112 protein-coding genes and 2 pseudogenes (2 of these 114 only partly in view) are annotated in these 112,736 nt (G+C 62.0%); 54 read left to right on the top strand and 60 right to left on the bottom strand.

Annotated elements, in window-relative coordinates:
* Positions 1-96, bottom strand: partial view of a hypothetical protein gene (locus tag B0G80_RS45945; protein WP_181919997.1) — the 5' portion only. The gene continues 78 nt to the left of window position 1, outside the view; the window shows 96 of its 174 coding nt (coding positions 1-96); the start codon lies at positions 94-96; its stop codon lies beyond the left edge, outside the window.
* Between the two features lie 221 nt (positions 97-317).
* Between B0G80_RS45945 and B0G80_RS21535 the strand changes: the two genes are divergently transcribed.
* The 3 genes from B0G80_RS21535 (at position 318) to B0G80_RS21525 (ending at position 1,798) form a co-directional block, all read left to right on the top strand.
* The gene (locus B0G80_RS21535; protein WP_116119338.1) at positions 318-590 is read left to right on the top strand and encodes a helix-turn-helix transcriptional regulator; all 273 of its coding nucleotides are present in this window, start codon (positions 318-320) and stop codon (positions 588-590) included.
* Positions 590-1,189, top strand: a complete 600-nt coding sequence (locus tag B0G80_RS21530) for a recombinase family protein (protein ID WP_116119337.1) — start codon at positions 590-592, stop codon at positions 1,187-1,189. The genes B0G80_RS21535 and B0G80_RS21530 overlap by 1 nt, the downstream gene beginning before the upstream one ends.
* A 228-nt stretch (positions 1,190-1,417) precedes the next feature.
* Positions 1,418-1,798 (top strand): hypothetical protein, encoded by a 381-nt coding sequence (locus tag B0G80_RS21525; RefSeq protein WP_116119336.1) that lies wholly within the window; start codon positions 1,418-1,420, stop codon positions 1,796-1,798.
* Positions 1,799-1,963: 165 nt separating this feature from the next.
* On the opposite strand, the gene B0G80_RS21520 is transcribed toward B0G80_RS21525, so the two are convergent.
* The 10 genes from B0G80_RS21520 to B0G80_RS21480 all read right to left on the bottom strand — a co-directional run bounded on the left by B0G80_RS21520 (position 1,964) and on the right by B0G80_RS21480 (position 9,271).
* A complete protein-coding gene (locus tag B0G80_RS21520) occupies positions 1,964-3,085 on the bottom strand; it encodes a hypothetical protein (RefSeq protein WP_116119335.1) in 1,122 nt (373 codons plus the stop codon).
* 301 nt (positions 3,086-3,386) lie between these two features.
* Entirely contained in the window at positions 3,387-3,674 is a 288-nt protein-coding gene (locus tag B0G80_RS45325; RefSeq protein WP_147309888.1) for a hypothetical protein, read from the bottom strand.
* A gap of 18 nt (positions 3,675-3,692) precedes the next feature.
* Positions 3,693-3,914, bottom strand: coding sequence for a hypothetical protein (locus tag B0G80_RS21515; protein ID WP_147309887.1), 222 nt, complete (start codon positions 3,912-3,914; stop codon positions 3,693-3,695).
* A gap of 1,133 nt (positions 3,915-5,047) precedes the next feature.
* Positions 5,048-6,079 (bottom strand): hypothetical protein, encoded by a 1,032-nt coding sequence (locus tag B0G80_RS21510; RefSeq protein WP_116119333.1) that lies wholly within the window; start codon positions 6,077-6,079, stop codon positions 5,048-5,050.
* A 72-nt stretch (positions 6,080-6,151) separates the two neighbouring features.
* The gene (locus B0G80_RS21505; RefSeq protein WP_116119332.1) at positions 6,152-6,376 is read right to left on the bottom strand and encodes a hypothetical protein; all 225 of its coding nucleotides are present in this window, start codon (positions 6,374-6,376) and stop codon (positions 6,152-6,154) included.
* Complete coding sequence (locus B0G80_RS21500; protein ID WP_116119331.1) at positions 6,373-6,663, bottom strand: hypothetical protein; 291 nt, start codon at positions 6,661-6,663, stop codon at positions 6,373-6,375. Before B0G80_RS21500 ends, B0G80_RS21505 begins: the two co-directional genes overlap by 4 nt.
* Positions 6,663-7,103: a hypothetical protein gene (locus tag B0G80_RS21495; RefSeq protein WP_116119330.1), complete on the bottom strand. Its 441-nt coding sequence runs from the start codon at positions 7,101-7,103 to the stop codon at positions 6,663-6,665. Before B0G80_RS21495 ends, B0G80_RS21500 begins: the two co-directional genes overlap by 1 nt.
* A 275-nt stretch (positions 7,104-7,378) precedes the next feature.
* On the bottom strand, positions 7,379-7,639 hold the full coding sequence (locus tag B0G80_RS21490; RefSeq protein ID WP_116119329.1) for a hypothetical protein: 261 nt from the start codon (positions 7,637-7,639) through the stop codon (positions 7,379-7,381).
* Positions 7,640-7,687: 48 nt separating this feature from the next.
* Positions 7,688-8,500 carry a hypothetical protein gene (locus B0G80_RS21485; protein ID WP_116119328.1) on the bottom strand — a complete coding sequence of 271 codons (813 nt, stop codon included), beginning with the start codon at positions 8,498-8,500 and terminating at the stop codon, positions 7,688-7,690.
* 177 nt (positions 8,501-8,677) lie between these two features.
* On the bottom strand, positions 8,678-9,271 hold the full coding sequence (locus B0G80_RS21480) for a hypothetical protein (RefSeq protein ID WP_116119327.1): 594 nt from the start codon (positions 9,269-9,271) through the stop codon (positions 8,678-8,680).
* 439 nt (positions 9,272-9,710) lie between these two features.
* Between B0G80_RS21480 and B0G80_RS21475 the strand changes: the two genes are divergently transcribed.
* From B0G80_RS21475 to B0G80_RS21455, 5 genes are all read left to right on the top strand, one after another.
* On the top strand, positions 9,711-10,046 hold the full coding sequence (locus B0G80_RS21475; protein ID WP_258878974.1) for a HigA family addiction module antitoxin: 336 nt from the start codon (positions 9,711-9,713) through the stop codon (positions 10,044-10,046).
* On the top strand, positions 10,012-10,440 hold the full coding sequence (locus B0G80_RS21470) for a transcriptional regulator (protein ID WP_258878941.1): 429 nt from the start codon (positions 10,012-10,014) through the stop codon (positions 10,438-10,440). The genes B0G80_RS21475 and B0G80_RS21470 overlap by 35 nt, the downstream gene beginning before the upstream one ends.
* 28 nt (positions 10,441-10,468) lie before the next feature.
* Entirely contained in the window at positions 10,469-10,648 is a 180-nt protein-coding gene (locus tag B0G80_RS21465; RefSeq protein ID WP_258878940.1) for a BrnA antitoxin family protein, read from the top strand.
* Entirely contained in the window at positions 10,645-11,361 is a 717-nt protein-coding gene (locus tag B0G80_RS21460) for a hypothetical protein (protein WP_116119323.1), read from the top strand. Before B0G80_RS21465 ends, B0G80_RS21460 begins: the two co-directional genes overlap by 4 nt.
* 164 nt (positions 11,362-11,525) lie before the next feature.
* A complete protein-coding gene (locus B0G80_RS21455; protein ID WP_181919996.1) occupies positions 11,526-11,864 on the top strand; it encodes a GrlR family regulatory protein in 339 nt (112 codons plus the stop codon).
* Between the two features lie 182 nt (positions 11,865-12,046).
* Here the strand turns inward: B0G80_RS21455 and B0G80_RS21450 are convergent, their stop codons facing one another.
* Positions 12,047-13,036: a hypothetical protein gene (locus B0G80_RS21450; protein WP_116119321.1), complete on the bottom strand. Its 990-nt coding sequence runs from the start codon at positions 13,034-13,036 to the stop codon at positions 12,047-12,049.
* A gap of 320 nt (positions 13,037-13,356) precedes the next feature.
* Here B0G80_RS21450 and B0G80_RS21445 point away from each other — a divergent pair, with 320 nt between their 5' ends.
* Positions 13,357-13,629: a hypothetical protein gene (locus B0G80_RS21445; protein WP_116119320.1), complete on the top strand. Its 273-nt coding sequence runs from the start codon at positions 13,357-13,359 to the stop codon at positions 13,627-13,629.
* A gap of 290 nt (positions 13,630-13,919) precedes the next feature.
* Here B0G80_RS21445 and B0G80_RS21440 read toward each other — a convergent pair whose 3' ends face one another.
* Positions 13,920-14,111 (bottom strand): hypothetical protein, encoded by a 192-nt coding sequence (locus B0G80_RS21440; protein ID WP_147309885.1) that lies wholly within the window; start codon positions 14,109-14,111, stop codon positions 13,920-13,922.
* A 95-nt stretch (positions 14,112-14,206) separates the two neighbouring features.
* Positions 14,207-14,839 (bottom strand): hypothetical protein, encoded by a 633-nt coding sequence (locus B0G80_RS21435; protein WP_116119318.1) that lies wholly within the window; start codon positions 14,837-14,839, stop codon positions 14,207-14,209.
* A gap of 264 nt (positions 14,840-15,103) precedes the next feature.
* Between B0G80_RS21435 and B0G80_RS21430 the strand changes: the two genes are divergently transcribed.
* Positions 15,104-15,655 (top strand): hypothetical protein, encoded by a 552-nt coding sequence (locus B0G80_RS21430; protein WP_116119317.1) that lies wholly within the window; start codon positions 15,104-15,106, stop codon positions 15,653-15,655.
* Positions 15,656-16,536: 881 nt separating this feature from the next.
* On the opposite strand, the gene B0G80_RS21420 is transcribed toward B0G80_RS21430, so the two are convergent.
* The 3 genes from B0G80_RS21420 to B0G80_RS21410 all read right to left on the bottom strand — a co-directional run bounded on the left by B0G80_RS21420 (position 16,537) and on the right by B0G80_RS21410 (position 20,955).
* Positions 16,537-19,545, bottom strand: a complete 3,009-nt coding sequence (locus B0G80_RS21420) for a PriCT-2 domain-containing protein (protein WP_116119315.1) — start codon at positions 19,543-19,545, stop codon at positions 16,537-16,539.
* Between the two features lie 534 nt (positions 19,546-20,079).
* A complete protein-coding gene (locus B0G80_RS21415) occupies positions 20,080-20,655 on the bottom strand; it encodes a hypothetical protein (protein WP_116119314.1) in 576 nt (191 codons plus the stop codon).
* A gap of 66 nt (positions 20,656-20,721) precedes the next feature.
* Positions 20,722-20,955, bottom strand: a complete 234-nt coding sequence (locus tag B0G80_RS21410) for a hypothetical protein (RefSeq protein WP_116119313.1) — start codon at positions 20,953-20,955, stop codon at positions 20,722-20,724.
* Positions 20,956-21,402: 447 nt separating this feature from the next.
* On the opposite strand from B0G80_RS21410, the gene B0G80_RS21405 reads away from it, so the two are divergent.
* Positions 21,403-23,190: an alpha/beta hydrolase gene (locus tag B0G80_RS21405; protein WP_116119312.1), complete on the top strand. Its 1,788-nt coding sequence runs from the start codon at positions 21,403-21,405 to the stop codon at positions 23,188-23,190.
* Positions 23,191-23,761: 571 nt separating this feature from the next.
* Here the strand turns inward: B0G80_RS21405 and B0G80_RS21400 are convergent.
* The 3 genes from B0G80_RS21400 to B0G80_RS21390 form a co-directional block, all read right to left on the bottom strand.
* Entirely contained in the window at positions 23,762-25,240 is a 1,479-nt protein-coding gene (locus B0G80_RS21400; RefSeq protein ID WP_116119311.1) for a hypothetical protein, read from the bottom strand.
* Positions 25,237-25,437 (bottom strand): AlpA family transcriptional regulator, encoded by a 201-nt coding sequence (locus tag B0G80_RS21395; protein ID WP_116119310.1) that lies wholly within the window; start codon positions 25,435-25,437, stop codon positions 25,237-25,239. The genes B0G80_RS21400 and B0G80_RS21395 overlap by 4 nt, the downstream gene beginning before the upstream one ends.
* Before the next feature lie 146 nt (positions 25,438-25,583).
* Complete coding sequence (locus tag B0G80_RS21390; RefSeq protein ID WP_147309884.1) at positions 25,584-25,787, bottom strand: hypothetical protein; 204 nt, start codon at positions 25,785-25,787, stop codon at positions 25,584-25,586.
* A 511-nt stretch (positions 25,788-26,298) separates the two neighbouring features.
* Here B0G80_RS21390 and B0G80_RS21385 point away from each other — a divergent pair.
* The 4 genes from B0G80_RS21385 (at position 26,299) to B0G80_RS21370 (ending at position 31,158) form a co-directional block, all read left to right on the top strand.
* Positions 26,299-26,553 (top strand): type II toxin-antitoxin system ParD family antitoxin, encoded by a 255-nt coding sequence (locus tag B0G80_RS21385; RefSeq protein WP_116119308.1) that lies wholly within the window; start codon positions 26,299-26,301, stop codon positions 26,551-26,553.
* Complete coding sequence (locus B0G80_RS21380; protein WP_116119307.1) at positions 26,550-29,693, top strand: CheR family methyltransferase; 3,144 nt, start codon at positions 26,550-26,552, stop codon at positions 29,691-29,693. The genes B0G80_RS21385 and B0G80_RS21380 overlap by 4 nt, the downstream gene beginning before the upstream one ends.
* 10 nt (positions 29,694-29,703) lie before the next feature.
* Complete coding sequence (locus B0G80_RS21375; RefSeq protein ID WP_116119306.1) at positions 29,704-30,078, top strand: response regulator; 375 nt, start codon at positions 29,704-29,706, stop codon at positions 30,076-30,078.
* A gap of 702 nt (positions 30,079-30,780) precedes the next feature.
* Positions 30,781-31,158: a hypothetical protein gene (locus tag B0G80_RS21370; RefSeq protein ID WP_258878939.1), complete on the top strand. Its 378-nt coding sequence runs from the start codon at positions 30,781-30,783 to the stop codon at positions 31,156-31,158.
* Here the strand turns inward: B0G80_RS21370 and B0G80_RS21365 are convergent.
* Entirely contained in the window at positions 31,155-32,411 is a 1,257-nt protein-coding gene (locus B0G80_RS21365; protein ID WP_258878938.1) for a site-specific integrase, read from the bottom strand. The two genes, B0G80_RS21370 and B0G80_RS21365, sit on opposite strands and share 4 nt — an antisense overlap.
* On the opposite strand from B0G80_RS21365, the gene B0G80_RS21360 reads away from it, so the two are divergent.
* Positions 32,404-32,640, top strand: a complete 237-nt coding sequence (locus B0G80_RS21360) for a hypothetical protein (protein WP_116119304.1) — start codon at positions 32,404-32,406, stop codon at positions 32,638-32,640. The genes B0G80_RS21365 and B0G80_RS21360 overlap by 8 nt on opposite strands.
* Positions 32,641-32,692: 52 nt before the next feature.
* Here B0G80_RS21360 and B0G80_RS21355 read toward each other — a convergent pair whose 3' ends face one another.
* Positions 32,693-33,439 carry a YoaK family protein gene (locus B0G80_RS21355; protein ID WP_116119303.1) on the bottom strand — a complete coding sequence of 249 codons (747 nt, stop codon included), beginning with the start codon at positions 33,437-33,439 and terminating at the stop codon, positions 32,693-32,695.
* A 67-nt stretch (positions 33,440-33,506) separates the two neighbouring features.
* Between B0G80_RS21355 and B0G80_RS21350 the strand changes: the two genes are divergently transcribed.
* Positions 33,507-33,698, top strand: coding sequence for a hypothetical protein (locus B0G80_RS21350; RefSeq protein ID WP_116119302.1), 192 nt, complete (start codon positions 33,507-33,509; stop codon positions 33,696-33,698).
* 42 nt (positions 33,699-33,740) lie between these two features.
* Here the strand turns inward: B0G80_RS21350 and B0G80_RS21345 are convergent, their stop codons facing one another.
* The 8 genes from B0G80_RS21345 to B0G80_RS21310 form a co-directional block, all read right to left on the bottom strand.
* Positions 33,741-34,136 carry a type II toxin-antitoxin system death-on-curing family toxin gene (locus B0G80_RS21345; RefSeq protein WP_116119301.1) on the bottom strand — a complete coding sequence of 132 codons (396 nt, stop codon included), beginning with the start codon at positions 34,134-34,136 and terminating at the stop codon, positions 33,741-33,743.
* A 3-nt stretch (positions 34,137-34,139) separates the two neighbouring features.
* On the bottom strand, positions 34,140-34,310 hold the full coding sequence (locus B0G80_RS45940; protein WP_181919995.1) for a hypothetical protein: 171 nt from the start codon (positions 34,308-34,310) through the stop codon (positions 34,140-34,142).
* A gap of 1,142 nt (positions 34,311-35,452) precedes the next feature.
* A complete protein-coding gene (locus B0G80_RS21335; protein ID WP_106280077.1) occupies positions 35,453-35,671 on the bottom strand; it encodes a hypothetical protein in 219 nt (72 codons plus the stop codon).
* 151 nt (positions 35,672-35,822) lie between these two features.
* Positions 35,823-36,875, bottom strand: a complete 1,053-nt coding sequence (locus tag B0G80_RS21330; RefSeq protein WP_116119300.1) for a bifunctional 2-polyprenyl-6-hydroxyphenol methylase/3-demethylubiquinol 3-O-methyltransferase UbiG — start codon at positions 36,873-36,875, stop codon at positions 35,823-35,825.
* Positions 36,876-36,983: 108 nt separating this feature from the next.
* The gene (locus B0G80_RS21325; RefSeq protein ID WP_116119299.1) at positions 36,984-38,057 is read right to left on the bottom strand and encodes an acyltransferase; all 1,074 of its coding nucleotides are present in this window, start codon (positions 38,055-38,057) and stop codon (positions 36,984-36,986) included.
* 466 nt (positions 38,058-38,523) lie between these two features.
* Entirely contained in the window at positions 38,524-39,231 is a 708-nt protein-coding gene (locus B0G80_RS21320) for a glutathione S-transferase N-terminal domain-containing protein (protein ID WP_116119819.1), read from the bottom strand.
* A gap of 223 nt (positions 39,232-39,454) precedes the next feature.
* Positions 39,455-39,676: a hypothetical protein gene (locus B0G80_RS21315; protein ID WP_106280071.1), complete on the bottom strand. Its 222-nt coding sequence runs from the start codon at positions 39,674-39,676 to the stop codon at positions 39,455-39,457.
* 195 nt (positions 39,677-39,871) lie between these two features.
* A complete protein-coding gene (locus tag B0G80_RS21310) occupies positions 39,872-40,063 on the bottom strand; it encodes a CsbD family protein (RefSeq protein ID WP_012432185.1) in 192 nt (63 codons plus the stop codon).
* Positions 40,064-40,238: 175 nt separating this feature from the next.
* On the opposite strand from B0G80_RS21310, the gene B0G80_RS21305 reads away from it, so the two are divergent.
* The 5 genes and pseudogenes from B0G80_RS21305 to B0G80_RS21285 all read left to right on the top strand — a co-directional run bounded on the left by B0G80_RS21305 (position 40,239) and on the right by B0G80_RS21285 (position 44,865).
* A complete protein-coding gene (locus B0G80_RS21305) occupies positions 40,239-40,565 on the top strand; it encodes a hypothetical protein (protein ID WP_116119298.1) in 327 nt (108 codons plus the stop codon).
* A gap of 284 nt (positions 40,566-40,849) precedes the next feature.
* Complete coding sequence (dcm, locus tag B0G80_RS21300) at positions 40,850-42,130, top strand: DNA (cytosine-5-)-methyltransferase (protein ID WP_116119297.1); 1,281 nt, start codon at positions 40,850-40,852, stop codon at positions 42,128-42,130.
* A gap of 57 nt (positions 42,131-42,187) precedes the next feature.
* Positions 42,188-42,634, top strand: a complete 447-nt coding sequence (locus B0G80_RS21295; RefSeq protein WP_116119296.1) for a very short patch repair endonuclease — start codon at positions 42,188-42,190, stop codon at positions 42,632-42,634.
* 162 nt (positions 42,635-42,796) lie between these two features.
* A pseudogene (locus B0G80_RS21290) lies at positions 42,797-43,299 on the top strand (YbhB/YbcL family Raf kinase inhibitor-like protein).
* A 108-nt stretch (positions 43,300-43,407) separates the two neighbouring features.
* Positions 43,408-44,865 carry an MFS transporter gene (locus B0G80_RS21285; RefSeq protein WP_116119295.1) on the top strand — a complete coding sequence of 486 codons (1,458 nt, stop codon included), beginning with the start codon at positions 43,408-43,410 and terminating at the stop codon, positions 44,863-44,865.
* A 151-nt stretch (positions 44,866-45,016) separates the two neighbouring features.
* On the opposite strand, the gene otsA is transcribed toward B0G80_RS21285, so the two are convergent.
* From otsA to B0G80_RS21255, 6 genes are all read right to left on the bottom strand, one after another.
* Positions 45,017-46,453, bottom strand: a complete 1,437-nt coding sequence (gene otsA / locus B0G80_RS21280) for an alpha,alpha-trehalose-phosphate synthase (UDP-forming) (protein WP_116119294.1) — start codon at positions 46,451-46,453, stop codon at positions 45,017-45,019.
* Between the two features lie 210 nt (positions 46,454-46,663).
* Positions 46,664-46,876, bottom strand: a complete 213-nt coding sequence (locus B0G80_RS21275; protein WP_116119293.1) for a hypothetical protein — start codon at positions 46,874-46,876, stop codon at positions 46,664-46,666.
* Positions 46,877-47,027: 151 nt separating this feature from the next.
* Positions 47,028-47,303, bottom strand: coding sequence for a hypothetical protein (locus B0G80_RS21270; RefSeq protein WP_116119292.1), 276 nt, complete (start codon positions 47,301-47,303; stop codon positions 47,028-47,030).
* A 117-nt stretch (positions 47,304-47,420) separates the two neighbouring features.
* Positions 47,421-48,821, bottom strand: coding sequence for a sigma-54 dependent transcriptional regulator (locus tag B0G80_RS21265; protein WP_106280057.1), 1,401 nt, complete (start codon positions 48,819-48,821; stop codon positions 47,421-47,423).
* 306 nt (positions 48,822-49,127) lie between these two features.
* Positions 49,128-49,394 carry a hypothetical protein gene (locus tag B0G80_RS21260; RefSeq protein WP_116119291.1) on the bottom strand — a complete coding sequence of 89 codons (267 nt, stop codon included), beginning with the start codon at positions 49,392-49,394 and terminating at the stop codon, positions 49,128-49,130.
* Positions 49,395-49,440: 46 nt separating this feature from the next.
* Positions 49,441-49,758 carry a YqjD family protein gene (locus B0G80_RS21255; RefSeq protein WP_106280054.1) on the bottom strand — a complete coding sequence of 106 codons (318 nt, stop codon included), beginning with the start codon at positions 49,756-49,758 and terminating at the stop codon, positions 49,441-49,443.
* 371 nt (positions 49,759-50,129) lie between these two features.
* On the opposite strand from B0G80_RS21255, the gene B0G80_RS21250 reads away from it, so the two are divergent.
* The 3 genes from B0G80_RS21250 to B0G80_RS21240 all read left to right on the top strand — a co-directional run bounded on the left by B0G80_RS21250 (position 50,130) and on the right by B0G80_RS21240 (position 52,689).
* Positions 50,130-51,188: a sigma-54-dependent Fis family transcriptional regulator gene (locus B0G80_RS21250; RefSeq protein WP_116119290.1), complete on the top strand. Its 1,059-nt coding sequence runs from the start codon at positions 50,130-50,132 to the stop codon at positions 51,186-51,188.
* A gap of 356 nt (positions 51,189-51,544) precedes the next feature.
* The gene (locus B0G80_RS21245) at positions 51,545-52,123 is read left to right on the top strand and encodes a hypothetical protein (protein WP_106280051.1); all 579 of its coding nucleotides are present in this window, start codon (positions 51,545-51,547) and stop codon (positions 52,121-52,123) included.
* Positions 52,120-52,689, top strand: coding sequence for a hypothetical protein (locus tag B0G80_RS21240; RefSeq protein WP_258878937.1), 570 nt, complete (start codon positions 52,120-52,122; stop codon positions 52,687-52,689). Before B0G80_RS21245 ends, B0G80_RS21240 begins: the two co-directional genes overlap by 4 nt.
* Before the next feature lie 99 nt (positions 52,690-52,788).
* On the opposite strand, the gene B0G80_RS21235 is transcribed toward B0G80_RS21240, so the two are convergent.
* Both B0G80_RS21235 and B0G80_RS21230 read right to left on the bottom strand, forming a co-directional pair.
* Positions 52,789-54,135, bottom strand: a complete 1,347-nt coding sequence (locus B0G80_RS21235) for an AAA-associated domain-containing protein (RefSeq protein WP_106280048.1) — start codon at positions 54,133-54,135, stop codon at positions 52,789-52,791.
* 20 nt (positions 54,136-54,155) lie between these two features.
* Positions 54,156-55,907: an ABC transporter permease subunit gene (locus B0G80_RS21230; protein WP_106280046.1), complete on the bottom strand. Its 1,752-nt coding sequence runs from the start codon at positions 55,905-55,907 to the stop codon at positions 54,156-54,158.
* A gap of 709 nt (positions 55,908-56,616) precedes the next feature.
* Here B0G80_RS21230 and B0G80_RS21225 point away from each other — a divergent pair.
* The gene (locus tag B0G80_RS21225) at positions 56,617-58,308 is read left to right on the top strand and encodes a sensor domain-containing diguanylate cyclase (RefSeq protein WP_116119289.1); all 1,692 of its coding nucleotides are present in this window, start codon (positions 56,617-56,619) and stop codon (positions 58,306-58,308) included.
* Between the two features lie 145 nt (positions 58,309-58,453).
* Positions 58,454-58,720 (top strand): hypothetical protein, encoded by a 267-nt coding sequence (locus tag B0G80_RS21220; RefSeq protein WP_074763386.1) that lies wholly within the window; start codon positions 58,454-58,456, stop codon positions 58,718-58,720.
* A gap of 86 nt (positions 58,721-58,806) precedes the next feature.
* Here B0G80_RS21220 and B0G80_RS21215 read toward each other — a convergent pair whose 3' ends face one another.
* Together B0G80_RS21215 and B0G80_RS21210 are read right to left on the bottom strand one after the other, a co-directional pair.
* A complete protein-coding gene (locus tag B0G80_RS21215) occupies positions 58,807-60,126 on the bottom strand; it encodes an ATP-binding protein (RefSeq protein WP_106280042.1) in 1,320 nt (439 codons plus the stop codon).
* Complete coding sequence (locus tag B0G80_RS21210; RefSeq protein ID WP_116119288.1) at positions 60,110-60,835, bottom strand: response regulator; 726 nt, start codon at positions 60,833-60,835, stop codon at positions 60,110-60,112. Before B0G80_RS21210 ends, B0G80_RS21215 begins: the two co-directional genes overlap by 17 nt.
* 220 nt (positions 60,836-61,055) lie before the next feature.
* On the opposite strand from B0G80_RS21210, the gene B0G80_RS21205 reads away from it, so the two are divergent.
* Positions 61,056-61,586, top strand: a complete 531-nt coding sequence (locus B0G80_RS21205; protein WP_116119287.1) for a periplasmic heavy metal sensor — start codon at positions 61,056-61,058, stop codon at positions 61,584-61,586.
* Positions 61,587-61,794: 208 nt separating this feature from the next.
* On the opposite strand, the gene B0G80_RS21200 is transcribed toward B0G80_RS21205, so the two are convergent.
* Entirely contained in the window at positions 61,795-62,505 is a 711-nt protein-coding gene (locus B0G80_RS21200; protein WP_116119286.1) for a pirin family protein, read from the bottom strand.
* A gap of 697 nt (positions 62,506-63,202) precedes the next feature.
* Between B0G80_RS21200 and B0G80_RS21195 the strand changes: the two genes are divergently transcribed.
* From B0G80_RS21195 to B0G80_RS21180, 4 genes are all read left to right on the top strand, one after another.
* Positions 63,203-63,892 (top strand): ABC transporter permease, encoded by a 690-nt coding sequence (locus tag B0G80_RS21195; protein ID WP_106280035.1) that lies wholly within the window; start codon positions 63,203-63,205, stop codon positions 63,890-63,892.
* Positions 63,889-64,602 (top strand): ABC transporter permease, encoded by a 714-nt coding sequence (locus B0G80_RS21190; RefSeq protein ID WP_106280033.1) that lies wholly within the window; start codon positions 63,889-63,891, stop codon positions 64,600-64,602. The genes B0G80_RS21195 and B0G80_RS21190 overlap by 4 nt, the downstream gene beginning before the upstream one ends.
* A 46-nt stretch (positions 64,603-64,648) precedes the next feature.
* On the top strand, positions 64,649-65,428 hold the full coding sequence (locus tag B0G80_RS21185; protein ID WP_106280031.1) for an ABC transporter ATP-binding protein: 780 nt from the start codon (positions 64,649-64,651) through the stop codon (positions 65,426-65,428).
* A gap of 601 nt (positions 65,429-66,029) precedes the next feature.
* Complete coding sequence (locus B0G80_RS21180; RefSeq protein WP_116119285.1) at positions 66,030-67,181, top strand: porin; 1,152 nt, start codon at positions 66,030-66,032, stop codon at positions 67,179-67,181.
* A 258-nt stretch (positions 67,182-67,439) separates the two neighbouring features.
* Here the strand turns inward: B0G80_RS21180 and glnK are convergent, their stop codons facing one another.
* Both glnK and B0G80_RS21170 read right to left on the bottom strand, forming a co-directional pair.
* Positions 67,440-67,778: a P-II family nitrogen regulator gene (glnK, locus tag B0G80_RS21175; RefSeq protein ID WP_006048444.1), complete on the bottom strand. Its 339-nt coding sequence runs from the start codon at positions 67,776-67,778 to the stop codon at positions 67,440-67,442.
* 126 nt (positions 67,779-67,904) lie between these two features.
* Positions 67,905-69,605, bottom strand: a complete 1,701-nt coding sequence (locus B0G80_RS21170; protein WP_116119284.1) for an NAD+ synthase — start codon at positions 69,603-69,605, stop codon at positions 67,905-67,907.
* Positions 69,606-69,749: 144 nt separating this feature from the next.
* On the opposite strand from B0G80_RS21170, the gene B0G80_RS21165 reads away from it, so the two are divergent.
* Positions 69,750-70,919 carry a GNAT family N-acetyltransferase gene (locus B0G80_RS21165; protein ID WP_106280026.1) on the top strand — a complete coding sequence of 390 codons (1,170 nt, stop codon included), beginning with the start codon at positions 69,750-69,752 and terminating at the stop codon, positions 70,917-70,919.
* 9 nt (positions 70,920-70,928) lie between these two features.
* Positions 70,929-71,258: a GIY-YIG nuclease family protein gene (locus B0G80_RS21160; RefSeq protein WP_116119283.1), complete on the top strand. Its 330-nt coding sequence runs from the start codon at positions 70,929-70,931 to the stop codon at positions 71,256-71,258.
* Positions 71,259-71,299: 41 nt separating this feature from the next.
* On the opposite strand, the gene B0G80_RS21155 is transcribed toward B0G80_RS21160, so the two are convergent.
* Positions 71,300-73,399, bottom strand: a complete 2,100-nt coding sequence (locus B0G80_RS21155; protein ID WP_116119282.1) for an FUSC family protein — start codon at positions 73,397-73,399, stop codon at positions 71,300-71,302.
* A gap of 272 nt (positions 73,400-73,671) precedes the next feature.
* Positions 73,672-74,199: an inorganic diphosphatase gene (gene ppa / locus B0G80_RS21150; RefSeq protein ID WP_106280020.1), complete on the bottom strand. Its 528-nt coding sequence runs from the start codon at positions 74,197-74,199 to the stop codon at positions 73,672-73,674.
* Positions 74,200-74,452: 253 nt separating this feature from the next.
* Here ppa and B0G80_RS21145 point away from each other — a divergent pair, with 253 nt between their 5' ends.
* The 9 genes from B0G80_RS21145 (at position 74,453) to aroQ (ending at position 83,141) form a co-directional block, all read left to right on the top strand.
* Positions 74,453-75,892 carry an aldehyde dehydrogenase family protein gene (locus tag B0G80_RS21145; RefSeq protein WP_116119281.1) on the top strand — a complete coding sequence of 480 codons (1,440 nt, stop codon included), beginning with the start codon at positions 74,453-74,455 and terminating at the stop codon, positions 75,890-75,892.
* Positions 75,893-75,934: 42 nt separating this feature from the next.
* A complete protein-coding gene (locus tag B0G80_RS21140; protein WP_116119280.1) occupies positions 75,935-76,693 on the top strand; it encodes an SDR family oxidoreductase in 759 nt (252 codons plus the stop codon).
* 155 nt (positions 76,694-76,848) lie between these two features.
* Positions 76,849-78,168, top strand: a complete 1,320-nt coding sequence (locus B0G80_RS21135) for an MFS transporter (protein ID WP_116119279.1) — start codon at positions 76,849-76,851, stop codon at positions 78,166-78,168.
* A gap of 518 nt (positions 78,169-78,686) precedes the next feature.
* On the top strand, positions 78,687-79,637 hold the full coding sequence (locus B0G80_RS21130) for a ketopantoate reductase family protein (protein WP_116119278.1): 951 nt from the start codon (positions 78,687-78,689) through the stop codon (positions 79,635-79,637).
* The gene (locus B0G80_RS21125) at positions 79,634-80,026 is read left to right on the top strand and encodes a VOC family protein (protein ID WP_116119277.1); all 393 of its coding nucleotides are present in this window, start codon (positions 79,634-79,636) and stop codon (positions 80,024-80,026) included. The genes B0G80_RS21130 and B0G80_RS21125 overlap by 4 nt, the downstream gene beginning before the upstream one ends.
* Positions 80,027-80,028: 2 nt before the next feature.
* A complete protein-coding gene (locus B0G80_RS21120; RefSeq protein ID WP_106280009.1) occupies positions 80,029-80,496 on the top strand; it encodes a MaoC family dehydratase in 468 nt (155 codons plus the stop codon).
* Positions 80,496-81,716, top strand: a complete 1,221-nt coding sequence (locus B0G80_RS21115; protein WP_116119276.1) for a CaiB/BaiF CoA-transferase family protein — start codon at positions 80,496-80,498, stop codon at positions 81,714-81,716. The genes B0G80_RS21120 and B0G80_RS21115 overlap by 1 nt, the downstream gene beginning before the upstream one ends.
* A complete protein-coding gene (gene aroE / locus B0G80_RS21110) occupies positions 81,716-82,549 on the top strand; it encodes a shikimate dehydrogenase (protein ID WP_116119275.1) in 834 nt (277 codons plus the stop codon). The genes B0G80_RS21115 and aroE overlap by 1 nt, the downstream gene beginning before the upstream one ends.
* Before the next feature lie 154 nt (positions 82,550-82,703).
* A complete protein-coding gene (gene aroQ / locus B0G80_RS21105; protein ID WP_106280004.1) occupies positions 82,704-83,141 on the top strand; it encodes a type II 3-dehydroquinate dehydratase in 438 nt (145 codons plus the stop codon).
* Between the two features lie 94 nt (positions 83,142-83,235).
* On the opposite strand, the gene B0G80_RS21100 is transcribed toward aroQ, so the two are convergent.
* The gene (locus tag B0G80_RS21100; RefSeq protein ID WP_116119815.1) at positions 83,236-84,669 is read right to left on the bottom strand and encodes an MFS transporter; all 1,434 of its coding nucleotides are present in this window, start codon (positions 84,667-84,669) and stop codon (positions 83,236-83,238) included.
* Between the two features lie 189 nt (positions 84,670-84,858).
* On the opposite strand from B0G80_RS21100, the gene B0G80_RS21095 reads away from it, so the two are divergent.
* The gene (locus tag B0G80_RS21095) at positions 84,859-85,764 is read left to right on the top strand and encodes a LysR family transcriptional regulator (RefSeq protein WP_116119813.1); all 906 of its coding nucleotides are present in this window, start codon (positions 84,859-84,861) and stop codon (positions 85,762-85,764) included.
* Positions 85,765-85,907: 143 nt separating this feature from the next.
* Here the strand turns inward: B0G80_RS21095 and B0G80_RS21090 are convergent.
* The 3 genes and pseudogenes from B0G80_RS21090 to hemC form a co-directional block, all read right to left on the bottom strand.
* Positions 85,908-87,099 (bottom strand): annotated as a pseudogene (locus B0G80_RS21090) (heme biosynthesis protein HemY).
* A 2-nt stretch (positions 87,100-87,101) separates the two neighbouring features.
* Positions 87,102-89,120: a fused uroporphyrinogen-III synthase HemD/membrane protein HemX gene (hemDX, locus tag B0G80_RS21085; RefSeq protein WP_116119274.1), complete on the bottom strand. Its 2,019-nt coding sequence runs from the start codon at positions 89,118-89,120 to the stop codon at positions 87,102-87,104.
* Complete coding sequence (gene hemC / locus B0G80_RS21080) at positions 89,120-90,133, bottom strand: hydroxymethylbilane synthase (RefSeq protein WP_116119273.1); 1,014 nt, start codon at positions 90,131-90,133, stop codon at positions 89,120-89,122. Before hemC ends, hemDX begins: the two co-directional genes overlap by 1 nt.
* Positions 90,134-90,546: 413 nt before the next feature.
* Here hemC and ppc point away from each other — a divergent pair, with 413 nt between their 5' ends.
* Complete coding sequence (gene ppc, locus B0G80_RS21075; protein ID WP_116119272.1) at positions 90,547-93,762, top strand: phosphoenolpyruvate carboxylase; 3,216 nt, start codon at positions 90,547-90,549, stop codon at positions 93,760-93,762.
* 72 nt (positions 93,763-93,834) lie between these two features.
* Here ppc and B0G80_RS21070 read toward each other — a convergent pair whose 3' ends face one another.
* Positions 93,835-94,587, bottom strand: a complete 753-nt coding sequence (locus B0G80_RS21070) for a class I SAM-dependent methyltransferase (protein ID WP_116119271.1) — start codon at positions 94,585-94,587, stop codon at positions 93,835-93,837.
* Positions 94,588-94,742: 155 nt separating this feature from the next.
* Between B0G80_RS21070 and B0G80_RS21065 the strand changes: the two genes are divergently transcribed.
* The 5 genes from B0G80_RS21065 to B0G80_RS21045 all read left to right on the top strand — a co-directional run bounded on the left by B0G80_RS21065 (position 94,743) and on the right by B0G80_RS21045 (position 100,123).
* Positions 94,743-95,555, top strand: coding sequence for a helix-turn-helix transcriptional regulator (locus B0G80_RS21065; protein WP_116119270.1), 813 nt, complete (start codon positions 94,743-94,745; stop codon positions 95,553-95,555).
* Between the two features lie 158 nt (positions 95,556-95,713).
* Positions 95,714-97,120 carry an argininosuccinate lyase gene (gene argH, locus B0G80_RS21060; RefSeq protein ID WP_116119269.1) on the top strand — a complete coding sequence of 469 codons (1,407 nt, stop codon included), beginning with the start codon at positions 95,714-95,716 and terminating at the stop codon, positions 97,118-97,120.
* A 355-nt stretch (positions 97,121-97,475) separates the two neighbouring features.
* Positions 97,476-98,012, top strand: coding sequence for a TonB family protein (locus B0G80_RS21055; RefSeq protein WP_106279988.1), 537 nt, complete (start codon positions 97,476-97,478; stop codon positions 98,010-98,012).
* A gap of 507 nt (positions 98,013-98,519) precedes the next feature.
* A complete protein-coding gene (locus B0G80_RS21050) occupies positions 98,520-99,827 on the top strand; it encodes an MFS transporter (RefSeq protein WP_106279986.1) in 1,308 nt (435 codons plus the stop codon).
* Between the two features lie 116 nt (positions 99,828-99,943).
* The gene (locus B0G80_RS21045) at positions 99,944-100,123 is read left to right on the top strand and encodes a hypothetical protein (protein ID WP_106279985.1); all 180 of its coding nucleotides are present in this window, start codon (positions 99,944-99,946) and stop codon (positions 100,121-100,123) included.
* 53 nt (positions 100,124-100,176) lie between these two features.
* Here the strand turns inward: B0G80_RS21045 and B0G80_RS46985 are convergent, their stop codons facing one another.
* Both B0G80_RS46985 and waaC read right to left on the bottom strand, forming a co-directional pair.
* Positions 100,177-100,311: a hypothetical protein gene (locus tag B0G80_RS46985; RefSeq protein WP_012432108.1), complete on the bottom strand. Its 135-nt coding sequence runs from the start codon at positions 100,309-100,311 to the stop codon at positions 100,177-100,179.
* 707 nt (positions 100,312-101,018) lie between these two features.
* On the bottom strand, positions 101,019-102,023 hold the full coding sequence (waaC, locus tag B0G80_RS21035; protein ID WP_116119267.1) for a lipopolysaccharide heptosyltransferase I: 1,005 nt from the start codon (positions 102,021-102,023) through the stop codon (positions 101,019-101,021).
* A gap of 211 nt (positions 102,024-102,234) precedes the next feature.
* Here waaC and B0G80_RS21030 point away from each other — a divergent pair, with 211 nt between their 5' ends.
* Positions 102,235-103,656, top strand: coding sequence for a chloride channel protein (locus B0G80_RS21030; RefSeq protein WP_116119266.1), 1,422 nt, complete (start codon positions 102,235-102,237; stop codon positions 103,654-103,656).
* A gap of 243 nt (positions 103,657-103,899) precedes the next feature.
* Here B0G80_RS21030 and B0G80_RS21025 read toward each other — a convergent pair whose 3' ends face one another.
* From B0G80_RS21025 to map, 6 genes are all read right to left on the bottom strand, one after another.
* Positions 103,900-104,211 carry a YXWGXW repeat-containing protein gene (locus tag B0G80_RS21025; protein ID WP_106280436.1) on the bottom strand — a complete coding sequence of 104 codons (312 nt, stop codon included), beginning with the start codon at positions 104,209-104,211 and terminating at the stop codon, positions 103,900-103,902.
* 320 nt (positions 104,212-104,531) lie between these two features.
* Positions 104,532-104,786, bottom strand: a complete 255-nt coding sequence (minE, locus tag B0G80_RS21020) for a cell division topological specificity factor MinE (RefSeq protein ID WP_012432104.1) — start codon at positions 104,784-104,786, stop codon at positions 104,532-104,534.
* A gap of 14 nt (positions 104,787-104,800) precedes the next feature.
* Positions 104,801-105,616, bottom strand: coding sequence for a septum site-determining protein MinD (gene minD, locus B0G80_RS21015; protein WP_006048490.1), 816 nt, complete (start codon positions 105,614-105,616; stop codon positions 104,801-104,803).
* A gap of 103 nt (positions 105,617-105,719) precedes the next feature.
* Complete coding sequence (gene minC / locus B0G80_RS21010; RefSeq protein WP_116119265.1) at positions 105,720-106,568, bottom strand: septum site-determining protein MinC; 849 nt, start codon at positions 106,566-106,568, stop codon at positions 105,720-105,722.
* 222 nt (positions 106,569-106,790) lie between these two features.
* A complete protein-coding gene (locus B0G80_RS21005) occupies positions 106,791-107,324 on the bottom strand; it encodes a GNAT family N-acetyltransferase (RefSeq protein ID WP_106279978.1) in 534 nt (177 codons plus the stop codon).
* A gap of 199 nt (positions 107,325-107,523) precedes the next feature.
* Positions 107,524-108,309, bottom strand: coding sequence for a type I methionyl aminopeptidase (gene map, locus B0G80_RS21000; protein ID WP_116119264.1), 786 nt, complete (start codon positions 108,307-108,309; stop codon positions 107,524-107,526).
* Between the two features lie 402 nt (positions 108,310-108,711).
* Here map and B0G80_RS20995 point away from each other — a divergent pair, with 402 nt between their 5' ends.
* The 3 genes from B0G80_RS20995 (at position 108,712) to B0G80_RS20985 (ending at position 111,084) form a co-directional block, all read left to right on the top strand.
* On the top strand, positions 108,712-109,692 hold the full coding sequence (locus B0G80_RS20995) for a ferritin-like domain-containing protein (RefSeq protein ID WP_116119263.1): 981 nt from the start codon (positions 108,712-108,714) through the stop codon (positions 109,690-109,692).
* Positions 109,693-109,735: 43 nt separating this feature from the next.
* Entirely contained in the window at positions 109,736-109,915 is a 180-nt protein-coding gene (locus tag B0G80_RS20990; RefSeq protein ID WP_258878936.1) for a hypothetical protein, read from the top strand.
* A gap of 89 nt (positions 109,916-110,004) precedes the next feature.
* Positions 110,005-111,084: an alpha/beta hydrolase gene (locus B0G80_RS20985; RefSeq protein WP_116119262.1), complete on the top strand. Its 1,080-nt coding sequence runs from the start codon at positions 110,005-110,007 to the stop codon at positions 111,082-111,084.
* 22 nt (positions 111,085-111,106) lie between these two features.
* On the opposite strand, the gene B0G80_RS20980 is transcribed toward B0G80_RS20985, so the two are convergent.
* Positions 111,107-111,619, bottom strand: a complete 513-nt coding sequence (locus B0G80_RS20980; protein WP_116119261.1) for a chalcone isomerase family protein — start codon at positions 111,617-111,619, stop codon at positions 111,107-111,109.
* Position 111,620: 1 nt separating this feature from the next.
* On the bottom strand, positions 111,621-112,736 hold the 3' portion of the coding sequence (locus B0G80_RS20975) for a cyclopropane-fatty-acyl-phospholipid synthase family protein (protein ID WP_116119260.1). It continues 96 nt past the right edge of the window; only the last 1,116 of its 1,212 coding nucleotides appear in the window; its start codon lies off the right edge, out of view; its stop codon occupies positions 111,621-111,623.

Raw genomic sequence — 112,736 nt, 5'->3', positions numbered from 1 at the left:
CCACAGGCCAGCGCCGTCGAGATATACGCCGGTGTCGGCAGCGTTGACGAAGTCTTGGGAGAGGAGGCCGCGAAGGCGCATCAAGGTGCTGCTCATGGGTCTAGCCCTCGGTAATGGGATAGACCCACTTAGCGATGACGACTCGAACGCCGGCGCACGGTGTTACGCAGCGGCGACGCTCGCCGGCCAACAAACGACCGTTATGCATCCAGCGGCAGTAGCCCTAAAACAGTTGTAAATAAACTGTTGCCAACCGATTTATTTACACATAAATTGATGTCCACGTTTGATTTACAGAAGCCTATAGAGACCACCTCGTGAAAACAATCGAAGAAATCCGCGCCGACAACTTCGAGGCCCAGCGTCTCGTCTACGTTGCGAAGTACAAAGACCTTTTCCCGGATCGCCCGGAATACGGCACGCGGCAACACTTCGGCGCCAAACTCGGACTTTCGCCTGCGTACGTCTCGCATATCAAGACGGGCAAGAAGGCGATCGGCAGCAGCACGGCGCGCGACTTCGAAACCCGCCTAGGTCTGGAACGTGGATGGTTCGACAACGTACACGACGTCACTGACGGACCCGCATAGTGCCGCGCGTTTTTGCCTATTGCCGCGTCTCGACCGCCGAGCAGATCACTGCGAATCAGGTGCTCGAGATCAAGAAAGCCGGTTTCGATATCCACCCTAAGCGCGTTATCGAGGAGACTATCTCCGGATCCACGCCGGCCGTCGACCGCCCGCTGTTCTCTAAGCTGCTTGACAAACTCGACGACGACGCCGTACTTGTTGTGACCAAGCTCGACCGCCTGGGCCGTGATACCGCCGACGTGCTCGGCACCATCAAGCGCATTGCCGAGATTGGAGCGAAACTGCATTGCCTGGCGCTGGAAGGTGTTGATCTCGCCAGCTCAGCCGGCAAGCTTCACCTCACGATTCTGGCGGCCGTCGCAACGTTCGAGCGCGACGTGCTGCGCGAGCGCACATATGCCGGCCTCGCGCGCGCTCGCGCAGAAGGTCGTGTAGGAGGTCGGAAGGACGTGCTCGAGGGGATCGCCAAGAAACGCAGGGTCACGATCGACGAACTGCGCGCCGAGATCAGGCAGAAGATCGCCGACGGCGGAACGTCGCGCGGACTGGCGAAGGAATACGGCGTGTCTCACACAACGATCAGCAAGGCATCAAAGTAACGCACCGTGCCTGCGGATCCGGCTCCTCCGCAGAGACCAAACAATGAGACATATTCCGAAGCTTATTTTCGCTGCAGGGGCAGCGCTGCTGGCTTACTCGATTTACGGGTGCGTATTGACGCCGTTCGGATGGTACGGCGCGACGTCTTTTAGCGCAATGACTCCGTCAGCGATCGGCTTGCTCGTCGCCTCGATCGCCGCTGAGTATCTGTTCTGCAGGACATCTGCATGAGCACCGTCTACAGCAATGAAGGCATCATTCACGACCCGGAGCACACCGCGATCGCCGCCAAGACGATCATCGTTCGGCAGCGCCGGCGCAAACAGATGCCCGCGCTCGAGGCGCGTCGCGCCTTCACGGCGATCGAGTCGGACGATGACGACCTCGAGGCGCAGATCGGCACGATCCTTAGCTATCCGCGAATATTCGGCCGCCAGTACTGGACCGTCGTGCGTGGCGTCTCGATCGGCCCTGCACTTTGGCGCGACGCACTGGAGGCATTCGTGCGTGAGACGCGCGAACGCAACGGCGCGCTCCGCAACGAGCCGCTACCCGTCTACGCCGAGAACAGTCTCGCCATGTTCCTCCGCGACGCCGTGAAGGCCTGAACTCCGTCCGCATTACAAGAAAGGAAACCGGTTGATTTACCCTGCGGACGACGCGCAACAACCGCTCACAGGCTATTCCACTTGCGACAGACGGCCGTCGCAGTTCGATCCAGAGCGGTCATTGGCGTCACAAAATTCGGCACCCGGAAGGGGACGTTAAGCCGATCAAGCCCATGAGGTCCAGCGATAAAAGTCCTGCCACGGGTAGCCAACGCTGCTCTTGGAGATGGCGTCGCCATTCTCCATAAACCCCTGATAGTGGACGGTGCCGAATCGCGCGAGGTCGATCCTCGGGCAAGCAGGTACGCCGTCTCCGTCTCGTTCGTTGGCTCGTCGAGCAATATTATCTGCCACGGCAAAGCTAACGATGTCCGCAAACTCCAGGTACTCGCTGGAGGTCGGCAGCACGAACTCGGGCGACTTCACGGGCAGCGTGTTAGTGATGAAGGGCCACATGAGCGTGAGCCTGCCGCCTGCGAACAATTCCTTTGCCCAGCCATCATCGTTGGTGCGCTCGAAGTAGAAATGTGGGCAGAGGCCCTGCCTGGTCATCTGCTCGATGGCGAACTGGACAAGCGGCCCGAACACCCGTGCTTTGCACGCGGCTTGCTCCTTTGCTTTAAACGCCTGTGGCTGGAAGACGACCCCTGCGCAGTTCAAGATGACCAGCCTGCCGGCCCGCATTGCGAGGAGGTCCGCTACCTCGCCTAGGAACGCGGAGACTTGCTCTGTCGGCAGTCTCGCCGCACTCCCGCGAGCGTCATGAAAGAGCGTCTTGCAATGGACGACGGCATCCGCGCCCAGACGGGATTTCTTCAGTGATCGGTACGCTGCCAGCAACTCCTGATTCTCGGCGGCAATCCGTGGCCTCGAAATCAGGGTGTAGGTTACGCAGTAGCGGTTGTCGCGGCTTGGGCTGACGATATCGCGCATGGCTTCATCGCCGTACAGCGCAACGTCATCTTTCTTCGGAACACTTGGAAGTCCGACCTCAAAGCGAGTTGAGCAACTCGGACATGCCAGTTCTCCCGTTCCCGGACGGTAGAGCTTGCCTTCCGACCTGAAGGGCATCAGCGGAGGACGCTTGGCAAGCCAGTCCGGGACGAAGGTGTGGCCATTGGGGCATACAAACGACTGCCGGAGTAGCCATTCGGGGCAGTAGCCTACGTTCTGTGGCGTTCGCTCAATCCCTCCTCGCTTCAGGAATCTGGCATGCTCCTCGTTGACCCAGTCTTTCTGGTCAAGTCGCAAATCGCGTCTAAGGTGGTTGAAGGACTCAAAAGCCATTGTCACGCGCGGGATTGTCGAAGGTTGTCGGAGCCGGGAGTTGGCGTTTGCTGACCGCATGAAGTCACTGGAAATGCGAATTTGTGACCGCGTCAGACATTTTCCAGTATATCGCCCGGGAGCAGTCATTTACGACCGACGCCTTCTGGCCGCACTGAGCCCTTACTGAAGCGCCCCATCTACCCGGAAGCAACCCCGCCGGCGTAGACCACCGCTGAGTATGAGGGTTGCGCCACCGGCACCGGCACGACCAACGGAGGCGCAGGAGGCAGCGCGCCCACGCCGCGCATGAGATGGACCGTCACGTTGGACACGCGAACCTGGCGTTGAGCTCGTTGCCGTTGACGCTTCGCCGCACGCTTCGATATCGACGGCGCGCACGCGGGCGTATCGTGCTCGATCTGGTCGACGGCATCGCGTAGGGCGCCGTAAGGATCCTCTCAACATCCACTGCCGGATCCACCAGGTCGACGTCGAGCGCCGCCGGCTCGGGCGCTACAACATCCTCCTGCACACTCGCCACGATCGGCGCGACGGCCCGTTCCTGCGCGTCCTGCACGCCATCGGCGACGGCAGCAACATCCGCCACCTCGACTGCATCGCCGATCTACCGGTCATACACATCTTCGTCGAGAAGCCGGCCCATCGACGCCGGCGCGCGGTACGTGAATTGTGGCGCACGCTCCTCATCACGCAGCACAGCGACGATCAACTCCTCCGTATCGACGGTTTCAGCGATTGTGCGAGTCTTGACGACGCCGCCGGCCCGATACGTGATGGCGCGCTGATCGAGGCGCGCCAACTTACGCGGTGCTGTGCCCTTAGACAAAGGCACGCCGCAACAATGAGACGCGGAATGATTGCCAATACACACACAATGGCAATCGAGGCCTCGAGATCTGGCAAGTAACGCATATGCCGTCCGAGCGCATCGGATCGCGAATCTCGCCAATGCGACGCCTTACCGAATGTGTATCACCGGGGCGGATGCGGATTTTGCGACACACGCGCGGATATGACATGTGCAGCATATGCGAATTGCACGTTGCGACCGATGGGGCAAGAGTTATCCGCTGACCGCGTTTAGATCCAACCCAGGAGCCAGCTTCTTGACGACGTCGGTTTCCGCCGCGAAGCCAGAAACATGTGAGTCAATGCTTCGTAACTGTCGCTGACCAATTTCCTGGGCCACCCAGACCGTTCATAGTGCCTTGAGCACCAATACCACCGTTAATGTACTGGCCGGAATACGTTTGTGTATCACCTGCGTTTGCCCCTTGGAGTCGACGGGTTAGCGAGATTTGGCCAGTCCCGCTATCAATCCGCCCATCAACCGGATTGACGGCACCGCTGGAATTGGTTTGCCAAGTCGAATCCCCAGTAACACTACCGTCGGCATCTGAAATGTGGAGATGCCACGTAGACTGAAATCCGAGGACTGATAACTGCCAGGTTTCTTCTCTGCCAAGTGCTTGCGAGCTTATCGCGGCAAGAATGACGCCAAAAGATACAACCCTCGTCCAATTGGTCATCAAATTTCTCCCAGCAAATTGGTTTCTGGAAAGGAAATGATGGCTGGTCTTCGCGATGACGCGAACTCGCCGAGGACTTCGCCCCCAAGACTACAACTATAGTCAGATTCCCCCGCATCTTCAGACATGTTCTAGTGCCTAACGTGATCCCTTGCCAACTGCCGGTCCCGATAGGCGCCTTGCGCATTGCGGTCAAGTTCGAGCGTGCAATGACGCGGCGAACAACGAGGGGCTGTAAAGGAGAGTTGGCACGATGACAGGCAGCGCTGGGGGCAGAGCGCCAACGCTCCGCAGAAGTATTGCCGTTACGCGCGATACGCTGACCTGTCGCCGCGCCTGGCGTTGCCGCTTAGCAACACGCCGCGACTTCGCAGCCACCGGCGCATCGTGCTCGAGTTGCTCGACAGCGTCGCGCAGTGCCCGCAGCGGGTCAACGTCCACATCTCCAGTCGAATCCGCTTGCACGATGTCGAGCGCAGCCGGCTCGGCCACATCCGCCAACGGACTCGCCACGTTCGGCGACGGCGTGTTCCGGCGGGTCCTGCACGCTGTCGACAACGGCGGCTGCATCCGCAACCGGCACGACATTGTCGACGTCGTCCGACGATATGGAAAAGTCGAGATCAGGATTGCTGCGCAGCGCGCGCGTCGCAGGATCCGCCAGCCATTGGAAGGATGGCGAGTGCTCGGAGTCTCTCAGTAGGTCGACGATTAGTTCTGTCGTCTCAACGGCCCGTTCGACGGTGTGCGTTCCAACCTTTCCGCCGGCCATGTAGCCTATCGTGAGCCGATGCAATGGCGGATGCTTAATAGGCGCCGAGCCCTTAGCGTTCTTCATCAATAACCGCTCTCGTTGGCGGTTATAGCAGCTAATACAGAGCCTCTTCCCGATCAGCCTGCCGTTCGTGCGATGGCACCTCGAGCACGTCAGACTGCCCTTCAGTGTGCCGAGATTCAGATCCGGGCCAGCGCCCCCGTGGGCCGCACCGACTGGGCACCGCTTACAATGTGCGTGACGTCCGAACGCGTCGCCGCTATTGGCCTGCTTGAACTTGTCGGCGCACGATTCGACGCTCAGCGTCGCCTTGTACCGATCACACATGAAATGCTTCACGCCCGGCAATACGTCAAGCTCGAAGTACTGCAGCACGGACTCAGACACGGCGGGCTCCCTGATCAATGACCAATCATCACGGCACGACGGCGCAGGCACAACCGGATCCAGCGCCGGACATGCTATGTCGACGCCTGCACCCAGCCTGTATATCGCCGCCGTGCGCGCCGCGTATCCGCACACGTGCGCTTCCCCCTCCGCGCGCGCGCGGGCGATCGCTTTAGCGGCGGAGTTGTACGGCACGGCCAGGAGATCGGCGAGTGCCGCCACAGTGAAGTCGGCGCTCCGGAGCATATCGAGAATGCGCGTGCGGATGACGGGGTTCGCCACGAAAAACACCTTGCGCAAAGCGCTTTACGTTGAATGCAGCCTAATCGGTGCCCGCCCTCAGGCCCGGCAGCAGGAGCCGCCGGAACAACTCTATTCAGCCGCGACGAGCTCGCGAATGTCGCAGGGCAGTTCACGTTGCATACGACACGCAGCAGCAGCTCGCAGCACATGAGCACGGCCACAGCGACCGCCAAGATAGGCAGCATAGACCGCGCCGAACTCCTCCGGCCTCGCGGGCGCGTGGCCAGCCGGATCCTGATCGATCTGGGCAGGCAACGGCGCCAGCAGCGCATGCAGGAATTCCGCACGAGTCATAGCGGATCCAAATGAGTGCCCACGATCACGCGACGCAGATCCTCCGGCACTGGGCGCCGACGCAGCGACGCCTCAGCTGCGCGCGCCAAGTCGGACATGTCGATATCGCCGACGTGTGCGGCCTTGATCAACATCCCGAGCTGTGCGTGCGTGATACTTGCTGTCCAGTCGACGGCCTCGAGCGGATCCGGCGCAGCCTTGACGAACATCACGGGCAGCGCAGACACGCGTGCAGCAGCCGCCGGCGCGACCGTCTTGTTGTGAAAGATGATGCGCCGGCGGGTCATCACCGGTTACTCGCGATCGCGCGCATCACGTCAGTCGGCAACGCCAAGCCTTTCGAGTGGTACTCGACCGTACGACGTGCTTGGTCGTTTGTCAGTTGTCCAGCCTTCGCCATCTTCAACACACGATTCAGCATCTGTTCGCTGATCGCCGAATTCAGGTCGTCGTGCGCAGCCGCGTGCGCGACGATTGTCTGCTTGAGCATCTCATGACGCGATGTCGCCGGCGTCGATGCGTCATTCGCATCCGGCAACGCCGCTGCCTTCGCAGGCTTCTTGCCCGTGAACGGCTTCACCTTGTCCGCATCGATTCCCGCCTTCGCCATTACTTCGCGAATGGTCAGCGACTTGACGAGCGGCTTCTGCTCACTGTAGCCCTTGTCGATCGACGCCGCGTGCAGCTCATCGAGCAGGGCTTCAAACTGGTTGATACGTGCCATCATTTACCTTTTGCTTTGATTGCTGGGCGCACGCACGCTGCACGCGCCTCGAGCTGGGTGCGCGCCGCGTGTGGCGCAGGAGCAGCCGGCGCAGAAGCCTTCACGCGCCGCGCTCATCGGCAGCGCAGGATTCAGTGCATTGCGGCCGTGCGATTGGCGCGCTTTACGTACGTCTCTTGAACTCATCTAGTTACCGCTTCCTGGAAAAGCCCCTGCCGGATCACCGGCAGGGTTTGAAGTAGCGCGAAAGTCATGGAACGCGCCACACGGAGTAATCGTTACGTGGCCGACGCCTCGACCGTCACTGCTTTACGATCAATCATGACGTCGCTGTTAGCCAAAAGGATGATGCAGGCCGCCAGACAACCCGCGTCGCCCTCTAGAGCCTTGCGCACGGCCAGCTCACACAGGGGCGCAGCGACCTGATTCAGTACCTTGGCGACGCCGCGCTTGATCGTCCGGCCGGATCTGGGCCGACCACGCGTCGGGATCGTTTCGCCGGGCGCAAGCGCGTACGCGTTACCTTTCGGGAATGACATTTGATGCACCTTTCTGTGTTGCCGGCGACCGCAGCCGCCGGGCGTCGCTTATGCCGACGGCAGGGAACCAGTGCGCATCATGTAGCTGATCTTTTCGCCAGGTTTGATCACGCTGAAGATGGAGCCGCCGTTGATCAGGCGATTCGATCTCGCAAAGTTGTCGAGACCGCGCACGCGGGCAATGAACAGATCCTCAACCCGGGCGATGTCTTCGCGCGCCAGGCCAATGATTGCGTTGCTTTTCTGTTTCGCGAAATCGGCCTGTGCGTTCACCAGGAACGCGCGTTCGGTCACAGCGTTGCCGGCGACAGGCGCAGAGTCCGCCAAGCCCTGAAGTGCCGCACGGTCGAGCGAGCACGCGTAGAGCTGTGCGGCCGTCTTATCCGACGTGTCGCCGCCTTGACGGAGCGCGAGCAGCTCGTCGTGCTTCGCGGAGACCTTCGCAAGCTGCTCGTGAACCTGATCGAATTTGGCGTTCGCTTCGTGGAACTTCGACACGACGGCGTCGACCGCGAGCTGGGCGAACGTCACGCATCGAGCAGCCGCTGCAAAGCGCTGGTCGTCGTCAGCGAGGCGCAGATCGGTGCCGATCGCCTGCAGCGCATCGTTCACTTCAGCATTCGCCGCCAGCACGAGAGCCGCCGCGTCGTCTTCCGCTGTACGGAGAGCAGCAGCGTGCGCATCGGCCTGTGCCGTTTCATGGCGCGCCCGAGCGGCAGACAGATCGCCCTGCAATTCCTGCAGTTTCTTCCGCAGAGGCGCCGTTGCCTGCCCGGCGACGAGCGCCTGATTAATGGATACGTTTACCGTGCCGATCTTTTCGTTCAACGCGTCGAGAACTGCTTGTGTTGCTTGAGACATGGTTTCCTACTCCGCTATCTGGTTTGATTTTTTCGGCTACGCCGTTGGGCCTGCCGGTACCTGTACTATTCCGTCACGACCTGATTGGTAAAACTAACTTCTGCAAACAATGCCGTGATTTTTATCGTTCAATGCCTACGAAACCGCGCCAGGTCACCAGCGCGGCCGCTACTCCGTTCAGCAGGCCAGCAGCTTTCCCCAGGCACCTGCGCCGAGGTGCCGATCTGTGATCTCACCGAGCTTCTCAGCCGCAGCGTAGGCCGCCGCCGTCGCCGTCTCAGCGTGCGCAATGTGCTGCTTAGCCACGCGCGCGAGAACCTGCGCCTGCCGTCGTTCCAGCAGCGCCGTCGCGATGCATAGCTCGCGGAGTGCGTCGCCGGAATCGACGCCAGCCGCTTGTGCCTGCTCGTACTGCCGGCGCGCCACAGCGACGCCGCGCGCGGCCGAAACGAGACCCTCATCCTCCGGTCCGATCAAGAACGGAATGCCGACGCCGAGCAGAGCACGATTGAGTGCGTCGATGGACGGGCCAAGGGTCGCCTCGATCGCCGTCTGAAGATCATCCTTGGCGCGTGCAGCGTCGTCGACCCGGCCGGCGGCTTCCATCACCCCCGCCACCTGCAGGTCGTTTACCAGGCGCGAGATCATTGCCTTTGCCACCTTCACCGCGCCACCGTCACAAACAGCAGTCGCCGCCCTCAACGCTTCGCATGCCGCGTCGATACCGGCAGTCAATTCGGCAACGATCGCGCCGTGTTCAAAATTGGACATTCTCCCTACTCCGTCATCTAAGTCTGTAGCGCCGGCGATCGCCCGCGCTTGCCGAATTGTTGGCGTCACGACCAGATCGACGGCCCGGGTTTTTTTCAAACAAAGGCGTCGTTTTCTGCAATCAATGCCGTGAAATGTTTGTGGTGCACTCCCTGCAACAGACAATAAGTGTGTTTATTGCAGACCGGAAAGCCTCACCCAGCAAAGTACCGATCAGAACCAAACTGAGATTCGGGCGCACAGCGGGCTCCGAGCCGAGCAGACGATGAGCGGGCTGCAAGATTCCCTCCTAGAAATCAGCCGTTCGCGCGGTAACGCCGCCTAGGCAGCGTTACGGGGCAGAAACGCGCTAACATTGTGCCGTGAGCACGCGCGAGGAGCCGACATGGATAAGGAAATGGAGCAGCTTGAAGGTGGCGTGCATAGTTCGATTCGCCAGATGCAGGCCGGAACGAGCGCACGGCCCAAAAACGGTATGCGCCCGATTCACCCAGGCGAAGTCCTCCGCGAGGACTTTCTCGCGCCGCTGGGAATGACAACAAACGCACTTGCGAGCGCGCTACGCACAGCACTTTCCAAAATTGAAGACGTCGTGCACGAGCGGCGCGAGGTGGACGCGGAGCTGGCGTTGCGTCTCGCGCGCTACTTCGGCGGGAGCGCCGAGTCGTGGCTCAACCTGCAGCAGGCCTATGACCTGAAGGTCGCCATGCGCGCCCACGGGCAGCGGATCGAGGTGGAGATTGCGCCGCGAGCAGAAGGAGAACCGGAACATTGAGGGCGTCACAATGACCGCAGTAACCATCGGCGTCACCACTGAGGGCGACGTCTCCGCGCGCTTCGTCGCCGCGATGAATGGCGAGTACCAAGGCTCGTTTATCACCTTCACGACGGTCGAGCGGCTGTTCGAAACGCTTACGGACGCGCGCTGGGAGATTATTCTGAAGATGACTGGCGCCGGGCCGCTGTCGCTCGCAGAACTCGCGCGGCGCGTTGACCGCGACGTGAAGTGCGTTCAGGACGACGTGGACGCGCTGCTGAACACCGGCGTGCTTGACCACGTGGATAACGGACTTGTAGTGTTTCCGTACGACACGGTACACGTCGACTTTACGATCGAGACTCGACACTTTGACGGATCCAGACAACGTGAAGATCCGGAAAACCGTTAAATCCCGGCAGTCGGCGCGCCGATCACGCGTGTCCCGCGAGGTTCTCACGGACGCTGACATCGTCGCCGCGTTTCGCGAAACCGGCGACGGTTGGGAGACGCGCATGAACGACGCGCTGCGCGCCTTCCTGAAAGAACACCCGCTGGACACCAATAACGCAAGCAGGAAGCCCGCTCTTCATATGGGCAATCAGGAGATCACTACGTGAGCGCCCCTCAAAAAGAATTTATCTATGCGCTGTACTACGACGACTTCCGCTCGCCCGCCGCCCTCCAGGAGGGACCAGACGAAGCCGTGTTTTACATTGGAAGGACGGCCGATATCGACAGTCGGATAAAGCAACACCGGCGCGACGCAAAAGATGGGCACGAAGATAAGTACGTGTTTATTCGCCATCTAGAGCGACGGAATATCGCATGGGCTATTAAAGAGCTAGCAGCCGTCGACGCATCAGATTCAGACCCGTGGGAATTTCTGTACGTCATTGAGTTCATTCGCAACGGCCACGATCTGAAGAATATGCGGTACGGTGACTATCAGCGCGATCCCAATAATCTGCTGCACCGGCTGAGCAAAGACCCGGCAGTTTCTAACATAGCTGCGCTAAAGCAACGCCTGGCACGCGAGGAAGGCGTGGACACGTCGAACTATGCGACGAGTGAAGCTGTGCAGGCACGGGCCGTACGTCGCAGTCTCAGATGGTTACGGACAGAGACCGAAACGGTCAACGGCACCATTCAAAAGTGGAACATCTATGATCAGGGAGCCGGCACCAAAGAGATTAAAGCCGACTTCTGGATGACGAAGAATGAAGTTGCCAATTGGCTAACGCCCGCAAGTGTGGCCCGTACCGATCGGATCTTCCAGCTGCTAACCGAGTTAACTCCGTCGAATGGGTGCGTAATCAAAAAGAACGAGTAGGCTGTATCCGCTAGTTTCGTCGTCTCCGACGGATTGCTATCGTGACCGTCGGTTAGACGTCTTGTTTCGCGGCGTGACGGTCGAGCCGGTCCTCTCGAACGCGCGGCTAGTGAGATATGCTTTCGGTTCGCTCAATCCGAGCGGTCATAAAAGGAGAAACAGCGATGCCTACGAACGGGTTTTACGCGGTTGAGTTTAGCGCCGTAGTACAAGGTGCCGGCGGAATTGTCGTTCTCGAAGACGGTAATATTCGCGGAGGAGATAGCGAATATCTGTATTCGGGCACCTACTCGGGTCAAGACGGGAGGCTAAGTGCGCAAATCACCGTCAAGGCACACAGCCCCAAGGCCGTTTCCGTATTCAACACTATCGGCGGGAAGTTCAAGCTCGATCTCGTCGGAAATGTGGTCGGTGATGGCTTCCAGGCATCGGGGAACGCACCGGTACCCGGTGCCCCGGGCATTACGATCCGCGCCCGCAAACTTGACGACCTCGCACTTTAAGAACCGACCGTGTCAAGGGGGCGCCGTCGGAGGTCTTCGACGCAACAGATTTATATCTGTTGCGCGCCGCTGATAGCGCCTTGACTGGTGAGGGGGTTCGGGATTGCGCACTTGTTCCCGAGCGCAGGTCGGGCGCGACAGCTGCCCAACAGGGCCAAGCGTGAATCGACCTGCGCTTCTAGCTATCTAACTAGGTCTTCGAGTGTTGACCGGTGAAGCTTGCAGAATCGAAGGATACGTTCGCCAGCTTTGAATATTGCTTTGATGTTGTCGAGCTGCGAGTCGAATGCATCCTGAGGCCATATTCGAGGCGCGTTGACGCGAACGACCGCACTACTACCCGCCTGCTTGACTGACATCTCGTCTTCCAACAAGAGACCAACGGCCGCCTTAAGCCGCCCAGATGGACAGTTGCGCACAATCAGATCGATGCAGGAAGCATTACCTTTATGTGAGATTCGGACGGCTTGGTTCCGAAGCGCCCTGCTTCCGAAACGTGCCCAACTCGGCGCCTTTCTCTTGGAGCGGCCGCTGGGTACGAGTTCCACCTCCAATTCGGGAAAATGCTCCGTTGCATATTCAACGTACAGCCGCCAGAACTCCATTGCTGCAGGATTCTCCTCCCGGCCCAGAATGTCCTTGGATGTAGCATGCAGAAGCAACCTACTCAGGAAAATTGTATGGGTCGAGGTGTCGTCCGCCAACCATCCAGTCGCGGTCTCAATCGACAATGTTCTTCCCCAATCGGAAGCATTCGAATCCCTGATGTAGCACTCTGGAGCGACCAGAACTGTCCAGTATTCGTCCCATTCTCCGGCGCGTCGCCCGCGCTCACCGCGCTCTGTGTATCGCTCTGCCTGACGTGCTTGAAACGCGGCAGTCAGCTTGATCTCAGCCAGTACCGCAATGCGGTGCCCGCCAACGCCCTCGACGATCAGAAGTAGGTCCGTCTCGCCGAAGCTGGGTTCCCGTACGTTCTTTGCGAGGGCAACGAGACGAAATGGACCGGGTCCGACCACGTGTCCAAGTAACCGGTCGCGGAATGCGGCGCTCGCACCCAACTGAACCCACAAAGCCAGCGAAAGATCGCTTTCGAAAATAGCGCCGATGGAGAATCCAAACGCATCATTTGAAGCACCTGCCCGCACGATATCGCATTCAACATCTCGCATCCCAACCCTCCTCACGGGGACGCAAGAATGACATGTCACACGGCACTACACAAGATTCTCGCGCGATACCTACTAACAGATAGAAGATCTGTTGGCGATCGACCGCAGAGACCCATAGGGTGAGCTTTTGCGGGAGACCGATTCAACGCCGGGCGCATACAGGGCGCAGCGTTTGCTGCAAACGACCGTTCGGTCTGCACCGACATTCAACGGCCGTGTGCTGTTTTCCCAACACACTGCGCCCACTATCTGACACACTACCCGCCCAGATTTGATAGCCTTGGTCGTGGCAGAGTGTCCAACGACCGGAGGGCTTAATCATGCTGCGGTGGCTTGCAAGCTGGGCTTCAAATCACGTCAAGACTCCCGAAAAACAGGCCGAGCTCTTGTTGAACGAGTTGCGCATGGAATTGTTCCGGGCTGAGCAACTGGTGCTAGATGCGCAACTGCGTGCTGACTACTACCGAGCTCGCCTGACCTTTCTGGAAGAAGTGACAAAGAAGGGCATCGAGCAGGTATCCGATCAGCGCAAAAGCCAGCAAGAGCCGTCACCGGCGTTGCGGCCAGGGTTAAAGCTTACAGCGGCTCAATAGCGGGTTGATCAGCGATCGATCGAGCCGTACGCGGGACGTGAAAGCGGCGCCCGTAGGCACCCCGTTGATGGCGCAACTATCGTTGAACGAACACACCTGCCCCGTCGTCTGAATACGATTCGCCGCCCGCAAACACGTTGCTCGCGATGGAGTACCACGCGAGCACACCGCATCCGCCTCCCGCCTTGAACGCATCGCCCAACCCGATGAGCACTATGGCGTCTTGCCGGCGACGAAGCCGACGCCGTAGGCGCGTTCCATCGGATCCTGTCGGCCGGCGCGCGGCGAACTCAGATTCTTCCCGACTCCGCGTCGCGTGAGGTCTCGACCGGCGCGTGCGCGGGCTGCTCGTCGCCGGTCTTCCCAACTGCCGTCGCCTTCTGCGCGTCAGCCGCCACGCGTGCAGCGAGCTGCGCCTCGAGTGTCTCGATCATGCGGTTGAAAGCTACCCGTACCTGACGGGGTGTCGCTATTTTAGCCATCTGAATCTGCTCCCATTGTTGCTTTCTACGGCAACGCAGCATAGTGTCGTGCGCCCAGACATCATCGACGTATTAACAGCCAACGGCGCCTAGAACTAAGCCGGCATTTTTGCGAGCGAACCGCCCTGCCACTGCCCATCGCGTACGTTTTCCCACTTCTTGCTAACCTTGCGCAACGAGGCCAAGAGCTGCCCGGCGAGTTCCCTATCGCGGCTATTTTCCAGCCCATCAAGGATGACGGCCATTACTTCTTCCATCTGAGCCCTGTGCATCTCCGCGCTCCAAGCATCCGACTGGTGCTTGGCGGCGAGCGCGGCAGACTGTGCGAACCCGTCACGCGCTACCTTCAGAAGCATCGGGTTTTTCACGCGGCCTCGCCGGCCCGTCTCCGGGTCGATAGGCCATGCCACGTCCTTGAGGGCGCGGTTGATCGCGTCTATCTCTGCGATCCGCTGATCGAACCCAGCGCCATACGGTTCGACGCCGTCGATCATCAGGGTAATTGGTGTCACTGGATGCGTGGCGCCGCCGACAAGCTCCGTCCGATGCTCGACGCCTGCTCGCTCGCCGAGGTGGACCAGCCGGCACCAACTCTCCCAAGTAGGCTTTCCGACGTTTGGAAATAGTCTTCTCGCAGCTCGTTGCCCGTCGATCTTGCCGAGGCGCTCGACGTGTTCGCCGATCGCGATCAGAGCTTTGGCGCGGTCTGGATGTGCTTCACGGGCCATTTTGTGCGCATGCAAAGGTATTCATGCGCATAGTATGAAATCACGACCGGCGCCTAAGCGCGCCGGGCCCCGCGTGACGACTGCACACATATTAAGCACGTCGTTATCTGAAAACGGCACCCGTTTGGACGCCCGCTGCCATCTTTCCACTCGTTGCCGCCGACGACCATAGTGACTCAGATTCCGCTGGGCAGTGACGTTTTAAAGTCTGTCGCTGATTCGCCGATAACCTTGTTTTAAACGTCGATATAACCTACCTCTCCGATGACTGCATACAGTCCATACCTTCAGCAAATCGATGATCTGGTTGGTCAACACGTGCTGGCGATTAGCGCTTTCTTCCATAAGGATCGCCAAGTCCCGTTCGGGGTCGCGGCCGCTAAAGGCTTCGGTTCTGGCTTTTTGATCAAACATCCGAAAGGTGTCGTGTTGTCAACTGCGGAACACGTCGCGCGGCAGGCAGTCGAGGAGAAGATCGTTTTTTTAAAAATTGGAGACACGATGCTCTCGCTTGAACGTCAACAGTTTCTGTTCGATGCGAAAGTCGATGTGGCAATGTCACTGTTCACCTTTGAGCAACTAGAAACGGAAGAGGTGAACAATTTTACGGCGATCGAAATGCCGTCGCGCACTAATCCAGATATCCAGTCTGGATTCTGCGCGGTCGTCGGCTGCCCGAGCACACGCAACAAGCTGGACCAACGCTTTAAAAGGGAAACGGCCCCGCGTATTTTCCATGACCCTCGAAAAGGCGAATGTCACGGCCTTTGCCGGCACCAATATTCCAGCACCTCTGCTACTTCACTACGAGCCTAAAGGAATGATCGCTGGGGCTAACCTGCCAGAGAATGGCGCACCGTCGGATCTACACGGAATGAGCGGCGGCCCTATTTTCGACGTTTGTGTGAGCGCTCCGCGGAATCGCGACGAGCAAGCCGCAATGAGCTTCCGATTTCGACTGGCTGGTATGAGCGTGGAATGGCACGAGGCGGATCGACTAGTCGTTGGCACTCGCACGGAGGTACTGCGCGAGATGATGCAACTCCTTTAGCGGCGTCCGCCGTCAAGCGGATGACCTTGATCGCTGCACCAACGAGGAAAATTTCCGGGTCGACGCACCCGCCCCTTGCTGCACGGGACCGTTCCGGAGCGCTATTGGGAGGAAAACCGGGTGACGCGACGACCGACGGCCAGGCGCCTGCCCTCGTCGACTTCATCCTGATCACCGGCGACCAGTTCGACGGAGTCGTGCACAGTCATGCCATCACCGCTGTGCCCGATCCCCGGCCCCGACCCGGACCACCTCGAGCAGCTCCCCAGCGTTCGCCCGGTGCGGCCGGACTAAGGCCCCCTCTTACGCCAGAGCCAGAACGGTAAGAGACCGTAAGAGCGACCGTAAGACCGCAAACCCTTGCTGCGTATACCTTTCTTACTCTCTTACTCTTTTATAGAGAAATAGATAGATAGATAAGGAGGAGTGTAATCATTGGGTAATCCATATGATTATGGGGGAGAGGGATAGAGGGATGTATCTCCGGGAAATTGCGTAAGATCGTAAGAGAAACGCTGAAACCGTTGCTGGGTAAAGGTTTACCGTCCTACGCACCGTCGTAAGACGGCCGCGAATCAGCGTAATAAGTAAGAAAAAACCCGGCGCGTGGCCGGGTTCATAGGTTCCTCGGGGACTTACGCGCCCGCTAGAACGTCGACGTCGCCGAGTCGTCCTGAGCGGCGAACAGTCCAGCGAGAGGCACGGACAGATAGCGATCAGTACCGGCGCCCTTGAAGTACACCGGCTTTTCACCCGGCTTGGCGCCGGGAACGCGCAGAAGCTGTCCGCGCAGATCCGCATTGAAATTCGTCTTTGCCATCAACTCAATCCGGGCGTCGTTCTTGTTCGATACCTGGAGATCATTCCCACTGCGCCGCAAACCATAGCGACCCAGCATCCGCTCTGCGGCCGGAAGACCAAAACACGAAAGACCTTCAACCTCGTCGCCGCCAGCGATCTGCACGAGCTCGAGGATCGTCGCGTCGCCCCGATCCGTTCTTACGATGCAGGACGTCAACGCCTTGAGCCCGTCGCATCGGTCATCAGCATCTGGCTCGACATACACGTTCCACTCGAGGGACTCGATCAGATCTGTCGCCTGCTCATCCGTCGCCACCTCGCTCGAGAACAGCGACCATGCGCCAGCCAGCAGAGTGCCGTATTGATCGCCGTCGCGTTGATTGCCAAACTTGCGCGCCGCAGCGCTCACGAAGGTGCGGATGTTCTTGATCGTAATCGGCATCAGGCGCAGCGACCGATTGATGATCCGCCGAGCGAAGTCGCCATTGCCGCGCAGCTTCGACAACTCAATCTCGAGATCGGACCATGCCAGATCCCCAGTCTTGTTGTCGCGCTTGTCGCGCAGCCGCAGGACGGTCAAGCGCTCGACGTCGGCCTGTTGTTTCAGCGCCGTCTGAATTGACGCCATACAGAACATCGAGCGAATGTGAAACGACATCGCTTCGCCGCCTGCGGTACCTTTGAGCGTCTTGAACTTCGACTCGGTCGAAGCCTGCCGGATCAGCGACAACACAGCCTGGATCCGATCGGCATCCCGTTCCCGGTTCGATTCTGACTCGTCGAACAGCACCGGCAGAGCGTCAGCTTTCAGGCACTGGCGCAGGCCGGCCTCCGACGTGTTGCCGTTAGCGAGCAGCGCAATGCCGTCTTCGCCGTCGTCGGCGCCACTCGCGAGAGGTGCAAGGAACTGATTGAGAATCGTCGACTTACCGCAGCCGGCGCCGCCCGTCAACCAGATATGCGGACGCCAGGCGATCGCGCCACATAGCGGCGCCAGCGCAGCCCATCCAGCGACGAGCAACGCTGAAGCAGGTTTCTCCCAGCGGAATTTCTCAGCCGTTGTAATTACCCATTGCCCTTCATCATCTGTCGCGACGTCGCCGCCAAGTGCCGGGAGATCACGCGCGACCTCATACACGAACCGCGATTCGATATCCGTTACCTCAGTCTTCAGGCCATTCACCTGCAGGTGACTGCCGGCGTGGAACACGACGCGGCCACTATCGATCCACGCGCCGCGTCCCCGGGTATTCGACGGGTCGTAGATGCCTTTCTCGACACAAGCGCGGATCAGGAAGTTGACCGCTGCGCGCTTGTTGATGCCAGCCTGCTTGCCGGCACCGGCGAAATGCAGTTCCCACCAGTTCGGCGGCGCCAGCTCGATCAGGCCATTTTCAGTGAAATCCGACTTTGTGATGGCCTTGACCTGCTTTGCCTCGTTCTGGAAAACGTAGTACGTGCCGCGATCGTGACCGAGCAGTTTGAAATACCGGTTGTCCGTTGGCCGACCGATAGTCTCGACTTTCGGGGGCACCGACTCGACGAACATCACGCCCGGCAACTCGTCGCTCGCCGGCGCATCGAGAATAGCAACGCTGGCGGCGTTCGAGATTTCATTCCACTGGGCCGCCCCGCGCGCCGGACTCGTCACCTGCTCGACCTTGCTGTTCGCCCATTCCGCATCGACGGCCGCCTGCGTCACAACTTCATTCGCCTCGAGCGCCGCTTCGATTACGGCGATCACCGCCGCGTCATCGTGCGCGCCGTTCAGCATCGCCAAATCGTTGAAGTCGGTACCGGTGGTCGCCCCATCGAAATCAGGAAGTGCGACGAGACCGCCGACAGCCGCCGCCGCTTGGCGAGCACGCGTGCGGCCTGGATTCCCGGCCGTGAACCGGTCATTGTCCGCACACAATACGATCGTTGCCGTCGGCACCTTGGCGCGAACAGCCTCCGCAACCGGCTTCAGGTTGCCGGCGTCGAACGCGACGAAAACGCAATGGCCAGTCGACTTATGCAGGCTCGCGGCTGTCGCGAAGCCCTCCGCGACCAGGACGACGTGTTTGTCGTTGCGCGTCTTCGGCTGGCCGATCCGGAAGAAGTGTCCGCGCTTGTCGCCGCCGGCGAGATATGTCTTGTCGCGCTTGAGCGGGTTATTGGCGTCCGGCAAAATCGCTTGCACTGAATGGACCTTCTTGTCCATGTCCATCATCGGGATCAGCAGTGCGTTCTCAGAGACGATCGAGATCTCGCCAAGCGTCTGATTGGTCGTCGAGAACGGGCCGATCATCGCGCCATATCCTTCGTCGAGACCGTGACGCTGCAGGTAGTCGTTCTTCGCTGCGTCGGCCGCGACGTACGGGCGTCCACCTGCCAACATATCCACCGCGCGACTAGCAGCGACCGCACGGCGTGCAACGGCCTCAGCCTCGCTCCTGGCTTCACGCTCAGCGCGATCACGGGCACGCTGTTCGGACTCTGCAGGCGTCAGCTTGCGCGCCTGCTGGCTGGGTACCCACCCGGCGTCCCGGGCCATGCCGGCGATGGTCTTGAACGTCGACGGATTGGCGCCGCCGCCCTTGAGCGATCGCCACGCGGAAAGCGTATCGCGAGCGTCATATTGATCAGTTGAGCGCTGCGACCATTCGTCAAAGAGATCGAGCCCGACGTCGCCGAACTCATGGCGCAGTGCGCCGCCGATCTTGATCCACTGTGTACGATCACAGTCAGCAGGAATCCACGACAGCATGTCGCGCGCCTGCTCGATCGTCGGTGCGTCGAACTGTTTGTCAGTCCGGCTTTTTGAAGAAAAGGGGTTTCCTGCGGCCGGAGCCGCATCAATGTTCCTTTGCATCTGTCCTTTCAGTTCCTAATCGCCATCTCGCCATGGCGCCAGGGATTGGCTCTTAGCCTCCACCCCGGTAACTTTGATGAACGCAGATCCCTCTGCGTCGCCTATACCGCATGGCCGCCGAGTTTGTTCGGAGTGCCATCCGACGAATTATCCACGTGGGGCGAGGTACTCCAAAGGAGTATATTTTTCGCGCGAGTACGCCCCGGTTATTGACGCGCTATGGATCCGACCGATTGTCGTGACAAACCAAGACTCGCGAAATTTTTCGATCGAGAACTGCTCATCGAGCGGCAAGACGAGATACAATGTGTACATCCTTTGCATCACCCAAAGTGCCCCTGAATAACCGGCTCGCCACTGGTCTCAGGGGTTTTGGCTTTTGGGGAGCGGATTTCTCCAGTTCCTTCCCGATCTCACCTCCCTGACCATGTTGCGGCACGCGCACGACTTCGCGCCGCATCCATACGCAGAAAGGCCCGGACATGCCGGGCCGCGTGTTGCGATGGCGGATGAGCGCCCGTCGGCGGCCGCGATTCACTCAGCGATGGCCATGCTGGTCTCGCCGGTGGCAACGCACCGAATCATACTCAGACCAAGCGTCGCAATCTCGCGCGTCTTGTCGTTGCCCATGCCTGTGCGGCGCGCCCCAAACTCCAGCAGACGCATCAACAATTGCTGGCGACATGCGATCAACTCGACTGCGCCGTCGAAACCGGTTAGCTCGAGCAGGCCCGGATCCATCGCACGCCACCGCAGAATCGGTTGCTGCGCGGGTTTGCGCCCACGCCGGCGAGCCACCGTCGGTTCCCTCGGCGGCATCGGCGCGTACCACCGCGCCTCATCCCAGCCAATTGCCGGGTGCCAGCCGAAGATCGCGACAATCGGCGTCACCTGCTGATCGATCTGGAGCGCCGAGCGCTTTGCGACGTCGCCGCTTGTGAGTATCTCCGCGTCAGTCTCGAAGAATCTCGGGCGAAATCCGCCGTGCTCCCCTGCGATCTCATCCGCGAGCTGCTCATGCATCGCGCCGAGCAGCTCGCGACCAGCATTGAGCACACGGGCCTCGAGCGCCTCGAGTTCGTTAAGCGTCACTACCAGTTCACCGTTCATAATCCGCCCCTTTTTAGGACTACTATTTATGTAAGACAGAACCTGTCTTTCGGCAAGCGTCGTTTGTTACCGGGCGTCGCCGATCAGGGTGGGCCAGCGATTCAGCCGCTTCAATTTTTCGTTGTCGCGCCGGATCCGATAGACGGCCAGCAGACGACTGGCGTTGCGCAAGACCATGTAGTCCTTTTCAACGAGCGACCGCTCAAACGAATGCGCCTCAGACGGCTGATCGGCGACGCGGCCTGCGCGCTTCTCGACGTTGATGTACGCGACAGCGGCACGAGGGTGGAACTTCGACATCGGAACTCCAGTAATCGGTACGTGTCAACAATCGCAGTTTATACAAACACGATTTAGGCCTGCAAGCCTTATTCCATGGGGCTTTGGCTAACACACTTGAGATCTGTTGTTCGAGAAGTGAGGAGGCTCGCCGGGCGGTCCTCCGGCGAACCAAAATATTTTCCGGGCGCAAATCGGGCGCACGTCCTGTCGGCAACTAGCAATTGCGAGGGCGATTTCGAGGTTCTCCTAGGGTAAGGGAACACTGAGGCTGCCGGTTCAACTCGCACAAGGAGCGCCGACCCGCCAGCAAGAATTCGCAGTCTGCGATCGCGATAGGTTGATCTGTTGCGGTCGTTTAGTGAGCGGTGTCCGAAGCTGATGACTGGCCGAAGAGTATCATCGCGTCAAGTGCCCTAGATTTTCACCTATCCTCTTAAGGATAAGACTTCTGATGAGGAGGTCACAATGACAATCGTTCGCGAGGAACAGCTTGAGGGTTTTGTCTACGCCATCGTAAGCAATTCTGGTGAAACGGTAGACCTTGCACGCGTTGCACTCGATGTCTTAGGCGCGGCGATCGACAAAGCATTGCACGACTCGCCAGCGAAAGAGTACGGCGGCGCCCTTTTTATTGCTGGGCTTGCCCCCTTCCCCGACGATCTCGCACGCGGAGAGAAATGGGTCACCCGGCTCCCATTGAACCCAAGCGCCGCCTCGCGATATACATTGCGCCTTTCCATACGCGAAATTCGTGGCGAACTCGGAACTTTGATCGAAATGACAACGGGCAAGGCCTATACGGAATTACTCGCTGATATCGGACAAATTCAATCCAGTTTTGCGCCCCTTGATGGTCTGGTAAGTGAAATCGCGGACAGAGCCTATTCAAGCGACTTTGCGGCACGATCGACGCTGCGAACGATCGTCAAGATGATAGTCTCCGTCACGTGCGAAACGGTCGAACTGCCGTTAAGCTTTGGCGGCCGCTTCGGGAACATCGTGTCGATCGAGGACGTCACATTCCACACACAGAACCCCGATTCCAACAACGTGAGCGATCCCGTCCATGACTCGCCATCCGGTCCTGCCCGTAACCCAGAAGTGGACCCGCTAGGCCCCCGGTCGAATAACATGGGCGTGGATCGCTCGATCGGGATGTTGCCGGCGTTAGACCAAGACGGATCAGGTAGCCCGCAACCACAAGCGATACCGGAGGAGAATGGGTCACCGAGTCCGTCAAACGACTACAAGACAATTCGGCTTTTCTTCGGCACCGATCGAGCCTCGGACCCGAGCGTGAATGCTGCCACATCTCCGGCGAAGATTTTCAACAACCGGCGTGGGTACGGAATCCAGTACGGGCATTGTGACGTAAGTATTCCCGGTCAACATGTATCAGGTCAGATCGAGGGCCCTTTTGTGAAAGGGCTGTTTCGAGGAGATCCGAAACGACATATTGTGCTATTACGGGTAACACTCAAATGTCGACATGACTTTCTCTGGGACATTGCGAGTCAACGTCTGCCTGGAGACAAGCGCAAGGCGCTTGTATTCGTCCATGGCTTTAACAATAGCTTCGAGGACGCTGCGCGGCGCACGGCTCAAATTGCACATGACGCCAAATTTGTGGGTGTTCCTTTCTTCTACAGTTGGCCATCTAACGCATCATGTTTGGACTACGACGAGGACGGGAATCAGGCCGATCAAGCAATAACGCACCTTCGTGAATTTCTAAGCGACATTGCCGAGAATGGACAATTTGATTCGATCATTCTGCTCGCGCATAGCATGGGAAATCGGCTCCTCACTAAGGCATTTCTTTCCATGGGCACCGCGTTGAAGCACAGACACCTGCGACTGTTCAAGGAAGTCATTCTCGCAGCGCCCGACATCGATACCGACGTTTTTCGCGCTCAATTCGCACCAGCGCTCATTCGTTTTCCAAGCATCACCACCCTTTATGCTTCTTCGAACGATTGGGCACTTAAACTTTCGAAGCGACACAACGGCTATCCACGCGCGGGAGACGCCGGTGCAGATCTCGTGATAGTCGCGGGTATGGAGACGATTGATGCCTCGCACGTAGACACCACGTTGTTTTGGCGGTTGGGGCACTCCTATATAGGCGATAGTAAGTCGCTCCTGTCGGATCTTTTCTATCTAATCGAGCACAAGCTTCGCGCGCCGCAAAGGCACGGTCTCGAATCCGTCGGGCCGCCGCCATCCCCCGGTTATTGGCGGTTCAGCAGGTGACTTTGAGAGTCGCCCGCAGGAACATAACCGTTGAACCAAGAAGGTGCGGGGAGCGACCGTGCGGGACCGCTGAATACTCGAGAACGCTTTTCGTGTCGCCGCTCAATCCAAGTCAGCTCGCCCCTCCTGCTCCAAGATAGGCAACCGAGGCTTCTCGCAAGCTCTCGCGCTCACAGCGGGTCGAGAGAACGATCTGCCCAACCTCGGCACCAACAGATTTACAGTCTGATCGACACCGGTCGTGCAAGCCGCGCCGGCGCGGCGCTGCAGGGATGGGCGGGGAACGGCCGGGCGCACATAGGGCGCATGTAAGAAATGGCCGCACGGCGTCGCCGCATACGCGGGCGTTTGGCGCAGTCGGCGAGCTTCGGAAATGGCATCCCGACGCGCGCTTCGCCGGCGGCGGACAAAAGGAAGGCCGCCGGGCGCAGTGTCGAGCGCCGGCGGCTTGTTGCTGCATTAGTGCTGTTACGACGCCTGTCCGCTCGTCGTCGGCGCGTTCGAACCCCGTACAGCGTGTTAGTGACCCTTGTCGCCAATGCCGTCGACAGTGACCCTGCCCCAAGGCAGACTAGCCATTTGCCAAGCCCGTCTGTTCAGCGTTGTACGGCGACTGCACGCCGGCACCCGCCGTCACCCGTTTGACGAACCCAGTACCCCGCTCGAGCTTGAGCGTCTGGAACAGGCCTTGATACGGGATATAGTCAAGATCGACGCCGACGACATAGAACGTCGACGAGAACGATCCGCGCACGATCCGCACATAGCTCCCGGGCTTGACCGTTTCACTCGCGCGGATCCGCGCCGCGCCGCGCTCGAGCAAAACATTGTCCTTATTGGATGCGACGACGATCGCCCGCCGGTTGTTGACCCAGTTCATCATGCTGGCGCCACGATTCGTTTGCTGCGCCGCCGGCTGGCCGCTCGACATGGTCGTCACGTCGTTACCGCCCTGCTGGGTCTCCGTTTCGAGCACGCGTACACCGTAGAACTGCTCAGCCGAGTTTGCGTACTGACCGAGATCAACCGATGCCGGATCGGCGCCTACCGCAAACTGCCTGCTGAAAATGTCGTCCACGAGCTCGAAGCGCGGCGCGCGCGTCCAGTAATAGTTCGAGGTATTCTCGTCGCTGCGCGAGACATTCAGGGCGATCACATCCTTGGCATCGATATCGATAGGCGTCAGATTCGGCGCGTCCGGCTGGATGACGTTGCCGTTGATGTCCTTGAACGGATTTGGCCGGTAGACGCAGTAGACGCCTTCCTCGCGATCTTCGAGAAAGAGCTCGTTGAATATGCCGACGTCACCGAAATATGAGAGCAGGCCGTGGATGGTGCCCTGCTGGTTTTGAGCGCCACCTACGTCGACGACGCCATTCGCGACCGACACGTCAAGCTTGATCGCCGTAGGATTCGGCGAATTCTGAGGCATGAGCGAATTCAGGAACGGATTCAGGAGACTGTTCACCACCTCCTGAACGAACGCGCCAGCCGTCATGCCGGTGACAAAACCCACTCCGAACCGCTCGTACAGCTTGAACGATGAAAGATAGTTTTCGCCCACCACATAGCCCGGGTAGTACTTGATCTGCATAATCTGCCAGAGCTTGCCCATATCCTGCCCGCTTATCGTGACCGTGCGCATCGGCTTTCCATCGTTGCCCATCGATTCATTGCGCGAGATGCCGGACACGAACCCGCGCATGAGAATCGGGGGCTTGGTCGGATTGCCCGTCGACGCACCGGGCAGGTTATGTCGCATGCGGATTTCGACGAAGTCCATCGGCTCGATCAGACCATACAGCGACTCGAACGAATTGCCCTGCACATAGGGCTGGTCCGGAACCGTCAACGAGAAACCGCCGGCTGGCTCGCGAACCGACTTTGATACGCACAGGCGCCCGCCGTCGCCCATAAACGGCGTGAGATCGATCGTCTTGTTCGTGTCGAGCACGCGTTGCGATACCGGCGTCTGGCCGTCGATAGTCTGACGTCCGATCGTCTTGTAAAGGACAACGCGGACGTCTGGCGTATAGAGCTGGACGTTCATTGCGCGGCACTCCCGGCGACGCTGCGCGACGCAACCAACGCGTTCATGTCTTCCTGGCGCCACGCGACAGCGCGCGGGTTCAGCACGACGGGTCTAGCGAATTTGCCCTTTCGGATCAGGTTGTAAATCATGGACTTTTTCAGCCCTGCCGCCGCGATCACCGCAGGCAAGCGTAATAGTTGGGTTGTGCCGCTCATCTGGATCTAGCCCCGTTGTCGGATGACCCATTCTCGCGTCACGACATTGGCCTGCGCTGGTCATCTTCGGGCTTCTATGCACGAAACGCAGGCCAAGAAAAAGCCGCTCGAAGCGGCCTACCGCGCCCTACTGTCGACGTCGAGCGTTATACGTACGGATTGCTGGGGACGGCATGGAATGCTTCGATCACGCGTTTCTTTGCCACCGTCAGATCCGATTCAATCTGTGCGATCTGGCGTTTCAACGGCGCCGTATTGATGCCCGCCTGCGTCGCCGCTTCGAGTCTCGCCTGTTTGTCGGCGAGCTCCGCAGTCAGCCCGACTACCAAACCCTCACACGCTGTTGCCATGTCCTTCCCTGTCATAGTGGGTTGCCGACCGCGCTATTGCGGCCTGCTCAGGACGTATCGTAATGTTCCGACTCGAGCTTGGTGAGCGGCACCGATGTCGCTGATCGACCCGCTGCCGGCGTTCAGCGATTTCCCGTGAACGTCTCAGCCGTGGTCAAAAACGGCCATTGGACTGATCGCCATATTCAAGCGGGGCGCGCCCACCCCGGATGTAATCGCTGCCGATGGTCTATAACCTGATCGCCCCATTGATCAAACAGGCGCAATGTTTGACAAGAGCGTTTGCATACCGCTATGCAGCAAGGTCAACGGCGGTCGATGGGAATGTCCAGTCCTGATGGCTGGATCGTCAATAATCGCGAGGCCGGTCAGGAACGATACGGCCTCGACGTTCCGACACTCTTCATGTCAACCCCCGGTCTCAGTATGGGGCGCCTGTCGATACGCCGATAGACGCGGATGGGACAAGGTAGTACCGTAGGGTGCCTACACTGCGCAGAGAGTACGACCCATGTCGAGCAAATACGCCCTCAGCGTGTCGCTGACGGAGCACCTGTGCCACTTCGTCGACACTCAGGTGGCCTCTGGCCGTTACCGCACGGCAAGCGAGGTGGTGCGGGAGGCGCTTCGCCTGCTGGAATCGCAATTTCCGAGACCGGCGCCGACCGCCCAAAACGCCGTCGCGTCAGGCGACGCCAACGGGGCCAAAGCCGTTGGAACCAACGATCGCGAATTGCAGGCGCAAAGGCGCGGGAGGGGTCTGTGAACGACGTGTTGCGGTTCCCGGTTACCGGAGTCGGCGCCTCAGCCGGAGGCATTGAAGCGCTGGACGGCTTCTTTCGCGGAATGCCGGCGGAGCCCGGCGTCGCGGTTGTCGTCGTCACGCATCTCGGCCCGGACCGTGAAAGCCTACTGCACGAGATCATGACGCGATATACGGCGCTACCGGTGCAGGTCGCGGCCGACGGCATGCAGCTCGAGATAAACAGCGTCTACGTGGCGCCATCCAATGTGGTCCTCGGGATCGAGAATGGCCATCTGCGGGTTCGTGCGCAAAATACGGGACGGCGCGAGCGCAAGCCCATTGACATCTTTTTCAGCGAACTGGCAAACGACCGGGGCGAACTGGCCATCGGTATCGTCCTGTCCGGCGGCGATTCCGACGGTACGCTCGGCGTCAAGGCGGTCAAGGAGCGCGGCGGGCTGACCATGGCTCAGATCGCCGACGGATTCGGTCCTCAACATGCGAGCATGCCCGAAAGCGCGATCGCCACGGGTCTCGTCGACTTTGCTATCCCCGTCGAGCAGATGGGAGCAAAGCTCGCCGAATTCGCCCGTAGCACCTATGTGCTGGACGATATCGCCTTCAAGGCGCGAAGCGCGGCGGAACAGCAACAGCTAGATGACGCGAGAAAGGCGATCTACGGCATCCTGCGCGGCCAGCTTGGCCATGACTTTAGTGGCTACAAGACGAACACTTTCATGCGTCGCGTGCAGCGGCGTATGCAGGTCATCCATGCTGAGGCAATCGATGCCTACGTCGAACACCTGAAGCGCGATCCGCAGGAAGTTGGCGCGCTATTCCGTGATCTGCTCATCAACGTGACCAACTTCTTCCGCGATGCGGATGCGTTCGAGAAGCTCGCAAGTACCGTCATCCCGAAACTTTTTGAGCAGCGCGGCGCGGACGAGGTGGTGCGCGTCTGGGTCCCCGGATGCGCGACCGGCGAAGAGGTCTACTCGCTCGGTATCCTGCTGCGCGAACACATGGACCGGCTTGCCGTCGTGCCCCGGGTGCAGATCTTTGCCAGCGATATTGACGAACATGCGCTTGCCGTCGCGCGCGCGGCCAAATATCCGGGACAGCTACTCGACAGCGTCTCGCCCGAACGCCGGGACCGTTTTTTTATTCCCGATGGCGCGAGTTATGTCGTGGCGAAAGAGGTGCGCGATCTGTGCATCTTCTCGCCGCACAGCGTGATCCGTGACCCACCATTTTCCCGGATCGATCTGGTGTCCTGCCGTAACCTGCTGATCTATTTCGGCCAGGACGTGCAGGGGCAGGTCATTCCGACGTTCCACTATGCGTTGCGCCCCGACGGCTACCTGTTTCTCGGTACGTCGGAGAGTGTCAGCCAGTTCGACGACCTGTTCGCTCCGGTCGAGAAAAAACATCGTATTTTCCGCCGGCGTTCGGTGCCTGCTCCGCACGTTCGGCTGCCGCTGATGGTCTCGTCAATGCGCGCCGGTCACGCAGGCGAGCTGACGGCGCGGCGTACGGATGTCGGTGCTATCGGGCTGCGCCAGATGGTGGATGCCCAGGTGCTTGAGCGGTTCTCGCCGCCCCACGTACTGGTCAATCGCGACGGCGACGTCGCGTACTACTCGGCGCGAACCGGGAAATATCTTGAGCCGCCTGCCGGCATTCCCTCTCGTCAGATATTCACGATGGCGCGCAAGGGCATCCGCCTCGAACTGCGGACCGTGTTCCGCGAGGCGGTTGAGTCCGGTCGTTCAGTAACCCGGGAAGGCATCCCGGTCGAGGAAGACGACGGACGCGTCCAGATCGTGAATGTCACTGTCGAGCCGCTGGGCAGCAAACCCGGCGTCGAGCCGCTTTTCCTGATCCTGTTCATCGATCAAGGGGCGGTGCTGAGCCGCGAGGAAGCACTGGACCGCGCTCATGCCGCGCACGACGGCACGGCGGCGCAGACGGAACGCGAACTGCGCGACACGCGCGAGCGCCTGCAATCCGTAATCGAGGAGTATGAGACCGCACTGGAGGAACTCAAGTCGTCGAACGAGGAACTGGTCTCGGTCAATGAGGAGATGCAGTCCACCAATGAAGAGCTGGAAGCGTCGAAGGAGGAGCTTGTCTCGCTCAACGAGGAACTGCACACCGTCAATGGCGAACTGAACAGGAAGATCGAAGCGCTCGATCGCGCGAACAGCGACCTGCAGAACCTGTTCGAGAGCACGGCGGTCGCCACGGTGTTTCTGGACCGGCATCTGGTGATTCGCAGCTTCACGCCTGCCATGACGGACGTGTTCAATATCCGCCCGGCCGACCGGGGACGGCCCATTACCGACCTGGCAAGTCCGCTGAATATGCCGGAGCTTGCCAGCGATATCGCGCGCACGGTCGATGAAGGCGAAGTGATCGAACGCCGCATCGACAGCAAGGACCGGATGATCAATTACCTGGTCCGTCTCTCGCCTTATCGCAATGGCGACCGGCGTCCCGAAGGTGTGGTGGTCACGTTCCTGAATGTCACCGGTCTGACCCACGCCGAGACACGCCAGAAAGTGCTCATTGCGGAACTCCAGCACCGCACGCGCAACCTTCTCGCGCTCGTCGAGTCAGTCGCCCGTCAGACGTTGCCGAAGGATGCCTCCGTCGAGGCGTTCATCGCCCGGTTGCGTGCCTTGGGACGGCTCCAGGGGCTCCTCGGAAAGGCCTCGGGCGAGCATATCGATCTGGCTGATATTGTGCACATGGAGATTGAAACCATTGCCGGGATCGACGCCGATAATATTGCGATCACCGGCCCGGGCGTTCCCCTCGGCCTTCAATATGTCCAGAACGTTGCGCTGGCCATCCACGAACTCGCAACAAACGCGCTGAAGTACGGGGCGCTGAAAAACAGCCAGGGACAGCTCGATATCCGGTGGCGGGTCGAGAACCTGAAGGAGGACCAGTCGTTGCTATTGCTGGAGTGGCGCGAGAGTGGCCTGCCCGTTCCGCCCGATTCCACCAAGCGCGGGTACGGACGACAGCTGATCGAAGAGGCCCTGGCGTACTCGTTGCGCGCCAAGGCGGAATTAAGTTTCGGTGCCGACGGCGTTTCATGCCGGATTGAAATGCCGTTCGAACAAAAAAGCCGCCTCGCGGGCGACCAGAGCTGAGGAAAAGCGGATGGAACCGGGTACAGACATTCAGGGACGCCGGGTACTGATCGTCGAAGACGACTTCGTCGTCGCGCAGGCGTTGTGCGGCCTGATCGAAGACGCAGGGGCCAAGGTCATCGGCCCCATCGGCTGGCTGGACGAAGCGCTCGCGTACGTCAGGTCCAATGAAGACAAATTCGACAGCGCAGTACTCGATGTGAACCTGCATGGCGAAAAGTCATACGCGATCGCAGACTGGCTCGCTGAGCGCAATGTGCGCTTTGTCTTCACGACCGGCTATGGCGCTGACGCTCTGGACCCTGCCTACGCTAGCTATCCTCGCTGCGAGAAGCCGTTCGATCCACATGTGCTTTTCAGGGCGATTGCTTCCCGCGCCCCATGATGCCAGTGGCCTGACCTTCCGGGCCACCGGTCAATACCCAAGACAGTTGCCAGTATGCCAATCGACCTTTAAGATCGATCCGCGCTGTTCAACATCTTGTGAGCAAGCGGCGGGTTGCAAGCGGTCAACGGCCACTCGCCGGCACCCCGCAACTGCCCGTTCATGGCCGGCCTCGGCCTTACGACTAGGTAGTGAGATAGCACGAACGGTTTTCCAACAGCGCTGCTGCCCGCCCCTCGAGCGCCGCAACGCGAGACCAGCAACACACATCCTAAATCCGTTGTGTCATTCGGCAGGACGCCCTGCTGCGCTGACGCATGCCTGCCCGCTGCTATAAGTTCGGGCGCAGGCCGGGCGCGCCGTGCCATACCGATGCGTCAGTCCCATCCGCGCGCAGACGCGCCGTGTAAATGACAAGACGTCGCCCAGCGTTATCTAGGCCAGCACGTTGCATTCTGCAGGATCACGATGCCGAACGCGCACGTGCCTGAAACAGGTTCTTGCGCCCGAATGCGCCCGAAGAACAGTCCGGTGGCCGCCGAAGCCGGTTTTACGGTCCCCTCCGCAATGCCCAACAGACTTTTGATGTGTTTGAGTTCTTGTTTAAAAACAATGGCTTGCGCAGAATAGCGCGCCCGGCTATCCTTCGATCCCGAAGCGCTCGATCATTGCCAGAGCGCTCGACTATGGAACTAGACAGGAATGACCGACGCCGTACTCGAAGAGACCGCCCTCGATATCGACTGGAGCAAATACGGCCGCGCGCCGCACAGCGATCCATTCGCAGTCATGCGCCTCATTGACCGCATCGACCGGTTGATAGAGGCCCTCGAAAGGCCACAACTCAAGCCAGAAGAGACCCTCTGGAAGTCGGAACAGATCGCGGATTGGTTAGGCCTATCAAAGCAGACAGTCGAGCTGCGCGTCGTCACGCGCCCGGACTTCCCGTCAGCCTTGCGCCCCGTCGATTCGAAGCAGGCGCAGCGCCGCTGGTTCGCGAGCGATGTGATGAAGTGGGCGCGCGGCACCGCCGGCACGATCCCGGCGTCGCGGCCCGGGCGGCGGCGCAAGGCCGCTTAGCCAAGGCGCGCCGCAAGCTCCGCGGCCGTCTCGTCGTAGTAGATCATCAAAGACTGAATGTCGCGGTGGCCGATCATTTTCGCCAGCGCCAGAACGTTCAGCTTTCGCGACAGCCGCGTCGTCGCCTCATGCCGCGAGTCATGGAAATTGAGATCCGCAAACTCCGGCTTTTTCTTGGCAACCTTTCCTCGAACTTTTCTCCACAACGCGTCCACACTGGCCTGCGCCACCGGAAAGCATCGCGGCTCATCCTTTGTGCGCGTTAGGCGATTAAGCAGCGCAATCGCCCGCGTCGATAACGGCACATCGCGCGCATCGCCGTTTTTTGACTTGGGGATGTGCAGATACTTCTGCGGCAAATGAACATTTCTCCAAATCGTGCCGATGATTTCCCCCTGACGCATCCCCGTCTCAATCGCCAGCAGGAAGGCAAGCGCCGTGTATTGCTGTGCAGTCTCTATGGGGCCATCGTCGGCTAGACCGAGCGCCTTAGTCATCACCGCTGCTTCGTCGTCTGGCACGCGGCGCCGACGCGGTGGCGGATCTTTGGGCCGCTTCACTTCGTGAACGGGATTCGTATGTATCCACTTCCACTCTTTGCACGCCGCCTCGAAGACGGCGGAAAGCAGGTTGAGATCGCGATTCACGGTGGAGCTTTTGACCAATTTCAGACGCTTGTCGCGCCACTCAGTGATCTGCTCGGGTTTCACGTTGCGAATGAGTGTGCCGATGAAGTCCAGTTCATCCCGGAAGAAGTCCAACCGCGTCTTGTTCCATTCGTGCTTACCCTTTTCAGGCGATATCTTCTCCAGGTATTCGTCGAAGGCGTCGCCGAGCGTCTTCTGGACTTTGGAGTACGACCGCCGTTGACCGGCGTCGATTTCCGCCTCAAGCTTCGTCGCCCACGTGACGGCCTCAGCCTTCGTATCGAAGGTCTTCGATTCCCTGACGCCGCCCTTCGCGACTTCCGCGCGCCACGACGTGCCGCGCTTCCTGTATGTAGCCATATCCCTTTCTGTTGGCGTAAATTTGGCGTAATGGTACAGGAAGTTTGATGGATTTTGGAGGATTAAGGAATCGAACCCGTATCCTTCAATCGCCATGGAATGCTTGCCTGTAAAGGCTTTTATGAAACCTGGTCGAAATTGAGCGACTTTGCAGGAATCACGTCCGATTCCTGTCAGGGGGACCAGATAGCGTCCCAGCATCTCCCGAGTTCGCGAATCGAAGATCACGCTCGTTTCGGTGGTCAACAAGAACTTGATTTCGCCAGCGAATAACCTCGGTGAAGACGCCCGCGGCGAGCTACTTTGCTACCTCGTCGTCGCGCAACTCGTCGCGATGGCCCGCACCGGCGACTGGCTGCGCACCGATCACCTGGTTGAATCAGGGCGCATCTGGCGCAAGACAAATGGAGCGCGCTTCGATTGGCAGCAGCGGATCGCGCTCGGGCAGATAGCGGGTGAACTGGCGCGCAGCTAATGGAGACGTTCGGACTTAGGCGGGAGCCGTGGGCACGGTCGCTAAGTGCGCACTAACAGCGCGTACCACGCACGTCATCGACCAGAGGCACAACGGCTAGCGTGAGCAGAACGATAGCGAGCGGCACGCTCGATATAAATCCGAGATATTTGAAACCGATGGCCCCCGCCAGACCGCCGGCAATAAACGAAAGAAGCAGCGAACCGAGCAGCGCGAGCTTCTGCTTGTCCGCCCTGACGGCCCCTTCCCCGGCAATCGACCGCGTATTCCAGTAGAGCATCTTGCCCAGTTCGATGCCGACATCCGTTACCAGGCCGGTGACGTGGGTCGTACGAATCTCCGATCGCGAAATCTTCGTGATCATCGCATTCTGTAGACCCATGACAAAGCACAGGACGCAGACGGTGGCAGGCACGAAAAGAACCCGATGGTGTTCAAGGTTGGAGCCCAGCAACCCGAAGCACAGCAGCAGAATTGCCTCGATCGCAAGCGGTGTCGCGTAGATGCTGTGCAAATCTCGCCGACGCCCCGAATTGATCAGGATGGCAGATGCAGCCGCGCCAACAAGAAACGAAAAAAGCGAACTAAGCCCGGAAACGAAAAGGCTTGCATCCCCGAGCACCGCATTATCGGCCAGCGACGAGACGATCCCGGACATGTGCGAAGTGTATTGACCAACGGCCAGAAATCCTCCCGCATTCGCCGCTCCGGCGGCAAATGCCAGCGACCGCCCCAAACGACGGTTGTTCACATCGGTCCGTTCCGGTGCAGTAAATCCGCGAAGATAGTTGATGGGCATATTGAACGCTCAATTGTGCCGCGTGTGCGTACCGTCCGTCGGACGGCCTGACGTCGGAGATCGTAACATGCGTGAAGGCGGCATCCGGCATCGCGTTTCGCCGTCGGCCAGAGGCGCGCAAGGGAAACAGAATCCCGAAGACCTTCCGGCCGGCTCGGCCGATCGCGAAGACGCCACCGATGAATTCCTGTGTGATTTTGCTACGGGCGATGGGCGGCAATCCGGACGGGTCGGGCTGATCGCGACCATACGCCAGTAATCGCAGGCAGAAATGAAAAGCCCAGCGCGGGGCTGGGCCTCGTCAGACGGCGTCGAAGTCATCAATGCCGAGCGCTATACCAGCAAGGATATTTGCAAATTCCTGAACCTCAATCGCACCCTTAGCAACCTCAACCATTAGGTCTTCAAGGCGCGCATCTCGCTCGACGTCGATTTCTTGCAGCTTCAGATATGTGAGCGCGGCGACGAGAGCCGTTCGTTTGTTCGCATCGTTAAAGATGTGGCCGCGCGCAATGGCCACTGCATACATGGACGCAGTGCCAAAAACGTCGTTGAGATTCGCATATGCGGCCCAGTTGTCGATGCGTGTCAGCGCACTTTCAAGGCCAGCGAAACCCGGGCCTGCGAAGCCAGCCAAGCCAGGCTCGTCCCTCAGAATTTCGTCGTGAATCTGAAGGACGAAAGCCGCGTCCAGCACGATTTATCGCTTGGCGAGCGCTTTGATGACGTCTCGGTGCTCACTGATGACTGCTCGAGCGGCTGCGATAACCGTGCGGCGATCCGCCTCAGTGGTGACGCGGACGACGTTTTTCGGAACAATCATCGGACGAGCAGAACCCGACACGGACTTCTTTGTGTCTTTGGTATTCACTGTGGCTCTCCGGTGGTGGGTTGGGTTACGTGTCTGACGGCTTTGCGGCCCAAAAGTTGAGCCTAAAATTGCCATACACCCATGTATTCTATCGTTTTGGTTAACGTTTTGTGCATCCGCCAAATCTTGCGATGATAAATTTCATCTTAAATTAGACGGCTGAAAACGCGGCGCAAGCTTTGAACGCTGCAAACCAGATGATAGTTTTTGCTCGAATCTCAAGATGGACGGTGCGCTGCGTCACACGAACTGAAAGTAACTTCCAATTTTTGCAATCGACTGCAAAAGTCCACCTGTGGACTAATGCGCATTATCCGTCCGCGCAGCCCCACTTCGATCCAGACGGTCGCCCACATCTGAATCATCCCCGGTGCCTTCGCACTACGTCGCCTTTTCCTGCCTGCCATCGTTGCCCGAATCAACGAAACCAAATCGTCCACTCACGCCGCCACACGAATACCCCCGTGCCACGCCGACCGCTCGCGTCGGACCAAAACTCAGACATCAACATTAAACGCGCGGCGCTTCCTCGCGAACGCCACCCCAATCGCGACCGGACGCAACAGCTGAATTCCCCGAGAGCATGCAGTCGATGAACGTCCGCGCACGCTTCTCGGCATACCTGAACGCATCTACCTCGGACACGAATTCCAGTTGCTCTGGAAAACTTGCAACCTTTTGTGCGGGCTGACTGGACGAACTGATAGTCCAGGACACCTTGTACCGGCGTCCGACATTGTGCAAACACAACGTCTTCCCGGTCGTGACCTGAACGTCGATTCCGAACCCGCGATACGGTGCATAGGATTGGCAAGGCATGATCACTCTCCCGACGCGGCGGTCCGCGTATGCAGCCAACGTCGCGCAACCGCCGTGCCCCAAGAACGAACGCCAGGGAAAACACCATGCGCGCTCAAAGCCGCTGCGCAAAAAAGCGGCCAAAAAAAAGCCGCAGCAATGCTGCGGCTCAAAACACACACACCGCGCTCGGGGCGCTGATGTGAACCGTTATCTTACATACACCTATCGGCAAATATAACCAGGGATTTCGTATGATGGTTGCAATCGGCCGGCAGTACGGTCGCGGGTCGCGGCATTTCTACCGCACGGCGACGACGCACACTTCCTGCGCCCGTCGTCCGCTACTGCTCGATATACATGCGCCATTCCGGAAACTGCTCGAAGAAGCTTTGACTCACGTAGATCTGGTACAAGACCGGCGAACTACGGTCGGTCGCGGACCCGGGCTCGCTCAACACGGTCAGTCCGGGATCGATACCGGACACGCTCGCCCACGCCGTGAGATCGTCCGGCAGATCGGCCGCTTCCTCGCGCGGCACACGCAATTTGATCGGTTTCATGGCCTCTCCGATAAATGGTGAAAGATGTCTCAGCAAATATCACACAAAGAAGCGGTATTGCCAGTGCCAGCATCTCCAGCGAAGGCGATCCGCGTCGATCGCGGGACGGCCATGAGACGTGGAGAATTTAAAAACAAGCCCACGCGCGCATTCAATACGATATGTTTCGCCCTTTCGAGCCACGCCCTCGAAACCTGGTTACCGCGGCGCGCAACGGCGCCGTGATCCGCCACGATGTCGACGACTCCAGCGCCCTGATCGTCGAATCCTTCGATGCAATCTCCTCCTGCATCGCGACAACTTTCTCCTGCATGACAGCAGCCGTCTCTTGCATCGTCAGAACCTGCTCCTGTGTCGCCATGAACTTCTGCCGCGTTTCCGCAAGCGCTGTCTCGGCCTCGGCGAGGCGCTCCGCTGTCTCAGCATCCACAGGGGCGCTGTAGAACTCCGCAGTCGTGAGTTCAACGCGAGGCGGTTCCTTGCGAAGCACGATGATCATCTCTCCGCCGGTTTCGCCGCGCGCCGGCACAAAATCGATGAGATTGAATTCGAAGAAACCCATCATTAGGATCGGCTTCAGGACTTTGGAAACAATCGTGCTGCTCTCGAAAACGTGGCTGTGAATGCCCACATGCGGAGGCGCCTTCAGCTTGTGCCTGATACGGTTCATATCGAGTTTATCGGCCACATGCATCGGCTTGTTGACGAATGCTTCGTCGTAATAGATCTCGCATTCGATTTGATGTTCACGTGGAATGTCCTCGACACTCGCGACATATTCGGCCACGAAATGACTTAGCGCCGTGTCCTGTCTGTATTTGTCGAAACTGAACTTCTTGTCGGGCAGGGCAAGAAACAGCACTGCGCCAGGCCGCATCATGTCGCATAGATCGGCTAGCCATTGAATCATGTTGGGCGCGTGCTCCATCACATGATTCGCGATGACGTAGTCGAACTTATCGCTGATGTACTCGCCGTACCGGTTCGAGTGAACCACGTAGTCGATTTCGGGTATGTCGGCGATCATGTCCGGGTGCGTGCACTCCCGGACCAGTTGCTCCCTGTCTTTCCAGTCCAGATATCGCACGTCTGCTTCCGACTTGAAGACGGTCGGCTGATCATACGGTCCTATCTCAAGACCGACTCCCGATAGATCGGTATGTTTCAGCAGATGCCCGCGGCGCAGCGTCGTAACCAGATTCATGAACCACCTCTCGGCGTTAGAACAGGCAACAGTGCGACTTGGCACGTCGTACACCGCCGCTGAAGCAATCAACTCGCGGCTGACTCCGTTTCTCGCCGCGGCGGCGACTCAGGCCATCGCCGCGTTTCGCCGCCACGGAAACCGCAATCGCATCGCCGGCTTTTCGACGGCAAACCAGGAGACCAACGTGAGCGCCATTGATATGACAAAAGTGATTGTCACCATGGCGATATTCGGGTGAGAGAAACGACCGAAAAATGCACCCATCTTCTCATGCCCACCGTAAAGCATCGACTGCAGGACAACGTAGTGCCACAGGTAAAACCCGTACGAAACTCGACCGAGCCCGGCCAGCGGAGCGATGTCGAGCGAGCGCACCAACGCGGACTGCTGCGCCGTGACGACCTTCGCAATAATGAGCGCCGCGGCTAACGGCGTAAGTGGGTAACCCCACGCCAGCAACGTAAATTCGAGTGCGTTTTCGCTCAACGTCACGATCAACAGAATGGCTACGGCAAGGGGCCAGAACTTGCCGGCCCAAACCGTCCATTGGCGCGGCATCACCGCCAGCAAAGCCCCTATCAGCAGTCCGTCGGAATGCGTATCGAAGCCACAGTAAATGCGCGCCATCGAAAGGTGTTGCGACATCAGAAACGAGCGCCACGCGATCACTGCAAGCGCAAGGAGTGCGACTGCGAGCACGAGCCGGCGTGGCCAGAATTTCAACACGCCCAATAGAATGAGCGGCCAGACGAGGTAAAACTGCTCTTCGATCGCGAGCGTCCACGTGTGTCCCGTGAGATGCGCGTCGTAAATGCCGAACGCGCGGACCCAGTTCATCACGTAGAAAAAGGCGGGCAGGACTTCGGACCCCACTCTCAAGGAACCGGGAAACACCAGACAATAGAGCGTGACCCCGGCAAGCATCAGTAACAAGGCCGGGTAAAGCCGGCGAGCGCGCCGCCAGTAGAATCTCGGCAAATCGATCCGGCCATTACGGTGATGCTCCGCGATCAGCCGGCTCGTGATCAGGTAACCGCTCAAGACGAAGAATACGTCAACGCCGACATACCCGCCGCCCACGACGCCTGCGAGACCCGTATGCGCAAGAAATACGGCGATGACGGAAAGCGCGCGCAATCCGTCGAGGCCGGCAATCCGGGTGTGTTGAATGTGACTCATGCCTGTTTGGAGAAGACGGGGCGGATAGCTCGCCACGCGCGTATTGATAGCCGATAAGCTCTGAAACGGTTGGTAAGGATTCGGCTATGAGAAGTTCAACAAATCATCTCGCTTCTCCACTGCACGGAAATCTTTTCGTTCTCGCTGGGCAATAGTCGTAAAAGCTACCTGCTCTACGTAAAGTCACTCGAGGATGGCAACGAGCGCCGGGCGATCAGTGCAAATGACGCACAGACTTTCTATTGCCCAATCGAAAAGAACCGTTATCACCCGCCGCAAACAAGGTGCGGGCGTTCGTCGATCACATGATTGAGGACTTCGCGAACAATGATGACGCGGTCGACGCGCCGCCACGCGAACGACAGAAGACAGAGAGGCAACGCAACATCCACGCAAAAGAACTCGTGGCGGATTTAGGCTAACGGCGGCCGACCGACGAAACTCGCAGCCCGGCCGCATGAATCGATTACGACGGACGCTTAGGAATATCCAGTCCCTTCGCCACGGCCGGACGTGCGACGAACGCGGCCAACACACGCGTCACGTTAGAGAAGTCCTGAATGCCGACGAGATCGCCTGCTTCATAGAAGCCGATCAGATTGCGTACCCAAGGAAACGTGGCGATATCGGCGATCGAGTAGGCATCGCCCAGAATCCAGTCACGTCCTTCGAGTTGCCGGTCCAACACGCCGAGCAAGCGCTTCGCTTCGCCGATATAGCGGTCGCGCGGACGCTTGTCTTCGTACTCTTTGCCGGCAAACTTGTGGAAGAAACCCACCTGGCCGAACATCGGCCCGATACCGCCCATCTGGAACATCACCCACTGGATCGCCTCATAGCGGCCGGCGGCATTCTGTGGAATCAACTGGCCGCTCTTGTCCGCGAGATAAAGCAGGATCGCGCCGGATTCGAACAGCGGCAACGGCTTGCCGTCAGGTCCGTTCGGATCGATGATCGCCGGAATCTTGTTGTTCGGACTGAGCGACAGAAACTCCGGCGTCATCTGATCGTTGGTATCGAAGCGCACGAGATGCGGCTCGTACGGCAAGCCCGTTTCTTCGAGCATGATCGACACCTTCACACCGTTGGGCGTGGGCAGCGAGTAAAGCTGAATCCGGTCCGGATGCTCGGCAGGCCATTTCTTCGTGATCGGAAAAGCGGATAGGTCGGTCATCTGACGGTGTAACCCTTGTGCGAATGCGGCGGCTGAAAAGAGAATCGGGCCTCCGCTGCCGGCCGGACGACCGGTGGCGAAGATCCCAACCCAGGATCGCCAAATATAAACCGACTCGGCGCGACGCGTGCGGGCGCGGCCCAACGCGCGTATCAGCACTCAAGGTTTTACAGCCGACGTAACCGGCGGCTCGCGAACGCAAAACGTGCGCGCTAACCGGCACTCACCACAGATCCTTGGTCGCGGTGCCGGCGCGCGAGTTATAACCTTCGCGCCACAAGGACGCGCCGACGCTCAGCAACAGCGTCTTCTGCTCGCCGTCGAGCAAGTCCCAGGCGGCCGCGAGCCAACTGGCGAAGCTCGCACAGGTCTGTTCCAGGTCGACGGGCGTTTTGCCCTCGAGGTATTGCCGTTCGAACATCGAAAGAACTTTTTCGGGTGTCATGGGCGCCGTCTCCGTATTTGGATGCGCCAAGTCTAAAGGCGGCGCACGGCATGCGGAATGCTCCCCACCCCGACCCCGGGTTACTCCCAGGCAAAATCCGCCATCGGCGAAAAAGTCCGGTGTGCGTCGCAAGGGCATCGGCAAAAGGAAAAGGCGCCGCAGCGCCTTTTCCGTCGACCCCCGTCGCAAACCAAATTACGGCGCGTTGCGCTTGGCATTGTCCTTGGCGTCTTCCTTCGCGTCGCCATAGGCCTTTTGCACCTTGCCCGCGCCTTGTTGCAGATCGCCCTTGATTTCCTTGCCCGGGTTGTCCGTGGCCTTGCCGACTGCTTCGTTGACCTTGCCCTTAACCTGCTCAGCCACACCCTTCACCTGGTCCTTGTTCATGTTCGGCTCCACTATTTGGAATGCCGGCGCGACATTACGCCAGTATCCGTAGTGAGCAACGGGTGTGCCCGTGCCCGCGCGTGGTTTGGTTTCTTCAGAACGTATCGCAAGAAAATATTTTCAAACAGGCCTAAAGTCCCGCTGCGGCGTGCCGTAAAGCTGCCAAGGAGGCGCCATGGATCGCACAGCCATCACCGTTTCGGGATCATCCCAAGCCGCTTTGATCGATCGCGACATTACCCATATTGCGCGGGTGATGCGGCCGTCTTTACACGGCGATCTGGGCGGCCCGATCCTGCCCGCCGGGTATTGGCGCAAGCGTCTGTACCAATTGCTCGACGCCGGCAATCTTTCCCACGCGCAACTGTGCACGGTCGACAGCCTCCTGCTCCAGCTCGATCAGTACGAAGCCGAACCTCAACTGGCCTGGGACGCACTGGCGCCGGCCTCCGCCGCGTTGTTCCCGCCGCCCTACCCGGTCAGCGCCAGCCACCGGGTCTGACCGGCTGAGAGCCTGAACTCCGGTTTATTCCGGGCCGGCGGCATTCCATTTGCTCGCGATAAAAAAAGGCCGCGAACCATGCCGCGGCCTCAACACGTCGCAACGCGGGGAATTCGCGTCACGTTATAAGCGTACACGCGCAACTGTGACAGCCGCATTTAGCCGTGGACTCGCCTGTGCAGTGTTTCAAAGGTGCGAAATTTTCTGCCCAAGCTACGCAAAAAATAGGGAAATGGGACGACCATAGGTCATAATGTCCGCAAAAATTCCCAGCAAGGATACCCGTGACCGTCGCCGCACCGCTCGCACTGCTCAAGCAAGCGCGCGCCCGCTTCACTCAACGCGAAATCGCCGCGCATGTCGGCAAGGACATCAAGACGGTACGTCGCTGGGAAAAAGGCGAAACGCAGTGCCCGGCGATGCTTGAACCGGCCTTGCGCGATCTGCTGCGAAACCGCGTGGGAACCCGCGGCAGCGTGAGCGGCGACGCTCAGTTCCGCTTTATCGACCTGTTCGCCGGCATCGGCGGAATTCGCATGGGCTTCGAGGCGCACGGCGGCGACTGCGTCTTTACGAGCGAGTGGAACGACTTTTCGACCAGGACCTACCGCGAGAATTACCCCGGCGGCGCCGAGCATGCGCTGATCGGCGACATCGTCTCGTTTCCGGCTGAAGACGTGCCGAGCCACGACGTGTTGCTCGGCGGCTTCCCGTGCCAGCCGTTTTCGATCGCGGGTGTGAGCAAGAAGAATGCGCTGGGCCGGCCGCACGGCTTCGAATGCACGACCCAGGGCACGCTTTTTTTCGACGTCGCGCGGATCATCGCCGCCAAACGACCCGCCGCGTTCCTGTTGGAGAACGTGAAGAACCTGCTCTCGCACGACAAGGGCCGCACCTTCGACGTGATCCTGCGAACCTTGCGCGACGAACTCGGCTACGAAGTGCACTATCGCGTGGTCGACGGTCAGCATTTCACGCCGCAGCATCGGGAGCGGATCATCATCGTCGGCTTTCGCGGCAAGACTGCGTTTTCGTGGGACGACCTGCGCCTGCCGGAAGAAGGCCCGCGTCTCGGCTCGATCCTGCATCGCACAGATGGCAGCGAGCCGGTGCTGCCGTGGGACCACGACCGTTTCTTCGACCACGCCGGCCGACGCGTGCAACCCAAGTACACACTCACGCCGAATCTCTGGACTTACCTGCAGAACTACGCGGAGAAACATCGCGCGGCGGGCAACGGCTTCGGCTTCGGCATGGCTTATCCGACCAGCGTGACGCGCACACTGTCGGCGCGTTATCACAAGGACGGCTCCGAGATCCTGGTCTATCAGGGCGAGTCGCTACGCCCGCGCCGCCTCACGCCGCGTGAATGCGCGCGGCTGATGGGCTTTCCCGATACCTTCAGAATCCCGGTGAGCGACACGCAAGCCTACCGGCAGTTCGGCAACAGCGTCGTGATGCCGGTAATGCGCGAAGTGGCGCGCATCATGCTGCCGCACGTGCAAGCCCTGCTCGCCGAGGACACTCGCCATGGTTCGAAGCAAACGCTCTCGCTCTACGCGTGATCGGTCAGTCGGTGTGAATAGCCGGCGCGCCGACCCGCTTTTCAAGCGCTAGAAGAGATGGTCGACATCGTCGATAGCGCGACGCGCAGCCGGATGATGTCCGGCATTCGCGGCCGCAACACCAAACCGGAAATTCTGATCCGCAGCCTGCTGCATCGACAGGGCTTTCGCTTCCGGCTGGATGCGCGCGATCTGCCCGGACGCCCGGACATCGTCTTACCGCGCTACCGCGCCGTGGTGTTGGTGCACGGCTGCTTCTGGCACGGCCACGACTGTCATCTTTTCAAATGGCCGCAAACGCGGCCGGAATTCTGGCGCGACAAGATCGGCCGCAATCGCAGCAACGACGACAAGGTTTGCGCGGCGCTGCTCGCCAGCGGCTGGCGCGTCGCGGTGGTATGGGAATGCGCTTTGCGTGGCGCCAATCGCGATATCGAAGGTGTCTTGCAGCGGCTCGTCGAGTGGCTGAAGAGCGACGCGCCGAGCTTCGAGGAACGCGGCTGAAAGCCGCTTGTAGTCCGCCCGGCCCGCACGAATCTTCAGGCCGCTGGTGATACACTCGATTGGCTAACTCGGGGTACTTCCGCACGGCGCCCTGCCCTGCAAACCGGCCGCAAGACCGCACGCCCCGACCATCCCAGAACCACTCAAGAAGGGAGGCACACCATGGCAGATTTCCGTCTCTGGTCCGACGAATTTCCCACCAACGGCTTCATGCCGAAAGCCCACGAATATCACGACAAGGCGTTCGGCGTGGACGGCGAGAACATCTCGCCTGCGTTGCATTGGGAGGCGCCGCCCCCGACACGCAAAGCTTCGCGCTCACCGTTCACGATCCCGACGCGCCCACCGGCAGCGGGTTCTGGCACTGGGTCGTGGTGAATATTCCGGGCGACGCCCGTTCGCTGCCGCGCAACGCCGGCAAGGCGGACGGCTCGCTGCTGCCGCAAGGCGCGCTGCAGGTGCGCAACGACTACGGCACGGTCGGCTTCGGCGGCGCCGCGCCGCCGCGGGGCGACAAGGCGCATCGCTACATCTTCCGTCTGCATGCGCTGCGCGTGCCGAGTCTGCCGATCAACGCGGACACCACCAACGCGGTGGCGCGCTTCATGACGCATCTGAACGAACTCGACTCGACCACTCACACCGGCCTGTACGAACTCAAATAACGCGGGAGACGCGCTGGCCGGCGCGCTCAGGCTGCGCCGGTCGGCTCCTTGAAAGCGGCACGCGGCGCGCGCGAGCGGCGAACCGCCCCCCTACAACTCGAACAATCGATGCAAGCACAACCACCGCGCAAGGATGGCGCCGACGGCACCATCGCCGCCGAAGCGGCCGACACCCTCGCCCTCGACACATCGCTGCGCAAGGACACCGAACAAGGTTTGCCGATTCCGCAGCGCTACTGGGCGATGCTGGTTATCGCGCTCTCCCTCACACTCGCGGTGCTCGACAGCGCGATTGCCAACGTGGCGCTGCCGACTATCGCGCGCAACCTGCACGCCAGCGCGGCCGGCTCGATCTGGGTCGTCAACGCCTATCAGCTCGCGATCACAATCTCGCTGTTGCCGCTCGCCTCGCTCGGCGACCGCATCGGCTATCGGCGCATTTATCTGGCCGGGCTGATCCTGTTCACGGTGGCGTCGTTCGGTTGCGCGTTGTCGACTTCGCTGCCGACTCTCGCGCTCGCTCGCGTGATTCAAGGCTTCGGCGCGGCCGGCATCATGAGCGTGAATACGGCGCTGGTGCGCATGATCTATCCGCCCGCGCAACTCGGACGCGGCGTCTCCATCAACGCGATGGTGGTCGCGGTGTCGTCGGCGGTGGGACCGACCGTGGCCTCCGGCGTGCTCGCGGTAGCCTCATGGCCGTGGCTGTTCGCGATCAACGTGCCGATCGGCATCGCGGCGATCGTCGGCGGCTTCAAGGCGCTGCCGATGAACCCCGGCCACGAATCGCCGTACGACTATTTGAGCGCGGTGATGAACGCGTTCGTCTTCGGCCTGCTGATTTTCGCCGTTGACGGACTCGGCCACGGCGAGGGATTCGGCTACGTCGCGCTGGAAGCGCTCGGCGCGCTGGTGATCGGCTATTTCTTCGTGCGCCGTCAGCTGACGCAGCCCGCACCCTTGCTGCCTATCGATTTGCTCAGGATTCCCATCTTCGCGCTCTCGATCGGCACGTCGGTCTGTTCGTTCTGCGCGCAGATGCTCGCCTTCGTGTCGCTGCCGTTCATGCTGCAGGACTCGCTGGGTTTGTCGCAGGTGGAAACCGGTCTGCTCATGACGCCGTGGCCTGCCGTGATCATCATCGCGGCGCCGATTGCGGGCGTACTGTCAGACAAGGTGTCGTCGGGATGGCTGGGCGGCGTCGGACTTGCCGCGATGACGGCCGGGTTGCTGCTGCTCGCCACACTTGGCGCGCATCCGGACGCCATGCAAATCGCCTGGCGCATGGCCTTGTGCGGCGCCGGCTTCGGCATCTTCCAGTCGCCGAACAATCGCACCATGCTGTCCGCCGCGCCGCGCGAGCGCAGCGGCGGCGCGAGCGGCATGCTCGGCACCGCGCGCCTGACCGGCCAGACGCTCGGCGCGGCGCTGGTCGCGCTGATCTTCGGCATCGCGCCACAGCATGGACCGACCATCGCGCTCTACGTGGCCGCGTGCTTTTCGGCGGTCGCCGCGGTGATCAGCACGATGCGCGTCATGCACCGTGCCAATGTGCAGCCGGCCTGACTGAGTTCAGCGCAAGGGATTTTTTTCAGCCGCACAAATGCAAAAAGGGCGTGGCTCACGTTGTGCGAGCCACGCCCTGCGCTTCTACTTTTACACCGCCAATCAGATGACGTGACCAGCACGCGCGGCTCTCACGCTAGCCGCGCGACCGTTACTCCGGCAACGACGACGCGGTCACGTCAGCGCGCTTTACCGCTTTGGCCGCCACGGACGATGCCGTCGCGACGTTGCGCAAATCCGCGAGGAAGGTATCGCGCCACACCGACAGATTGTTCTCGCGCATTGGCGCCATCATGTCGGCATGCCGTGCCTGACGCTCGGCGAGCGGCATGGAGAGCGCGCGTTCCAGCGCCTCGGCCATTTGCGACAGATCGAACGGATTGACGACGAGTGCGCCAGGCAACTGCTCGGCCGCGCCGGCAAACTGCGACAGTACCAATACGCCCGGGTCAGCCGGATCCTGTGACGCCACGTACTCCTTTGCGACGAGATTCATACCGTCGCGCAACGGCGTCACATAGCCGACCTGCGACTGGCGGAAGAGCGCCATCAGCAGATTGCGCTCGTATTTGCGGTTCAGGTACTGGATGGGCGTCCAGTCGAGCTGCGCAAAGCGACCGTTGATGCGGCCCGCTTCGCCCTCGAGCGTCTGTCGAATCCGCTGGTAGGTCGTGACGTCGGCGCGCGTCGGCGGCGCGATCTGCACGAGCGACACGCGACCGTGCCAACCCGGGGCGTTCAGCAACAACCGCTCGAACGCCTGGAAGCGCTCCACCAGACCCTTCGAATAATCGAGGCGGTCGACGCTCATGATCAGCTTGCGTCCGCGCATGCCATCGCGCAGGCTGCGCACCGGCTTACGGTCGGTGAACTGCTCGGCGGCCTTCGCGATCGCGTCCGGATAGATCCCGATCGGATACGCGCCCACCTTCAGGAAACGGTTATACGCGTGCACCATGCCGTCTTCGCTCGAGGTGCCGTGCTGGCCGCGCTCGATAAAGTCGACGAACGACTGGCGATCCGCATCGGTCTGGAAGCCGATGACGTCGTAGCTGCACATGGCCTTGACCAACTCTTCGTGCGGCGGAATCGTGCGCAGCACTTCCGGCACCGGAAACGGAATATGCAGGAAGAAGCCGATCGGATTCTTCACGCCGAGTTCGCGCAGGCAGCGCGCGAACGGCAGCAGATGATAGTCGTGAACCCAGATGATGTCGTCGGGCTTGAGCAGCGCCTTGAGCTGCTTGGCCAGCGTCGCGTTGACGCGTTGATAGCCCGCGTATTCCTGCCGGTCGTAGCGCGACAGGTCATTGCGATAGTGGAACGTCGGCCACAGCGTCGCATTGGAAAAACCGCGGTAATACTGGTCGTAGTCGCGCTTGGTCAGGCCCACCGTCGCGTACGTCACATTGCCTTGTTTTTCTATCACCGGAGCGCTGGGCTCACTCACCGTCTCGCCGCTCCAGCCGAACCAGACCCCGCCGCTTTCCTTCAGCGCGTCCAGCACGCCGATAGCGAGACCGCCCGCTGCGGGACGGCCTTCCTGAGTCGGCGCGACACGATTCGATACCACGATCAGTCTGCTCATTGGTGCTCCACCTAGTCAGTTGTTTCGTTGCATACGGATATGTGTCGAAAAGATGCACGCAAGTCGCGTGCCGTTTTCAACAATCGCAGGAATAAAAATGTATGCAAATGTGACGGACGAGTAAAAACACGCGACGCCGCCCGGCCGCGAAGAAATTTTTTCTGCTTTGTATGACGAAACCGGAAGGCCTCTTACCGGCCGTCAATCGGCTCAGGCGTCCTGTTCCGAGCCGAGGTCGCGCTGATACTCGATCCCTTCCTGACGAACGCCGCCCTGGTTGTGCTCGCCGTCCGGCGGCGCATCGGGCGCGACGCGGTTCTGCCCTGCCGGATCGTGCAATTCAGGCGGACTCTCCTTGGTGCCGGCCGGCCGGGAGTCGCGCTTCGAATGGCGCGCTGAACGTCGCAATGCCGGATGTCTCATGATCCACGCCTCCACGGGAAGCCCGCCGCCAGATTGGCGGCACCAATACAGTCTAGGGGCCGTGACGGTAAATTGCCGGTAAAAGATGCGCCCGCTTTGTAACAAATACATAAATTCGGCGCGCCATACTGCGGCGCAACCGAAGAACGTGTCAGAGTTGCATACGTGGCGGCTGCGACGCCTGACGTTGACCGGCTTGTGGCGTTTGGGTCGGCTGCGGCGGCGGATCGCCGATCGGCGGAGCGACAGGCTCGATCGGTTCGATCGGTTGCGGACTGGGATCGGGACTGGGACCTGGAACCGGAATGGTGTCGGGTTCGCCGGGACTCGGCGGCGCAATCGGAGGCGGCGACGGCGGCTCGATCGGCTCGGGCCGATGAGCGTGAATCGGCAGGCGAAGCGCGGGGGCGGCAGCGTAGTCCGGCATATTATTTATCCTCGTTTGCGTTCCACTGGCTCGCAGCAAGGCTTGTGCCGTCACGGATGCGCCCCCGGCTGGTTGCACCGGCTGGTTGCGCCGGATGTGTCAGCGGCGCTGGCGGCGTTAAGCGTCCGCGCCGCCCAATGCGCGCGACTCGTCGGCGGCGTCGCCGTCTTCACGCGCGTCGTTGCCGTATTCGACGAGGCGGTTATACAGCGTCTTCAAGCTGATGCCGAGAATCTCAGCGGCCCGCGTCTTCACGCCGCCGCACTGCTCGAGCGTGGCCAGGATCAGTTGACGATCCGCTTCGGCGAGCGACGTGCCGAATGGAATCGTGATCGCCGTACCGGCCGCGGGCTTCGACAGCGTGATCTGCAGCGGCACCGTCGCCGTGCTGTCCGAATCCGTACCGGACATGATGTGCGCGCGCTGCACGTAGTTCTTCAATTCGCGCACATTGCCCGGCCACGGATAGGACATCAGCATGTCCTTCACGGCTGCGGGGAAATGCTTCTTCGTGCTGTGGCGTTCGTTGAGTTCGTCAAGGAAAGCCTGGGCCAGCAGTTCCACATCCTTGCCCCGCTCGCGCAACGGCGGCAGGCTGATCGGAAACACGTTTAACCGGTGGTACAAGTCGAGCCGCAGCTTGCCTTCCAGCACGGCCTGCTCGGGATCGCGGTTGGTCGCCGCAATCAGGCGCACGTCCGTTTCGATTTCCTTGGTCGTACCGACCCGCATGAACATGCCGGTTTCGAGCACGCGCAACAGCTTCACCTGCAACTCGATCGGCATCTCGGTGATTTCGTCGAGGAACAGCGTGCCGCCGTTCGCCCGCTCGAAATAGCCCTTGTGCTGACGATCCGCGCCGGTGAACGAGCCGCGCTCGTGGCCGAACATTTCCGATTCGATCAGGTTCGGCGAAATCGCGCCGCAATTCACAGCGAGGAACGCGTGCTTGCGACGCAAGCTGAGCTGGTGCAGCGTCTGCGCGGCGACTTCCTTGCCGGTGCCCGACTCGCCCACCAGCATGACCGAGGCCGCCGTCGGCGCGACGCGGCCGATCTGGTCGTACACCTCCTGCATGGCCGGCGAATTGCCGAGCATCAGACCGAAGCGGCCCATGCGGCGCAGTTCCCCGCGCAACGTGCCGATTTCCGCCTTCAGGTCGCCGGCGCGCGGCAAGCGCGAGAGAATCGCCTTGACGCGCTGCATGTTGATCGGCTTGACCAGATAATCGGTGGCGCCCATCTTTAGCGCGTTGACGGCCGACTCCACCGTGGCATGGCCGGTAATCACGATCACTTCCACGCCGGAGCGCGGATCCAGATCTTCGAACAGGTCGACCCCGCTGCCGTCCGGCAGCTTCAGGTCCGTAAAAACGACGTCCGGCATCTGCCGGACCAGTTGAATGCGCGCTTCGCGCAAATCGCCCGCGGTGGCGGTGGTCAGGCCATCTTCCCCGATGATGGCGGAAAGTGCCTCGCGGGTACCGGCATCGTCATCGACAATCAGTACATGTGGCATCGCGTCTCGAAAGCCTGCAAGCGTGGGTGTGGGAAAACATGCAAAGGCGCATGTTGAAATGCGTGCCGCCGACCTGTCGCCTGGCCGTTGCCGCGGGCGCTAATGTGAGCGCCCACCAACTCCAACCCAACATGCCAAGCCGAACGACTTGATTCAATCTTGCAACAATATGAGGGCAAACCCACCCGCCCAAACCGTCATTGTTGTTTATTTACCTATTATACGGCTTTACAGAGACAAATTAGCAATGCATACCGGGCGCCGCCGTCCCTGCGGCGAGCCGGCAATGCAGTGCGGACAAGTGGCTCAACTACGCGGGAACGGCCAAGGGCCGCCATTGCCGTTCGGGTAAGCGGAGCCGTTGGCGCCATGCGCGCTCGGGCTTGCGCTACCCGCCGTGGTCGCCTGATTGGACGTCGGCGCCGCGACCGTACCGCCCTCGTTTTCCCAACGGTTCAACTCGCGCGCCACCGGGATTTGCGCGGCGCGGTTGCGCTGCTGCACGTAGCGCACTGCCAGAAAACCGCCGAGCGCCATCAGTGCGCCGAAGATGCCGATCTTGGGTCGTGCCATCGTGAACTCCTTGTCGTCATGAAGCGGATTAAAACTGTGAAGCGCCTTAGCGCGCAGTGAGCACGCCGAGCACAAAGCCGACGCCCGCGGCAATGCCGATCGAACGCCACGGGTTATGCCGCACGTAGCGTTCGGTATTGATGGTGGCGGCTCGATAACGCCGCTGCGCGTTCTGCTGCGCGTCGCCAAGCGCCGATTGCAGCGTCTCGACGTGCGTGCCGAGTTTGTCGCGCAACGCGCCGACGCCTTCGCCCGGCACATTGGCGGCAAGGCGCAGCATTTCTTCCGAGTCCTTCAGCAGCACTCGCAGATCCTCGACAATCTTCTGGCCGCCGAGTGCAAGCTGTTGCGTGGTGTCAGTCATCATTCACTCCTGGTCTGAGTTCGGCGTTGCGTGTGCGTTCCGGCGAGTGCGCATAACGCTGCAAATTGGCGAATGCCGATCGCCGCCGTCGCGCAACATATGCCATGCGATCGCATGAAAAAGCACACGCGTGTCGGATCGGTGTCGCAAACGCCGTGCCCGGTAAGTTCGCCTTGCTCGTAGCAAGCAAACCCCGAGCCGGGCACTTTCGACCGATCTGGCGCCACGCAGTTTTCCAACCCTCAGATCGTTTGCCGAAAACGGTGCCAAAGTGGTTAAATCAACGTTTGAGAGATAGCGGCCTCGCTGGTTAATCTCGTTCCAGGCCTGCGCGCCGTAACAACACATTCATTTGCACAGGACCCCCGTTTATGGCGTCAATCGACCTCGCCTCGCCCACCGTCACCGGCGGAGGCAATGCTTCGGCAATGGCGAAGCAGCGCGTCGCGGACGGCATCGTGGGACTCAAATCGTACGGCTTGCTGTATGGCTCGTCGCCGGTAATGCTGGATCTATACCAGCAGATCGAGCGCGTCGCGGGCACTGACGCGACCGCGCTGATCATCGGCGAATCGGGCACCGGCAAGGAGCTGATCGCCCGCACGATTCACGATCAAAGCAACCGCAGGGATGCACCGTTCGTCGCGGTGAATTGCGGCGCGATTCCCGACGAACTCATCGAAGCCGAACTGTTCGGCCACGAGAAAGGCAGCTTCACAGGCGCGGTCCAGGGCCGCGTCGGCTACTTCGAACACGCGAACGGCGGCACGCTGTTCCTCGACGAAATTACCGAGATGGCGCCGGTGCGCCAGGTCAAGCTGCTGCGCGCGCTGGAAACCGGCACCTTCTATCGGGTCGGCGGCAACGACCTGATCAGCGGCAACGTGCGCGTGATCGCCGCGACCAATCGCGACCCCGCGGTGGCCGTCAAGGAAAACGGTCTGCGTGAAGACCTCATGTACCGGCTCGCGGTTTTTCCGCTGCGCGCGCCGCCGCTGCGCGAGCGCGAGAACGACCGCGAACTGCTCGCGCAACACTTCCTCGCGCTGCTGAATCAGCAGGAAGGCACGAGCAAAAGTTTCAGCAAGCGCTCGATCGAAACGCTGCGCACCTGGTCATGGCCGGGCAACGTGCGCGAGTTGAAGAACGCGGTCTATCGCGCATTCATTCTTGCGGAAAAGATCGTGGAGTTGCCGCATCCGCATCTCGCGTCGCGCGTGAAAAAGCCGACGACGCAGGGCGACGCGATGAGCGTATGGATCGGCACACCGCTCGCCGACGCGCAAAAGCAGATCATTCTCGGCACGCTCAAATATTGCGGCGGCGACAAACGGCGCGCGGCCAAAGCGCTCGGCGTGAGTCTGAAAACCTTGTACAACCGCTTGAGCGCTTACGGCGACGAAAGCGCCGAAGAAGACCCCGACCAATAAACTATGCCGCGGCACTCATGGAGTGAAGCGGCGTGAGTGCGTGCCTCGCGTGCCGGAGTGATCGAGTGCGCGCGAGCTTCAGCGGCTGGCCAACCGCTGCAAGCAAGCGTGCTTCGTGCGTCTTGAAAAGCAAACCAAATCCGTTCGCACCGCCAATCAAAATGGGTTCTGCCCAAACAGAAACCCTTTTGTCTCGCACCATCTTTTGCAATTGCTTGCATTTTCCCTCTGCCAATTACAAATAGCATCCTGCAAAATGCGGCACACGCATTGCTAGGTGGGGAACGCGTGTTGCTCGTTCGCGTAACGGTTGTCGAGCGCGAATGAAAGGCACTTGCAGGAGCAGAGACAGGGAAATGCAAAAAAGTATGGTGTGGGCCGAATGGGCAAAAAGAACAGCCGGGCGCGGACGTCCCAATGCAACGGCGCTCGTCGCTCTAGCCGTGGTGATCTCGTCGGCGCTGAGCGGCTGTAGCTCGCTCTATTCAGAAGGCGCGACCGCCGGCGCCGGTATCGCAGGCGCCGCGCTCGCGGCGAAAGTCACCAGCAACGCGGCCGTCGCGACCGGCATCGGTCTTGGCGCAGTGGCCGCGGCGCGTGCGGGCGTCCAGTACTCGGAGCGCGTGGTTCACAAGAATACGCAGGACGGCATCGCAAAAATCGCCGGGCCGCTCGACGTCGGCGCAATCGCCCCGTGGAGTGTGACCCATTCCATGCCGATCGAAGACGACGAGCACGGCCGCGTTACTGTCAGCCGCACAATCAGCGCGGGCGCGCTCGACTGCAAGGAAATCGTCTTCTCAGTCGATCAGACCGCCACCAAGAACGTGCCGGCAAGCAGCGCGTTTTACGTGGCATCGATTTGCCGCGACGGCGACAACTGGAAATGGGCGTCGGCCGAACCCGCTACCGAACGTTGGGGCGCGTTGCAATGACGGCGCGTTCGCATACGGCTGCCTTCACGGCGCGCCGCCCTCGCCTCGCCGCCTGGTCCGGCAGCCGGCTGCGGCTGGTGCTGGCCGGCGCGCTGTGCGTCGGCGCAAGTGTGCTGACGAGCGGCTGCTCGTCGGTCGGCGCGGCGAGCGGCGCGGCAGCGGGCGTCGCGTCCGGGCTGGTGACATCCAATCCGGCCATCGCCATCGGTGTCGGCATTGCCGTGCAGGCTGCGACCGACGAGGCCGTCGGCCGCTACATGCGCGTCATGCACACCGATCAGCAGAACATGATCGCCGCATTGGCGGGCGCCATGCCGGTGGGCGAGACACGGCCGTGGGCGGTCAAGCACACGTTGCCAATCGAGAATGGCCACGGCCAGGTGCGCGTGACGCGCGCGTTCGGCTCGGCCCTCGCGCTCTGCAAGGAATTCGTCTTCTCGGTACAGGACGGCGACGGACCGAGCGCGCATGAGGACTGGTATACGGCGAGCGCGTGTCAGCAGGACAAGGGCTGGAAGTGGGCGTCCGCGGAACCGGCCGTCACGCGCTGGGGCAGTCTGCAATAACTGCGCGGCAATGAAAAAACGGCAGGGTCGCCCCTGCCGTTTTTGCTTCGAACCGGCCTCACGCGTCTTGATCGACTCAAACGCGCAACGCGGGCGCGCTCAAGACTCCACGTCTTCCAGACTGAAGATTTCGGTCTGGTCGTTGTACGAGAAGATCTCGCCATAACGGCCCCAGTTGATGACCGCGTCGAGCGTCTCTTCCGCGGCGCTGTCCGACAGAAAATCCTCCAGCTCCTGCTCGAAGCGCACGCGCGGCGCGCGATGCCCCGGCCGTTCGTTGAGCACCGTCTTGATTCGAGCGGCGAGCGGCACGTGACGCAGCAGATGTTCGGCGAACATCATCTTGCGTTCCTGAGTGCCGAACTCGGAGAACACGCGCGCGGGCGGCGTCAGGAAAATGTCGCCTTCGCGGATATCCGCGAAACCGAGATGCTGCAGCACTTCAGCGACCGGGAACAGATCGTCGACCTCGAGGTGCAGCGAGCGCGCGATTTCCGGCATGTCCGCGCGGCCGTGGTACGGCGCGGCGGCCAGCGTTTCGATCAGACCGGCCATCAGGTTGGTGGACACATGCGGCAGCCAGCTGTGCAGCTCAAGGCCCTTCCTGGTCTTTTCGTCAGTTTGACGCGCGGTCATCTTCGCGTAGATGTCGTCCACCAGCTTGCGGAACGCCGGATCGAGACGGTTGCGCGGATGCTTGAACGGCACCTTGATCTCGGCGATCACGCGGCCCGGATTCGACGACAACACCAGAATGCGGTCGCACATGAACACCGCTTCCTCGATGTTGTGCGTGACGATCAGCACGGCCTTGATCGGCATGCGACCTTGCGTCCACAGATCGAGCAGGTCGGTACGCAGGGTTTCGGCGGTCAGCACGTCGAGCGCGGAAAACGGCTCGTCCATCAGCAGCAGCGTGGGATCGACCACCAGTGCGCGGGCAAATCCGACGCGCTGGCGCATACCGCCCGACAGTTCGCGCGGATAGGCGTTTTCGAAACCATCCAGACCGATCAGGTCGATCGCCGCCAGCGCGCGCGTACGCCGTTCGCTCGCGCCGACGCCTTGCGCTTCGAGACCCGCTTCCACGTTTTGCAGCACGGTCAGCCAGGGGAACAGCGCGAACGTCTGGAACACCATCGCGACACCCTTGGCGGGGCCGTCGAGCGGCTTGCCCATATAGGTGACTTCGCCGTCGGTCGGCTCGATCAGACCGGCGATGATGCGCAACAGTGTCGACTTGCCCGAGCCCGAACGGCCCAGCAATCCCACGATCTCGCCTTCGCGCAGCGACAGGTTTGCGTCGTCGAGGACGAGCAGTTCGCCCTGCGACTTGTTGAACCCGCGGCACACGTCCTTGACGCGCAGGATCTCTTCGCCGAGGCGCGGCGGCTTCGGCGGAATCTGGATCGGCGCGGCGGTCATAGCAGCTTTAGGATTTTGCATCGCGTTTTGCCTTTATTTCTTCAATCGAGCCGGAGCTTGGCTTCGGCGTAGGCGTACATCGGACGCCACAGCAGGCGGTTGAACAGAGTCACGAACAGGGACATCACGGCGATACCCACGATGATCTTCGGATAATCGCCCGCGGCGGTGGACTGCGCGATATAGGCGCCGAGTCCGTGCGCGGCCACCTTGGTGTCGCCCCACTGCACGAATTCCGCGACGATGCTCGCATTCCACGCGCCGCCCGACGCAGTGATCGCGCCGGTGACGTAGTACGGGAAAATGCCCGGCAGAATCGCCTGGCGCCACCATTGCCAGCCGCGAATGTGGAAGTTCTTGGCCGCCTCGCGATAGTCGTTCGGATACGAGGTCGCGCCGGCAATCACGTTGAACAGGATATACCACTGCGTGCCGAGCACGATCAGCGGCGACAACCAGATGTCCGGGTTCAGATGAAAGCGCACGATCGCGATCACGAACACCGGGAACAGCAGATTGGCCGGGAACGCGGCGAGGAACTGCGCGAGCGGCTGGATCTTCTCGGCAAGCGCCGGGCGTAAGCCGATCAGCACACCCACCGGCACCCAGATCACGGAGGCGATTGCGATCAGCACCACCACCCGCAGCAGCGTGATCAGCCCGAGCACGAACACGTGCCAGACTTCGTCCAGCGACACGCCCGTGCGCACATAGATCACGACGCGATACACCACGTAGACGGTCGTGAGCAGCACCAGCGCTGCCCACACGATATCGCCGACGCGCGAACTCTTCTGCATCTGCGGAATCTGGAAGCGCGGCCCCTGGAACGCCGGCAGCCGGAACGGCACGCGCGCGGCCTTGGCGAACATCCAGCCGAGCGGCACCAACAAGCGGTGGATCAGGCGGGTGCGGCGGATCAGATCGAGCAGCCACGATTCCGGCGCGTCGCCCGAACTGGTGTTTTCCATGCGGAACTTGTCGGCCCACGCGACGAGCGGGCGGAACAGCAACTGGTCGTAGGCGAGAATCACGACGGTCATGGCGAGGATCACCCAGCCGATCGCGTGCAGGTTCTTATCCGAGATCGCCTGCGCGAGATAGGCGCCGATGCCCGGCAGGATGATCGTTCTGTTGCCGACCGTGATCGCCTCCGAGGCGACCACGAAGAACCAGCCGCCCGACATCGACATCATCATGTTCCAGATGAGGCCCGGCATCGAGAACGGGACTTCCAGCTTCCAGAAACGCTGCCATGAAGTCAGGTGAAAGCCGCGCGAGACTTCGTCCAGATCGCGCGGCACCGTGCGCAGCGACTGATAGAAGCTGAACGTCATGTTCCACGCCTGGCTCGTGAAGATGGCGAAGATCGCCGCGAGTTCGGCGCCGAGCACGCGGCCTGGAAACAGCGCCAGGAAGAAGGTGACCGTAAACGAAATGTAGCCCAGCACCGGCACCGACTGCAGGATGTCGAGAATCGGCACCAGCACGAGGCCGGCGCGGCGGCTTTTGGCGGCCAGCGTGCCATACACCAGCGTAAAGATCAGCGAGGCGACCATGGCCGCGAGCATGCGCAGCGTGGTGCGCATCGCATATTCGGGCAGGTTGGCCGGATCGAGCGAGATGGCTTGAGTCTTGAGCGTCGACATGGGCGCCAAGGTCTCGTGAAAGCCGATCGCCGCCATGGCGATCAAACAGATGATCAGCGGGAAGGCGACGAAGTCCCAGCGATTGGGCAGCACCCGCCATGCCGATGCATTGGCGGTGCGCTTCAGATTGAAGCTGAAGTCCATCAGAGACCCTCCCCGACGAACCAGGCGTTCAAGCCTAGCAAGGAGGACGCGGCTTCGGCGCGGCGATCTGAAGGTCGGTCCGGAAAGCGGAAATCAGGCATGGCAAAACGCGTATGCGCGGTAAATCGTTAGCGTTGGAGACACGTGAACCGGTGACGAATGTGCCGTGGACGAGCCGCCCAGGACCTCAACCGTCAAGCCAGACTCCTGTCGCCGCAGGCGCCGCCTGTAAGGGCTGGCGAGCTTTCCTTGTTTTGGACGGCACGACACTACACCATCCTATGTTTCAGGCACAACCTTTCGCGGCAAATAGCGATAAATAGCGGAGAACCTGCTTTCACCGCCCTTTAAGTCAGCATGCGCCGACCCTGCTGCCGATCTTTTATCGGGGCGCACCGGCCACATCGTCGACCCTCGCGGGGCTGCCTCGATGGCCTGGAACTCACCGGACAAACCCGAACAACCGTCAAGAATCCGGCCGGGCTGCCGTTAAGAACCCGATGGACGCGGTGGACGCACTTCGCATTCCCGCAATAACGGTGGCGTCTGGCCCCATGACGGTTAAAATCAGAAGACGACGCCTGTTATCGGTTTATCCCGGGCCACAGCGACGGCGTATTGCCGACCGCTTCCACAGCGGTGAAACCGCGCGAGCGCGCTGCCACGAATGAGCTAGTTGCATGCCACAGCCAGACGGATCAGAGGGTCGATGAACAGGACAACCTTGCGCCAGGCAGCCGGACCGGTCAGCTTCATGCTGATCGTCCTGGTTTGCTGGTTCGTGGCCGGCATGGTTGCGGACCGGATGGTACAGCAAGAGCTGGACGCAGCCCTGCGTGCGCAGCGGCAGATGTCCACCTCGATCGTGGACAACATGGCGGAGGTGATCGCCAGCGACCTTGCGATGTCTCGCGCCATCCCCGCCACCATGGCCGAAATGGACGTGGTCCAGCGCGCTCTGGTGCAATCCCAGAATTATGCCGTGAAGAGTGGAGTGACGGAACCCGTCCTGCGCGCCGCCTTGCTCAAAGACGCGCAGATGAACGCCGTGAGCAACTTCCTGCACGACGCGCAAGGCTTCTCCGGGCTCGACCAGATCTGGCTCGTCAACGCCAACGGAGTCTGCGTCGCCTCGAGCAACTCCATCGACAATCCGCTCGCGGCCGAGCGCTCTTTCGTCGGCACCGACATGCGGGTGCGCGGCTATCTGACGAACGCGCTGCTCGGCGCGTTCTCCGAAGCCTATGGCGTCGGCCGCTCGAGCGGCGAGCCCGGCATCTTCATTGCCGCGCCCGCATACGCGGACGGCCTGCTGGTCGGCGTGGTCGTCGCGAAGGTCGGCATCGCGCGGCTGCGCCACTGGGTCGCGCACGCCGGCACCTTCGTCGCCGACGACAACGGCGTCATCATCATGGCGCACAACAGCGAGCTCGAAGGCCGCGCACTGCCGAACTCACGCGTCACGCGCATGACGCCGGCCGAGCGCAAGATCACGTATCTGCGCGACACGATTCCCGACATCCAGATCAGCGTGGACTCGCAAGTACGCGAACAGGCGCCGTGGGTGCCGTCCGCCGTGGCTGGGCAACTATTCGGCATGCCCGAGCGACCCATGCCGTCGCTCTATCAGACGCGCGGCGGTCTGAACTCGGGACTGTCGGCGCATCTGGTCGATCCGCTCGTGGCCTGGCCGGAACTGCTGCGCAATCACAAGCGCGATCATTTGCTGGTGTTTCTGACGCTGGCCGGCACGGTCGCGCTGGCGTGGGTGATCACGGTGTCGTATGTGCGCGAGCGGCGCCACCATCGCGCCACGCGCGATCTCGCTGAACAATTGCAATCCGCCAACACGCTGCTGTCGGCCGAGGCGCGCCACGACGCGCTGACCGGCGCGCTGTCGCGGCGCTACTTTCTCGACCTGCTGCGCCATGAGATCGAACGCGCGCATGCGGGCAACGAACCGTTGTGCATGGCGATCGCCGACCTCGACCACTTCAAGCAGATCAACGACCGCTTCGGCCATGCCGCCGGCGACCGCGCGCTCGAACATTTCGTCGATACCTGCCGCGCCGAATTGCGCGGCGCCGACGCGATCGGCCGCCTGGGCGGCGAGGAGTTCGGTCTGCTGCTGCCGGCCACGGACCTGGCCGGCGGCCACGAAGTCGTCGAACGCTTGCGGCTGCGCCTGAAAGCGATACCTTCGCCGAAGTTGCCGCCTTCGGTGGGCTTGAGCGTGAGCATCGGCATTACCGAACTCTCGCCCGACGATCTGCCCGAGCGGATCATGAGCCGCGCCGACATGGCGCTCTACGCGGCGAAATCGGGCGGCCGCGACCGCACCGAGGCCTTGCCGCCCGACGACACCGCGCCGCCTACCCGCACAATGGCCAACGTCTGGTGATGCGTCCGGCTGAAGCCGGACACCGGCGGCTCAATCAGTCCGCCATCTGACGCAAGGCAAGACGCGACCTCGGGCATCTCTGACGAAGCAGGTATCATCAACCCTGATATCGAGGTTGCCGCTACCGCTTTAACGGGAGATTCGCATGAAGGGAAATTTGGTCATCGTCTGCCGCGATCAGGATGCTGACGCGTTCGACCATCTGCTGGCTGAATACGGCGCGTTCCAGACGCGCCTGTCGTCCACCGCGTGGTATCTGAAACTGGCCGTCGCGCCGGAACTGATTCAGGAGGAGATCCTGGCACGTCTGGGCAAATACACCACCCACTATATTTTCGAAGCGGAAACGGTCACGTGGAATACGGTGGATAGCGACGCGGCGAATGCGCTGAATACGTTGTTCTCGGACTAGCACACCGGTTTCCGGCCGCGCCTTCTGGATCTTGCGCTCGGATCTCAAGACGCGGCACGGACTGCCGAGCCCGCGCCGCGCACCGATTAACCCCAGGCATTCTCCGAAGTTGCCGCGGCCCGCGGCAGCACTTCGAGCGGAAAGCTCATCAAGACTCGCAAACCACGACCGCCGTGGTTGCCGATCTCCCACTCGCCACCGGCACGCCGCACCAGCCGTTCGACAATGGCAAGCCCGAGGCCGCTATGGCCGTTGCCGCCGCGCGCCGGATCGAGCCGTACGAACGGCCGGCTCGCATTGATCAGATCCTGGGCGGCGATACCGCTGCCGTTGTCGCTCACCGACAAAGTGAAGCCTTCCGCAGTACGCGCTGTGGCGACGACGACCGGCGGCGCGCCATACGCATGCGCGTTGTCGAGCAGATTCGACAGAATCCGGTCGAGTGTGGCGGCGGGCAGCAGGAACGCCGGCCCCGCGTTGAGTTCGGTCTGCACGGTGGGTGTACCGGAGGCCACCGCGCGATAGCTGCGCACGATCCGCTCGCACTGCGCGTCCACTTCGACCGCCTCGCTGCGATCGGCGCCGTCGTGGGCAAACACCAGAAACTGTTCGACGATATGCGTCATGGAATCGACGTCGCGCACCACGCCGTCGCGCATCTTCGCTTCGTCCATCATTTCGGCGCGCAGCCGCAAACGCGCGAGCGGCGTTTTCAGATCGTGCGCCACGCCCGCCAGCATGACGGCGCGGTCGTTCTCCGTGCGCGCCACTTCCTGGACCATCTGATTAAAACCGTGCGTGAGTTGACGCAACTCGCGCGGCCCGCGCTCCGGCACCGGCGGCACCGGCTGACCGCGGCCGAAACGCGCCACCGCCTGGGCGAGCGAGCGCAACGGCTGCTGCAGCGCCCAGGCGGCGAACAGCGCCGCCATCACCGCGAACGAGAAAATGATGGCAAGCCACAGCACCGTGCGGTCGAGCGAGCGCGGCGTGCGCAACGGCTGCACCGGCACGACGATCCAGCTGCGGTCGGAGGGCGCGCGCACCCATAGCGTGGGCGGGCGGCCCGGCTGACCGATGCGCACCTGCGTGCCGGACGGCATGCGATCGCGCACGTCTTCGACGAAACGTTCGAGTGGCGGCGGCATGTCCGCGACCTCCGGCGGCACTTCCGGGCTCGCCGGGTCGACCAGTTTGACGCGCGACGGCAAGGGCTGATCCGGCGTTCGGGCGACGTGCTGACGCACCGCGTCGACGAGAAAGGTGGCTTCTTCGACCGCGTAGCGTGTTTGCAGCTGACTGCGTTCGAGGCGCATGAGCGCATACCACGCGAAATGCGACAGCAGCAGCACGGCGACGACCAGCAGCGCTAGCCGCCCGAACAGCGAATCAATGGGCCGGCGCATTCTGTTCGCCGTCGGGCACGAACACGTAGCCGCGGCCGCGCACCGTTTGAATGAAGCGCGGCGTGGACGGGTCGGTTTCGAGAATGCGGCGCAGACGCCAGACCTGCACGTCGATACCGCGGTCGGTGCCGTCGTATTCCGGACCGTGCAGCAGTTCGAGCAGGCGCTCGCGCGTGAGCGTGCGCATTGGGTGATTGACGAAAATCTTCAGCAGCGCGAACTCGCTGCCCGACAACGTGAGCGGCTTGTCTTCCAGATGCAGCGTGCGCAACTGGAAGTCGAGCTTGAAGCGGCCGAAGTTGAACGGCTCGCGCTGTTCCGGCGCCGCCGCCGACGGCAGCGTGCGGCGCCGGCGCAGCACGGCCTGCACGCGCGCCAGCAGCTCGCGCGGATTGAACGGCTTGCCGAGGTAGTCGTCGGCGCCGAGTTCCAGCCCGACGATCCGGTCGACGTCGTCCGCCCGCGCCGTGAGCATGATCACGGGGATGTCGTCGCCCGACGCGCGCAGCTTGCGCAGGGCGGTGAGCCCGTCGACGCCCGGCATCATCAGGTCGAGCACGATCAAATCCGGACGCTCGCGTTCGAGCCTGCGCTCGAGCGAGCCCGCGTCGTGCAGCACCGAAACCTCGATGCCCTGGCGGGCCAGATAGTCGCGGAGCAGATCGCGCAATTCGACGTCGTCGTCGACAACAAGTATTTGAGTAGCCATGGGATGAAGTTTAACGCGCGACAGGAAGGGTTTTGGATTTCAAACCGGCCCCAAGGGTTACCGGGTGTTACGGTGAAAGCTGTGCGTAATCCCCCGTAACAGCCGCATCCTGCCACGTAACACAGCGGCCTGCGCAGTTCTCTACGCTCTGTCTTACCGAGTGCACGCCGTCCACTTTAACCGGTTGCATCGTCGGCTATTCCATTACAGGGAGTCTCACATGTCTACCAAAAAGATCTCGCGCGTTCTCGCCGTCGCCGCCACTGCTCTCGCCATCGGCGCGGGCGCTGCCTATGGCGCACAACCCACCGCCGACCATGGCGGCCCTGGCGGCTGGCACGGCCACTTCATGAAGGAACTGACGCAACTCCACGATCAGTTGAAGCTGAACGCGGATCAGGAAAAGCAGTGGCAGGCCGCGCTCGACACCATGAAGCTGAACCACGAAGCCATGCGCGCCAACCATGAGCAGATCAAGAACCAGTTCAAGGCCGCGCAGCAGCAGCCGATCCTGGATCTGAACGCCATGGCCGCCACGCACCAGCAGGTCGAACAGAAAGACGCGCAACTGCGTCAGCAAACCTCGGACGCGTGGCTCAAGTTCTACAACGGCCTGAACGACCAGCAAAAGACCACCGTCAGCACGGCGCTCAAACAGCGCTTTGCGAAGATGGAGTCACGTCATGAAAAGATGCGCGAGCACTGGGAGCAGCGTAAGGGTGCGGCTTCGGCGCCGGCGGCCAATCAGTAAGCGGCTCGGTGTAGATGCGCAGGCGGCTCGCGTGGCCGTCGGCCGTCTGTGCTGCTGAATGCGAAAACGCCACGGAGGCTTGCCCTCCGTGGCGTTTTTTTACTACGGCGCGACACGGTGCGCGCGGACTACCGTGATGCATGTGTGAGGCGTGCTCGTTGCGCCTTCAACTATTCCTTCAGTGAAAGCCCCACCGGGGGATAACGGCTTAGCCGTTGAGCTGCCCCAGATCGAACAGCAGCACTTCAGCGTTCTCGCCCTTCTCCAGGGTAACCGTATCCGTGTCGCTGAGCTTGGCGGCGTCCCCTGCATGGAGCGCTTTTCCATTCACCGTCAGCGCGCCGCGCGCCACGTGCACATACGCGAGGCGTCCTTTGGGCAGCGCGAACGTCGCCGTTTCTTCGCCATCGATCAGCGCCGCGTAAATCGACGCGTCCGCATGGATCGTCACCGAACCGTCGCGGCCGTCGGGCGAAGCGACCACTCGCAGGCGGCCGCGCTTGTCGGCGGCGTCGAAACGCTTTTCCTCGTAGCTCGGCTGGTCGCCCGCGCGTTGCGGAATCACCCAGATCTGCAGCAGATGCGCGGACTCGTCCTGCGACGCGTTGAACTCGCTGTGCTGCACGCCGGTCCCCGCGCTCATGCGCTGCACGTCGCCGGGACGGATCGTCGAGCCGTTGCCCATGCTGTCGCGGTGGGCCAGCGCGCCTTCGAGCACATAGGTGACGATTTCCATGTCGCGATGGCCGTGCGTGCCGAAGCCCTCGCCGCCGGCGATACGGTCTTCGTTGATGACCCGCAGCGGGCCGAAATGCACGTGCTGAGGATCGCGATAGTCGGCAAAAGAGAAGCTGTGATACGAGTCGAGCCAGCCGTGGTTGGCGTGACCGCGTTCTTCGGAGCGGCGAATCTCGAACATGGAAGGACTCCTGGTGAGTAAACAGTGATGCCGGGAATGTATGGGCACGGCCTCCACTAAACAATCCGCGCGGGTGCACCGGATCGTTTCATAAATCCGCGCAATCAGGCGTGGTGAAGGAACGCGATAACGTCGCGCTCGCACAACGGCCGCGCACGCCAGTTTGCCGCCGGCGGCGTCCCGGACTGGCGCATCGTCCCTGTTCGGGTAAAATACCGCCCTTTTCGCGATCGCGTTGGCGCCGAACGTGCACCGGCGGGTCCGGCATGGCGGGCCGCGATGGGTCGCCGGCCGGTTTCAGCCCCGCGTCAGACTGTCTCGTTGCATCGAATGGACGCGTCGCGCTCCGAAGCCGCAAGCCCGGGCGGCGCGACAATTTTGACCGCCTAGAATAGCGACGGCCAATTAAGTCCAGACGTTGAATCGAGGAAACACACGCAGCACCCACGAAACTCGGGGCTCGCCCGCATGGGCTTTCGCGAGGCTTCGTAATACAGTCGGCAGTAGATTTACCCGCAGTTTCACAACAAGAGTCGAAAAGCGCGCTGCAAGACCGGCAACGGTCATGCAGTCATGATTTGCACAGCGGTGCGCTGTGCGCCGCAGATCACAGCGAGCCCGAAGCTCGCGGCAAACGCGGCGCAGAGTTGGCCGCGTCTTTCGCGGTGTGTCGCAAACGCATCGTCAAGGACCCCCTATGTTCCTTCAAGGCTACGGCCCGCTGCTCCTCAACGGCACCTGGCAGACCGTCAAACTGGCGGTGTTGTCGCTGGCGTTCGCTTTCGTGCTGGGCCTGCTCGGCGCGGCGGCGAAGCTGTCGAAAAACCGTTTCTCCTACGGCGTCGGCACGGTCTACACCACACTCGTGCGCGGCGTGCCCGACCTGGTGCTGATGCTGCTGCTCTTCTACAGCATCCAGATCTGGCTGAACAACCTGACCGACTTGCTTGGCTGGGACCAGATCGACATCGATCCTTTCGTGGCCGGCGTCGCGGTGCTCGGCTTCATTTACGGCGCGTACTTCACCGAGACCTTCCGCGGCGCGTTCCTCGCCGTGCCGCGCGGCCAGCTCGAAGCCGGCGCCGCTTACGGCATGACCGGCTGGCAGGTGTTCTCCCGCGTGATGTTCCCGCAGATGATGCGCTTCGCGCTGCCCGGCATCGGCAACAACTGGCAGGTGATGGTCAAGGCCACCGCGCTGGTATCGATCATCGGCCTCGCCGACGTGGTCAAGGCTTCGCAGGACGCGGGCAAGGGCACGTTGCGGTTCTTCTTCTTCACCCTGTTCGCGGGGGCGATCTATCTCGTCATCACCACAGTGTCCAACTTCGTGCTGATGTACCTCGAAAAGCGTTACTCGACCGGCGTGCGAAAGGCGGATCTATGATCGAGATCATTCAGGAATACTGGCGCAATTATCTCTACACCGACGGCTATCGCATCACCGGCGTCGCAATCACGCTGTGGCTGCTGGTGGTGTCGATCGGGCTCGGCTTCTGTCTGTCGATTCCGCTCGCGGTGGCCCGCGTATCGAAGAAGAAGTGGCTCTCCACGCTGGTGTGGCTGTATACGTACATCTTTCGCGGCACGCCGTTGTATGTGCAACTACTGCTTTGCTACACCGGCTTGTACAGTCTTGAGATCATTCGCAATCACGAACTCACCAATGCGTTCTTCCGCGACGGCATGCATTGCACGCTGCTCGCTTTCACGCTGAACACCTGCGCATACACCACCGAGATTTTCGCCGGCGCGATCAAGGCAACGCCGTACGGCGAGATCGAAGCGGCGCGCGCGTACGGCATGTCGTCGTTCACGCTGTACCGGCGCGTGATTCTGCCGTCGGCCCTGCGCCGCGCATTGCCCTACTACAGCAATGAAGTGATCCTGATGCTGCACGCCACCACCGTCGCGTTCACCGCCACCGTGCCGGACATCCTCAAGATCGCGCGCGATGTGAACTCCGCGACGTATCAGTCGTTCAACGCGTTCGGCATTGCCGCCCTGCTCTATCTGTGCATTTCTTTCGCGCTCGTGTGGCTGTTCCGCCGCGCCGAGCGCCGCTGGCTCGCTTACCTGCGGCCGCAAGGCAAGTAACCCGAGGCACCGCGCCCTCAGCAAGTAAGCACGCCCAAGGATCCTGATGACCACCAAGAAGCAGAAGCTATTCGTCGACGAGCTTCACAAACAGTATGGCGACAACGAAGTGCTCAAGGGCGTGTCGCTCAAGGCCAACGCCGGCGACGTGATCAGCGTGATCGGCTCGTCCGGCTCGGGCAAGAGCACGATGCTTCGCTGCATCAACTTTCTCGAACAGCCGAACTCGGGACGCATCTTCGTCGACGGTGAAGAAGTGCGCACGCAGATCGGCAAGAACGGCGCGCTGCGCGTGTCGGACCCGAAGCAATTGCAGCGGGTGCGCACCAGGCTGTCGATGGTGTTCCAGCACTTCAACCTGTGGTCGCACATGAACGTGCTCGAAAACATCATCGAGGCGCCGGTCAACGTGCTGGGTCTGAAGCGCAAGGAAGCCGAAGACCGAGCTCGCGAATATCTGGAAAAGGTCGGGCTCGCGCCGCGCCTGGAGAAACAGTATCCGTCGCATCTGTCGGGCGGCCAGCAGCAGCGTGTGGCGATTGCCCGCGCGCTGGCCATGCATCCGGATGTGATGCTGTTCGACGAACCGACTTCCGCGCTCGACCCCGAGTTGGTCGGCGAAGTGCTCAAGGTGATGCAGACGCTCGCCGAAGAAGGCCGCACGATGATCGTCGTCACGCATGAAATGGCCTTCGCGCGCAACGTGTCGAATCACGTGATGTTTCTGCATCAAGGCCGGGTGGAAGAAGAAGGCCACCCGGACGAAGTATTCAGGAACACGAAGAGCGACCGGCTCAAGCAGTTCCTTTCCGGCAGCCTCAAATAGAAGCTCAAATAGTGACTTAAACGCAGCCCGCTATTTGGGTTGTAGTCAAAGTAGTATTACAAGGCGCTTTCTAGCGCCTTTTTTGTTTCGCTCACCTGTGCATTCCGGCGATTTCCGCCGCCAAAACCGCTCTCCGCGAGCCGTCCGCCCCCGCGGTTTCGCCCTACTCTGCCGCATTTCAAGCGTCAATAGTGGCAATCCTTAACCTTACCCTCGCCGATCCGTGATTCCCTTGTCACGTAAGGGTTTCCGCGTTTTTCGAAGCGCTTGCAGCAGGTCGTCGCGCACATTGTTATTGCAATTTGGAGACATCGATCAAGGCAGGTACTAATTTCTTCTCCCAGTTCAGGGTATTTTTGATAAATTAGTAACCAAAGTAGCAAAACAAAGTTCATTAAAAGTAGTTTCACTTCAAAGCACAGAGGAGAACCGGTCGGCGAGGGATCGGCATGACGACCAGATAGCCCCAAGGCTACACGTCACGGCAGGAGACCCAATCCACCCGCTAATCTCCCTGGTACCGATTTCTGTTCGGCGCAATCGCGGCCGAGCACCATTCGCAGTACTGGGTTTCACTTTTTGACAGGGTATGGAGGAGAAGATGAAGAAAGCTTTGCTCGCCGCTGCGCTGATGACAGCCGGTGTTGTTGCGCACGCCCAAAGCAGCGTGACGCTGTACGGCCGCCTTGACGCCGGTATCGAATACATGACGGGCGTTCCGCAAGGCTCGAACGCAGCTGGCTCGGCAACGGGCAGCACGAACCGTTGGCGCGCGGAAAGCGGTGACTGGGGTACCAGCCTGTGGGGCTTGAAGGGCGTTGAGGACATTGGTGGTGGCAACAAGGTCCTGTTCCAGTTGGAAGGCTCCTTCAACACCATGACGGGTGCAGGCCCTGGCGGCGGCGGTCTCTTCAATCGTTGGGCAACTGTCGGCCTGTCGAACGACCAGTACGGTACGTTCACGATGGGCCGCATGCTGTACATCTCGAACGGCGTGTGGGACTTCGACCCGTTCGGTCAATCGAACTGGTCGTCGGCGTCGCTGGTGCGTGGCCGCAACTGGCCGCAATCGAGCAACAACTTCGCGTACCAGTCGCCGAAGATCGCCGGCTTTGACTTCTACGGTCAATACGCGCTGTCGAATGCAACGAGCTGGAACGGCAACGGCACGACCGCTCAAGGTCGCGAAGCTGGCGCGCAGATCACCTACACGAGCTCGCTGTTCCAGATTCGCGGTCTGTACGACGAAATCCGCAACCCGGCTAACGGCGTCCTGTACGGCCCGAACGCAAGCACGGTCAACCCGGGCAACATCGGCAACGGCGTATTCGCGGCATCGCGTGAATACTCGGCTCTCGTGAACGTGTTCCTCGGCCAGTTCAAGATTCAGGCGGCTTACCAGGCCGTCCGTTCGGCAGGTGCTCAGGGCGTTCTGCCGGGCCAGCCGACAACTCTGGATCACGAATGGGGCGGTGTGACGTGGCAAGCAACGCCGGCTGCGGCGCTGATTGCAGCGGTCTACCACGTGAACGGCAACAATGGCGCAGGCAACGCGACGATCTACACGGTCGGCGGCTCGTACAACCTGTCCAAGCGCACGCTGCTGGACATCCAGGTCGCGACGACGCAAAACAGCAAGACGGCTAACTACGGCCTGAATGCGAACAACGCAGGTACGTCGACCAGCACGGACAACCCGCTGCCGGGTCATAGCCAGACTGGCGTGTACGCAGGTATTCAACACTCGTTCTAATCGAACGGTGTTCCCCGAAGGGATTTCCTTCGGGGTGTCGTCAAGAGTTCTTCAAGAGAATCTTTTTCACGCTGCTGCGAGAGGCGCGTATCGGTGCGATGTCCGAAAGGGTATCGCACCGTTTTTTATTTGAGCGCGCGGTTTTACCACTGCCTGAGCGCACCGGCGCGGTGCATTCATGGCTGATGTCGTACAGCGGACTACGGTTGGCACATTCCGCCGCTCGGTTCCTGCTTTAAGACAACAAACTCAGCTGCGTCAAACCGCTGCTTCGTTTTCTTCGCCGGTACGAATGCGGATCACGCGCTCCACGTCCGCGACGAAAATCTTGCCGTCGCCGATCTTGCCCGTGCGTGCCGCGCCGATGATCGCATCGATCACCTGGTCGCACTGGTTGTCCGCCACCACCACTTCGATCTTCACTTTCGGCAGAAAGTCGACCACGTACTCTGCACCACGATAGAGCTCGGTGTGGCCTTTCTGACGGCCAAAGCCTTTGACCTCGGTCACGGTCAGCCCGGTGAGGCCGACTTCAGCGAGCGCCTCGCGCACTTCGTCGAGTTTGAACGGTTTGATGACTGCAGTGATGCGCTTCATGGCGAACCTCGTCTCGTGTCTGGAAGAGTGAAAAGGAAAGGGATGATTTTTATTCTACGCCGCGCCGGATGCATTGCGGCAATCCGGCGCGTGCTACGGGTAAGTCCGCAGCGGTTCGCTTAAAGCTCACTCCACCGGTTCGGTGTAGCGCGACGTGATCGGATAACGCCAGTCGCGCCCGAACGCGCGATGCGTGACGCGAATGCCGATCGGCGCCTGACGCCGCTTGTATTCGTTGATCTTGATGAGGCGCGTGACGCGTTTGACGTCGTCGACCGCGTAGCCCGCCGCGACGATTTCGGCGAGCGAGCGGTCCTCTTCCATGTACATGCGCATGATCGCGTCGAGTACGTCGTATTCCGGCAAGCTGTCCTGATCGGTCTGGTTCTCGCGCAGTTCCGCCGACGGCGCGCGCGTCAGAATCCGCTCGGGAATGACGTCCTGCTTGTCGAAGGCAGTAGCCTGGTTGCGGTAGTGGCACAGCCGGTAAACCAGCGTTTTCGCAATGTCCTTGATGACCGCGAAGCCGCCGGCCATGTCGCCGTATAACGTGCAGTAGCCCACGGCCATTTCGCTCTTGTTGCCAGTGGTCAGCACGATCGAGCCGAACTTGTTGGACAGCGCCATCAGCAAGGTGCCGCGAATGCGCGCCTGAATGTTTTCTTCGGTCGCGTCTTCGGCGCGGCCGGCGAACTCTTCCGCGAGCGAGCTGCGGAAGGCGTCGAACATCGGCGCGATCGCGATTTCGTCGTAGCGCACGCCGACGCGGCGCGCCATTTCGGCGGCGTCCGTGGTGGAAATGTCCGCCGTGTAGCGCGACGGCATCATCACCGCGCGCACGCGGTCCGCGCCGAGCGCGTCGCATGCGACGGCCAGCACCAGCGCCGAATCCACGCCGCCCGACAGGCCGATCAGCGCGCCCGGGAAACCGTTCTTGTTGATGTAGTCGCGCACGCCCATCACGAGCGCGGCGTAAACCTGCGCTTCGATCGACTGCTCCGGCGCGATCGGCGCGCGCAGCGGCTTGCCGTCTTCGAATTCGACGATCGCGGTCGCTTCCTCGAACTGCGCCATCTTCGCGACCAGTTCGCCCTGCGCGTCGAGCACGAACGAGCCGCCGTCGAATACCAGTTCGTCCTGCGCGCCGACCATGTTCACGTAGACCATCGGCAGTCCGGTCTCGCGAATCCGCGCGCGCAGAATGTCGAAGCGCACTGCTTCCTTGTTCAGGTGATACGGCGAGCCGTTCGGAATCAGCACCACTTGCGCGCCCGCCGCCTTCGCCATTTGCGCAGCCGACGCATGCCACGCGTCCTCGCAGATCACCACGCCGTACTTCACGCCATCGAGTTCGAACACGAACGGCTGCGGATCCGACGCGAAATAGCGTTTCTCGTCGAACACCTCGGTGTTCGGCAAATCCTGCTTGCGATACGTGCCGCGCACTTCTCCGTCGACGATCAGCGAGGCCGCGTTGAACGTATCGACCGGCGGCACGCCGCGCTCGATCGGCGCGTTTGCATTACCATGGCCGTGCGCCGCGTTATGCGTGATGTCGCGCAGCGGATGGCCGACGATCACATGCAGGCCGGCAAACGGCTTCAGTTGCGTGGCGAGGTCGGCCAGCGCCGCCGCGCTCGCCGCATAGAACGCGGGACGCAACAGCAGATCTTCGGGCGGATAGCCGGACAGCGCGAGTTCAGGCGCGATCAGCAGCTTCGCACCATCGTTGTGCGCGGCACGCGCGGCAGCGACGATTTTCGCGACGTTGCCGGCGAAGTCGCCGACGGTGACATTGATTTGAGCAAGAGCGATTCGGGTCTTCATGGCAGGATCGACAGGCAAGCCGACGTGGCTTGCGAGTACCGCGGCTGGTTAGCTCGACGGAATGGACAAATCGGATAAACGAACGGCGTGGCGCCTGATTTACCGCTAGCGCGCCGCGCCGCTCATTGGGAACAGTCACACAGATTGAACCAGGAACGCTTTGATTATCGCACGGGCATTCTGGCATCGCCCTCCGAGGTGGACGCCGCGGAATGGAATGCCCTGCTCGCGCAGCAGTCGCAGCCCACGCCGTTTCTGCGGCATGAGTTTTTGAGCGCCTTGCATGCGACCCGTTGCGCGGTCGCGGATACCGGCTGGGCGCCGCAATTCGTCACGCTGACGGACCCGCGCACGGACAAGCTCGTGGCCGCCGCGCCGGTGTATCTGAAAGGTCACTCGTACGGGGAGTACGTGTTCGACTGGGCCTGGGCCGACGCCTACAAGCGCAACGGTTTGCCGTATTACCCGAAGCTGTTGTGCGCGGTGCCGTTCACGCCCGTGCAAGGCAACCGGCTGTTGTCGGCGGATACGCATGCGCTCAGGCACCTGGCCGCGACGCTGATGGCGTTCGCCGAGCAGGCCGACGTGTCGTCGCTGCACGTGCTGTTTCCCACCGAAACGGAAGCGACAGCGCTGACCGACATGGGCATGATGCAACGCGAAGGCGTGCAGTTTCATTGGCTCAACGACGGCTATCGCGACTTCGACGATTTCCTCTCCACGCTCGAACAGAAGAAGCGCAAGAACATTCGCGCCGAGCGTCGTAAAGTACACGAGGCCGGCGTGACGATGCGCCGGATTCGCGGCGAGGACATCCAGGACGCGGACTGGCGCTTCTTCAGCAAGTGCTATCGGCAGACGTACCGCGAGCACTTTTCGAGTCCGTATCTGAACCTCGATTTCTTCCGCATGATCGGCGCGTCGATGCCGGAGAATCTGCTGCTCGTGATCGCCGAATACGAAGGCAAGCCGATCGCGAGTTCGCTGGTGGTGTATCAGCGCGACGCGAAAACCGGCGGCACGTTGTATGGCCGCTACTGGGGCGCGCTCGAACACGTGCCGTGCCTGCACTTCGAAACCGCGTATTACCAGCCGCTCGAATTCTGCATCGAGGAAAAGCTCGGCGCGTTCGAAGGCGGCGCCCAGGGCGAGCACAAGATGGCCCGCGGCTTCCTGCCCACGGTGACGCGTTCGGCGCACTGGCTCGCGCATCCCGCTTTCGCCGATGCGGTCGGCCACTTTCTCGACAACGAAAAGAACAGCATCCACGCGTATGTGGACGAGCTGCGCGAACACAATCCGTTCAAAGGCTGATGCGCATTCATGGCCTGGTTTCTCTATCTGCTCGAATGCTCGGACGGCAGCGTCTATACCGGCATCGCCGTCGATGTGCAGGCGCGCTTCGACAAACACATGAGTGGCGAAGGCGCGCGTTATACGCGTTCGCGCAAGCCGGTGCAGGTGCTGGCGTCGTTCGAATTGACGGATCGGTCTGCTGCTTCGCGCGCGGAGTATTGGGTCAAACGGCTGTCGCCTTCCGAGAAGCGGGCGCTTGCAGCCGGACTGCGCACGCTCGAATCGGTGATGCCGTTGCCCGAACCCGAGCCGGTTGTCGACGAAGAACAAGCTGAGGAAAAAACCGGCGCGTCCTGAAAACGCTTCAGGCTCGTCCTTCTTCCTCGCGCCGCCGCGTGCTATCCCCTCGCCTCACGCATCCGCTCGTTGAGCAGCCGGTGCATCAGCGCAAGCTCCCCCACCGCATCGGCTTCCAGTGAAGTCAGCCCTTCTCGCGCGGGGAGCCCAAGGCGCACCGGCCGCAAGGTGCGACTCAACGCGGCGTCGATGTCCGCGCTCACGGTCGCGATCCACGCGCCGAGTTCATCGTGCATGTCGCGCCGGTTTGTACTCAGGCGCAGTTGCGTCGCGGTGCCGGCCATTCTTCGCAAGAGGCTCAACACGGTCAGCGTGACCGTGTCGACCATCGTGTCCTCGAGTTTTTCGAGGCGCATGCGCCCGATGGCTTCCTCTGCGTTATTGCTGCCCAGACCCGCGGCACGTCGCAAGCGCTCCATCTCTTTCTCGCTGCGGCGAGGCGATTCCAGCGCGGCTCTCAGATAGGCGAGATTGGCGCGCACCGCCTCGCCCAGATACGCGCGATAGTCGATCTTTTCGCGCGTCGGCCAGAGATAGAACGTGGCCAGCAGCGCCAATACGCAACCGAGCACGTTGTTGCCGAGCCGCGTGAGCGCATAGGCGAATTCGCTGGCGCCCGGCGTCGCGAAGTCGGCGACCAGCACGAAGGTCGGCGTGAGGAACAGCACGAAAAGGCTGTAGCTCACCGGACGCAGCGCCATGGTCGCCATCACCAGCGGAAACACCGCGAGCGAAATGCCGAGCGGCGAATGGATCGCGTAACCGATCGCCGCCGCCAGCACGCCGCCGACAATGCTGCCCGCCGCACGCTCGATACTGCGCGGCCAGGTCGCGGCAATCGACGGTTGCAGGATCAGCAGCGTCGCCATGGTGGCCCAGTAGCCGAACGGCAGACCGAGCGCGCGGATCACGAGAAAGCCGGTGGTGGTCGTCACGCCGACGCGGGCCGCATGCCGCAAGCCCACGGACTCGACGGACAGGTTGGCCTTGAAGGTGGACCAGATGCGCGTGAAAAGCCGCGCGGCGCTGTCGCGCCAGCCTTCGGGCTGCGCGTGCACCGGCGCGAAGTCGACCAGTTCGAAATCGGACTTCAGCGTCACCGGTTCCATCAAGGCGGTTTCGAGCCGCCGCGCGAACCGCCGCAAGCGCAGTTGCAAATCGGCGAGACGGGCCCACTGTGCGTCGTTGGCGGCCGCGCCGATGCCGCGCAGCACGTCGCCCATGACCGTCAGGAGCCGGGCCGCGCGTTGCGCGCGCCATGCGTGGTCCGGGACTCGTTCACATGCGCCGGAGACGGCGATCAGATACGCGAACAACGCTTCGCTGTCGGTCAGCAAGCCGAGCAGCGTGTCGTAGGTTTCGCGGCCGCCCGTTCTCGACGCGGGTACGCGCGCCAGCACCTTGCGCGAGCGCTCCAGCGCGGCGCGCGCATCGGCGCGAAATTTCGCGGCATGCGTGGCCCACTCGCCGCGTGCCGCGCGCCGTTCGAGCAGCCGCGCGCTGTCCACCGCGAGATCGGCGAGACGCAGGTACACGGCGCGCAGCGACGAGCGGCTCGTGCCGAACGGATGGATGCGCCAGACCGTCAGACTGAGCGCCACGGCAAACAGACATCCGACCAGATAGATGCCGAGAAACGCCATGCCTTGCCGAACGCTATGCATCGGCCGGTCGACCATCACGACGCATGCGGTGGCCGCGAGAATCGTCACCTGTGACGTGGCGGCGCCCCAGATCCTGCCGAACGCGCCGAGTGTCGTGAACACCAGCACCGCGAGCGCGGCGAACACAGCCCCCGCTCCGGAAGCGTAAGCCGTCAGGCCGCCGCACAGCGTGGACAGCACCGCGAAGCCCATCATCGATGCAAAGCGGGCGCGATTGGAGCCGGCCGCATCGGCGAGGCAGGTCCAGAACGCGCCGATCGCCGCCCACGCGAATAACGGTTCGTGCAGCACATTGCCGAGCGCGAGCATGGCCGTCGACGCACAGGCCGCTCGCAAGCCTTCGGAGAGGCTGGCTTCGCTGGTCGAAAACGACACCATCCATACCGGCCGCTTGCGGTAGATCGCGCTGGCGACGGCATACAGCCAGTTCGACCAGCGTTGCGACGAAGACGACGGGTTGGACTTGCGATTCAGCATCCGAAAGATGGGCTCCAGGAAACGCGGATTGACGTTGCGTCAGCGCAGCGTGAGGGCTGGCGCCAGGCACGCGCATGCAGGCGGCCAATAATACGGGTTTACACGTAGATATAAAAATGGCTTCGGTTCATCCTGTCGATGCACTGCGTCTATGTGCCCGCCCTCCAGGACTACGCGGCGCGCGCCGGCCACGTGTTTCGACTAGCCATGAAAAAACCGCGCGGCCTTTGCAGGCTCGCGCGGTTTTTTCTATTCACCGGGTGTGACGCAGCTTACTTCTTGTAGTTCGCGGCGCCTTCGGTGATTTCCTTGTGCGCGGCTTCGATGTCCGCCCAGCCCTCGACCTTCACCCACTTGCCCTTCTCGAGCGCCTTGTATTGCTCGAAAAAGTGCTTGATCTGGTCTTTCAGGTACGCCGGGACGTCCTCGATCGACTTCAGGTTGGCGGTCATCGGGCAGACCTTGTCGTGCGGGACGGCGACCAGCTTCGCGTCCACGCCGGATTCGTCGGTCATTTGCAGCATGCCGAGTGCGCGGGCACGCACCACCGAGCCGGCCAGCAGCGGGAACGGCGTGATCACCAGCACGTCGACCGGGTCGCCGTCGCCCGACAGCGTTTGCGGAATGTAGCCGTAGTTCGCAGGATAGCGCATGCCCGTGCTGATGAAACGATCGACGTGGAGCAGGCCCGTTTCCTTATCCGCCTCATACTTCACCGGATCGCTTTGCGCCGGGATTTCGATGATGACGTTGAAATCTTGCGGAAGGTCTTTGCCTGCGGGGACGTTATTGAAGCTCATGAGCGCTCTCTGGTCGGGATGGAATTCGGAACACGGCGTGCGGCGCGCTCGCTCGAACGGGATGCAACGTGAAACTCGCCTCGAGCAGCGGCGCTGCGGCCGGACAGTGCGGAATACGCCATTATAGCCAATCGGCCGATGGCATCCCTCGTTGGATCGGGGCGATAATCGTCTGGCGTCTCTCGATTGTGCCTCTCGTTTGTGAACACCACGTCACCGCAGCGCGGTGCTCGTGACACCTCAAGGAGCATGCATGGAAGAAGCCCGGCATTTCATCGGCGGCGAATGGTCCGCCGCATCAGGCGGCGAAACGATCGCCGTACTCGATCCCTCGGACGGCCAGCCCTTCACCCAACTCGCGCGCGGCACCGCGGCGGATATCGACGCCGCCGTGCACGCCGCGCGCCGCGCGTTCGAAGGCCCCTGGGGTCAAGCCAGCGCCGCCGAACGCGGCCGCATCCTGTACCGGCTGTCCATGCTGGTCGCCGCGCGCCAGGAAGAACTCGCCCAACTCGAAGCGCGCGACACCGGCAAGCCGCTCAAGCAGGCGCGCGCCGATTCGGCCGCCCTCGCCCGCTATTTCGAGTTTTACGCCGGCGCGGCGGACAAGTTGCACGGCGAAACGCTGCCCTATCAAGCCGGCTATACGGTGCTGACCATCCGCGAGCCGCACGGCGTGACCGGCCATATCGTGCCGTGGAATTACCCCATGCAGATTTTCGGGCGCAGCGTCGGCGCGGCGCTCGCCGCCGGCAACGCATGCGTCGTCAAACCGGCCGAGGATGCGTGCCTGACCGTGTTGCGCGTCGCCGAACTGGCTGCTGAAGCGGGTTTGCCTGCCGGCGCGCTGAATATAGTGACCGGCTTCGGCCATGAAGCGGGCGCGGCGCTCGCGCGTCATCCCGGCATCGATCACATTTCGTTCACCGGCTCGCCGGATACCGGCAAGCTCGTCACGCAAATGGCCGCCGAGAATCACGTGCCGGTCACGCTCGAACTCGGCGGCAAGTCGCCGCAAATCGTTTTCGCCGACGCGGACCTCGACGCGGCGCTGCCCGTGCTGGTGTCGGCGATCGTGCAAAACGCCGGGCAGACCTGCTCGGCGGGTAGCCGCGTGCTGATCGACCGGGCCATTTACGAACCCTTGCTCGACCGGCTGAGCGGCGCATTTCACGCCTTGCGCGTCGGCCCTTCGCAGGCCGACCTCGACTGCGGGCCGCTGATCAACGCGAAACAGCAGCGGCGCGTGTGGGATTTCCTCTCGGATGCGCAACACGACGGTATCGCCATGGCGGCGCACGGCGAGGTGATTCCCGAAGCACCGGAAAGCGGCTTCTATCAGGCGCCCACGCTGCTGCGCGACGTGCCCGCGAGCCACCGCCTCGCTCGCGACGAAGTGTTCGGCCCCGTACTCGCCGCCATGTCGTTCAGCGACGAAGACGAAGCGTTGAAGCTCGCAAACGGCACGCCGTTCGGCCTCGTCGCCGGCATCTGGACACGCGACGGCGCACGGCAGATGCGGCTCGCCCGACGTTTGCGCTCCGGCCAGGTGTTCATCAACAACTATGGCGCGGGCGGCGGCGTCGAACTGCCGTTCGGCGGCGTCAAGCATTCAGGCCACGGGCGTGAAAAGGGCTTCGAGGCGTTGTACGGCTTCACGGCGCTCAAGACCATCGCGATCAAACATGGTTAGCAGGCAGACGCATCACCATCCACAACAAACAGCGGAGACATTATGCGGTTGACAGGTAAAACAGCCATCGTCACGGGTGGCGGCTCGGGTTTCGGTGAAGGCATTGCGAAGACGTACGCGCGCGAAGGCGCGAACGTGGTGGTCAACGATCTGAACGGTCCCGCCGCCGAGCGCGTGGCGAGCGAAATCGCGTTGGCCGGCGGCAAGGCAATCGCGGTGGCGGGCAATGTCGCTCAACGTGAGGACTGGCAAAAGCTGCGCGAGGCCGCGCTTGAAGACTTCGGCAGCGTGCAGATCGTCGTCAACAACGCGGGCACCACGCATCGCAACAAGCCGGTGATGGATGTGACGGAAGCCGAATTCGATCGCGTCTATGCGGTGAACGTGAAGAGCATCTACTGGAGCGTGCAGGAATTCGTGCCGTATTTCCGCGAGCAAGGCGGCGGCTGCTTCATCAATATTGCGTCCACGGCGGGTGTGCGGCCGCGCCCCGGGCTCGTCTGGTACAACGGCAGCAAAGGCGCGGTGATTATCGCAAGCAAGTCGCTGGCGGTCGAACTCGGTCCGGACCGCATACGCGTGAACTGCGTGAATCCGGTGATCGGAGAAACGGCGCTGCTGTCCGAATTCATGGGCGTCGAAGATACGCCGGAAAACCGCCAGCGCTTTCTCGCCGGCATTCCGCTCGGGCGTTTCTCGACGCCGCAGGACATTGCCAACGCCGCGCTTTACCTGGCTTCCGACGATGCGGAGTTCATCACCGGCGTGTGTCTGGAAGTGGACGGCGGGCGTTGCGTGTAGCGCCGCGCCGCATCTGGCCCGCGAGGGTTTCGTGTGCAGCGGCCCTCGCCGCAGTCAGTGTTTTCCCCGGGTATTCATTCGTCATGCAGAGCACGCAGCGCGGATAGAATCGATCGACGGCGGTACTTCAATTCCACAAGAAAAGAGGAGACACCATGGCTAGTCCCGCAAATCCGCTCCACCATCCCGGCGCGGGTGCGCCGCCTTCGACTTTCGAAGAGGCCACCTACCGCAAGGTCAGTTGGCGGCTCGCGCCGCTTCTCATGCTCTGTTACGTGGTCGCGTATCTGGATCGCGTCAACGTCGGTTTCGCCAAGCTGCAAATGACCAGCGATCTTGGGCTGAGCGATGCCGTGTATGGTTTCGGCGCCGGGATTTTCTTTGTCGGCTATTTCATCTTCGAGATTCCGAGCAACGTGATTTTGCATAAGGTCGGCGCGCGAGTGTGGATTGCGCGGATCATGGTGTCGTGGGGCGTAATCTCCATGCTGACCATGTTCGTTACTACGCCGACCATGTTCTATGTGATGCGGTTTTTGCTTGGTCTTGCCGAGGCGGGGTTCTTCCCAGGCATCATTCTGTATCTCACCTACTGGTATCCGGCGCATAGGCGCGGCCGCATGACAACGTGGTTCATGACGGCAATCGCGTTGTCGGGCGTGATCGGCGGGCCGGTGTCGGGTTATATCCTGAAGACCTTTAACGGCTTGAACGGCTGGCATGGCTGGCAGTGGCTGTTTCTGCTCGAAGGAATTCCTTCGGTGATCGTCGGGATCATGGTGTTCGCCATGCTGGACGATCGGATTTCGAAGGCGAAGTGGTTGACCAAGGAAGAGCAGCAGTTGCTTGAGCGGCATGTTTCCGCAGAAGAAGCGACCAAACATGACATGCCGATTCGCCAGGTGTTCACGAGTGGGCGTGTGTTGATGCTCAGTCTTACGTACTTTTCGTTTGTGATGGGCTTGTACGGCGTGAGCTTCTGGTTGCCTACCATCATTAAGGCGACCGGTGTGACGGATGCGTTCATGATCGGATTGCTTTCGGCGATTCCGTTCGCGGGTGCTGTGGTCGCGATGGTGTTCGTGTCGCGTAGCGCCGACCGTAAGCGCGAGCGGCGCTGGCATATTGCGCTGCCTGCGTTTGCGGGGGCGATCGGGCTGGTGCTTTCCGTGGTTTGGGCGCATAACACCGTGCTGGCGATGGCGTCGCTGACGCTTGCGACGATGGGCATTCTTACGACCTTGCCGCTGTTTTGGAGTTTGCCTACGGCGATTCTGGCGGGGACGGGAGCGGCTGCCGGCATCGCCATGATCAATTCGATCGGGAATCTGGCTGGGTTTCTTAGCCCCTATGCGGTGGGCTGGCTCAAGCAGGCGACGGCCGCGAACGACTCGGGCATGTATATGCTGGCGGCGTTCATGGTGCTCGGCGGTTTGCTGGCGATCAGTGTGCCGGCGAAGATGGTGAATAAGTGAGGGATTGAGTTTCGGGCCTTGGCGGTGATTCACTGCTGAGGCTTTGCCTTGATCTGCGAAGGAGCAACTAATCCACTGCTGAATAGGCTGATAACGCGCGTCGGCCGCCTACCCATCACGGGTCGCTCAGAGCCCGGCTCTCGACTTTTCGCCATGCGTGTCGCAAAGATTCGCCGCACACGGCGCCGACCGTTCCATCGACACAGATCACCTCATCGAGAATCGCGGCGCATTGGCGCCATTCAATGCGCTCGTGCAATCCGTGCGTAACGCACGGCTTAACGCGTGCCGCTACCGGACACGCAGACACGCCGACAGGCAGCGCAGCGCACGGGCGAGGACTCGAAACCGCTCTGTTTTTTAACCGATCCTTAACCGCAAAATCTCAATGTTCAGTCCGGCGATGTCAGGCTCCAGACTCTGCGCGATATTGCGAAATGCAATGCCGCTATTAAACCCATTGCATTGCCAACATGTACCGCGGAGCCGTATCTTCGTTTCCATTCAAGGAGACGCATATGAAGATCGCATTTCTGGGCGCCGGCGCGCTAGGCTGCGCCATCGGTGCCGCGCTGACCGAAGGCGGCCATGAGACATGGCTCGTAGACCGGTTCGCCGCACATGTCGAAGCGATGTCCCGCGACGGCCTCCAGGTCGACGAAGAGCGCGGCACGCGCCGCGTCAAGGTTCGCGCCACGATGAATCCGGCAGAAGTCGGCCCCGTCGACCTCGTGATCGTGCTGGTCAAGTCCTTTCATACCGATCAGGCGATGCGCGGCGCGCTCGATCTCGTCGGTCCCGAAACGCTCGTGCTGTCGCTGCAGAACGGCCTCGGTCACGAAGACGTCCTGAGAGAAATTGTCGGACGTGAGCGCGTGCTCGCCGGCAAGACGTATGTCGGCGGCGTGTTGCGTGCGCCGGGCCATATCCAGTCCGGCGTGACGGGCAAACTCACGATCATCGGCGAACTCGACGGCCGCATCACGCCTCGCGCGCAGGCTATTGCGGAGGCATTCAACCGCGCCGGCCTGACCACCACGGTCAGCGACAACATTCTCGGCACCATGTGGGACAAGCTGCTCATAAACGTCGCGACGGGCGCGATCACGGGCATCACGCGTCTCACCTACGGGCAGCTCTACGACGAGCCCATTCTGAAAGCGACGTCGCTCGCGGCGATCGAAGAAGCGATGGCTGCCGCCAAAGCCGCCGGCGTCGCGCTTTCCATTTCCAATGCCGAACACGCCTGGAATATGGCCGCCGAAGGCCTTTCGCCCGCATTCAAGACTTCGATGCTGCAAAGCCTCGAGAAGTCCTCGATTACCGAAATCGACTTCATCAACGGCGCGGTTGTGCGCTGGGGCGAACGCCTTGGCGTGCCGACGCCGGTGAATTCGACGCTCGTCGCCTGCATCAAGGGTATCGAACGCGCGATGACGGACCGCCAGAACGAAGGAGCCGCAGCATGAGCGCAACGAAAGCCTATCTCGAGCACGTCGCCATCCGGGTGAAGGACATCCACTGGCATATCCGCTTCTTCGAACACGTGCTCGGCATGACGATGCGAGAAGTCGACGGCACGCGCGAGGAGCCGCGTCAGTACTGGACGCTGGGCGGTCTGCAGTTGGTCAGCGCGCCGCAGCATGAAGGCCCCGAAGGCCGGCTCGCGCATCTCGGCGTGATGTGTGAGGACCTGGAGGCCGCACTGGCTGCCGCGCAAGCGTTCGGCGTTACCGAAATGCCGCAGGGTCGCAACTGGCTGCGTCTGCCCGATGGCCTCGCCGTCGAGCTCATTCAGGCCAAACCTGCCGTATGCGTCACGCAGGCGCTGGCGATTAACCCACGCGCGGAGGCGTAAGCATGAGCACCATCAACATCACCGAAAAATACTGGGACGATGCGCGCGAAGGCGACGAGTGCGTAAGCCCCCCCTACACCGTCACGAAAGAACGCATCCTCGCGTACGCGGATCTGACGGGCGATCACACGCCTGTCCACGTCGATGAGGAATACGCGAACGCGAGCCATTTCGGCTGCATCGTCGCGCACGGTTTGTTTGGCTTGTCGATCGCCGATGGTCTGAAGACGCAGAGCGCTTATCGCTTTCTGCCCGGCATGTCGCTCGGCTGGACCTGGGACTTTCTGCTGCCGATCAAGGTCAACGACGTGCTGCACGTGAAGTTCCGCGTCGGCTCCATGCGTGCGAGCAAGAGCAAGCCGGATTGGGGCATCGTCGTGTTGCCCTCCGAGTTGATCAATCAGAACGGCGAAGTCGTTCAACGTGGCGAGCATCGGCTGATGATCCCGCGCCGCCCGGGAGCGAACTAATGCAAGCCCGTCCCCTCGAAGGTATTCGCGTCGTCGATTACAGCCACTTTCTTGCCGGCCCTTATGTCGGACGATGCCTCGCGGCACTCGGCGCGGAAGTCATCAAGGTCGAGCGTCCCGGCAGCGGCGACGCCGGCCGTCAGCACGCCACGATTCTCGACGATCAGCAAAGCGCCTATTTCCTGCAGCTCAACATGGGCAAGCGCGGCGTCAGCGTCAACATGAAGGATCCGCGCGGCAAGGCGTTCATGGAGCGTCTGTGCGATTCAGCGGATGTGTTCATCGAGAACTATCGGCCGGGCGCGCTGGATAAGCTCGGCCTCGGTTATGCCGCGTTGTCCGGGCGCAATCCGGGCCTCGTCTACTGCTCGATCTCGGCTTATGGACACACGGGACCGGACGCGCATCGCGCGGGCTTTGGTCTCATCGCGGAGGCGAAGAGCGGCATCATGCAGATGATCGGCAATCCGGGCGAGCCGCCGCCGCTCATGCGCATTTCGCTCGGCGACATGTACACCGGCATTCACGCGGTCGCCGCCATCAACGCCGCGCTGCTCGGCCGCGTGAAGAGCGGACGCGGTCAGCATATCGACATGGCGCTGTATGACACACTCTTCTCGATGCATGAATATGCGGTCCAGTGCTACACGATGCAAGGCGTGGTGCCGGAGCAAACCGGCCACGACATGCCGACATCGACGTTGTACGGCGTGTTTCGCGCGGCCGACGGCGATCTCGTCATCGCCGCCCAGGTGGATGATTCCTGGAAGCGATTCGCAACGGTCGTCGAGCAGTACGGCGGTCCGGCCGGGTTTGGCGCCGATGCGCGGTTTCATAGCCTGAACGGCCGCAACGCCAATCGCGAGGAGATTCTCACGGTCGTGAAAGCGTGGGTGGCCGCGCGCGCCGTTGCGGAGGTGCTGGCGCTGCTCGACAGCGTCGATGTCCCGAGCGCGAAGGTTCAGCGCATCGACGAGGTCGTCGCCGATCCCCAGATCGTCGCGCGCGGCATGGTGATCGAGCAGGAGCATCCGCGCTTCGGAAAACTGCGGCTTCCGAACCTGCCGTTCCGCTTCTCCGACTGCGACACGTCCATCCACGAGGTCGGCCCCGATCTCGGTCAGCACAACGCGGAGGTCGCGCAATCGCTGGGCTTTAGCGCAGCGGAAATCGACGCAATGCAGACCGATGGCGTGCTGTTTTCGAAACCGGGGGCGTGATGAGCGATCGATACGCGGTAATCGGCAATCCGATCGGGCATACGAAATCGCCCCTGATCCATGGTCTTTTCGCAGAGGAGACCGGACAGGACATGACGTACGGCGCCATCGAAGCGCCGCTGGAACCGGCCAACGCCTTCGAAGAGACGGTGAGAACCTTCATCGCCGCGGGCGGCAAGGGCATGAACGTCACTGCGCCGTTCAAGCTGCAGGCGTTCGCCATAGCGGACGAGCGCAGCGAAAGGGCTACGCTCGCGGGCGCCGTCAATGCGATGAAGTTCGAGAACGGCCGCATCGTGGCGGAGAACTTCGACGGCGTGGGCCTTGTGCGTGACATCGAAATCAACCTGCATCAGCCGATTGCGGGCAAGCGCGTGCTCGTGCTGGGCGCGGGCGGTGCGGTGCGCGGCGCGTTGCTCCCCTTCATTGCGGCGCGGCCCGCGCGACTGGTCATCGCTAACCGGCATGTGGAGAAAGCGCAGGCGCTAGTCGAACAGGTCGCGGCGGACGCAACGCTCACCGCGTGCGGCTACGCGGAACTCGAATCGATGGAACAGTTCGACCTCGTTGTCAACGCAACGTCTGCAAGCCTGACCGGGCAACTGCCGCCTGTTCCACCGAGCGTCTTCAGCGGGGGCGGCACCGCCTATGAACTCGCGTACGGCAAGGGCCTCACGCCGTTCCTGCGGCTCGCGCGCAACGCGGGTGCGCAAGGTATTGCCGATGGCGTCGGCATGCTGGTCGAACAGGCCGCCGAAGCATTCGCATGGTGGCGGGGCGCGCGTCCGTGCACGCGCGCGATCATCGACCGTCTCACCGTGCCGCTCGATTGACGACAGCCCGCCTATTCCGCCGAGGCTTTTCCGACGGCATTCCGTTGTCGCGGCTCGGCCGTGGCTTACAAGCTCGCGGTCGTCATCGGCAAAGCCGCGAAAACCGGCGCGGTCGTCGAGACAACGCCCCTCTAAACCTCGATACCGATAACTGATGAAATCTTTCCTCATGCTGCACGGCATCAACCACAACATGTTCGGCAAGCGCGATCCCGCGCAATACGGCACGGCCACGCTCGCCGACATCGATGCTCAGCTTCAGGCGCTAGCCAAGGAGCTTGGCGTCACGGTCGAGAGCTATCAGACCAACAGCGAAGGCGATATGTGTTCGCGAATCCATCAAGCCTTCGTCGATAATGTGGATGGCGTGCTCATCAATGCCGGCGCGTGGACGCACTATAGCTATGGCATCCGCGACGCGCTCGCCATACTGACGGTGCCCATCGTCGAGATTCATATGTCGAACATCCACGCGCGGGAAGCCTTCCGCCATCATTCGGTGTTCGCCGAAATCGTGAAGGGGCAAATCTGCGGCTTCGGTATCGAAAGCTATTCGCTTGGACTGCGCGCAGCGGTGTCGGCAGCCGCCTGACATTTCATGCGTCGGCCCATGCGCGGCGCAGAAGCGCGGCGGATATCGACAGGGCAAGAACGGGCACATCGCAGATGCGCCCGTTCATTTCGAATCAACGCGTCTGCATGGCCGCTTTCGCGAGTCTTGCTTCGCCCAATGCTTCCTCGCGAAGCTCGTCGTATTGTTCTTTAGGCATTGGCGCGGCGTCTTTCATACCAAGGTCGCTGAGACGCACGCGGTACGTCTCGCGCGCGCTCCATGCGGCCAGCGCCGAGATAATCGTGGCGCCCAGCGTGATCGAGCCGATCATCAGCGGTACATTGTGCGATCCCGGCGGCGCGACAGCCGCGAACAGCGCGGGAAGCAGCGCGGTAATGGTCGTCCCGATGTTTTGGGCGATCGCCATGGCGGAGACGCGAAAGCGCGTCGGGAACAATTCCGGATAGTAGCCGGGGAAGACCGCGTTATAGCCTTGGTACACCACGCCCCACATCAGTATCGACATCACAAAGGCGACCGGCAGGTTGTGAACGCTGATCGCATACAGATACGCGTACGAAAGAAGACCCGAAGAGAGTGCGCCGAAGATCATCGGCGTCCGCCGTCCGATGCGGTCCGAGAGATTGCCGACATACGGAATGACGAGCACCGCCACGATGTTGCCGACCACCGGAATCCACAAATACACGCTCGCATGGAAGTTGATGCCATAGGAGGGCTGCACCGCATACGCAGCGCCGAAGATCGTGGTGACGACCGGTATCACGTTCATGAACGCCATGCACAGGACGCGAAACATGTCAGGCCAGCTGTACTTGAACGCTTCGAGGATCGGCGCGCGCGCGACCCGGCCGCTCGCATCTTCCTTGGCGAACGCGGCCGTTTCGTCGACTTCACGTCGAATGATAAAGCCGGCAATCAGGACGACGGCGCTGAGCAGGAACGGAATGCGCCAGCCCCATGCGACGAAGGCATCTTCCGGCATGTAGTACGCAAGCGGCAGGAAGACCGCGGCGGCTAGAATCTGACCGGCTTGCACACCTTGCAACGTGAAGCTCGCGAAGTAGCCGCGCCGGCCAAACGGGGCCTGCTCCATGATCATCGAACTGGCGCCTGAGATTTCGCCCGCGACGGCAAAGCCTTGAACCAGGCGCAAAATCACCAGCAGCGCCGGCGCGAGCATGCCGACCGATTGATACGTAGGCAATAAGCCGACGGCCATCGTGGAAAAGCCCATCAGGAACATGCAAATCAGGAGCACGGTCTTGCGCCCGTGGGTGTCGCCCCAATGTCCGAGCACGAACGCGCCGATGGGCCGCGCCACATACCCCACGCCATACGTCGCCAGCGAGGCCACGATCGCGATTTTTGGATCGCCTTTGGGAAAGAAGATCTGAGGAAAAATCAACGCCGCGGCTTGCGCGTAAATAAAGAAGTCGTAGTACTCGAGCGCGGACCCTATCCAGCCGCTTGCTCTCGCTTTGCGTGCCTGTTTGCGCGCTCTTTCATCCTGGCGCCCGTCTATTGCGCCGCCTTGCCGCAGCATTCCTTTGTCCATGAACGTCTCCTGATTCTGAGTTGACTGGAGCAGCATCGTCGGCTGCTTCTCTGGCGGCTGGAATGTGGCCGGTCGCACGCGACGGCGCGCATTCGTGCCCAAAATCAAGATACGGGGATGCATCCGCCGGCGCAATGCAATGGATACAATGACGGCATTGCGTTGGACAATACTGCCATGAGCACATCCGAGCTACCCGATCTCAAGCTGCTGCAGCTATTCGATCTGCTGTACGACGTGCGCAGCGTCACGCGGGCCGCGGATCAACTCGGACAGAGTCAGCCCACGGTCAGTATCTGGCTGGGACGTTTGCGCGAACATCTGCAGGACCCACTGTTTGTCCGGACGCCGGGCGGCATGACTCCGACGCCTCAGGCGGACGCGCTGATCGGACCGTGCAGGGAGATTCTGGAGTCGCTTCGCCGATTTTCCGCGTGGGAAATCTCCTTCGATCCGACAACGGCAAAGCGCCGCTTTCGCATTTGCATGACCGATGCGAGTCACATCACCCTGCTTCCGCGCATGCTGGCGCACGTGCGCGCGCATGCCCCGGGCATTCGGCTGGAAGCCGCGAGAATCGATGGAAATACGGAGCGCGCGCTGGAATCCGGCGAGGCCGATCTGGCGATCGGGCATGTACCGTGGCTTGGCAGTGGGATGTATCAGCAACAGCTTTATATGCAGGACTGGGTGTGCCTCGCCAATCCGAATCACCCGCGCGTGCGCTCGAGACTGAGCATGAAGCACTACTGCAGCGAGGGACACGTGATCATCGCCGCTGGGACAGGCGCGCAATTGCTGGAGCAGGCGCTGTTGCGCGAGAACATAGAACGCGATGTGGTGCTCGAACTTCCGGGCATGCTCGGGTTGGGGTCAATCATAAAGTCGACGGATCTTATTGCCACGTTGCCGCGGAACATCGGGGAAACGCTGGCAAGAGTGAACGCCCTCGCGGTCCATTCCTGTCCTTTCCCGGTCGACAAATTCGCGGTGCGGCAGCATTGGCACGCGAAGTACCATCACGAGGCAGGCAATCGCTGGCTGCGATCCGTTGTGGCCGATTTGTTTTCGAGTAAAAGTTAGTATCGCGTGAGTTGGCCAGGACCAGGGCGGCCGAGCATCAATGAAAAATGGCCGCAGCATCCGCTGCGGCCATTTTCATTCATCAACCCGCAATTACGGTTTCAAAGCCACGCGCCAGGAACAGACGCGCCGCTCAAAAAACCTCAAACGATATTCATCGCCAGCGCACTTTCACGATAATGCTGGCTCGCCTTATCCGCATCGCCGAGTTGCTCGTGCAAACGCGCCAACGCACGATGCGAGCGAATCTTCAGCGTCTCGTTGTCCGCGAGTTTCAACGCGCGCTCAAGGAACGACTGCGCCTTGCCCCACAACTGCTGATGCAGACACAAGCGCCCCAGCGCGAACATCAAATCCGCATCTTCCGGACGATCCTTCTGCCACGCTTCGGCCTTCTGAATCAGCGGTAACGCGTCGCCGCCCGCCGTATCCGGATAGCGGCGCAGCAGGCGTGCATCCCAGTTTTGCGCGAGCGCTTCCTCGACGATCTTGCGCGCTTCCTGCGGACGATTCAGCGCCACCAGCAACTCCGCAGCAAGATCCGCGAGACGCGGCGAATGACGCTCAGTAGCCGACAACGAATTCCACAACTCCAGCAGCGCATCGGCATTGTGACGCCGGTCACGCAGCAGGTTTTCCGCCGCCAGCTGTCGCAAACGCACCGCCACCGCCGGATGAATCGCCTCACGCTTTTCCAGCGTCTTGACGAGCTTGAGCACTTCGCCCCAGTTCTTCAATTGCTGCTGCGCGCGCAACATGATCTGCTGCGCGTGGATGCGCCGCCCGCCCTGTGATTGCATTTGCGTCAGCGCGGTCAATGCGCCGTCCGCGTCACGGCCGTCGGCGCGCATGTCGGCGGTGGCCATGAGGCGTGCATCCTGCCAGTCGGCCTCGTTGATCTGCGCGAGCCACTCGTCGCGTCGCGCATATTCATGCATGCGATGCGCCGCGGTGGCCGCGATCAACCCGGCCGCGCCCTTGTTGTCGCCATTCGCGAGCGCGTCTTTGGCGGCTTTCTCCGCACGCGAAAAAACGGCCGGCGTACAGATTGCCGATCGCGTCACGCAACGCGGCATGCGCTTTCGCGACACGCGAGCGCGCGCGATAAGCGGCCACGCGCTGTGGCATGCGCCAGATATTGCGGAAGATGCGCAGCAGTGCATAGATCAGGATGAACAGCACCACCAGCCCGACCACGAACAGATTCAACGATATATCGACGCGGTACGGCGGATAGATCAGCAGCACCTGGCCCATGTCGAAGCGCCCGACCACCGCCAGCACCACCGCGACGACGAACAGCAACGCAAGCCATAGAAGTCCCCGGATCGCCATGATTAACCTCGGCTTCGGTATTGATTGACGGCCTGCAGGCTCGTGTTCAGATTCGGCAGTTCAACCGCAGCCGAGCCCGCTTCCACCTGCTTGACGAGATCGGTCACGGTCTGCGTTTTCTTCGACGAGTTGTCGAAGTAACGCGTGAGCGCATTCTGCGCCGCCTGCAGATCGGACTTCAGCGTGGTCTCATTGCGCGACAGCAAGGCGAGACGCGCCGACAGCAAACGCAGCTTGAGATTCTCGCGCACGAAGTAGCCCTGATCGGGCGTGACCAGCATCGCGTCGGCGTTGTCGATCCGGCGCACCTGGACGAGGCTCGTCAACTGCTGGCCGATGCCGGTGCTCACTTCACGCCACCACACCTTCCAGCGCGGTTCGCCGGTGGCCGCGGCCACCTTGGCCGTGTCGGCCCATGTCGCGGCTCGCGGCGTGGCGTGCGCGATCGGCGCTTCGCCCGAAAGCGGCAGGTTGTCGACCTGGTCGATCGCGTTGTCGAGCTTGATGGCCATGCCCGTGAGATCGGTGGAAGGCGCGGCCTTCAGCTTGTCGATGTCCTGCGCGATGGCCTTGCGCACGGCGACCGCTTGCGGGCTGTCCGATGCGGCGAGACGCGTGTCGGCGCTTTGCAGCGCGAACAGCGCGAGCTGCGTGTTGCCGGTGAGCTGCAACTGCTGGCTGGCGGCGGAGAGCATCTGGCCGACTTCGGCGAGGGTCCAGTCGTCGCGATTGCGCGCGAGGTCCGCGTATTGCTGTTGCAGCGCCTGCTGCGAGGTTTGCGCATCGGCGAGCTTGCCTTCGAGTTGCGCAACCTGCGACTCCGACTGATGCACCGTGGCGAGCGCCTGCTCGGTCTTGATGCGCAGTTCGTTGGTCTGCGTGTCGTTGGCTTGCTGGCGCTGCACGATCTGCTGCTCCGTGCGCTCGACCTTGCGATTGAGCGCATAGCCGCCCACGCCCGCGGCGCAAGCCATGATCACGACGACAAACCACAGCAGCGGTCCGCTCGCGCTATGGCGCTTTTGCGCTTCGTAGGGCGTGAAGGGTTGATTCGGCGGCAACGCAGTGGTCGCGGCCGGCTGGGGTGAAGCGTTCGTGGATGCGTTCGTTTCAGTCATGCGTGATTTAGCCGGTGAATGAGCCGGATTGGACGATACCGGTTGGACGACGGGCGGGACGGCGGCAATCAAGGCGCGGGCAATGCGCTCATCTCCCGCGCCGGACACCGTCATGCTATCAAAACCCAATGCCCGCGCGGTCTGCGCGATACGGGGATGCGGCGTGACAAGCGCGGCGCGTTTGAGTTGCGCGATCTCGCCGGCGGTGAGGTGGTCTTGCGCCAGTTCGTGCAGATTGCGCACGCCTTCGGAGCTGGTGAGCAGCCACGCGTGCGGCTCGCCTGCAAGCAACTCGTGCACGCGCGCCCAGGCGCCGATCGACGGTTCCGGCACGAGGCGCCGGTATGCCGCGACCGTGTCGACTTCGGCGCCGGCTTCGCGCAGGCGCTCGGCGAGCCATTCGCGGCCGCCGTCGCCGCGCACAATCAGCACGCGCTTGCCTTCGAGACTGGTTGCGCCGAGCGCCGTATCGATCGCGGCGAACAGACCTTCGGAATCGAAGCGCGCGGTGTCTTCATCCGAACCGGACGGCGGACTGATCACCTTGTACGCCGGCGCCGCGACGCCATGGCGCGCGAGCGCCTGTACGCTGCCCGGTCCGACGACGCCGATCGGCAGCGCATGCGGCCAGATCGCGTCGCTATGGGCAAACGCCTGATCGACGGCATTCGGAGACACGAACACGACGAGCGCATAGCGTTCGAGCGAGGCCAAGGCGGCGCGCAAGGGCGCGTCGTCGGTGACGGGCGCGATGTCGATCAGCGGAAAGTCGAGCGTGGCGATGCCGGCGGCGGCGAGCCGCGCGATCAGTTCGTTCGACTGACCGGCCGGTCGCGTAATCACGACCGTGAACGCCGCCTTGCCGACGGGTGAAGGAGTGTTACCTGGGATATCGGCCGCCATCACTCGCCGGTCGCCGCGCTGTCCGCCGCGCCCTGCTTCGCCGCGGCGGGACCGCTGGCGGTGCTGAGCGCGCGCACGATGTCCATGGCGCCCTGCTGTTCAAGCGCGTTCGCCACTTCCTGGCCGAGCGCAACCGCGCGTTCGACGCTAGGCGCCGGCGCCGACGCCTGCGCGCTCAACACGCGTTGCCCGTCCGGCGTGGCGACGATGCCGCGCAGATGCAGCGCGCCATCGCGCCACATGGCATACGCGGCGAGCGGCACTTCGCAACTGCCGCCGAGCGCGCGAGAGACCATGCGCTCCGCTTCGACGGCGGCCGCCGTGTGGTCGTGATGCAACGGTGCGAGCCATGCAGCAAGGTCGGCGCGATCGGCGCGAATCTCGATGCCCAGCGCGCCCTGGCCCGCTGCGGGCAGGCTGTCTTCAGGATCGAGCAGCGCGCGGATGCGCTCGCCCAGACCCAGACGCTTCAAACCGGCTGCGGCCAGAATGATCGCCGCGTAATCGCCGCGATCGAGTTTCGACAGACGCGTGTCCAGATTGCCGCGCAGCGGCCGCACTTCAAGGTGCGGATAACGCATGCGCAGCATGGCTTCGCGACGCAGGCTGGAGGTGCCGACCACGGCGCCGGCCGGCAGCGCCGCGAGCGAGTCGTAATCATTGGAGACCAGCGCGTCGCGCGGATCTTCGCGCTCCATGATGGTGGACAGCGCAAAGCCTTCGGGCAATTCCATCGGCACGTCTTTGAGCGAGTGCACGGCGAGGTCGGCGCGGCCGTCGGCGAGCGCGGCTTCCAGTTCCTTCACGAAGAGGCCCTTACCACCAACCTTCGACAAAGTGCGATCGAGAATTTGATCGCCACGTGTTGTCATTCCGAGGATTTTTACGTCACAAGATGGATATAATTTGTGCAGCGCACATCGCACATGCTCCGCTTGCCACATGGCCAGGCGGCTTTCTCGCGACGCAATCACAAGCGTGTGGGGTGGCGTGGAAAACGTCTCGGTGTTCATTAGCTTGCTGATCGAATGACGGGATGTAATAACAAACAATGTTAGCACGCGGCCTTGCGTCCCAAGACGCAGCCAGGCGCCGTGCTGAAGCGGTATCGATAGAGGAGACGGGCTTCGCGCGGTGCGCGCCTGCCCCATCCCGGCATCTTCACGCACGGTCGTTCGCGCACCGGGCCGCCGCATGCGGGATGATGCGATGCGGTCTGACCTGGCTCAGGTGCCGCAGGTGCCTCGAACGAGTGTCGTGCAAACGCGCGGCGCCGTTCTGGCGCACAGTCTCCTCTCAGGCGTATCGCCATCGGCGCACACCGTTTCGCGCAGTTCCCTTTGCAGTTCACGTTGCAGTTCATAGTGCAGTTCCGCAGTAGCAGTTCATCACTCAACAGACCCTGGCTTCCCTGAGGAAACCCATCGTGACGTCTTCCGGATCGGCGCGCCCTGCCCGCCGCAACACTGCATCGCCCAACGCTCGCGCGGCCGACGCCGCCCAGCCCGCCGCTTCTGCCGCCGCCTCGGCCACAAGCGCTGCTGAGTCCACATCGGTCAAACGCGCCGGCAAACCCGCTCAGGCTGCTCACGCCGCCAAAGCCGGCAAGGCCGCCAAGACCTCCGCGCCCGTCAAGACGGACAAGGCCGTAAAGGCAGTCAAAACGGATAAGACGACGCAAGCCGCGTCCGCCGCCAAGGCGCAGAAAGCCGCCAAGGGCGGCTCCGTGAAGATCAAGGTGGTCGCCGATGCGCCGCAAGCGCCCGCGCTGCAGGCCGTGCCGGAGGAATCGTCTTCACCGGCTTCCGCTTCCGCGCCGAAGAACAATGGCCGCACGCGCGAAGACAAGGACCATCCGCTGTTCCAGGACATCCGCTATCTCGGACGCCTGCTCGGCGACGTGCTGCGCGAACAGGAAGGCGACGCGGTGTTCGACGTCGTCGAAACGATCCGCCAGACCGCCGTGCGCTTTCGCCGCGAAGACGACAGCGCCGCCGCGCAAACGCTCGACAAGAAACTGCGCTCGCTGAGCCCGGAGCAAACGGTCAGCGTGGTGCGCGCGTTCAGCTACTTTTCGCATCTCGCGAACATTGCTGAAGACCGCCACCGCAATCGCCGTCACCGGATTCACGAACTGGCCGGTTCGACCTCGCAACCGGGCACGATTGCCCATGCGCTCGAACGGCTGGTCGAAGCCAACGCGGCCGCCACGCCGGTCCTGCAACAGTTCTTCAACGACGCGCTGATCGTGCCGGTGCTCACCGCGCACCCGACCGAAGTGCAGCGCAAGAGCATTCTCGACGCGCAGCACGACGTCGCGCGCCTGCTCGCCGAACGCGATCAGCAGTTGACCGACCGCGAGCGCGCGGACAACGAAGCGATGCTGCGCGCCCGCGTCACGTCGCTATGGCAAACGCGCATGTTGCGCGATTCGCGCCTCTCCGTGGCCGACGAAATCGAGAACGCGCTGTCGTATTACCGTGCCACTTTCCTCTCTGAGATCCCGGCGCTCTACGCCGATATCGAGGAAGCGCTCGTCGAGCACGGCATCGACGCGCGCCTGCCGCCGTTCTTCCAGATGGGCAGCTGGATCGGCGGCGACCGTGACGGCAATCCGAACGTCACGGCCGAAACGCTCGAAAACGCCATCACCCGCCAGGCCGCGGTGATCTTCGAGCACTACATGGAGCAGGTGCACAAGCTCGGCGCGGAGTTGTCGGTATCGAACCTGCTGGCCGGCGCCAGCGACGCCCTGAAGGAACTCGCCGCCGCCTCGCCCGACCAGTCGCCGCATCGTACCGACGAGCCGTATCGCCGGGCGTTGATCGGCATGTACACGCGGCTCGCCGCGAGCGCGCGCGTGCGCCTGGGCGAAGGCAGCGTGCCGGTGCGCAGCGCGGGCCGCGGCGCAGCGCCGATCCGCGCCACGCCGTACGGCGACTCGGCCGAATTCGTGCGCGACCTGCACGTGCTGATCGATTCGCTCGCCGAGCATCATGGCGCACCGCTCGCCGCACCGCGTCTGTCGCCGCTCGCGCGCGCCGCCGAAGTGTTCGGCTTCCATCTGGCGAGCATCGACTTGCGCCAGAGCTCCGACATTCACGAAGCGGTGATCGCCGAACTGCTCAAGCGCGCCGGCGTCGAGGACGACTACGCGGCGCTCACGGAAGAAGACAAGCTCAAGGTGCTGCTCGCCGAACTGGCGCAGCCGCGTCCGTTGCGCCTGCCGTACGCGGACTACTCCGATCTCGTGAAGAGCGAGCTCGGCGTGCTCGAGGAAGCGCGCATCACGCGCGAGAAATTCGGCGCGCGCGCGGTGCGCAACTACATCATCTCGCACACGGAAACCGTGAGCGATCTGGTCGAAGTGATGTTGCTGCAAAAAGAAACCGGCCTGCTGCACGGCCGTCTGGGCGACGCGAACGATCCGGCGCAAGCGGGCCTGATGGTCATCCCGTTGTTCGAGACGATCCCCGACTTGCGCAACGCGCCGCACATCATGCGCGACCTGATCGCGCTGCCGGGCGTCGACGCGCTGATCGAACATCAGGGCAATGAGCAGGAAGTCATGCTCGGCTATTCGGACAGCAACAAGGACGGCGGCTTCCTCACGTCGAACTGGGAGTTGTACCGCGCCGAACTCGCGCTGGTGTCGCTCTTCAACGAACGCGGCGTGACGCTGCGTCTGTTCCATGGACGCGGAGGCACCGTGGGCCGTGGCGGTGGTCCGACCTATCAGGCAATTCTGTCGCAGCCACCGGGCACCGTCGACGGCCAGATCCGTTTGACCGAGCAAGGCGAAGTGATCGCCAGCAAGTTCGGCAATCCGGAAATCGGCCGGCGCAATCTGGAAACGGTGGTCGCCGCCACGCTCGAAGCGTCGTTGCTGCCGCACGGCATTGCACCGGCGCAACTGCCCGCGTTCGAGGAAACGATGCAGCAGTTGTCCGACGCGGCGATGGCGTCCTACCGCGCGCTGGTCTACGAAACGCCGGGCTTCAAGGAGTACTTCTTCGAGTCGACGCCGATCGCGGAGATCGCCGAGTTGAACATTGGCAGCCGGCCGGCCTCGCGCAAACTGCAAGATCCGAAGCAACGCAAGATCGAAGATCTGCGCGCGATTCCGTGGGGTTTCTCATGGGGCCAATGCCGGTTGCTGCTGACCGGCTGGTACGGTTTCGGCAGCGCGGTGGCCGCGCATCTGGACAGCGCGCCGACCGACGCCGAACGCAAGACCCGTCTCGCGCTGCTGAAGAAAATGCACAAGACGTGGCCGTTCTTCGCCAACCTGTTGTCGAACATGGACATGGTGCTGGCAAAAACCGACCTCGCGGTCGCTTCGCGCTACGCCGCGCTGGTGTCCGACAAGAAGCTGCGCAAGCACGTGTTCGAGCGGATCGTCGCGGAGTGGGAGCGTACGTCGAAGGTGTTGTCGGAGATCACGGGCAAGAGCGAACGGCTCGCGGAGAACCCGCTGCTCGCGCGTTCCATCAAGAATCGCTTCCCGTATCTCGATCCGCTGAATCACTTGCAGGTGGAGTTGCTCAAGCGTCACCGCGCCGGCGACACCAACGCGCGCGTGCGGCGCGGCATTCATTTGAGCATCAACGGGATTGCGGCGGGCTTGCGCAACACGGGCTAAGCACGCACGCGGTTGATTGCACGCCTTTGAGCACACAAGCCGGGCGCGACACTGTTCGTCGCGCCCGGCTTTTTATTGCGCCTCAATCATCAACGCGTCGAGCTTGAACGAGCCGTCTTCCTGCACGTCGAAATATTGGTGGACTTCATCCGGCGAATTCGCCCACAGGGAACGAATCGCCACCACGCGCGGCTCTGGCGTGCGCATGCGCGCAACCCACGAACTAAACTCGATATCGATGCGCCAGCGCTCGCGAATCGATGCCCTGAACCCGGCCGTGGCAAATAACGCGAGCCACTCGTCGGCGCGGTAATCGCGAATATGCGAGCCGTCGCGCAACAACTCGATAGCCTGAATATGCGTGTCGAGCAGCGGATGATCGCTGCCGGCGATATCGATGAACAACACCTTGCCGCCCGGCGTCAGCACACGCCGCACTTCGGCGAGTGCGAGCGGCACGTCGTGCCAGTGATGCGCGCTCATCCGGCTGATTACCCAGTCGAACGAATGGTCGGCGAACGGCAGCACTTCGGCCGCGCCTTGCTGCGTGCGGATATTGGCAAGACCGCGTTCTTTCGCGGCGCCTTCCACCGTCGCCAGCATTTGCGGCGCGATGTCGTAGGCGACCACTGCTTGCGCGTGCGGCGCGACCGCGAAACTCGCGTGGCCGGCGCCACAACCCATGTCGAGCACCGTCGCATCCGGCGTCGCCGCGATCGATTCGGCCAGCGTCCGCAGATCGGCGCCGGTGGCATGGGTCGGGCTCGTCAAATAGGCGGCGGCGGTCGAGCCAAAGGCGTCGGCGACCTGATCGTGATGCTTCATGGGAGGCTCCGGTTATGTATTTGGGGCAGCGCTGGAAGCGCGGTGTGCGATTCCAGCCGTTACAATAGAGCCCGCTGTGTACCGGTACAAGTTAAGCGATTATTCTGGTATCGCCATTACCTCCCTCCCCTTCGTCGACCTATCGCCCGCTCAGCATGACCACGCCGTCTTCCGCCGACAACCCGCCGCCGCTCGACGCCACCCCGGCCCGCGCGCTCGGCGACTTCATCCGCGCTCACCGTGAGCGGCTCTCGCCGCAAGCGGTCGGCCTGCCGCCTGGGCCGCGCCGCCGCACACCCGGATTGCGGCGCGAGGAAGTCGCGCAACTGTGCGGCGTGAGTCCGACCTGGTACACATGGATCGAACAGGGGCGCCCGGTCTCCGCGTCCGCCGACGCGCTCGCGCGCATCGCCGTCGCGTTGCAACTGTCGCGGGCCGAACGGGCGTATCTGTTCGAACTGGCCGCCCAGCGCGACCCGGCTGAGCCCGATCCGGCCGCCGCCGACGCGCCAGCCACCTTGCTGCAAACCGTGCAGCTTGTCAGTGCGCCGGCCTATGTGCTCGACCGCCAGTGGAATGCGCTCGCGTGGAACGAGCGCGCCACGGACCTGTTCGTCGGCTGGCTGGACGGCGCGCACGACCGCAATCTGCTGCGCTATACCTTCACGGAAGCGGCCGCGCGTGAGTTGATCGTCGATTGGGAAACGCGCGCGCGGCGGCTCGCCGCCGAATTCCGCGCCGATTCGATCCGCCATCTGAACGACGCGCCCACCCGCGCGCTGATCGACTCGCTCACCGCCGCGAGCGATGCGTTCGCGCGCTTCTGGGCCTCGCAGGACGTGGGCGGCCGCGAAGGCGGACGGCGCGAGTTCAACCATCCGCGCGACGGCCGTATCGTCTACGACCAGATCACGTTCAAACCCGCGCATCGCGAAGATCTGAAGCTGGTAGTGCTGGTGCGCGAATAGGTGATGGGACACAGCCGCGGCGCACGGCGTCTTTAAGCCTCCCGGCGAGTGTTAAAATCCCTGTCTTTCCTCGCTTCGGCGTCACTTTGCACGGCATGTGCATTCGCGTCGCCAGCCTCTTCACCGCTCGCTCAACTGCCGCTTAACTGCCCAACACCATGACGTCCCAACTGCACAAAAAAGGCGAAGCCTGGTCGGCTCGCTTCTCGGAGCCGATGTCGGAACTCGTCAAACGCTACACGTCGTCGGTTTTCTTCGACAAGCGTCTGGCGCTCGTCGACATCGAAGGGTCGCTCGCGCACGCCTCGATGCTGGCCGCGCAAAAGATCATCGCCGCCGACGACCTCGCCGCGATCCAACGCGGCATGGCGCAGATCAAGGGCGAAATCGAGCGCGGCGAGTTCGAGTGGCAACTCGATCTGGAAGACGTCCATCTGAATATCGAAGCGCGCCTGACCGCGCTGATCGGCGACGCCGGCAAGCGCCTGCACACCGGCCGCTCGCGTAACGACCAGGTGGCGACGGATATCCGCTTGTGGCTGCGCGGCGAGATCGACCGGATCGGCGGTTTGCTGACGGAATTGCGCACGGCTCTGCTCGACATGGCGGAGAAGAACGCCTCGACCATCATGCCGGGCTTCACGCACTTGCAGGTGGCGCAGCCGGTCACGTTCGGCCATCACCTGCTCGCTTACGTCGAAATGTTTTCGCGCGACGCCGAACGCATGATCGACTGCCGCAAGCGTGTGAACCGCCTGCCGCTGGGTGCGGCCGCGCTCGCCGGCACCAGCTATCCGATCGATCGTCACGCGGTGGCGAAGACTTTGGGCTTCGACGGCATCTGCGCGAACTCACTGGACGCGGTGTCGGACCGCGACTTCGCGATCGAATTCACGGCGGCCTCGGCGCTCGTCATGACGCACGTCTCGCGCTTCTCCGAAGAGCTTGTGCTGTGGATGAGCCCGCGCGTCGGCTTCATCGATCTGGCGGATCGGTTCTGCACCGGCTCGTCGATCATGCCGCAGAAGAAGAACCCGGACGTGCCCGAACTCGCGCGCGGCAAGACTGGCCGCGTGAACGGCCATCTGATCGCGCTGCTCACGCTGATGAAAGGCCAGCCACTTGCGTACAACAAGGACAATCAGGAAGACAAGGAACCGCTGTTCGACACCGTCGATACGGTTGCCGATACGCTGCGCATCTTCGCTGAAATGGTCGCCGGTATTTCGGTGAAGCCGCAAGCCATGCGCGACGCCGCGCTGCAAGGCTTCTCCACGGCCACCGATCTGGCCGACTACCTGGTCAAACGCGGCCTGCCGTTCCGCGACGCACACGAAGCGGTGGCGCTGGCCGTGCGCGTCTGCGCGGATCGCGGCTGCGATCTGGCGGATCTGACGCTCGAGGAAATGCGTCAGGAATTGCCGAACGTCGCGCATCTGATCGGCGAAGACGTGTTCTCGTATCTGACGCTGGAAGGCTCGGTGGCGAGCCGCAATCATCCGGGCGGCACGGCGCCGGAACAAGTGCTCGCGGCGGTGAAGGCGGCACGTGAAGCGCTGAAGTAAGCGGACGCGCGACATGCGGTGAGCGCGCATTCTGCGCTCGTCTCGTGCTTGGGTCCTGCTTGGCTCCTGCACGCAGCTCGCGGATAGAAAGGCGAACTCGTTATCGAGTTCGCCTTCTGTTTTTCGCGCCGCAAAAAAGAAAGAGCCCGCGCGAAGCGGGCTAAATGAAAGACTTCCACCGATGCCTCTCGAAAGAGGCCATCGAAGTGTAGGCGTGTTTTCGCCGCCAACCAATTCGCTCATATTTCCGCCTATTACAGTCGGTTGGACCACATAGAGCGGGCGAACGCCAATTGCTTCCTGGCGGATTTTGACTACCATCAAATCAGGCTCTGTCTTTGTGGTTTCCCTCATCATGTTCACTCGCACGCGTCATCTTCGCCATTGCAACGGACGCTGCGTTTGCAGCGTCGGCGTACGGCCCGCGCATGTGCGCGGCATGCTCCTCGTCGCCGGCCTGGTTATCGGCATGGCGGGCTGCACCATCACACCACCGCCACGCGCCAGCGTGCCGACGCCCGCGGCCGCCATCAACAGTGCGACGCTCGACCAGTACCGCGAGGCCGTGGCCAGACGCATTATCGAACGCAATCCGTCTTACGTGCTGCGCGGCACGCCGCAAGCGATGCTGCGCTCGCTGGTGGTCGTGTCGTTCACGGTGGATGGCAATGGCCATGTGCTGGAGTCGGCGGTGTATCGCACCAACGGCGACGACGAAGCCGAGAGCACCGCGCTCGCCAGCTTGCGGCGCGCCGCGCCGCTGCCGCAACCGCCCGGCAAATTGCTGAACGGTCGAGGCCAGCTCGAGCTATTCGAAGACTGGCTGTTCAACGACAACGGCAAATTCCAGCTCCGCGAGCTCGCCTCGCCGCAAGCGCAGACCATCGATTGAACACGGTTCGTGTCGTGCAAAGCGCGCGGCAAAACCGGCCCTGCCTTGCTGCGGCGCGGCCGCGCTCGCTATAATTTTCCGATTCCCCGCGCCGGAGCCTTCCGGCATGGCTCACCCCGCCCGCTCACCCGCCGGCGCGGCATGAGCCCGATTGCAGCGCCGCCGCGCCATCCGCGAGCGCCGCCTGCTTGATGCACGATGCGGCCCGCCGTTGCCTGGATCGGAAAACATCCCGGCTTCGCGCCGCACCGGCCGCCCCGCCTTACCTCGCCCGCCGCACGCCTCCCGCCTGGTTATTGCCCTGGTATGGCCGCTTTCGCGGGCGAACTTCGCCGGCTGCCGTTGTAAGCTGTTGCTTCGTTGTTTGCGTCGCCTGCGTTACACGAGCCGCCCGCCGGCCCGCGGACAAAGCGAGGCCCACGAATTTGAACAAAGATGCCGTCTTCACACGCACCACCGGCTCACGAACCGGGCGTCCGGCGGCATCACGATATAGGGAGACCCTGCATGTCCACTTCGCCGATTTCCGCGGCCCAGCCCAATGCGGCCGGGCAAAACAAGAGTTCGCGGATCATCTTCGCGAGCTTTATCGGCACCGCGATCGAGTTCTACGATTTCTACGTCTATGCGACCGCCGCGGCGCTCGTCATCGGACCGGTGTTTTTCCCGCATGGCTCGGCGACGGCGCAGGCCTTGTCGGCCTTCGTCACGTTCGGCATCGCCTTCGTGGCGCGGCCGATCGGCTCGTTCCTGTTCGGCCATTTCGGCGACCGGATCGGCCGTAAATCGACGCTGGTGGCGTCGCTGCTGGTGATGGGCGTGTCCACCACGCTGATCGGTTTCGTACCCGGCTACGACTCGATCGGCAGCCTCGCGCCGATCCTGTTGTGCATCTTGCGCTTCGGCCAGGGCATCGGCCTCGGCGGCGAATGGGGCGGCGCGGCATTGCTCGCCACCGAGAATGCGCCGCCGGGCAAACGCGGCTGGTTCGGCATGTTCCCGCAACTCGGGCCGTCGATCGGCTTTCTTGCGTCCAACGGCCTGTTCTTCGCGCTGGCGCTCTCGTTGAGCGACGAGCAATTCCGCAGTTGGGGCTGGCGCGTGCCGTTCCTCGTGAGCGCGGTGCTGGTCGCGCTCGGTTTATACGTGCGCCTGAAAATCGCCGAGACGCCGGCGTTCCAGGCGGCGATCGAACGTCAGGAACGCGTGAAGGTGCCGATCGCCACGCTGCTGTCGCAACACTGGGTGCCGACCCTGCTCGGCGCGCTCGCGATGGTGGTCTGCTACACGCTGTTCTACAACGCCACCACGTTTTCGCTGTCGTACGGCGTCTCCGTGTTGCATATTCCGCGGCCGACGTTCCTCGGTCTGCTGTGTATCGCGGTGGTATTCATGGCACTCGCCACGCCGCTGTCGGCCTGGGCCGCCGACCGCTATGGACGCAAGCCGGTGCTGATCGTCGGCATCATCGCGGCGATTCTGTCTGGCTTCACGATGGCGCCGTTGCTTGGCAGCGGACAGACGTCGCTGGTGCTGCTGTTTCTCGTGATCGAACTGTTTTTGATGGGCGTGACGTTCGCGCCGATGGGCGCGCTCCTGCCGGAGTTGTTCCCCACCAATGTGCGCTATACCGGCGCCGGGGTGTCGTACAACCTCGGTGGGATTCTCGGCGCGTCCGTCGCGCCGTATATCGCGCAGATGCTCGCCGCGCGCGGCGGGTTGCCATGGGTGGGCGCGTATGTGTCGATCGCCGCGGCCGTCAGCATGATCGGCGTGCTGTGCATGCGCGAAACACGCGACACACGGTTGATGTAACGCGAGGGGCGCCCTTCGCTAGCCGAGCGTTTGCCGAGTAAATTCCCTGCCTTGCGCGTCTTTTTGACATGCCTATACTCGACTCAAATAACCCTTCAGGCAGCAGGGAGGCAGGGATGAACGTTCACCTTCACAACGCGGACGTCGTGATGATCATTGCACTGGCGTTGCTATGTTCGCTACTGCTTGCATTGCGCTTTCGTCCGGCGACATGGAAAGGCATCGTGGTGGAAGCGCTGGCTGCGAATGCCGCGGCCATCGCCGCGGTCATCGCGTTCGAAATGCTGTTGGCCTGATGCGGACGGGTGCCGCAGCGCCATCGCAGGCGCCGCGGCCTCGGCCAGTTGGATCACCGGTAGTAATAGCCGCCGTGATGATAGTAGCCACCGCCGCCGTAGTAGCCCGGCGCGGGCGCGACGATGCAACCACCAAGTGCCGTTGCGAGCAGCGTGCCTGCGATCAGGCTGAGGATCAAGCGTTTCATTGTTGTTCTCCATCGTGTCAGAGTCATTCGAGCCGAAACCCCGAATGACTCGATTGAACACGACGGCGCGCTGCGCGAGCGTTGCGATTTGTAAGGGAAAATCACCGAGGTGTTACATGATCGACGCGCGTAACGCACCGCGCTCGAGGCGCGATCACGCCGAGTTCACATCGGAGGAAATCACCGCCTATACTGGTTTGAATGTGGCGGTTCGGCGCGTGCCTTGCTGGCGGCGCATACGCGGCGCAAGGCGAATCTGCCGGACAATGCACCCACGAATGCATGCAGCGCGCCGTCGCCTTTGGTCACGCGAACAATGCGTGAATGGCCAAGGCGGCGCTCAACGAAAAGCGACAGATTTAACAGGCGTGTAATGCGCGGCGCCTTTTGAATTCGCGGCTGCGGGGAAGTCGAGGTGCTGCACGAAACCGTGTGGACATTCGCACCTATCCCGCAGATGCACCAGAGATGCACCCCGGCCGGTCGCCAGGCGACGGTCGTCGCGTCGACGCCGAGCGTGTACGCGATGTCACCGCTCAATGCGTAGCCGAATGTATTGATTGCAGCGATTCCTCTCCGCCCGCTGTTCCCCGACACGGGCGTTTTCGGAGGCGTTACGAGGCGGCGCTCGGTTGTTTGAGCGGACTGCGCGTCGCGCCTCTTTTCTTTTCGAGCAAACGATTGCGCAAGCCGTCGGGACGCCGCGTTCAGACCGCTGCGGACCCGTGCTGCGCCGTCACGTCGTGCGCCTCGGTGTGAACGTAGTCGATCGCCTCGAGCGCGGCGCTGATGGGCGGCACCGACTGGCCGTCGCCGATGGAGACGGAGCGATATGGCGATTCGATGCCGTAATGCGACGGCGGTGTCGCCACGAAGATCATCACCGTGCGCTTCTGCAGCGCGTGCGCAAGGTGCACGAAGCCCGTGTCGGTGCCGACCACGAGCGAGCACGCGTCGATCATCTGCGCGATTTCCGTCACGCTCATTTTCGGCAGCACGGTCGCGCCCGGCAGTTGCGATGCGATCTGCTCCGCTTCGAGCCGCTCGCCTTCCGAGCCCCACGGCAGCACCAGTTGAAAACCGCGCTGCGCGAGTTCGCGGCCGATCGCCACCCAATGGCTCACCGGCCATTTTTTGTCGTCTTTCGAGGTGGCGTGAAAGAACGCCGCGACCGGCGCGCCGTTCGCCTCGAACGGAAGCCTGGCCGGTTCCGGCAAGCGCAGATTGAAGACCGCCGGGCCTTCTATCTCGTAGCCCAGTGCCTCGCCCGCGCTGATGCGCATGCCATGCCACGCATTGCATTTCGGACGCGGGCCGAATCGGCCGGTATAAGCGAACGCCGCGCCCTGCTCGCCGAGATCCGGCGCCCGGTAGCCGATGCGTCGCGAGGAGCGCGCCAGAAACGCAATGATCGCGCTCTTGTACACGCCCTGAATGTCGAGGATGAAATCGTAGCGATAGGCGCGCAACTCGGCGATGGACGCCCAGATCGATTTGAAATCGGCCCAGCGGCGCGCTTTCTTGAAGCGGCGCAAGGGCGCGCACAACACGCGGTCTACATTCTCGCTCCAGTGCACGACTTCGGCGAATGCTTCGTCCGCGGCCCAATCCACCTGAACGCCGGGAAACGCGCGCTTGATATCGGCGACCACGGGCAAGGCTTGCACGATATCGCCGAGCGAAGTGACCTTGACGATAAGGACGCGCTTCATTGAGGACCTGTGAGTTGTTCGGACATCACAGTATTTTAGCCGACGAATCCGATAACCTTTGCCGAATCGGACATCGCGCCTTTCGGTCATTACTACAGCGGGTTACGTTCAGCGGCTGACACGCAGCCCTTTTACACCATTTCAGAATACTTTCACACAGGTGATGGGCGCGGCGCGACTTATACTGCACCCTTTTGCGCCACACACGCTCATGTCCCGGCCCATCCCGATCCGATCTTCCGCCATCGTTCGACGCGCGAGACGACTGTGGCGCCAATACGGCGTCTTCTGGCTCGGTGCGATCGCAGTCGGGCTGACCGCGGTGCTGTACGCAAGGCTGATCGACTGGGGCTACAACGAGTTTCGCTCCGTGCAGCAACGCCATGTGTGGGCACCGCTGATCATTACCCCCGCGGTCGCGGCGCTCGCCGTCTGGCTCACGCGCAAGTTCTTCCGCGGCGCCGAAGGCAGCGGCATTCCGCAGGTCATCGCCACCCTTCACTCCCGGACGAGCGAATACGGGTCACGGCTGCTCACCTTCCGGATTCTGTTCGGCAAGATCGTCGTGTCGTTTCTGGCGATTCTCGGCGGCCTCACAATCGGCCGCGAGGGACCGACCGTGCAGGTCGGCGCCGCCTTGATGTTCAATCTGCGGCGGCTGTATCCCCGCTCGAACGCGCTGATAGAACGGCAACTCGTGCTGGCCGGCGCGGCGGCGGGCTTGTCCGCGGCGTTCAACACGCCGCTCGCCGGTATCGTGTTCGCGATCGAGGAATTGACGCGCAGTTTCGAGGCGCGCGCGAGCGGCGTGCTGATTACCGCGATTATCATCGCCGGCGTGATCGCGCTCGGCTTGAATGGCAACTACACCTATTTCGGCACCATCCAGATCGGCGCGCACTTTCCCAATGTGCTGGCGCTCGCGGTGTTGCTTACGGCGATCGTCACGGGCCTTGCGGGCGGTTTGTTCGGCTGGCTCCTCCTGAATACCGCGCGCTGGATTCCGGCGCCGCTGCGGCAGTTGCACAGCGAGCGGCCGGTCGCGTTCGCCGCGGTGTGCGGTTTCGTGATCGCGGTGGTCGGACTGATTTCGGGCGGCACGACCTTCGGCAGCGGCTACGCCGAAGCGCGCGGTTTGCTCGACGGCCATGCGCAGTTGTCGGTGTTTTATCCGTTCATGAAGATGATTTCGATGGTCGGCTCCTATTTGCCGGGCATTCCAGGCGGCATCTTCGCGCCGTCGCTGTCGATCGGCGCGGGCTTCGGCGATCTGCTGCACCGGGTGTTCGACTCGATGGACCTGCCGATGCTGATCGCGCTCGGCATGGTCGGCTACCTGGCCGCCGTCACGCAGTCGCCGATTACGTCGTTCGTGATCGTGATGGAGATGATCAACGGCCACGCTTTGGTGATCTCGCTGATGGCCACCGCGTTGATTTCGAGCCGCGTGTCGCGTCTCTTTGCGCCGCCTCTGTATGAGTCGCTGGCCGCGCGCTATATGACGCCGTTGCCGCAACCCGTGCCCGCGCCGACGCCGGAAGTGCCCGAGGTCGAAGCGCCCGGGCAGCCCGTTGCGCAAGTCGACGGTGAGCCGCCCGTTGACGACGCCAACGGCGGCGCACCGCGTCAGTAGACGACGACGGCCGGTGCGCGCAGATACATCGGCCGAGCCGGCACGACGACGCAGCCGGCCAGCATGACCGCCAGCACGGCGATCAGAAGCAGATTCTTTTTCATCACAGGGTTTCCTGAAGCGCGCGCGGGCGAGCGCTACGCCGAACGCGCGGCGCGGTGCATGCATTTGTCCGTGCTTGTCGAAACGGAAGGGATGGCATGCGCGGCACTCGCCGCGCCGTGCATGCCGAAGCACATGGCGTTACGCCCAGTGGCCTTCAACCCAGTGATAATTCGGGCCGTGCGCGACCCAGTGGCCCGGCACCCAGTGATAGCCGACACGCTCGGCTTGCCAGTGACCGCCGATCCACACATAGCGGCCGTGATCCCAACGCCAATGACCGTGATCCCACACGTAGCCGACGCGCGACGCGGGCACTGCTTCGTAGCGCACCGGCGGCGGCGCGGACGGCGCGATCACGACGACTTCCGCGGCCGAAGCCGATGCCACGGCGGCTGCGCCGGCGGCGATCAATACGGTGTTGGCAAGCAGCAAACGAAAGGTCTTGTTCATGTTATCCCTCTGTAGATAGGCGCCGAAGGCGGCGTTATCCATTTAATGCGCGAGGGGACGCAGCGGCTGACCGTGGGCGTGTAACGCCACACGCCGAAGTGCAACGGATTATTTCGACGCACCGCTGACGCGCGCGAGAACGCCCATGCATGCCCATGCGCACGAACACAGAAGAAAGTGGGAGCAACGAAAAAACGAAGAGGCACAACGGAGCGGCGCACTCGCGCGCCGCCCTGCATCACGTCATCTCGACGCAACGCAGCGAAGCGCGCAGCACGTCATAAGAAACCGGCCGCGAGACGGAACAGACCTTTGAACGATCAGGCCTGCGGTATTTCGATCTTGACCTCGAGCACTTCAAGATCGTCCTGACGTTCGAGGCTCACGCGAATATCGTCATGAGAAATCTTCACGTACTTCGAGATCACGGCCACCAGTTCGCGTTGCAACGCAGGCAGGTAATCGGCAGGCGCATGGCCGCCGGCGCGCTCATGCGCGATGATCAACTGCAGGCGTTCCTTCGCTACCGACGCGGACTTCTTCTTCTCGCCCAGCAAAAACGAAAGAATCGACATTACGTGCGCTCCCCTTACTTGGTGCCGAAGAGGCGCTGCAGCAGCCCGGGCTTCTGGTAATCGGTAAAGCGAAGCGACTTCTGCTCGCCGAGGAAACGCGACACGACGTCTTTATAGGCTTCGGCTACATCCGTACCGTCCAGATGCACCGCCGGCAAGCCCTGGTTCGATGCGTGCAGCACCGCTTCCGATTCCGGAATCACGCCGATCAGGTCGATGCGCAGAATTTCCTGGATATCGGTCAGCGACAGCATTTCGCCTTCGCTGACGCGCTTCGGGTTGTAGCGGGTGATCAGCAGATGTTCCTTGATCGGCTCCTTGCCCTCGATCGCGCGTTTGGTCTTCGACGACAGAATGCCGAGGATGCGGTCCGAGTCGCGCACCGACGAGACTTCCGGATTCGTCACGATCAGTGCTTCGTCGGCGAAATGCATGGCGAGCAGCGCGCCCGATTCGATACCGGCCGGCGAATCGCACACGATGAATTCGAAGTCCATCGCGATCAGGTCGTTGATGACCTTCTCGACGCCTTCCATGGTCAGCGCGTCTTTGTCACGCGTTTGCGAGGCCGGCAGGATGAACAGGTTCTCGCACTTCTTGTCCTTGATGAGCGCCTGGTTCAGATTGGCTTCGCCCTGGATCACATTGATCAGGTCGTACACCACGCGGCGTTCACAACCCATGATGAGGTCGAGGTTACGCAGGCCGACGTCGAAGTCGATCACGGCGGTTTTGCTGCCACGCAGAGCGAGGGCTGATGCAAAACTCGCGCTCGTGGTCGTCTTGCCCACGCCACCCTTGCCCGAAGTCACCACAATGATTTTTGCCATTACCCTTACCTTGTGTTCGTCAAATTCGTCAATTATGTGCGGCCATATTTGCCGTGAAACGCCGCGTGCATCAGCTTGACCGACGCGGCGCGCTTCACGTCGCTTAGGTGAGCCGCAGCGGTTCGATCATCAACTTTTCTTCTTCGAGCCAGATCTGCACCGGCTTGCCGAGCACGTCGGCCGGCAAAGGGTTCTCAGTCGTTCGATAGATGCCTGCGATCGAGATGAGTTCCGGCTCGAGACACGTGCAGAAAATGCGCGCGTCGTGATTGCCCTGCACGCCGGCCAAAGCCCGGCCGCGCAGCGGCGCGTAAATATGGATGTTGCCTTCCGCGATCACTTCCGCGCCGTAGCTCACGAGGCCGAGCACGACCAGGTCGCCCTTGGCGTAAATGCGCTGACCGGAGCGCAGCGGCTTGTCGACCACCATGGTTTGCGACGACGTGGCCAGACGCACCGGCTCCGCGGCGGGCGCGGGCTCGACGGCCGCGGCCGTGGCCGGCGTGCCGTTCTCCGGCGCGGCGGCGGCGAGTTCGAACAGATCGGAAGGCGGCGTGGCCGTCGCGGCGGTGACAGCCGGCGTGGCTGCGGCAGCACTGTCTTCGTCTGCGGATTTGGGAGCGTTAGCGGCGCCACGGCGGTCACGCGCTTCGAGCAGCGGCAGCTGCGACTCCGCCGCCCACGCCTGCTGCGGGTTGGCGACCACGCCAACGGGGCGCATGCGTACGCTGTCGAGTAGTTGCGCGATGTCGGCGAGCGGCACACGTTCGTTCTCGGCGAGACGGCGCACGTCGATCGCGACGACGTCGTTAGCGAAAAATTCGGGGGTCGCCTCGAAGCGCCGGGTCAGTTCGGCACGCATGGCGTCGAGGTCGGTTGTCTTGACCACGAACAGGAGCGTGTCGACAGAGCCGCTGCGAAGTTCGAAAAAGGGCGATTTCTTGGGCGACATAGCGTTCGGCAAAAAATTTTGCGTATTTTACAGGCGTCGACGCGCGCGGCCAGCTTTTTCGCCGGGAGAACGGGCCGCCGCCATCACGACGCGCTCCCGCACCGGCAACGCGACGGCCTTGCAGCGGACGTTCAGGCCGCGCATCGCGCCGACAAACTGGCGACCGACGCTGAAGAGACGCGGAGGGGAATCGAGCGGCAGACTGTCGCGCCGCTCGCGAGATCACTGCTGAAACACCTGGGACGTGGTCGGCACGTGGCGCACCAGCAGGCTTTCCGCCTGGTCCGGTGCTCGCGTGACGCGACGGTGCTCGCCGGTCGGGCCGAAGCCGAGCGCCTCGTAAAAGCGCATGGCATTGCGGTTGGCGTCGGCGACCCACGCGTAGATTTCCGTGGCGCCTTCGTTCGCGAGCCAGGCAGCGGCCGAGTCGACCAGCAGCTCGCCGCCGCGCAGATGACGCACGGCCGGCGCCACCCACAGTTCGCAAACGAATGCGCGGCGCGCCGCGGTATCGTCGAAGTACGCTTCGATCAGTCCCGCCGGATGGCCCTCGGTGTAGAGAATGAAGGTGGTGGAGGTGAAGGAAACCGCATGATCCGCGGCGGTGGCGTCGAAACTGGCGGCGTCGGCCGACAACGCGTCCTCAAGCGTGGCGCCGAAGGCATACGGTGCCTCCCGCAGCGACGCAGTACGGAGTTCGCGGAAAACAGCGCCCTGATCAGCGGCGATACGGCGAACGGTCAATGACGGACTCATGCAGACGAAAACCCCTTGAAACCCTAAGGCGTAGCTTTAACCGAACCGGCGCGAGAGTCAAATCATTCTTTACCGGAACAGGGTATGCGCCGCAGGAACTCCCCTCGGGAAGCGACATACGGAGCGTATCCCGACTCAGCAGCACGTTGCGCGCCCAGCTCCGGCACAAGTGGCCGGACGCGGTACGCGCCACGCAGGGTCATGGCGCTTCGTAGCTACCGGTGCCGTCCGGCCACGGTGTCAGGAGTTCGTAGCCGTCGTCGGTGACGGCGATCATGTGTTCCCATTGCGCCGACAGCGAACGGTCCTTGGTGACCACGGTCCAGCCGTCGCGCTGCACCGCGGTGCCGGCGCGGCCAGCGTTGATCATCGGCTCGATCGTGAAGACCATGCCCGGCTTCAGACGCACGCCCTGCCCCGGCTGGCCGTAGTGCAGCACTTGAGGATCTTCGTGGTAGACCTTGCCGATGCCGTGCCCGCAATAGTCGCGCACGATCGAGAAGCCGTCGCGCTGCGCCACCTTCTGAATCGCATGGCCCACGTCGCCGAGCGTGGCGCCCGGCTTCACTTCGCGGATGCCGGCGAGCATCGCTTCATAGGTCGTGTCGACCAGCTCGCGCGCCACCGTGCTCGGCTGGCCGACGCAATACATGCGGCTCGTATCGCCGAAGTAGCCGTCCTTGATGATGGCGACGTCGATATTGATGATGTCGCCGTCTTTCAGGATCTCGGCGCGATTCGGGATGCCGTGGCACACCACCGAGTTGACCGAGGTGCACACCGTCTTCGGAAAACCCAGATAGCCGACATTTGCCGGAATCGACTTTTGCGTATTGACAATGTAGTCGTTGCACAGTGCGTCCAGCTCGTCGGTGGAGACGCCGGCCTTGACGTGCTCGCCGATCATCGCCAGCACATCGGCCGCGAGGCGGCCGGAAATGCGCAGCCTGGCGATGTCGTCGGGAGTCTTGTAGGTAATAGCCATGAATTCGGTCGATATGGGTCGAATGGAAGGTCGATGTTCAATCGATCGGCCAATTGTACAGAGGATCGCCGCCGATCCTCCGCGAGCCGCGCCAAACTTGCCGGACGAAGCGATCCGCGGCGATGTTGGGCGGCATGCTCGACCGGCTCCTCACATGCAGCGCGCTTCATGCTGCACACGCGAACAGAAATCTTTTGCGGGGTTTGCATCTAGCCGAGTATTCGCCCCGTAAAGGCGAATGAGGACTCGCTCTTCTCCCTCGATCATTTAGTTCTTCTCAGAAGAACGGAGGCCTCTTTGCGTCCGCGATTTTGCGTCTTTGCAGCGCGAGAGCAACGGCTGTCCCCGCGTGTGCGCCGCAAGTCCGCGGTATCGGCAGCGAACCATTTGAGGAGCATCGCCATGTCGGAGTCCAGCACTAAATCAGCATCCCTTATTGATGCATTCGATCGACGCGCCACGCGCCGCCTGCAACGCAGACAGTTCTTTCGCAACGCCGGCGGCCTGAGTCTGGGACTTGTCGGCGGCACGCTGATCAGCGCGTGCGGCGGGGGCGGCTCGGTTTCGAACGTGTCGGCCCAGAGTGCACCGACCGACGCGGAAATCCTGAATTTCGCGCTGAATCTGGAATACCTCGAATCGCAGTTCTATACGTACGCGACGACCGGCGCCGGGCTCGCCGCGAGAATGACGGCCGGCGTCGGCACGACGGGCACGGTGATTCCGGGGCAGCAAGTGCCCTTTCAGGATCCGGTGGTGAAGGCATACGCCAACGAGATCGCCAACGACGAGCGCGAGCACGTCACCTTCCTGCGCAGCGCGTTGGGTTCGGCAGCGGTTGCCATGCCGGCAATCGACATCGGCGGCACGGATCCGAACGGCGCGTTTTCGAACGCGGCGCGCGCCGCCGGCCTCGTGCCAGCCGGCACCCCGTTCAATCCGTATGCGAACGACAACAACTTCCTGCTCGGCGCCTACATCTTCGAGGACGTCGGCGTAACGGCTTATAAAGGCGCCTCGCCGCTCATCACCAACAAGACGTTCCTCGAAGCGGCGGCCGGCATTCTCGCGGCCGAGGCGTATCACGCCGGGTTGGTGCGCACGGTGCTGTACTCGAAAGGTATCGACATGACCGGTCTCGTCACGGCCGCCAACGCGATTTCGGCCGCACGTAACAGCCTCGATCATAACGGCCACGACGATCAGGGCATCACCGGCGCGACCGCCGGCACGTCCAACATCGTGCCGCTGGACAGCAATGGGCTCGCATTCAGCCGCAACTACAGCAACGTCCTCAACATCGTCTATCTGACGAGTTCGGCGGCGACCAAGGGCGGTTTCTTCCCGAACGGCGTGAACGGTTCGCTGAATATGAGCGCCTGAGCTGCGTTACGCGTTGTGTCAGTTGCACCGGCAACGAGGCGCCGTGCCGATGATCGCGCTCGTGTGGTTCACCTCGCGCGGCGATCTGATGGGCCGCTACCGGAATCGTCGCGCCACAACCCTCGCGGCGATCCTCGGCACGGTGGTCGTGCTGGCGCTCAATCTCATTCTGCTGCTGCAAGCGGCCGGGATTTCGCCGTGGCCGTCGTTTCATGCCGCGTGAGCCGGCCGGATCATAGCGCGACCTGCATCCGCTCGCGGGGTTGGCGCGTACATTGTTCGAACGCATCTCTTCGGACGGATTCGACTCCCATGCCTCGACGCCTGCTCACCTTGACCGCCACGCTGGCGCTCGCCGCCCTCGGCGGCTGCAGCGCGGCCGGCGTGCTGAACGCCGCCGTATCGCACAAGCAGTTCCGCGCCGAAAACGGCCTTGCTTACGGCAACGCGCCGCGCCAGAAGCTCGACGTCTACGTGCCCGCCGCCGGCGCGCCGCCAGCCGCTTCTTCGCACCGCCGTCCGATCGTGGTGTTCTTCTACGGCGGCAGTTGGCAGAACGGTTCGCGCAGCAACTATCTGTTCGTCGGCGCGGCGTTAGCCTCGCGCGGCTTCGTTGCCGTGCTGCCCGACTATCGGACGTGGCCCGACACGGCGTTCCCCGGCTTCGTCGACGACGCGGCCACAGCCGTGCGCTGGGCACGCGACCATGCGGCCGAGTTCGGCGGCGACCCGTCGCGAATCTTTTTGATGGGACACTCCGCGGGCGCGCACATCGTGATGCTGCTGGCCACCGATGGCCGCTATCTCGCCGCGCAGCAGATGAGCAAAACCGATATCAGCGGCGTGATCGGCCTGGCTGGCCCGTATGATTTTCTGCCCTTGCACGACGCGACGCTCGAGGAAATTTTCCCGCGTGCATTGCGTGCCGCAAGTCAGCCGATCAACTTTGTCACCGGCGACGAGCCGCCGATGTTCCTCGCCGCCGGCGAGCGCGATACGACCGTCGATCCGGGCAACACGGACCGGCTCGCGGCAAAACTGCGTGCGTCGGGCGACGCGGATGTCGAAGTGAAGCACTATCCGCGCGTCGGGCATGCGCTGCTGGTGGGCGCGTTTGCCGGGCCGTTGCGCGGCTTTGCGCCGGTGCTCGACGATGCGAGCGCGTTTATCGACGCGCAGGCGAACAATGAAGCGCGGCGTTCGCGTGGCGGCGCCGCACGCGGTGATGCGCAATCGTCGCCGGCCTCTTTCGATGCACAGGGCAACGTTTATCAATTGCGTCGGCAGCGCGCGAAGGCCACCGCTGCGCCGGGTGACAATGCGGCATCCATAGGAGCGCCCGCCACCGGCTCCGATTGCGAGAAGCAGAGCAACCGGGGCGTCAACGAATAGCGCCGCTGCAACCCGCCACGAACTAACGCTCCATACCCAGCAACTGCTTGCGCAAAGTAGGCGCACGCGTCGAAGGATCGAGCCAGATGCCGAAGAATGCGCGCGCGAAGGCGAGATCGTCGAACTCGCCGGTCATGCGCTCGCCGGCATAAAAACGCACGCCCTTGTCCGGCAGATACACCGCGCTTAACTGGTCGCCGGGACCGACATCCACGAAGGCCTGCAGCATGTCCGCGCGCCAGCGTTCCAGCGTGTCGGCCGGAATCGGCGCGCCCGCCAGACGCTCGATCTCGCTGATGCCGGTGTCCGCGAGGCGCTCGCGTCTGATGCCGCGCGCGTACACGATATGCAACGCGAAACGGGCGTCGTAATCGACCGGCACGCGTTCGCTCCACATCTGCGCGCGATAGAGCCGGAAGCCCAGCACGCTGAAATCGCCTTCGCCGACGAGTTGCGCGGACTCGACGTCGCCGCGCCAGTCGGCGAAAGCGGCGCTCGCCCAGAAGATCAGCGCGAGAGCGACGAACGCGCGCACGTCAGTCCGCCTTCGAGAGCACGAACTGCATCACGTCCGTGCGTCCTTCGTCGAAGCCCGCTTCGCAATACGCCAGATACAGCCGCCACGTGCGCACGAAAATCTCATCGAAGCCCCGCACGCGGATCGTATCGAGTTGGGCTTCGAATGCGCCGCGCCAGCGGCGCAAGGTCTCCGCGTAATCGCGGCCGAACGCCAGCGACGTGCGCGCCGTGAGCTTGCCGCGCCGCGCGGCTTGCGTGAAACGTTGCGGGCTCGGCAACATGCCGCCAGGAAAAATGAACTCGCGAATGAAGTCGCTGGTCGCGCGATAAGCGGCAAAGTGCGACTCGTCGATCGTGATGGTTTGCACTAGCGCGCGAGCGCCCGGTCGCAGACGTTCGCGCAGAATCTGGAAGTACGTCGGCCAGAATCGTTCGCCGACGGCCTCGAACATTTCAATCGATACGACGGCATCGTACTGACCGGTCAGGCTGCGATAGTCGCGCAGTTCGAGTTGCACGCGCTGTCTCAGGCCTGCTTCGTTCACACGCTGCCGGGCGAATTCGAGTTGCGCCGGTGAGATCGTCACGCCATGCACGTGGATGCCCAGACGCGCCGCGTGCAACGCAAAAGCGCCCCATCCGCAGCCGATTTCCAGAATGTGCATGCCTTCGCGCAAACCAAGCGTATCGATGATGCGTTGATACTTCGCGTGCTGCGCGTCTTCGAGCGATTGATGGAAATTGCCGTCGAACACCGCACTCGAATAGGTGAAAGTCGCGTCGAGCCACTGCGCGTAAAACGCGTTGCCGATGTCGTAGTGCGCGTGAATGTTGCGCCGGCTGCCTGAACGTGTGTTCGGCCTCAGCTTATGACGCAGTCCGTACCAGAGCTGCGCGAGCCAGCCGCCATACACCGTGCGTTGCAGCACGCGCTCGTTGCGGATCGCGACGCGCAGCAGCGCGGCCAGATCGGGCGTATCGACCCAGAAAGAGCGCCATGCGTCCGCGAAACCAATATCGCCTTTGCGCAGAATCGCGCCGCACGCGCGCCAGTCACGCATCTCCAGACGCGCACCGGGCGCCGCGTGCGGATCGCCGAACACGCGCTGCTGACCGTCGGGCGTGATGAGGAT

This window comes from Paraburkholderia sp. BL6669N2 (assembly GCF_003387275.1).
GTDB lineage: Bacteria > Pseudomonadota > Gammaproteobacteria > Burkholderiales > Burkholderiaceae > Paraburkholderia.
The sequence above is the reverse complement of the archived record's forward strand: the minus strand, read 5'-3'. Positions and strand labels throughout refer to the sequence as shown.

Bases quoted from the DNA above. Each gene is read 5' to 3' on its own strand.
- waaC (WP_116119267.1), bottom strand. From the start codon at position 102,023: ATGAAGCGCGTCCTTATCGTCAAGGTCACTTCGCTCGGCGATATCGTG.
- B0G80_RS21435 (WP_116119318.1), bottom strand. From the start codon at position 14,839: ATGGCCCGTGAAGCACATCCAGACCGCGCCAAAGCTCTGATCGCGATC.
- B0G80_RS21285 (WP_116119295.1), top strand. From the start codon at position 43,408: ATGCAAGCACAACCACCGCGCAAGGATGGCGCCGACGGCACCATCGCC.
- B0G80_RS21140 (WP_116119280.1), top strand. From the start codon at position 75,935: ATGCGGTTGACAGGTAAAACAGCCATCGTCACGGGTGGCGGCTCGGGT.
- B0G80_RS21390 (WP_147309884.1), bottom strand. From the start codon at position 25,787: ATGGCAACAGCGTGTGAGGGTTTGGTAGTCGGGCTGACTGCGGAGCTC.
- aroE (WP_116119275.1), top strand. From the start codon at position 81,716: ATGAGCGATCGATACGCGGTAATCGGCAATCCGATCGGGCATACGAAA.
- B0G80_RS21350 (WP_116119302.1), top strand. From the start codon at position 33,507: ATGCGTGAAGGCGGCATCCGGCATCGCGTTTCGCCGTCGGCCAGAGGC.
- B0G80_RS21385 (WP_116119308.1), top strand. From the start codon at position 26,299: ATGTCGAGCAAATACGCCCTCAGCGTGTCGCTGACGGAGCACCTGTGC.
- B0G80_RS21430 (WP_116119317.1), top strand. From the start codon at position 15,104: ATGACTGCATACAGTCCATACCTTCAGCAAATCGATGATCTGGTTGGT.
- B0G80_RS21490 (WP_116119329.1), bottom strand. From the start codon at position 7,639: ATGTCATTCCCGAAAGGTAACGCGTACGCGCTTGCGCCCGGCGAAACG.
- B0G80_RS21520 (WP_116119335.1), bottom strand. From the start codon at position 3,085: ATGGCTTTTGAGTCCTTCAACCACCTTAGACGCGATTTGCGACTTGAC.
- hemC (WP_116119273.1), bottom strand. From the start codon at position 90,133: ATGAACACCGAGACGTTTTCCACGCCACCCCACACGCTTGTGATTGCG.
- B0G80_RS21275 (WP_116119293.1), bottom strand. From the start codon at position 46,876: ATGAGACATCCGGCATTGCGACGTTCAGCGCGCCATTCGAAGCGCGAC.
- B0G80_RS21400 (WP_116119311.1), bottom strand. From the start codon at position 25,240: ATGAACGTCCAGCTCTATACGCCAGACGTCCGCGTTGTCCTTTACAAG.
- B0G80_RS21370 (WP_258878939.1), top strand. From the start codon at position 30,781: ATGACCGACGCCGTACTCGAAGAGACCGCCCTCGATATCGACTGGAGC.
- B0G80_RS21480 (WP_116119327.1), bottom strand. From the start codon at position 9,271: ATGTCCAATTTTGAACACGGCGCGATCGTTGCCGAATTGACTGCCGGT.
- B0G80_RS21445 (WP_116119320.1), top strand. From the start codon at position 13,357: ATGCTGCGGTGGCTTGCAAGCTGGGCTTCAAATCACGTCAAGACTCCC.
- B0G80_RS21220 (WP_074763386.1), top strand. From the start codon at position 58,454: ATGAAGGGAAATTTGGTCATCGTCTGCCGCGATCAGGATGCTGACGCG.
- B0G80_RS21070 (WP_116119271.1), bottom strand. From the start codon at position 94,587: ATGAAGCATCACGATCAGGTCGCCGACGCCTTTGGCTCGACCGCCGCC.
- B0G80_RS20995 (WP_116119263.1), top strand. From the start codon at position 108,712: ATGTCGGAGTCCAGCACTAAATCAGCATCCCTTATTGATGCATTCGAT.
- B0G80_RS21270 (WP_116119292.1), bottom strand. From the start codon at position 47,303: ATGCCGGACTACGCTGCCGCCCCCGCGCTTCGCCTGCCGATTCACGCT.
- B0G80_RS21395 (WP_116119310.1), bottom strand. From the start codon at position 25,437: ATGAGCGGCACAACCCAACTATTACGCTTGCCTGCGGTGATCGCGGCG.
- B0G80_RS21095 (WP_116119813.1), top strand. From the start codon at position 84,859: ATGAGCACATCCGAGCTACCCGATCTCAAGCTGCTGCAGCTATTCGAT.
- B0G80_RS21185 (WP_106280031.1), top strand. From the start codon at position 64,649: ATGACCACCAAGAAGCAGAAGCTATTCGTCGACGAGCTTCACAAACAG.
- B0G80_RS20985 (WP_116119262.1), top strand. From the start codon at position 110,005: ATGCCTCGACGCCTGCTCACCTTGACCGCCACGCTGGCGCTCGCCGCC.
- B0G80_RS21230 (WP_106280046.1), bottom strand. From the start codon at position 55,907: ATGGACTTCAGCTTCAATCTGAAGCGCACCGCCAATGCATCGGCATGG.
- B0G80_RS21195 (WP_106280035.1), top strand. From the start codon at position 63,203: ATGTTCCTTCAAGGCTACGGCCCGCTGCTCCTCAACGGCACCTGGCAG.
- B0G80_RS21315 (WP_106280071.1), bottom strand. From the start codon at position 39,676: ATGACACCCGAAAAAGTTCTTTCGATGTTCGAACGGCAATACCTCGAG.
- ppa (WP_106280020.1), bottom strand. From the start codon at position 74,199: ATGAGCTTCAATAACGTCCCCGCAGGCAAAGACCTTCCGCAAGATTTC.
- argH (WP_116119269.1), top strand. From the start codon at position 95,714: ATGACGTCCCAACTGCACAAAAAAGGCGAAGCCTGGTCGGCTCGCTTC.
- B0G80_RS21210 (WP_116119288.1), bottom strand. From the start codon at position 60,835: ATGGCTACTCAAATACTTGTTGTCGACGACGACGTCGAATTGCGCGAT.
- B0G80_RS21255 (WP_106280054.1), bottom strand. From the start codon at position 49,758: ATGACTGACACCACGCAACAGCTTGCACTCGGCGGCCAGAAGATTGTC.
- glnK (WP_006048444.1), bottom strand. From the start codon at position 67,778: ATGAAGCGCATCACTGCAGTCATCAAACCGTTCAAACTCGACGAAGTG.
- B0G80_RS21190 (WP_106280033.1), top strand. From the start codon at position 63,889: ATGATCGAGATCATTCAGGAATACTGGCGCAATTATCTCTACACCGAC.
- B0G80_RS21485 (WP_116119328.1), bottom strand. From the start codon at position 8,500: ATGTCTCAAGCAACACAAGCAGTTCTCGACGCGTTGAACGAAAAGATC.
- B0G80_RS21240 (WP_258878937.1), top strand. From the start codon at position 52,120: ATGACGGCGCGTTCGCATACGGCTGCCTTCACGGCGCGCCGCCCTCGC.
- B0G80_RS21500 (WP_116119331.1), bottom strand. From the start codon at position 6,663: ATGACCCGCCGGCGCATCATCTTTCACAACAAGACGGTCGCGCCGGCG.
- B0G80_RS21025 (WP_106280436.1), bottom strand. From the start codon at position 104,211: ATGAACAAGACCTTTCGTTTGCTGCTTGCCAACACCGTATTGATCGCC.
- B0G80_RS21180 (WP_116119285.1), top strand. From the start codon at position 66,030: ATGAAGAAAGCTTTGCTCGCCGCTGCGCTGATGACAGCCGGTGTTGTT.
- B0G80_RS21215 (WP_106280042.1), bottom strand. From the start codon at position 60,126: ATGCGCCGGCCCATTGATTCGCTGTTCGGGCGGCTAGCGCTGCTGGTC.
- B0G80_RS21525 (WP_116119336.1), top strand. From the start codon at position 1,418: ATGAGCACCGTCTACAGCAATGAAGGCATCATTCACGACCCGGAGCAC.
- otsA (WP_116119294.1), bottom strand. From the start codon at position 46,453: ATGAGCAGACTGATCGTGGTATCGAATCGTGTCGCGCCGACTCAGGAA.
- B0G80_RS21475 (WP_258878974.1), top strand. From the start codon at position 9,711: ATGCAGGCCGGAACGAGCGCACGGCCCAAAAACGGTATGCGCCCGATT.
- B0G80_RS21155 (WP_116119282.1), bottom strand. From the start codon at position 73,399: ATGCTGAATCGCAAGTCCAACCCGTCGTCTTCGTCGCAACGCTGGTCG.
- aroQ (WP_106280004.1), top strand. From the start codon at position 82,704: ATGAAATCTTTCCTCATGCTGCACGGCATCAACCACAACATGTTCGGC.
- B0G80_RS21295 (WP_116119296.1), top strand. From the start codon at position 42,188: ATGGTCGACATCGTCGATAGCGCGACGCGCAGCCGGATGATGTCCGGC.
- minE (WP_012432104.1), bottom strand. From the start codon at position 104,786: ATGTCGATTCTTTCGTTTTTGCTGGGCGAGAAGAAGAAGTCCGCGTCG.
- B0G80_RS21450 (WP_116119321.1), bottom strand. From the start codon at position 13,036: ATGCGAGATGTTGAATGCGATATCGTGCGGGCAGGTGCTTCAAATGAT.
- B0G80_RS21005 (WP_106279978.1), bottom strand. From the start codon at position 107,324: ATGAGTCCGTCATTGACCGTTCGCCGTATCGCCGCTGATCAGGGCGCT.
- B0G80_RS21235 (WP_106280048.1), bottom strand. From the start codon at position 54,135: ATGCAAAATCCTAAAGCTGCTATGACCGCCGCGCCGATCCAGATTCCG.
- minD (WP_006048490.1), bottom strand. From the start codon at position 105,616: ATGGCAAAAATCATTGTGGTGACTTCGGGCAAGGGTGGCGTGGGCAAG.
- B0G80_RS21125 (WP_116119277.1), top strand. From the start codon at position 79,634: ATGAGCGCAACGAAAGCCTATCTCGAGCACGTCGCCATCCGGGTGAAG.
- B0G80_RS21410 (WP_116119313.1), bottom strand. From the start codon at position 20,955: ATGTCGAAGTTCCACCCTCGTGCCGCTGTCGCGTACATCAACGTCGAG.
- B0G80_RS21130 (WP_116119278.1), top strand. From the start codon at position 78,687: ATGAAGATCGCATTTCTGGGCGCCGGCGCGCTAGGCTGCGCCATCGGT.
- B0G80_RS21170 (WP_116119284.1), bottom strand. From the start codon at position 69,605: ATGAAGACCCGAATCGCTCTTGCTCAAATCAATGTCACCGTCGGCGAC.
- map (WP_116119264.1), bottom strand. From the start codon at position 108,309: ATGGCTATTACCTACAAGACTCCCGACGACATCGCCAGGCTGCGCATT.
- B0G80_RS21440 (WP_147309885.1), bottom strand. From the start codon at position 14,111: ATGGCTAAAATAGCGACACCCCGTCAGGTACGGGTAGCTTTCAACCGC.
- B0G80_RS21115 (WP_116119276.1), top strand. From the start codon at position 80,496: ATGCAAGCCCGTCCCCTCGAAGGTATTCGCGTCGTCGATTACAGCCAC.
- B0G80_RS21205 (WP_116119287.1), top strand. From the start codon at position 61,056: ATGTCTACCAAAAAGATCTCGCGCGTTCTCGCCGTCGCCGCCACTGCT.
- B0G80_RS21250 (WP_116119290.1), top strand. From the start codon at position 50,130: ATGGCGTCAATCGACCTCGCCTCGCCCACCGTCACCGGCGGAGGCAAT.
- B0G80_RS21050 (WP_106279986.1), top strand. From the start codon at position 98,520: ATGTCCACTTCGCCGATTTCCGCGGCCCAGCCCAATGCGGCCGGGCAA.
- B0G80_RS21265 (WP_106280057.1), bottom strand. From the start codon at position 48,821: ATGCCACATGTACTGATTGTCGATGACGATGCCGGTACCCGCGAGGCA.
- B0G80_RS46985 (WP_012432108.1), bottom strand. From the start codon at position 100,311: ATGAAACGCTTGATCCTCAGCCTGATCGCAGGCACGCTGCTCGCAACG.
- B0G80_RS21100 (WP_116119815.1), bottom strand. From the start codon at position 84,669: ATGCTGCGGCAAGGCGGCGCAATAGACGGGCGCCAGGATGAAAGAGCG.
- B0G80_RS21355 (WP_116119303.1), bottom strand. From the start codon at position 33,439: ATGCCCATCAACTATCTTCGCGGATTTACTGCACCGGAACGGACCGAT.
- B0G80_RS21310 (WP_012432185.1), bottom strand. From the start codon at position 40,063: ATGAACAAGGACCAGGTGAAGGGTGTGGCTGAGCAGGTTAAGGGCAAG.
- B0G80_RS21245 (WP_106280051.1), top strand. From the start codon at position 51,545: ATGCAAAAAAGTATGGTGTGGGCCGAATGGGCAAAAAGAACAGCCGGG.
- B0G80_RS21030 (WP_116119266.1), top strand. From the start codon at position 102,235: ATGTCCCGGCCCATCCCGATCCGATCTTCCGCCATCGTTCGACGCGCG.
- B0G80_RS21055 (WP_106279988.1), top strand. From the start codon at position 97,476: ATGTTCACTCGCACGCGTCATCTTCGCCATTGCAACGGACGCTGCGTT.
- B0G80_RS21505 (WP_116119332.1), bottom strand. From the start codon at position 6,376: ATGACTCGTGCGGAATTCCTGCATGCGCTGCTGGCGCCGTTGCCTGCC.
- B0G80_RS21305 (WP_116119298.1), top strand. From the start codon at position 40,239: ATGGATCGCACAGCCATCACCGTTTCGGGATCATCCCAAGCCGCTTTG.
- B0G80_RS21405 (WP_116119312.1), top strand. From the start codon at position 21,403: ATGACAATCGTTCGCGAGGAACAGCTTGAGGGTTTTGTCTACGCCATC.
- B0G80_RS21200 (WP_116119286.1), bottom strand. From the start codon at position 62,505: ATGTTCGAGATTCGCCGCTCCGAAGAACGCGGTCACGCCAACCACGGC.
- B0G80_RS21330 (WP_116119300.1), bottom strand. From the start codon at position 36,875: ATGAATCTGGTTACGACGCTGCGCCGCGGGCATCTGCTGAAACATACC.
- minC (WP_116119265.1), bottom strand. From the start codon at position 106,568: ATGTCGCCCAAGAAATCGCCCTTTTTCGAACTTCGCAGCGGCTCTGTC.
- B0G80_RS21415 (WP_116119314.1), bottom strand. From the start codon at position 20,655: ATGAACGGTGAACTGGTAGTGACGCTTAACGAACTCGAGGCGCTCGAG.
- B0G80_RS21145 (WP_116119281.1), top strand. From the start codon at position 74,453: ATGGAAGAAGCCCGGCATTTCATCGGCGGCGAATGGTCCGCCGCATCA.
- B0G80_RS21045 (WP_106279985.1), top strand. From the start codon at position 99,944: ATGAACGTTCACCTTCACAACGCGGACGTCGTGATGATCATTGCACTG.
- B0G80_RS21120 (WP_106280009.1), top strand. From the start codon at position 80,029: ATGAGCACCATCAACATCACCGAAAAATACTGGGACGATGCGCGCGAA.
- hemDX (WP_116119274.1), bottom strand. From the start codon at position 89,120: ATGGCGGCCGATATCCCAGGTAACACTCCTTCACCCGTCGGCAAGGCG.
- B0G80_RS21325 (WP_116119299.1), bottom strand. From the start codon at position 38,057: ATGAGTCACATTCAACACACCCGGATTGCCGGCCTCGACGGATTGCGC.
- B0G80_RS21375 (WP_116119306.1), top strand. From the start codon at position 29,704: ATGGAACCGGGTACAGACATTCAGGGACGCCGGGTACTGATCGTCGAA.
- B0G80_RS21065 (WP_116119270.1), top strand. From the start codon at position 94,743: ATGACCACGCCGTCTTCCGCCGACAACCCGCCGCCGCTCGACGCCACC.
- B0G80_RS21420 (WP_116119315.1), bottom strand. From the start codon at position 19,545: ATGCAAAGGAACATTGATGCGGCTCCGGCCGCAGGAAACCCCTTTTCT.
- B0G80_RS21135 (WP_116119279.1), top strand. From the start codon at position 76,849: ATGGCTAGTCCCGCAAATCCGCTCCACCATCCCGGCGCGGGTGCGCCG.
- B0G80_RS21320 (WP_116119819.1), bottom strand. From the start codon at position 39,231: ATGACCGACCTATCCGCTTTTCCGATCACGAAGAAATGGCCTGCCGAG.
- B0G80_RS21225 (WP_116119289.1), top strand. From the start codon at position 56,617: ATGAACAGGACAACCTTGCGCCAGGCAGCCGGACCGGTCAGCTTCATG.
- B0G80_RS21335 (WP_106280077.1), bottom strand. From the start codon at position 35,671: ATGAAACCGATCAAATTGCGTGTGCCGCGCGAGGAAGCGGCCGATCTG.
- B0G80_RS21260 (WP_116119291.1), bottom strand. From the start codon at position 49,394: ATGGCACGACCCAAGATCGGCATCTTCGGCGCACTGATGGCGCTCGGC.
- B0G80_RS21160 (WP_116119283.1), top strand. From the start codon at position 70,929: ATGGCCTGGTTTCTCTATCTGCTCGAATGCTCGGACGGCAGCGTCTAT.
- B0G80_RS21495 (WP_116119330.1), bottom strand. From the start codon at position 7,103: ATGATGGCACGTATCAACCAGTTTGAAGCCCTGCTCGATGAGCTGCAC.
- B0G80_RS21455 (WP_181919996.1), top strand. From the start codon at position 11,526: ATGCCTACGAACGGGTTTTACGCGGTTGAGTTTAGCGCCGTAGTACAA.